The organism is Actinomycetota bacterium (genome assembly GCA_041658565.1).
Classification (GTDB): Bacteria; Actinomycetota; AC-67; order AC-67; family AC-67; genus JBAZZY01.
In genome coordinates this window covers 1-102,935 of the sequence record JBAZZY010000008.1, presented here as the reverse complement: position 1 = coordinate 102,935, position 102,935 = coordinate 1, and the positions used below count along the sequence as shown (strand labels likewise).

96 protein-coding genes, 2 tRNA genes and 1 pseudogene are annotated in these 102,935 nt (G+C 65.5%); 50 read left to right on the top strand and 49 right to left on the bottom strand.

All coding sequences use genetic code 11. From position 1 onward, the window contains the following. Positions 1-188: 188 nt before the first annotated feature. The 6 genes from gyrA to dnaA form a co-directional block, all read right to left on the bottom strand. Positions 189-2,645, bottom strand: coding sequence for a DNA gyrase subunit A (gene gyrA, locus WDA27_06680; protein ID MFA5890620.1), 2,457 nt, complete (start codon positions 2,643-2,645; stop codon positions 189-191). 7 nt (positions 2,646-2,652) lie between these two features. Beyond that, positions 2,653-4,560 (bottom strand): DNA topoisomerase (ATP-hydrolyzing) subunit B, encoded by a 1,908-nt coding sequence (gyrB, locus tag WDA27_06675; GenBank protein MFA5890619.1) that lies wholly within the window; start codon positions 4,558-4,560, stop codon positions 2,653-2,655. 194 nt (positions 4,561-4,754) lie between these two features. After that, positions 4,755-5,054 (bottom strand): DUF721 domain-containing protein, encoded by a 300-nt coding sequence (locus WDA27_06670; GenBank protein ID MFA5890618.1) that lies wholly within the window; start codon positions 5,052-5,054, stop codon positions 4,755-4,757. A 22-nt stretch (positions 5,055-5,076) separates the two neighbouring features. After that, positions 5,077-6,192, bottom strand: a complete 1,116-nt coding sequence (locus WDA27_06665) for a DNA replication/repair protein RecF (protein MFA5890617.1) — start codon at positions 6,190-6,192, stop codon at positions 5,077-5,079. A 20-nt stretch (positions 6,193-6,212) separates the two neighbouring features. Then, positions 6,213-7,304 carry a DNA polymerase III subunit beta gene (gene dnaN, locus WDA27_06660; GenBank protein ID MFA5890616.1) on the bottom strand — a complete coding sequence of 364 codons (1,092 nt, stop codon included), beginning with the start codon at positions 7,302-7,304 and terminating at the stop codon, positions 6,213-6,215. Positions 7,305-7,442: 138 nt separating this feature from the next. After that, entirely contained in the window at positions 7,443-8,819 is a 1,377-nt protein-coding gene (dnaA, locus tag WDA27_06655; GenBank protein MFA5890615.1) for a chromosomal replication initiator protein DnaA, read from the bottom strand. A gap of 347 nt (positions 8,820-9,166) precedes the next feature. On the opposite strand from dnaA, the gene rpmH reads away from it, so the two are divergent. From rpmH to WDA27_06600, 11 genes are all read left to right on the top strand, one after another. Continuing rightward, positions 9,167-9,301 (top strand): 50S ribosomal protein L34, encoded by a 135-nt coding sequence (gene rpmH, locus WDA27_06650; GenBank protein MFA5890614.1) that lies wholly within the window; start codon positions 9,167-9,169, stop codon positions 9,299-9,301. A 31-nt stretch (positions 9,302-9,332) separates the two neighbouring features. After that, positions 9,333-9,668, top strand: a complete 336-nt coding sequence (gene rnpA / locus WDA27_06645) for a ribonuclease P protein component (GenBank protein ID MFA5890613.1) — start codon at positions 9,333-9,335, stop codon at positions 9,666-9,668. Positions 9,669-9,682: 14 nt separating this feature from the next. Further along, positions 9,683-9,922 carry a membrane protein insertion efficiency factor YidD gene (gene yidD / locus WDA27_06640; GenBank protein MFA5890612.1) on the top strand — a complete coding sequence of 80 codons (240 nt, stop codon included), beginning with the start codon at positions 9,683-9,685 and terminating at the stop codon, positions 9,920-9,922. Continuing rightward, complete coding sequence (locus tag WDA27_06635) at positions 9,915-11,174, top strand: YidC/Oxa1 family membrane protein insertase (GenBank protein MFA5890611.1); 1,260 nt, start codon at positions 9,915-9,917, stop codon at positions 11,172-11,174. The genes yidD and WDA27_06635 overlap by 8 nt, the downstream gene beginning before the upstream one ends. Continuing rightward, positions 11,171-11,722, top strand: coding sequence for a R3H domain-containing nucleic acid-binding protein (locus tag WDA27_06630; protein ID MFA5890610.1), 552 nt, complete (start codon positions 11,171-11,173; stop codon positions 11,720-11,722). Before WDA27_06635 ends, WDA27_06630 begins: the two co-directional genes overlap by 4 nt. A gap of 111 nt (positions 11,723-11,833) precedes the next feature. Next, the gene (locus WDA27_06625) at positions 11,834-12,463 is read left to right on the top strand and encodes an RsmG family class I SAM-dependent methyltransferase (GenBank protein MFA5890609.1); all 630 of its coding nucleotides are present in this window, start codon (positions 11,834-11,836) and stop codon (positions 12,461-12,463) included. A gap of 146 nt (positions 12,464-12,609) precedes the next feature. Then, entirely contained in the window at positions 12,610-13,389 is a 780-nt protein-coding gene (locus tag WDA27_06620) for a ParA family protein (protein MFA5890608.1), read from the top strand. Further along, positions 13,386-14,342, top strand: coding sequence for a ParB/RepB/Spo0J family partition protein (locus WDA27_06615; GenBank protein MFA5890607.1), 957 nt, complete (start codon positions 13,386-13,388; stop codon positions 14,340-14,342). Before WDA27_06620 ends, WDA27_06615 begins: the two co-directional genes overlap by 4 nt. Next, on the top strand, positions 14,342-15,511 hold the full coding sequence (locus WDA27_06610) for an aminotransferase class I/II-fold pyridoxal phosphate-dependent enzyme (GenBank protein MFA5890606.1): 1,170 nt from the start codon (positions 14,342-14,344) through the stop codon (positions 15,509-15,511). Before WDA27_06615 ends, WDA27_06610 begins: the two co-directional genes overlap by 1 nt. Beyond that, complete coding sequence (locus WDA27_06605) at positions 15,508-15,672, top strand: hypothetical protein (GenBank protein ID MFA5890605.1); 165 nt, start codon at positions 15,508-15,510, stop codon at positions 15,670-15,672. The genes WDA27_06610 and WDA27_06605 overlap by 4 nt, the downstream gene beginning before the upstream one ends. Continuing rightward, positions 15,648-16,268 (top strand): GNAT family N-acetyltransferase, encoded by a 621-nt coding sequence (locus WDA27_06600; GenBank protein ID MFA5890604.1) that lies wholly within the window; start codon positions 15,648-15,650, stop codon positions 16,266-16,268. Before WDA27_06605 ends, WDA27_06600 begins: the two co-directional genes overlap by 25 nt. A gap of 1 nt (position 16,269) precedes the next feature. Here WDA27_06600 and WDA27_06595 read toward each other — a convergent pair whose 3' ends face one another. Continuing rightward, the gene (locus WDA27_06595; GenBank protein ID MFA5890603.1) at positions 16,270-17,337 is read right to left on the bottom strand and encodes a peptidoglycan-binding protein; all 1,068 of its coding nucleotides are present in this window, start codon (positions 17,335-17,337) and stop codon (positions 16,270-16,272) included. Positions 17,338-17,459: 122 nt separating this feature from the next. On the opposite strand from WDA27_06595, the gene WDA27_06590 reads away from it, so the two are divergent. Beyond that, positions 17,460-17,828: a hypothetical protein gene (locus tag WDA27_06590; GenBank protein MFA5890602.1), complete on the top strand. Its 369-nt coding sequence runs from the start codon at positions 17,460-17,462 to the stop codon at positions 17,826-17,828. Beyond that, on the top strand, positions 17,809-18,150 hold the full coding sequence (locus tag WDA27_06585) for a hypothetical protein (protein ID MFA5890601.1): 342 nt from the start codon (positions 17,809-17,811) through the stop codon (positions 18,148-18,150). Before WDA27_06590 ends, WDA27_06585 begins: the two co-directional genes overlap by 20 nt. A 30-nt stretch (positions 18,151-18,180) precedes the next feature. Here WDA27_06585 and WDA27_06580 read toward each other — a convergent pair whose 3' ends face one another. Continuing rightward, positions 18,181-20,895: a bifunctional YncE family protein/alkaline phosphatase family protein gene (locus tag WDA27_06580; GenBank protein ID MFA5890600.1), complete on the bottom strand. Its 2,715-nt coding sequence runs from the start codon at positions 20,893-20,895 to the stop codon at positions 18,181-18,183. Positions 20,896-21,002: 107 nt separating this feature from the next. Here WDA27_06580 and WDA27_06575 point away from each other — a divergent pair, with 107 nt between their 5' ends. Then, positions 21,003-21,251, top strand: a complete 249-nt coding sequence (locus tag WDA27_06575; GenBank protein MFA5890599.1) for an antitoxin — start codon at positions 21,003-21,005, stop codon at positions 21,249-21,251. Then, positions 21,248-21,643: a type II toxin-antitoxin system VapC family toxin gene (locus WDA27_06570; GenBank protein ID MFA5890598.1), complete on the top strand. Its 396-nt coding sequence runs from the start codon at positions 21,248-21,250 to the stop codon at positions 21,641-21,643. Before WDA27_06575 ends, WDA27_06570 begins: the two co-directional genes overlap by 4 nt. A 17-nt stretch (positions 21,644-21,660) precedes the next feature. Here WDA27_06570 and trxA read toward each other — a convergent pair whose 3' ends face one another. The 12 genes from trxA to WDA27_06510 all read right to left on the bottom strand — a co-directional run bounded on the left by trxA (position 21,661) and on the right by WDA27_06510 (position 35,902). Next, positions 21,661-21,990 carry a thioredoxin gene (gene trxA / locus WDA27_06565; protein MFA5890597.1) on the bottom strand — a complete coding sequence of 110 codons (330 nt, stop codon included), beginning with the start codon at positions 21,988-21,990 and terminating at the stop codon, positions 21,661-21,663. A 95-nt stretch (positions 21,991-22,085) separates the two neighbouring features. Next, positions 22,086-24,620, bottom strand: coding sequence for an aminopeptidase N (pepN, locus tag WDA27_06560; GenBank protein ID MFA5890596.1), 2,535 nt, complete (start codon positions 24,618-24,620; stop codon positions 22,086-22,088). 36 nt (positions 24,621-24,656) lie between these two features. Beyond that, entirely contained in the window at positions 24,657-25,796 is a 1,140-nt protein-coding gene (locus WDA27_06555) for a mandelate racemase/muconate lactonizing enzyme family protein (GenBank protein MFA5890595.1), read from the bottom strand. A 76-nt stretch (positions 25,797-25,872) separates the two neighbouring features. Further along, positions 25,873-26,796 carry a thioredoxin-disulfide reductase gene (gene trxB / locus WDA27_06550; GenBank protein MFA5890594.1) on the bottom strand — a complete coding sequence of 308 codons (924 nt, stop codon included), beginning with the start codon at positions 26,794-26,796 and terminating at the stop codon, positions 25,873-25,875. 73 nt (positions 26,797-26,869) lie between these two features. Next, on the bottom strand, positions 26,870-27,646 hold the full coding sequence (locus WDA27_06545) for a zf-HC2 domain-containing protein (protein ID MFA5890593.1): 777 nt from the start codon (positions 27,644-27,646) through the stop codon (positions 26,870-26,872). Beyond that, on the bottom strand, positions 27,643-28,242 hold the full coding sequence (locus tag WDA27_06540; GenBank protein ID MFA5890592.1) for a sigma-70 family RNA polymerase sigma factor: 600 nt from the start codon (positions 28,240-28,242) through the stop codon (positions 27,643-27,645). Before WDA27_06540 ends, WDA27_06545 begins: the two co-directional genes overlap by 4 nt. Beyond that, positions 28,239-29,309, bottom strand: coding sequence for an alanine racemase (gene alr, locus WDA27_06535; protein ID MFA5890591.1), 1,071 nt, complete (start codon positions 29,307-29,309; stop codon positions 28,239-28,241). Before alr ends, WDA27_06540 begins: the two co-directional genes overlap by 4 nt. Further along, positions 29,309-30,379 carry a peptidoglycan bridge formation glycyltransferase FemA/FemB family protein gene (locus WDA27_06530; protein MFA5890590.1) on the bottom strand — a complete coding sequence of 357 codons (1,071 nt, stop codon included), beginning with the start codon at positions 30,377-30,379 and terminating at the stop codon, positions 29,309-29,311. Before WDA27_06530 ends, alr begins: the two co-directional genes overlap by 1 nt. A gap of 46 nt (positions 30,380-30,425) precedes the next feature. Further along, the gene (locus WDA27_06525; protein ID MFA5890589.1) at positions 30,426-31,787 is read right to left on the bottom strand and encodes a protein kinase; all 1,362 of its coding nucleotides are present in this window, start codon (positions 31,785-31,787) and stop codon (positions 30,426-30,428) included. After that, positions 31,784-32,152, bottom strand: coding sequence for a hypothetical protein (locus tag WDA27_06520; protein MFA5890588.1), 369 nt, complete (start codon positions 32,150-32,152; stop codon positions 31,784-31,786). The genes WDA27_06525 and WDA27_06520 overlap by 4 nt, the downstream gene beginning before the upstream one ends. Next, the gene (gene murJ / locus WDA27_06515) at positions 32,149-33,798 is read right to left on the bottom strand and encodes a murein biosynthesis integral membrane protein MurJ (protein MFA5890587.1); all 1,650 of its coding nucleotides are present in this window, start codon (positions 33,796-33,798) and stop codon (positions 32,149-32,151) included. The genes WDA27_06520 and murJ overlap by 4 nt, the downstream gene beginning before the upstream one ends. A 13-nt stretch (positions 33,799-33,811) precedes the next feature. Then, positions 33,812-35,902, bottom strand: coding sequence for a DUF6049 family protein (locus tag WDA27_06510; protein ID MFA5890586.1), 2,091 nt, complete (start codon positions 35,900-35,902; stop codon positions 33,812-33,814). Positions 35,903-35,936: 34 nt separating this feature from the next. On the opposite strand from WDA27_06510, the gene WDA27_06505 reads away from it, so the two are divergent. From WDA27_06505 to WDA27_06490, 4 genes are all read left to right on the top strand, one after another. Beyond that, positions 35,937-36,722 carry a sulfite exporter TauE/SafE family protein gene (locus tag WDA27_06505; protein MFA5890585.1) on the top strand — a complete coding sequence of 262 codons (786 nt, stop codon included), beginning with the start codon at positions 35,937-35,939 and terminating at the stop codon, positions 36,720-36,722. A gap of 21 nt (positions 36,723-36,743) precedes the next feature. Next, positions 36,744-37,460, top strand: a complete 717-nt coding sequence (locus tag WDA27_06500; GenBank protein MFA5890584.1) for a DedA family protein — start codon at positions 36,744-36,746, stop codon at positions 37,458-37,460. Between the two features lie 48 nt (positions 37,461-37,508). Beyond that, positions 37,509-38,579 (top strand): PilT/PilU family type 4a pilus ATPase, encoded by a 1,071-nt coding sequence (locus tag WDA27_06495; protein ID MFA5890583.1) that lies wholly within the window; start codon positions 37,509-37,511, stop codon positions 38,577-38,579. Positions 38,580-38,741: 162 nt separating this feature from the next. Next, positions 38,742-40,715, top strand: a complete 1,974-nt coding sequence (locus WDA27_06490) for an IPT/TIG domain-containing protein (GenBank protein ID MFA5890582.1) — start codon at positions 38,742-38,744, stop codon at positions 40,713-40,715. A gap of 44 nt (positions 40,716-40,759) precedes the next feature. Here the strand turns inward: WDA27_06490 and WDA27_06485 are convergent, their stop codons facing one another. The 3 genes from WDA27_06485 to WDA27_06475 form a co-directional block, all read right to left on the bottom strand. Next, positions 40,760-41,992 carry a DUF4143 domain-containing protein gene (locus tag WDA27_06485; GenBank protein ID MFA5890581.1) on the bottom strand — a complete coding sequence of 411 codons (1,233 nt, stop codon included), beginning with the start codon at positions 41,990-41,992 and terminating at the stop codon, positions 40,760-40,762. A gap of 135 nt (positions 41,993-42,127) precedes the next feature. Continuing rightward, positions 42,128-42,442 (bottom strand): CopG family transcriptional regulator, encoded by a 315-nt coding sequence (locus WDA27_06480; protein MFA5890580.1) that lies wholly within the window; start codon positions 42,440-42,442, stop codon positions 42,128-42,130. After that, a complete protein-coding gene (locus tag WDA27_06475; protein ID MFA5890579.1) occupies positions 42,443-42,682 on the bottom strand; it encodes a hypothetical protein in 240 nt (79 codons plus the stop codon). It abuts the gene before it with no gap. Between the two features lie 196 nt (positions 42,683-42,878). On the opposite strand from WDA27_06475, the gene WDA27_06470 reads away from it, so the two are divergent. From WDA27_06470 to WDA27_06455, 4 genes are all read left to right on the top strand, one after another. After that, entirely contained in the window at positions 42,879-44,141 is a 1,263-nt protein-coding gene (locus WDA27_06470; GenBank protein MFA5890578.1) for an Ig-like domain-containing protein, read from the top strand. A gap of 31 nt (positions 44,142-44,172) precedes the next feature. Further along, entirely contained in the window at positions 44,173-45,597 is a 1,425-nt protein-coding gene (locus WDA27_06465; protein ID MFA5890577.1) for a CCA tRNA nucleotidyltransferase, read from the top strand. A 73-nt stretch (positions 45,598-45,670) separates the two neighbouring features. Continuing rightward, positions 45,671-46,408 (top strand): VOC family protein, encoded by a 738-nt coding sequence (locus WDA27_06460; GenBank protein ID MFA5890576.1) that lies wholly within the window; start codon positions 45,671-45,673, stop codon positions 46,406-46,408. A 320-nt stretch (positions 46,409-46,728) separates the two neighbouring features. Continuing rightward, positions 46,729-47,727, top strand: a complete 999-nt coding sequence (locus tag WDA27_06455) for a hypothetical protein (GenBank protein MFA5890575.1) — start codon at positions 46,729-46,731, stop codon at positions 47,725-47,727. A 64-nt stretch (positions 47,728-47,791) separates the two neighbouring features. Here WDA27_06455 and sodN read toward each other — a convergent pair whose 3' ends face one another. Beyond that, entirely contained in the window at positions 47,792-48,187 is a 396-nt protein-coding gene (sodN, locus tag WDA27_06450; protein MFA5890574.1) for a superoxide dismutase, Ni, read from the bottom strand. A gap of 59 nt (positions 48,188-48,246) precedes the next feature. On the opposite strand from sodN, the gene WDA27_06445 reads away from it, so the two are divergent. Next, entirely contained in the window at positions 48,247-48,591 is a 345-nt protein-coding gene (locus tag WDA27_06445; GenBank protein ID MFA5890573.1) for a S24/S26 family peptidase, read from the top strand. 122 nt (positions 48,592-48,713) lie between these two features. Next, on the top strand, positions 48,714-51,788 hold the full coding sequence (locus tag WDA27_06440; GenBank protein ID MFA5890572.1) for a hypothetical protein: 3,075 nt from the start codon (positions 48,714-48,716) through the stop codon (positions 51,786-51,788). 66 nt (positions 51,789-51,854) lie between these two features. On the opposite strand, the gene WDA27_06435 is transcribed toward WDA27_06440, so the two are convergent. Genes WDA27_06435 through WDA27_06420 form a run of 4 tightly spaced genes read right to left on the bottom strand, consistent with a single transcriptional unit; the run spans position 51,855 to position 56,024 of the window. Then, complete coding sequence (locus WDA27_06435) at positions 51,855-52,745, bottom strand: patatin-like phospholipase family protein (protein ID MFA5890571.1); 891 nt, start codon at positions 52,743-52,745, stop codon at positions 51,855-51,857. Between the two features lie 52 nt (positions 52,746-52,797). After that, positions 52,798-54,465 (bottom strand): MFS transporter, encoded by a 1,668-nt coding sequence (locus tag WDA27_06430; GenBank protein MFA5890570.1) that lies wholly within the window; start codon positions 54,463-54,465, stop codon positions 52,798-52,800. Further along, positions 54,353-55,495, bottom strand: a complete 1,143-nt coding sequence (locus tag WDA27_06425) for an inositol-3-phosphate synthase (protein MFA5890569.1) — start codon at positions 55,493-55,495, stop codon at positions 54,353-54,355. Before WDA27_06425 ends, WDA27_06430 begins: the two co-directional genes overlap by 113 nt. A gap of 10 nt (positions 55,496-55,505) precedes the next feature. Beyond that, complete coding sequence (locus WDA27_06420) at positions 55,506-56,024, bottom strand: PadR family transcriptional regulator (protein ID MFA5890568.1); 519 nt, start codon at positions 56,022-56,024, stop codon at positions 55,506-55,508. Positions 56,025-56,183: 159 nt separating this feature from the next. Between WDA27_06420 and WDA27_06415 the strand changes: the two genes are divergently transcribed. The 6 genes from WDA27_06415 (at position 56,184) to WDA27_06390 (ending at position 63,276) form a co-directional block, all read left to right on the top strand. Next, complete coding sequence (locus WDA27_06415) at positions 56,184-57,458, top strand: serine hydrolase (GenBank protein ID MFA5890567.1); 1,275 nt, start codon at positions 56,184-56,186, stop codon at positions 57,456-57,458. 87 nt (positions 57,459-57,545) lie between these two features. Further along, the gene (locus WDA27_06410) at positions 57,546-57,905 is read left to right on the top strand and encodes a DUF5318 family protein (protein MFA5890566.1); all 360 of its coding nucleotides are present in this window, start codon (positions 57,546-57,548) and stop codon (positions 57,903-57,905) included. Positions 57,906-57,940: 35 nt separating this feature from the next. Further along, complete coding sequence (locus WDA27_06405) at positions 57,941-58,567, top strand: hypothetical protein (protein ID MFA5890565.1); 627 nt, start codon at positions 57,941-57,943, stop codon at positions 58,565-58,567. Next, positions 58,564-60,042: a hypothetical protein gene (locus tag WDA27_06400; GenBank protein ID MFA5890564.1), complete on the top strand. Its 1,479-nt coding sequence runs from the start codon at positions 58,564-58,566 to the stop codon at positions 60,040-60,042. The genes WDA27_06405 and WDA27_06400 overlap by 4 nt, the downstream gene beginning before the upstream one ends. Beyond that, on the top strand, positions 60,039-62,036 hold the full coding sequence (locus WDA27_06395) for a PBP1A family penicillin-binding protein (GenBank protein ID MFA5890563.1): 1,998 nt from the start codon (positions 60,039-60,041) through the stop codon (positions 62,034-62,036). Before WDA27_06400 ends, WDA27_06395 begins: the two co-directional genes overlap by 4 nt. Next, a complete protein-coding gene (locus WDA27_06390) occupies positions 62,023-63,276 on the top strand; it encodes a glycosyltransferase 87 family protein (GenBank protein ID MFA5890562.1) in 1,254 nt (417 codons plus the stop codon). The genes WDA27_06395 and WDA27_06390 overlap by 14 nt, the downstream gene beginning before the upstream one ends. On the opposite strand, the gene WDA27_06385 is transcribed toward WDA27_06390, so the two are convergent. The 7 genes from WDA27_06385 to WDA27_06355 form a co-directional block, all read right to left on the bottom strand. Then, positions 63,241-64,086 carry a class I SAM-dependent methyltransferase gene (locus tag WDA27_06385; GenBank protein MFA5890561.1) on the bottom strand — a complete coding sequence of 282 codons (846 nt, stop codon included), beginning with the start codon at positions 64,084-64,086 and terminating at the stop codon, positions 63,241-63,243. The two genes, WDA27_06390 and WDA27_06385, sit on opposite strands and share 36 nt — an antisense overlap. 31 nt (positions 64,087-64,117) lie before the next feature. After that, positions 64,118-64,453 carry a DUF779 domain-containing protein gene (locus WDA27_06380; GenBank protein MFA5890560.1) on the bottom strand — a complete coding sequence of 112 codons (336 nt, stop codon included), beginning with the start codon at positions 64,451-64,453 and terminating at the stop codon, positions 64,118-64,120. Positions 64,454-64,531: 78 nt separating this feature from the next. Then, positions 64,532-64,690, bottom strand: coding sequence for a hypothetical protein (locus WDA27_06375; protein MFA5890559.1), 159 nt, complete (start codon positions 64,688-64,690; stop codon positions 64,532-64,534). 76 nt (positions 64,691-64,766) lie between these two features. Continuing rightward, on the bottom strand, positions 64,767-65,123 hold the full coding sequence (locus tag WDA27_06370) for a HepT-like ribonuclease domain-containing protein (protein MFA5890558.1): 357 nt from the start codon (positions 65,121-65,123) through the stop codon (positions 64,767-64,769). Continuing rightward, on the bottom strand, positions 65,110-65,427 hold the full coding sequence (locus WDA27_06365; protein ID MFA5890557.1) for a nucleotidyltransferase domain-containing protein: 318 nt from the start codon (positions 65,425-65,427) through the stop codon (positions 65,110-65,112). Before WDA27_06365 ends, WDA27_06370 begins: the two co-directional genes overlap by 14 nt. Positions 65,428-65,583: 156 nt before the next feature. Beyond that, the gene (locus tag WDA27_06360) at positions 65,584-67,089 is read right to left on the bottom strand and encodes an aldehyde dehydrogenase family protein (protein MFA5890556.1); all 1,506 of its coding nucleotides are present in this window, start codon (positions 67,087-67,089) and stop codon (positions 65,584-65,586) included. Between the two features lie 84 nt (positions 67,090-67,173). Continuing rightward, entirely contained in the window at positions 67,174-67,335 is a 162-nt protein-coding gene (locus tag WDA27_06355; GenBank protein ID MFA5890555.1) for a hypothetical protein, read from the bottom strand. A gap of 83 nt (positions 67,336-67,418) precedes the next feature. Here WDA27_06355 and WDA27_06350 point away from each other — a divergent pair, with 83 nt between their 5' ends. Together WDA27_06350 and WDA27_06345 are read left to right on the top strand one after the other, a co-directional pair. Continuing rightward, positions 67,419-68,135 (top strand): plastocyanin/azurin family copper-binding protein, encoded by a 717-nt coding sequence (locus WDA27_06350; protein MFA5890554.1) that lies wholly within the window; start codon positions 67,419-67,421, stop codon positions 68,133-68,135. 47 nt (positions 68,136-68,182) lie between these two features. Continuing rightward, complete coding sequence (locus tag WDA27_06345) at positions 68,183-68,647, top strand: hypothetical protein (GenBank protein ID MFA5890553.1); 465 nt, start codon at positions 68,183-68,185, stop codon at positions 68,645-68,647. A gap of 171 nt (positions 68,648-68,818) precedes the next feature. On the opposite strand, the gene WDA27_06340 is transcribed toward WDA27_06345, so the two are convergent. Together WDA27_06340 and WDA27_06335 are read right to left on the bottom strand one after the other, a co-directional pair. After that, the gene (locus WDA27_06340; protein ID MFA5890552.1) at positions 68,819-70,003 is read right to left on the bottom strand and encodes an ATP-binding protein; all 1,185 of its coding nucleotides are present in this window, start codon (positions 70,001-70,003) and stop codon (positions 68,819-68,821) included. A 1,139-nt stretch (positions 70,004-71,142) separates the two neighbouring features. Then, on the bottom strand, positions 71,143-72,945 hold the full coding sequence (locus WDA27_06335; GenBank protein ID MFA5890551.1) for a CocE/NonD family hydrolase: 1,803 nt from the start codon (positions 72,943-72,945) through the stop codon (positions 71,143-71,145). A 295-nt stretch (positions 72,946-73,240) separates the two neighbouring features. Between WDA27_06335 and WDA27_06330 the strand changes: the two genes are divergently transcribed. After that, positions 73,241-73,378, top strand: coding sequence for a HepT-like ribonuclease domain-containing protein (locus WDA27_06330; GenBank protein MFA5890550.1), 138 nt, complete (start codon positions 73,241-73,243; stop codon positions 73,376-73,378). Between the two features lie 122 nt (positions 73,379-73,500). Beyond that, positions 73,501-74,229 (top strand): hypothetical protein, encoded by a 729-nt coding sequence (locus WDA27_06325; GenBank protein MFA5890549.1) that lies wholly within the window; start codon positions 73,501-73,503, stop codon positions 74,227-74,229. A gap of 3 nt (positions 74,230-74,232) precedes the next feature. Here WDA27_06325 and WDA27_06320 read toward each other — a convergent pair whose 3' ends face one another. Continuing rightward, positions 74,233-75,558, bottom strand: a complete 1,326-nt coding sequence (locus WDA27_06320) for a hypothetical protein (protein ID MFA5890548.1) — start codon at positions 75,556-75,558, stop codon at positions 74,233-74,235. A gap of 176 nt (positions 75,559-75,734) precedes the next feature. Here WDA27_06320 and WDA27_06315 point away from each other — a divergent pair, with 176 nt between their 5' ends. Together WDA27_06315 and WDA27_06310 are read left to right on the top strand one after the other, a co-directional pair. Continuing rightward, positions 75,735-76,640, top strand: a complete 906-nt coding sequence (locus tag WDA27_06315) for an ABC transporter ATP-binding protein (protein ID MFA5890547.1) — start codon at positions 75,735-75,737, stop codon at positions 76,638-76,640. After that, entirely contained in the window at positions 76,630-77,466 is an 837-nt protein-coding gene (locus WDA27_06310; protein ID MFA5890546.1) for an ABC transporter permease subunit, read from the top strand. Before WDA27_06315 ends, WDA27_06310 begins: the two co-directional genes overlap by 11 nt. A gap of 12 nt (positions 77,467-77,478) precedes the next feature. Here WDA27_06310 and WDA27_06305 read toward each other — a convergent pair whose 3' ends face one another. Then, positions 77,479-79,074 carry a hypothetical protein gene (locus tag WDA27_06305; protein MFA5890545.1) on the bottom strand — a complete coding sequence of 532 codons (1,596 nt, stop codon included), beginning with the start codon at positions 79,072-79,074 and terminating at the stop codon, positions 77,479-77,481. Between the two features lie 354 nt (positions 79,075-79,428). Here WDA27_06305 and rpsF point away from each other — a divergent pair, with 354 nt between their 5' ends. From rpsF to rplI, 4 genes are all read left to right on the top strand, one after another. Further along, entirely contained in the window at positions 79,429-79,728 is a 300-nt protein-coding gene (gene rpsF, locus WDA27_06300) for a 30S ribosomal protein S6 (GenBank protein ID MFA5890544.1), read from the top strand. Positions 79,729-79,761: 33 nt separating this feature from the next. Next, positions 79,762-80,217 carry a single-stranded DNA-binding protein gene (locus tag WDA27_06295; protein MFA5890543.1) on the top strand — a complete coding sequence of 152 codons (456 nt, stop codon included), beginning with the start codon at positions 79,762-79,764 and terminating at the stop codon, positions 80,215-80,217. Between the two features lie 69 nt (positions 80,218-80,286). Further along, on the top strand, positions 80,287-80,502 hold the full coding sequence (gene rpsR, locus WDA27_06290; GenBank protein MFA5890542.1) for a 30S ribosomal protein S18: 216 nt from the start codon (positions 80,287-80,289) through the stop codon (positions 80,500-80,502). Next, the gene (gene rplI / locus WDA27_06285) at positions 80,499-80,945 is read left to right on the top strand and encodes a 50S ribosomal protein L9 (GenBank protein MFA5890541.1); all 447 of its coding nucleotides are present in this window, start codon (positions 80,499-80,501) and stop codon (positions 80,943-80,945) included. The genes rpsR and rplI overlap by 4 nt, the downstream gene beginning before the upstream one ends. A 58-nt stretch (positions 80,946-81,003) precedes the next feature. Here the strand turns inward: rplI and WDA27_06280 are convergent, their stop codons facing one another. Further along, positions 81,004-84,243: an Ig-like domain-containing protein gene (locus WDA27_06280; protein ID MFA5890540.1), complete on the bottom strand. Its 3,240-nt coding sequence runs from the start codon at positions 84,241-84,243 to the stop codon at positions 81,004-81,006. Between the two features lie 205 nt (positions 84,244-84,448). Between WDA27_06280 and msrA the strand changes: the two genes are divergently transcribed. Together msrA and WDA27_06270 are read left to right on the top strand one after the other, a co-directional pair. Then, positions 84,449-85,021, top strand: a complete 573-nt coding sequence (gene msrA, locus WDA27_06275) for a peptide-methionine (S)-S-oxide reductase MsrA (protein MFA5890539.1) — start codon at positions 84,449-84,451, stop codon at positions 85,019-85,021. A gap of 140 nt (positions 85,022-85,161) precedes the next feature. Continuing rightward, entirely contained in the window at positions 85,162-88,155 is a 2,994-nt protein-coding gene (locus tag WDA27_06270; GenBank protein MFA5890538.1) for a beta-propeller domain-containing protein, read from the top strand. 83 nt (positions 88,156-88,238) lie between these two features. On the opposite strand, the gene WDA27_06265 is transcribed toward WDA27_06270, so the two are convergent. Next, positions 88,239-89,759 carry a cellulase family glycosylhydrolase gene (locus tag WDA27_06265; GenBank protein ID MFA5890537.1) on the bottom strand — a complete coding sequence of 507 codons (1,521 nt, stop codon included), beginning with the start codon at positions 89,757-89,759 and terminating at the stop codon, positions 88,239-88,241. A gap of 299 nt (positions 89,760-90,058) precedes the next feature. Here WDA27_06265 and dnaB point away from each other — a divergent pair, with 299 nt between their 5' ends. The 5 genes from dnaB (at position 90,059) to WDA27_06240 (ending at position 94,441) form a co-directional block, all read left to right on the top strand. Next, positions 90,059-91,420, top strand: a complete 1,362-nt coding sequence (gene dnaB, locus WDA27_06260; GenBank protein ID MFA5890536.1) for a replicative DNA helicase — start codon at positions 90,059-90,061, stop codon at positions 91,418-91,420. A gap of 73 nt (positions 91,421-91,493) precedes the next feature. Continuing rightward, positions 91,494-92,468 (top strand): DUF4349 domain-containing protein, encoded by a 975-nt coding sequence (locus tag WDA27_06255; GenBank protein MFA5890535.1) that lies wholly within the window; start codon positions 91,494-91,496, stop codon positions 92,466-92,468. Between the two features lie 61 nt (positions 92,469-92,529). Further along, positions 92,530-93,423 (top strand): DMT family transporter, encoded by an 894-nt coding sequence (locus WDA27_06250; protein ID MFA5890534.1) that lies wholly within the window; start codon positions 92,530-92,532, stop codon positions 93,421-93,423. Position 93,424: 1 nt separating this feature from the next. After that, positions 93,425-93,637 carry a hypothetical protein gene (locus tag WDA27_06245; GenBank protein ID MFA5890533.1) on the top strand — a complete coding sequence of 71 codons (213 nt, stop codon included), beginning with the start codon at positions 93,425-93,427 and terminating at the stop codon, positions 93,635-93,637. 114 nt (positions 93,638-93,751) lie between these two features. Further along, entirely contained in the window at positions 93,752-94,441 is a 690-nt protein-coding gene (locus WDA27_06240; protein ID MFA5890532.1) for a hypothetical protein, read from the top strand. Between the two features lie 3 nt (positions 94,442-94,444). Here the strand turns inward: WDA27_06240 and WDA27_06235 are convergent. The 4 genes and pseudogenes from WDA27_06235 to WDA27_06220 form a co-directional block, all read right to left on the bottom strand. Then, a tRNA-Gly gene (locus WDA27_06235) sits at positions 94,445-94,515 on the bottom strand. Between the two features lie 115 nt (positions 94,516-94,630). Then, positions 94,631-95,191, bottom strand: a pseudogene (dcd, locus tag WDA27_06230) (dCTP deaminase). 271 nt (positions 95,192-95,462) lie between these two features. After that, positions 95,463-95,882, bottom strand: a complete 420-nt coding sequence (locus WDA27_06225) for a PIN domain-containing protein (GenBank protein MFA5890531.1) — start codon at positions 95,880-95,882, stop codon at positions 95,463-95,465. Beyond that, positions 95,879-96,184 (bottom strand): ribbon-helix-helix protein, CopG family, encoded by a 306-nt coding sequence (locus tag WDA27_06220; protein ID MFA5890530.1) that lies wholly within the window; start codon positions 96,182-96,184, stop codon positions 95,879-95,881. The genes WDA27_06225 and WDA27_06220 overlap by 4 nt, the downstream gene beginning before the upstream one ends. Before the next feature lie 140 nt (positions 96,185-96,324). On the opposite strand from WDA27_06220, the gene WDA27_06215 reads away from it, so the two are divergent. After that, positions 96,325-96,396: transfer RNA gene (locus WDA27_06215), tRNA-Leu, on the top strand. A 313-nt stretch (positions 96,397-96,709) separates the two neighbouring features. Here WDA27_06215 and WDA27_06210 read toward each other — a convergent pair. The 4 genes from WDA27_06210 to WDA27_06195 all read right to left on the bottom strand — a co-directional run bounded on the left by WDA27_06210 (position 96,710) and on the right by WDA27_06195 (position 102,592). Beyond that, complete coding sequence (locus WDA27_06210; GenBank protein ID MFA5890529.1) at positions 96,710-99,169, bottom strand: RCC1 repeat-containing protein; 2,460 nt, start codon at positions 99,167-99,169, stop codon at positions 96,710-96,712. A gap of 142 nt (positions 99,170-99,311) precedes the next feature. After that, positions 99,312-101,420, bottom strand: coding sequence for a (Fe-S)-binding protein (locus WDA27_06205; GenBank protein ID MFA5890528.1), 2,109 nt, complete (start codon positions 101,418-101,420; stop codon positions 99,312-99,314). A gap of 135 nt (positions 101,421-101,555) precedes the next feature. Beyond that, positions 101,556-102,068 carry a peptide deformylase gene (def, locus tag WDA27_06200; GenBank protein MFA5890527.1) on the bottom strand — a complete coding sequence of 171 codons (513 nt, stop codon included), beginning with the start codon at positions 102,066-102,068 and terminating at the stop codon, positions 101,556-101,558. Continuing rightward, a complete protein-coding gene (locus WDA27_06195) occupies positions 102,068-102,592 on the bottom strand; it encodes an ACT domain-containing protein (GenBank protein MFA5890526.1) in 525 nt (174 codons plus the stop codon). The genes def and WDA27_06195 overlap by 1 nt, the downstream gene beginning before the upstream one ends. A gap of 66 nt (positions 102,593-102,658) precedes the next feature. Between WDA27_06195 and WDA27_06190 the strand changes: the two genes are divergently transcribed. After that, on the top strand, positions 102,659-102,935 hold a 277-nt coding region (locus WDA27_06190), incomplete at its 3' end, for a DUF192 domain-containing protein (protein ID MFA5890525.1).

The window sequence follows — 102,935 nt, the reverse complement described above, 5'->3', positions numbered from 1 at the left end:
ACGGCAGCGGCGCCGGCGGAGTGCCCGGCGGAGTGCCCGGCGGAGTGGCCGGCGCCCTGCGGGGAGGTTCGCTCAAGGGAGGCCCCGACCATGCAAGCGTCGGCTCGTCGGCATCCTGATCTTCAGACCGCTTCTCGGTGTCCACAGCTCAGACTTTATACGGGGGCGCCGCCCAACCGCGACAACCCCTACTCCTCATCATCCTCGTCATCCCCGACCACGGGAGCCATGGCGACGAGTTGTCCATCCTTGTCCATCCGCATCACCCGGACGCCGGTTGTCGCGCGCCCCTGCCGCGAGATGTCCTTGCACGCAACCTTGATGACCTGGCCGTCGGACGCGATCAGGAAGACCTCGTGGCCCGGCCGCACGACCGCGGCCCCCGCGATGAATCCTCGGCGCGGAGTTAGAGAAACAGTTTTCACACCGCGACCACCGCGGTGATGACGGGGGTACTTGTCCAGCAGCGTGCGCTTGCCGAATCCGGCGTCGGTCACGACCAGCAGTTCGGCGTTGGGGTCGACGACATCGAATGCCTCGACGACCTCATCCGCACCGAGCCGCATCCCGATGACTCCCTGGGCATCGCGCCCCATGGGACGCACTTCACGCTCGTCAAACACGATGGCTTGTCCCCGGCGCGTCACCATGATCAGCTCGTCCTCGCCGGAGGTCGCCTTCACGGACACGACCTCATCTTCGGGCTTGAGCTTGATGGCGATGATCCCGTCACGGCGCGACGAGTCGTACGCCGAGAACGCAGTCTTCTTCATGATGCCGTGACGAGTCGCGATCACCAGGTACTGGTGTGTCTTGTAGTCGCGCGTGTCGATCACCGCGGCGATCGACTCGTCGACGCCCAGCGGCAAGATGTTGCGAATCGAGATCCCGCGCGCGGTACGGTCCTTCTCGGGGACCTCATGCGCCTTGATCCGGTAAACCTTCCCCCGGTTGGAGAAGAACAATACGTAGGCATGGTTTGTAGTGGTGAGAAGATGCTGGACGATGTCGTCCATCTTCATCTTCGCGCCGCGGACGCCCTTGCCGCCCCGGCCCTGCGTGCGGTAGACGTTGGACTGAACCCGCTTGACGTACCCGGTGCGAGTGATGGTGATCATCACATCGTCGTCGGGGATCAGATCCTCGATGTCGATTTCGCCCGCGTCGGCGTGAATCTCGGTCCGCCGCTTGTCGGCAAAGCGCTTTCGGATATCGAGCAGCTCTTCCTTGATGATCGCGAGTATTCGCTGCGGGTCGGCCAGGATCGCCTTGTATTCGGCGATCTGGGCCATCAACGCGTCGTACTCGTCTTGGATCTTCTGCCGCTCGAGTGCCGCCAGACGGCGCAACTGCATGTCGAGAATCGCGTTCGCTTGAATCTCGCTGAGCGAGAACCGCGTCATGAGCCCGGCGCGCGCATCGTCGGCGCTCGCCGAGTTGCGAATCAAGTTGATGACGTCGTCGAGGTTGTTCAGCGCGACGAGCAACCCCTCCAAGATGTGCGCGCGCTCCTCGGCCTTGCGCAACCGGTACTGGGTGCGCCGCGTGACTACCTGGATCTGGTGGTCGAGGTAGTGGCCAAGCACCTGCTGCAGGTTCAGCACCTTCGGCACGCCGTCGACGAGCGCAAGCGTGTTCACGCCGAAGGAGTCCTGTAGTTGCGTGTGCTTGTACAGGTTGTTCAACACAACCTGCGCAATGGCATCACGCTGCAACTCGATCACCAGGCGCAGTCCGTGACGGTTGGACTCGTTGCGCAACCCGTTGGAGGCGGGGATGCCGAGGATGACTTTGCGCTCGACGAGATCTTGGATCTTCGCAAGCACCCGGTCGCCCGACACCATGTACGGCAATTCGGTCACCACGATGCGCGAACGGCCGGCGCGACCTTCCTCGACGGTAGCGCGCCCGCGCACCTTCACCGAACCGCGTCCGGTCATGAGCGCATCGCGAACACCCGACTTGCCCATGATGATCCCGCCGGTGGGGAAGTCGGGCCCCTTGACGAACTTCATTAGACCTTCGACGGTGATGTCGGGATCCTCGATCATCGCGACCGTGGCATCGATCACCTCGCCCAAGTTATGCGGCGGGATGTTCGTAGCCATACCGACCGCGATGCCGGTCGATCCATTGACGAGCAAGTTCGGGAAACGCGCCGGCAGCACGAGCGGTTCTGAGAACTCCCCGGAGAAGTTGGGGACGAAGTCGACGGTTTCCTCGTCGATGTCGCGCAGCAACTCCATCGCAAGCGATGCCAAGCGACACTCGGTGTAGCGGTAGGCCGCCGCGGGGTCGCCGTCGACGGTGCCGAAGTTCCCGTGTCCCTGGATCAGTGGCGCGCGCATCGCGAAATCCTGAGCCATGCGCACGAGAGCGTCGTAGGCCGCGCCGTCGCCGTGGGGGTGGTACTTACCGATAACTTCACCCACAACACGCGCCGACTTCACGAACGGCCGGTCCGGCCGCATGTTGTTCGCGTCCATCGCATGCAAGATGCGCCGGTGGACGGGCTTGAGGCCGTCGCGAACGTCGGGCAGCGCGCGCCCGACGATCACCGACATCGCGTAGTCGAGGTAAGAGCGCTTTACCTCTTCCTCGATATCGATCAGTTCGATATTGGCTTCCAACGGAACGTCGGGCATACGACCTCTAGATGTCTACGAACGCGTCTTTGGCGTTCTTCTGAATGAAAGCGCGGCGACCCTCTACATCCTCACCCATCAACACGGTGAAGATCTGGTCGGCGACGGCAGCGTCTTCGAGTGCGACCTGGAGCATGCTGCGCGACTCGGGGTTCATTGCGGTGTTCCACAACTCCTCGGGCATCATCTCTCCGAGTCCCTTGAAGCGTTGGATGTCGGACTTGCGGTTCGGGTGCTCACGCAAGATCTTGTCTCGCTGGCGGTCCGAGAACGCGTAGTGCTTCTCGGAGCCGAACTTGATCCGGTACAGCGGCGGCTGCGCGATGTAGACGTAGCCCTGCTCGATCAAGCCGCGCATGTGCCGGAAGAAGAAGGTCAAAAGCAGCGTCCGGATGTGCGCGCCGTCCACGTCGGCGTCTGTCAAGATCACGACCTTGCCGTAGCGCCGCTTCGCGGTGTCGAGCTGCTCGCCGATCCCGGTGCCGATCGCGTTGATCAGCGCGAGGATCTCCTGGTTTTCAAGGATCTTGTGCAGGCGCGCTTTCTCGACGTTTAGGATCTTGCCGCGGATCGGCAAGATCGCCTGCCACTCCCGGTTTCGAGCTTGCTTCGCCGAGCCGCCGGCCGAGTCCCCCTCGACGATGAAGACCTCGGTGGAGTTCGGATCGTTCGATGAGCAGTCGGCGAGTTTGCCGGGCAGTCCGCCTCCGGTGCCGAAGCCCTTGCGCGCGATGTCGCGCGCCTTCTTCGCAGCCATGCGCGCGCGCGATGCCTGCAGGGCCTTGGTGACGATGCGCTTGGACTCGGTCGGGTGTTCTTCCAGCCAGTCGGCGAGGCGATCGTTGACCACACGCTCGGTGAACGAGCGGATCTCTGTGTTGCCAAGCTTGGTCTTGGTCTGCCCCTCGAACTGCGGGTTACGCATCTTGATGCTGACGATACCGACGAGTCCTTCGCGAATATCCTCGCCTTGGAGGTTTTCTTCCTTTTCCTTGAGCAGCGACTTCGCGCGCGCGTAGCGGTTAACCACGTTCGTAAGGGCCTTCTTGAAGCCCTCCTCGTGCATCCCGCCTTCGTGGGTATTGATGGTGTTGGCGAACGAGTACAGCGACTCGTTGAACGTCCCATTCCACTGCAGCGCGATCTCAATCTCGCGCCCGTCCTCGGCGGCCTCGAAGTGCACCGGACGGTTGAGTGTTTCGCGTCCCACGTTCAACGCCTTGACGAAGTCGGCGATGCCGCCTTGCGCGCGCCAGGTCTCGACCACCGGTGGATCCACTCGCTGATCGGCCAGCGTGATGGTGATGCCCTTGGTGAGGTACGCCAGCTCCTTTAAACGCTGGGACAAGACATCGGCCTTGAACTCCAGATCTTCGAAGATCTCGGGGTCCGGCCAAAAGCGCACGGTCGTTCCATTCCTCTTGCTGGCTTTGCCCTTGCGCAGCTTCTCCTGCGGTTTGCCGCGCGCGTAGGACTGCGTCCACTCGTAGCCGTCGCGATGAACCTCGACGTTGAGTCGCTCGGATAGGGCATTCACAACCGACACGCCAACGCCGTGCAGTCCGCCGGAAACCGCGTACCCGGACCCGCCGAACTTTCCGCCGGCATGAAGCACCGTCATGACGATCTCGAGCGCGGGCCGCCGGTCTTTGTTCCCCGGGATCGGAGCGACGGGGATGCCGGCGCCGTCGTCGGCAACCGCAACGCTTCCGTCGGCGTTGAGATCAATCGTGATCTTGTTGCAGCGTCCGGCCAGCGCTTCGTCGATAGCGTTGTCGACGACCTCGTAGACCAGGTGATGCAAGCCTCTCGGACCGGTCGATCCGATGTACATCCCAGGCCTCTTGCGGACAGCCTCGAGTCCCTCGAGTACCTGAATGTCCTTGCTTGTGTAGTCGGTGTTGGACTTAACCACTCAATCTCCTTCGCGGCACGGAACCGCCCACGCGTCCTCGTGGCGCTGGGGGAGCGCGCGCCGCCGAGAACCGACGGACTTCGACGGATTCAGCGCGTTTAGTAGCGTCATTATAGCAGGTAGAGCCATGTTTCCTTCGGCGCCGACGGCAGCCCATTCACCCTTTTCGGCGCGAACCGCGCACCGCGAAGTCCTCAGCCCCGGTGGTCGTGCGGTCCGGGCCCTGCGGTCTGAACGCGAGCCTCCCGCACGGATCCGGAGCCCAGGAACCGGTCGGCCTTTTCGGCGATCGATGCCGCGAGCAGCGTTAGCTCGGTTGCCCACACGCCTCGCTCCGCGCGAATCGTGAGCACCCCGCGGATCAACCGCAACGGCTCACTGTGCTCCGCCACGTGCGGACCTACGATCTGCTCCCAGGACTGCGCCAACTGCTGGACCGCCATGCGCTCGCCCCATCCGCGTCCCGCAACCAACAAGCGCATCAGATCCGCCATCGGTTTTGGGTCTCGTTCGCGGTCAGCCATTGTGCGCGCTCCCGACGTCGACGTGTTTGGCATCCAGCTCCGGGGGGATCTCGGCGGGGTCCGCCGCGGTTACCAGGACCTGGGCTCCCGCGGGAAGTGCCCTCGCGAGCCGGACGCGGCGCTCTGGGTCAAGCAGCGTGAAGGGATCGTCCAGCAGCAACACGGGTTGCTCCCCAAGCGACTCGGTCAGCGCCGCGTGCCCTCCGAGCACCAGCGCGAGCGCGGCCAGCCAGCTCTCGCCGTGTGAGGCGTGGGTGCGCGCCGGCATGCCGGCGATGTCGATTGCAAGATCGTCGCGGTGCGGTCCCACCAGCGTCAAGCCCCGAGTCAGCTCGTCGGCGCGACGAGCGTCTAGTCGCGCGCGCATTTGCGCGGCCCAGGCGTCAACGGTTTGCTCCTCGGGAGCCGGGACGTTTGGAACGTAGCCGACATCGAAAGCCGCCCCGCCTCCGACGGCCTCGTACGCCTCGCGCGCGTGCGGCGACAGGTGGCGCACCACGCGCGCGCGCCCGGCGCACAACTCGGCTCCCGGCCCGATGAGCGCCTCGTCCCACGCCTCGAGTCCGCGCGGCGGCGTGCGGGAACCCGCGTGATCTCGAAGCAACGCGTTCCGCTGACGCAAAGCTCGGTCGTAATCGCGCGCGACGGCGTGGAACCGCGGGTGCATCTGCACCAACAAATCCGCGACGAACCGCCGCCGATCCGAAGGTTCCGCCCGTACAACGGCTAGCAGCTCCGGGGAGAAGATCGCCGCGCGCAACGTCCCGAGCACATCCCGGCGCCGCGTCACTGGGGCCCCACCCAGCCGGGCGCGCGCCCGGCCGCGGGTGACGATCTCCAGCTCAACACGTTCGTTACGCACTACTGCCTGCGGCCGGCCCCGCTCGACGTCGCAGCGGATCACCGCGGTCGCCGAGCCCCTGCGAACCAAGACTGCGTCCGCCGACGTCCGATGCGACTCAAGAGCCGCGCAGTACCACGCCGCCTCCAGCACCGAGGTCTTCCCGCATCCGTTTGGGCCAACCAGCGCCGTTGTGTCGCCTTCGAACGACAGTGATAGCGACTCCCATGACCGGAACGTGGTCAGCTCGATCGCACGAACCCTCACCACGCCTCCCGTCGCGCGCGCTAGATGCGAACGGGCATGACCAGGTACAGGAACCCGCTCTCATCCCCGGTCGCGCGCAGAATGGCCGGCTTGAGCCCGTCGCGCGCAGCCAGCGTCGCGTCGGAGCCCTCGACAGCGTTTAAGCCATCGACCAGATAGGTCGGGTTGAACGCGACTGTCAACGCTTCGCCCTCAAACTTGCCGTCTACGTGTTCGGCCGCTTCGCCGAGGTCTTGCGCGCCCGCCTTTAGGCGCGCGCCCTCGGGTCCCAGCTCGATGCGCACAGGTGCTCCGGACTGCGCCAGAATCCCAACGCGTCGAACGGCTTCGAGGAACAACTCGCGGTTGATCGCCATCGTGTTCGGCAGATCGTTGGGCACGAGTTGCCGCCAGTTAGGGAACTCACCCTCGATCAGGCGCGTTGTCAGCTTGCGGCCACCTACCTCGAAGGCCGCCTGCGACTCGCCGAGGGTGATCGTGATGGACCCGTCTCCGTCGGCGGCGCGCGCCGCTTCCTGCAGTGCGCGCGCCGGGATCACGCGCTTTATCCCCTCGGCCGGACCCGACCACGCGATCTCGCGTACGGCCAGCCGGTAGCTGTCGGTTGCCACCAGCGTGATCTTCTCAGGAGTCACATCCACCAGGGTTCCGGTGAGCACCGGACGCGCCTCATCATGCGAAGCCGCACGGGTGACCTGTCCGATTGCCGACACGAACACCGCAGCATCCACGGTTCCCGACGGAGCCCCTTCCGGTGCCACCAAGTTTGGAAAATCCTCGAGCGGAAGAGCGCGCAACGTGAACTCGGCCGAGCCGCACGTAATCCGGGCTTGGCCGCCGGATGCTTCGATGCGAACTGCGCCCTCCGGCAAACTGCGCGCGATTTCCCCCAGCACTCGACCGGGGAGCACGATCTTGCCGTCCTCCTCGACGTTGGCGTCGATCGCCGCGTTTGCCGCCAACTCAAGGTCGGTTCCAGACAACCGCAACGTTTTAGTCGCCGCATCAAACAACACGCCGCCCAGCGCCGGAAGCGTCGCTCGGGAACTAACCGAACGCAGCACCCACGTGACCGCGTCGGCGAATTGCTCGCGCTCTACCGAGATCTTCATTGAGCCTCCTTCACACTGTGAACGTGCTTGCTTTTAAAAGAAATCACTTGTTCGTAATCGTAGTAGGGCCTGGGGACACTGTGGATACAGGCGATGACGTGCGGTTTTCCCTTTCTTAACCTGTGGACGAGCGGAGTGCTACGAGGCGTTTGCGGCGACCCGGGTGCGGATACGCGCAGTGAGTTCTTGGACCTGTGAATAAACCTGACGGCGCTCACCCATCAACCGGCGGATCTTCGCGTCGGCGTGCATAACGGTGGTGTGGTCGCGTCCGCCAAACGCGTCACCGATCTTTGGAAGGGATAGAGACGTAAGTTCACGACACAAGTACATCGCGACTTGACGTGCGGCAACGAGTGTACGGGTGCGGCTCTGCCCAAGCAGTTCCTCACGCGCAAGACTGAAGTAACGGGCACACTCGTTGATGATCAAGTCGGCAGGGATTTCCCCAGCGCCGTCCTGTGGAAGAAGTGGTTGAAGGACCTCTTGTGCCAACTCGAGGGTAAGTGGGTTTCCAGTCAGCGAACCGTAGGAAACAACCCGAATAAGACGACCTTCAAGCTCGCGGATGTTGTTCTGGACGCGCGAAGCGATAAACGCGAGAACGTCGTCGGGAACTTGGAACCCTTCACTACGAGCCTTCTTTTGCAAGATAGCAACGCGGGTTTCTAGGTCCGGTGGCTGTACGTCGGTGATCAAACCCCACTCGAAACGGGTACGCAGACGGTCTTCCAACCCCGGGATCTCGGCCGGCGCCCGATCCGACGTAATTACGATCTGGCGCCCGTCGTTGTGTAGAGCGTTGAACGTGTGGAAGAACTCCTCCTGCGTCTGCTCCCCGCGAGACATGAATTGGATGTCGTCGACGAGTAGAAGATCTGCCTCGCGGTAGCGTCTGCGGAACCCCGGCATCTTGTCCTCACGTACACCCATGATGAACTCATTCATGAACTGCTCGGAGGACACGTATCGAATGCGCGCTTGAGGGAACAACCGCCAGACCTCGTGACCGATGGCATGCAGAAGGTGGGTCTTTCCGAGTCCCGCCCCCCCGTAGATAAACAAAGGGTTGTAGCTGCGGGCCGGCTGCTCGGCGACGGCTTGAGCGGCCGCATGAGCAAAACGGTTCGAGGGGCCCGTCACGAAGGTGTCGAACACGTAGCGTGGATTCAGTTGCGGTGGCTCGGCCGGCCGGGATGCGGTGCGCTCGGCTTGCTGCTGAGAGGCCTCGTCGGTGACGTCCACAACCGAGGCACCCGCACGTCCAGGATCCACAGTCACCTTTAATTGCACGTAGCGGCCCGCCGCAACGCACAAAGCCTCGGTCAACGTGTCGGCGTACCGGGTCTCAAGCCACTCTTTCGCAAACGGTGAAGGGGCGCCGAGTACTAAAACGTCGTTGGCGAACCCGAGTGGTTTGGTTCCTTCAACCCAGGCCCGCGCGCCCGGCGACACCAACTGCGACCGTACGCTGGCGAGGGTTTGACCCCACAGTTCATCGGCCTGATCAGCCATGTGCCCCCTCCGGCTTGTACGAAGACAAGCCAATATCCACAATGATCGTCCACACCTGTGGACAAAGGAGGCACTTCCGACCGCGTTCGTCCCGCACGCGGAGAACGCGCGCCACGAACAGGGAAGTCACGAGAAGAAGTTCCGCCTCGTCAGATGGACGACGACGGCCGAGTATAAACACGGTCCCCTGTGGACACAAGAATGGGAATTGTGTTCATCCACAGGGAGTTTTCCCGAGAACAGGATGCGTTTCCGCAGGTAGGCGGTTTGCCGAGTTCCACAACAATCTGTGTTTGACGCTCGATTCGTGGGCCGCGTAGACTCTTGCGACCCAACTAGGAGAACCGTTGAAGCGCACGTATCAGCCGAGCAACCGACGTCGCAAGCGCACCCATGGCTTCCGCACGCGCATGCGTACGCGCGCCGGGCGAGCGATCCTGTCGCGCCGTCGGCGCAAGGGACGCGCTCGCCTAACTGTCTAACCGGCTTGTCTCGTCCTTTTCGCGACCGCGTATGAAGCGAGTCAATCGACTAACTTCCTCCAGCGACTTTCGTCGCACTCTTGCGCGCGGTCGACGGAGCGCGGCAGGATCGGTGGTCGCCACGTGCGCCGTCGGAGGCGCCGCGCCGGCGCGAGTAGGGGTTTCCGCTTCCAAGCGCGTGGGTAATGCTGTGCAGCGAAACCGGGTGAAGCGACTTATGCGCGTTGCCGCAAGCGACGCACTTCTTGCTATCCCGGACGGAACCGACGTGATCCTCACAGCCAAACCTGGGGCGTATGGCAAGCCCTACCAGGTAATTGCAGCCGATGTGAAGGCAGCTTTGAAGAAGGTCGGCGTGCCGTGTTAGGGCGCGCGGCCGCCATGGTCGTGCGGGCCTACCAGGTGACCTTCGGGCGCCTACTGATGCCGCGGTGTCGCTTCGTGCCGTCTTGTTCGGAGTACGCGGTCGAGGCTTTGCGCGCGAATGGACTTGTAATCGGCGTTGCGCAGACCGCATGGCGGTTGTTGCGCTGCGCCCCTTGGACTGATGGAGGATTCGATCCGGTGAAGGAACTCAACCATCCCGTGCGGCGAGTGCTGCGAGCAAGAGCGCATGTCTGAAATCCTCGGAGGTATAGAGGCCGCGCTCGGCGCCGCCATAAACGCGATTTACCAGGCTACACACTCGTATGCGCTTGCAATCATCTTGCTCACGGTCGCCGTGCGCGCGCTCTTGATTCCGCTCACGGTGAAGCAGATCCGCTCGATGACCTCAATGCAGAAGCTCGGGCCGGAGCAGAAGAAGATCCAACAAAAGTACAAGGAGCTTCAGAAGAAGGCCCAGGATCGTACCGAGGTCCAGCAGATCCGGATGCAGATGAACCAAGAGGTCCAAGGCCTGTTCAAGAAGCACAACGTCAACCCGCTGGGCGGCTGCTTACCGTTGGTCGCGCAGTTCCCCGTCTTCATCGCCATGATCGCCATCGTGCGCGCGTCGATCATCGCCGTTCCGACCTCGGTGACGTTGGTCTCCGGCGCGGCGGTTCCGGCCGATATCTTTGCCGGAACCGAGATCAAGTCCGTTCTGTGTCGGCCCTACGACGTGGAGGAAGCCCGAAGCGTCGAGCCAAACGCGTCGGGTCGGAGTCCGAAGGCGATCAGTTGCCCGACTTCCAAAGGCGACAAGATCTTCCTGGTAGACGGCTTCCGCGAGCCTAAGCACGATGACCAGCCACTTTCCAATGCGGGGTGGATCACGCTATGCCGACCGTCGATCAAGGACGGTAGCGTCTCCTTCCAGTGTCAATCCGCGCTGGGCACGGGGCATCTCCCGCGAGACGGCAAGTTGTTCTCCGACGTTACAGCCGACCGCGCGACGGTGTTTGGGATGCATCCAGGGTGTACTCCGAACCAGGCGGCGTCGAAACCGGGTATGCGCGAGTGCACGGTCCGCGACGCCAAGGGCGGCCAAACCCAAGCAATCCCCTACTACCTGCTTGTCTTGCTGATCGTGGGGACGCAGTACTACCAAAGCAAGCAGATGGCGGCGCGCGCTACCGGCCAAATGGCTCAGCAGCAGCAGATGATGACCCGCATCTTCCCGGTCTTCTTTGGGTTCATCTCCCTGAGCTTCCCAACGGGCGCAAACCTGTACTTCTTAGCCCAAAACGTGTGGACGATCGGCCAGCAGCACATCTTGCTCAAGCGGCAGGATGAGGCCGGCGCGCGCGAGGAGGCGGAGTTGAAGCAGGCCAAACGCGGCTCGACTTCCTCCACCCCGAAGCAGCAGGAGGCGCAGGTGAACGGTAAGACCCCGGTCACGAAGCCGTCCCCGTCGGCTTCCAAGAAGAAGAAGCGGAAGAAGAAGCGATGAGCGAGTTCCCGGAAGCAACAAATGAGGTCCCCGTCGAGTCTCCTGATGAGGCGAATGCCGCCGCCGCTGAGGGAGTCGACGATTCCGAAGACTCTCTGCTCGATGACCAGGCGGACCTCGCGGAGGATTTCCTCGACGGACTGCTTGACGTCCTGGACCTGGACGGCGAAGCAACGGCCGAGTTCGCCGGAGACACGATCGAGGTTGAGCTTACCGGTCCTGACCTGGGGCTTTTGATCGGTCGGCATGGTGCGACGCTGGAGGCACTTCAGGACCTAGTGCGCACAGCGGTGCAGCATCAAACCGAATCTCGGGTGTTGCTGACCCTGGATATTGGAGGCTACCGCACGCGCCAGCGAGCGGTACTGGAGCGGCGCGCGAGTTCCGTTGCGGCCGAGGTCCGCGCTGAGGGTAAGTCGGTGGAACTGGAGCCGATGAGCGCGTTCGAGCGCAAGGTCGTGCACAACGCGCTTGCGAACACCCCGGGCGTCGGTACTCGCAGTGAAGGCGAAGGCTCCGACCGCCACATTGTGGTCTATCCCTCCTAGGGCAGGCCGCGCTCCCTTCTCCTGGTTCGGGCTCCGACCTAACGGGGCTCTTCTGTTTCCTGGCGTACCATGTTCCACGAGAAACATGGCTGCCGATGTTCCACGAGAAACATGAGCCCGTCCCCACTTATTGCAGGTGAGGACGTCGCTGCTGTCTCTGCGTTGCTGTGGGAACTCGGGCTCCCCGTCACTCTGCTGTCACCGCTGCTGGCTCACGCCGATGCGGTCGAAGCCGAAGCGGACAGGCTCGGGCTGATCTCCGCCGCAGACCGCGGCCACGTCCTTTCCCGGCACACAGCCGACTCGCTGTTGTTTGCCCTCGCGCATGCTCCACAACCTGGGGAAACGTGGGTGGACGTCGGGTCGGGAGCCGGCTTCCCTGGAATGGTGCTCGGGATTTGCTATGCGGAGACGTCGTTTCAGTTGGTCGAGCCGCAGCAACGCCGGGCTGGGTTCCTGGACCTGCAGGTTACGCGGCTGGGATTGGCCAACGTGGATGTGCGCGCCGCGCGAGCGTCCGACATATCCCCTGGGTTTGACGTCGCCACAGCGCGCGCGCTCGCTGAGCCCTTGTTGGCCCTGGAGCTGCTACGGCGCTTGGCGAGCGCCGGGGTGTCGATGGTGGCCGTGGGATCCGAGGCGGTTGCGCCGTCCGGGGTGACCGACATGGATGTCCGCCGCGCCGGAGTTGACTCGCCGGGCCGCATCTTTATGATTGCCGAATCCGCAGGAACCGCCTAAACCCCATGGATATATTCCGCCCCAGCACGTTTTTCGGCCGCCTAACGAGGCCCCCAACGCCTCCAAAGCCTGTCCCGGCTCCGGAGACGGCATTGCCGACCCCAGAACCAGAACAATCACCGACAGAGCCTAGGCGATCTACTGTTGTGCTCTCGCTGACGAACCAAAAGGGTGGCGTCGGCAAGACGACTACCGCGGTGAACCTCGGAGCATGTCTGGCTGAGGCCGGGGCGTCCGTCTTGCTGGTAGATCTGGATCCGCAAGGCAATGCCTCCACGGGCGTTGGCGTTGATCGGGGCGCGGTAACGTGTGGGACCTACGAAGTCCTGGCAGGAACTCCCATAGAAAAGGCGATCCTCGACACCGAGACCCCGGGGCTGCGCATCGTTCCGTCTACCATCGACTTGGCCGGCGCCGAGGTCGAGCTGGTGAGCGCGTTTGCTCGGGAGATGAAGCTTCGCCAAGGACTCGAGACGGTGCGCGACGACTACGACTTCGTGCTCATCGACTCGCCGCCCTCTCTAGGCTTACTGACCATCAACGCGCTGGCTGCGTGCGACCACGTGCTGGTTCCGATCCAGTGCGAGTACTACGCCCTGGAGGGCCTGGGTCAACTGATGCGCACGCTTGACCTGGTGCGGGAGGGGCTGAACCCGGATCTGGGAGTGGGAGGCGTGGCGATGACGATGTTTGACGCGCGCACCAAGCTCGCCGAGCAGGTCGTTGCAGAGGTGCGCGCGCACTTCGGGCCAAAAGTCTTCAACACGATCATTCCGCGAAGCGTTCGGCTGTCGGAGGCTCCGGGCTACGGCAAGCCGATCATTGCCTACGACTCCGGGTCGCGCGCGGCAACGGCATACCGTGACCTGGCCGCCGAGGTGCGAAAGCGTTGGCCGGGATCCACCAAGGGGAGTGAGAGCGCATGACGCAAGCTAAGGGCGGACTCGGACGCGGACTTTCGGCGTTGCTTCCCCAGGAAGTTCGTGTTCCCGCCGGCGACGGGATGCGCGCGCCCGCCGATGCCTGGAGTCGCAGTGCCGATGAGCCGCGCATTGCCACCGGGCCGCAGTTGCGCGAGATCCGCGTGCAGGACATCCAGCCGAACCCGCGTCAGCCGCGGCAGGCGATCGACGACGAGGCCCTGGAAGAACTGGCCGCGTCGATTCGGTCGGTCGGGTTGTTGCAGCCGATCATTGTGCGGCGCGCGGGCCATGGGTACGAACTGGTGGCGGGCGAGCGACGGTGGCGCGCGTCGCAGCGCGCCGGGCTCGAGGTAATCCCCGCGGTTGTGCGCGACACCGAAGACGAGCATTTGCTGCGGGATGCGCTGATCGAGAACCTGCAGCGCGTCGATTTAAATCCGCTGGAAGAGGCTGCGGCATACCGAGGTCTCGTCGACGACTTCGGCGCGACACACGAAGAGATCGCCGCGCGCGTCGGCAAGAGTCGCGCGGCGGTGACCAACTCGTTGCGACTACTGGGGCTTGCTCCCGAAGTGCAGCAGCGCCTCGCTTCGGGCACGCTCTCGGCCGCGCACGGCCGCGCGATCGCTGCGTTGGCCGATCACGGGGCGCAAGCGCGCGCCGCCGTGCGTGTGGCCGCCGAACAGATGAGCGTGCGCCAAACCGAGGAGATGGTGCGCGCGATGGCCGGCAGCGGACAGGCGCGACTGAGCGAGCGAGCTCGGGCACGCCGAGACACGCCGTCAGCGGCGCGCGAGGCGGGGATTTTGGAGGCGGAAATGCTGCTCTCCGATATCCTTGGGACGCGAGTCGTGGTGGAGTCCGGGCGCGCGCGCAGCCGTGTGGTTATCGAGTACGCGGACTTCGCCGATCTGGATCGCATCGTGCGGATCATCGAAGGGGAGCGCGAACACTAGTGGAATTCCGTCGGATCGACCGGCTGCCTCCCTACGTCTTCAACGTCGTCAACGAACTCAAGGCTGCGGCCCGTCGCGACGGTGAAGACATCATCGATCTGGGGATGGGCAACCCCGACCTAGCAACGCCCGCGCGCGTGGTCGACAAGCTGACCGAGGCGGCGCACAACCCGCGCAACCACCGCTACTCGATGAGCCGGGGAATTCCCAAGCTCCGGCGCGCGATCACCGATTGGTACGGACACCGCTACGGGGTCGATCTGGATCCCGACACCGAAGCCCTGGCAACCATGGGTGCCAAGGAAGCGATCAGCCACATGGCCTGGACCTTGGTCGGCCCCGGGGACACTTGCTTGGTTCCCGAGCCGACGTATCCAATCCACACGTTCTCGGTCGCGCTGGCCGGCGCCGATGTGCACAGCGTTCCGCTGGGTCCCGAACAGGACTTCTTCGCCAACATGCTCGAGGCGTACGAGCGGACGTGGCCGCGCCCGCGGATGGTGATCACGAGTTTCCCGCACAACCCGACGACGACCTGCGTGGATCTGTCGTTCTTCGAGCGGCTGGTCGAGTTCGCGCGCGAGCATCAGCTTATGGTCGTGCACGACTTTGCCTACGCAGACCTCGCATTCGACGGGTACGAACCGCCGAGCTTCTTGCAGGCTGCAGGCGCGCGCGACGTCGGTGTGGAGATATTCTCGATGTCGAAGTCGTTCTCGATGGCCGGATGGCGGATCGCCTTCGTGCTCGGCAATCCCGAGATGGTCGCAGCGCTCACCAGGCTGAAGAGTTATTTGGACTACGGCGTCTTTCAGCCGATCCAGATCGCGGCGATCATTGCACTCAACGAGTGCGAACCCGAGACCAAGGCCTACCGCGACGTGTACCGCGGACGGCGCGACGTGCTGATCGACGGACTGGAGAGGGCGGGGTGGAAGGTCCCGAGCCCGCAAGCGACCATGTTCGTCTGGGCAGAGATCCCCGAGCCGCACCGCGAAGCCGGCTCGCTGGAGTTCGCCAAGTTCCTCATCAAAGAGGCCAAAGTCGCAGTTTCACCGGGAATCGGGTTCGGCCGCGAAGGGGATCGCTTTGTGCGGTTCGCTTTGGTGGAAAACGAGCACCGCATTCGCCAGGCGACGCGCGGAATCCGCAAGGCTCTCGGGGCATGAAACACCGCGCGTTCGCCGAAGGAAGCGAGGGGCGGCGCGCGATTGTGGCTTCGGCGCTCGGCGCTGCTCTGGGGTTGCTCGTCGCCGTGTTCTCGGTGAAGCAGAAAGGGAACTCACCTTCGACAGGGGTGCGCCGGTGGCGCGCGAGATCCGGGAACTGACTCACACCACGATCGACGACATCCCGCGGCCGTGCCGGGGGTGTGTGTTTTGGGAGCTGGCTCCGGCCGATCGCGCACTGACTTTGGGTGCGCACGACGGCGACTTTGAAAAAGAAGCGTGGACCTCCGAGGTGTCGCTGACTCACGGTTCGGCGGGGAAGGTCTGTTACGTCGACGGGAGGTCCGCAGGGTTCGCGCTGTGCGGCGCGCCGGAGATGTTCCACGGCGCCGACGTCTTTCCGCTGCGCATCTCGAAAGACGCGCTATTCCTTGCCGTCATTCGGGTTTTGCCGGAGTTCGGCGACGCCGGGATCGGCAAGGCATTGGTGCTTGCCGTGCTGAAGGAAGCAAAGGCGCGCGGCAAGAAGGCAGTTGAGGCTTACGGGGATCGCGGGTGGCAGGCCGAGGCATGCATCATGCCCGGCGCGTTTTTGGAGGCGATCGGTTTTCGTGTTAAGCGGGATCACCCGCGGTTTCCGCTGTATCGCCTGGACCTGGGTTCGCTCGGGAAGCTGGGCAAGAACGTGGAGGCGGCGGTCGAGGCATTCCTCGAATCGATGTTCTCGGCGGAACCGCTGCCGCACAAGGCTCGGTGAATTAGTCCGCCGGCGCGCGCGCGAAGCGAGCCAGCGCTTCGACGATCGCGACGGTCAGGTTGGCCTGGAACTCCGCATCGGCGAGCAACGACTCCTCATCGGAGTTGGTCGCGTAGCCGGGCTCGAGGACGACGGCAGGCATGCGTGTCTCGCGAAGCACGGGGAAAGTCTTTGCGTGCGTGCGTGCGTCGATGATGCCAAGAGCGCACACGTGCTCGAGCAGAAGTTCGGCCAGTTGCAGGCCGGCGGCGGAGTGGAACCGTTCGTGGCCGAAGTAGAAGGCCGCAGCGCCGCGCGCACTCGAAGGTCCACCGCCCAGGTGCAAGGAGAGGTAGACGTCTGCTTCGAGCGCGTTGGCCAGGCGCGCGCGTTCGCGCTCCGCAGGCGACGCGCTCTCTCCGCGGGTTAGGAACACATGCGCGCCGGCCGCCGAGAGTGCGGCGTCCAGCTGGTGGGCGAGCCCGAAGCACCATATGTCTTCGCGCAATCCTGCCGAGCCGATGTTGCCGGGATCGTCGGGTCCATGACCGGGGTCGAGGGCTACCCGGAGCCCGGCCAGCGAGCGGGGTTGCCGCCGCAGCGTCTCGCGCTCACGCAGCGCGCCCGACGGTGTATCGCCGGATAGCTGGGGCAGGCCCTTGAGCGCGCGGATCGTCGCATCGGCGACGATGCCGTCATCGGGGATTCCGTAGTTGCTCTGGAACTCACGCACGGCCTTTTGCGTCCCCAGGCCAAAGATCCCGTCGATGCGGCCGACGTCAAACCCAAGCGTTGCGAGTCGGTCCTGCAACTCCCGCACGTCGTCGCCGCGCAAGTTGGGCGCGCGCAAATACAGCACTCGGTCACCCAGGTGACGGGAGGCCTCCACCAGTTCCCGCCACGAATCATCGCCGACGATCCCGTCGACGAGAAGTCCGCGCGCTTGCTGGAACGCACGCACGGCGGCGTGCGTTCCCTCGCCGAACGTGCCGCCGCGTTCGTCGGACGGGATGGTGTACTTCAGCGCGGCAAGTCGCTGCTGCACGTCGCGAACGCGCTCGCCGGTGTCGCCGCTTCGAATCAACCGCATCGACCAACAACATACAGGCGCTCAGCCCGGCGCGGCAGCCGGCGCGCGCCGGCTGAGGGGTTCGAGAATTTCCTCGCCCTTGAGCCATGGACTGCTCGTAGTTCTGGTACTACGATAAAGATGTGTCTGAGGCACGGTTTCAAGGGATCTTGATAGAGGAACTGCCGATCCTTGCTGTGGATTGGATCCATCGCGCCGAACATATCCGTACGCGCTCGACGCGCCGACGGGGTGACTTGGATGTCGAGCCGGGCTGGGCCACCGAGGCCGCGCTCGATCCGGACCGTCTGGTGGATGTCGCAGGCGAAGGCTCGATCGTGGTACTTGGCTCTTGCGAGCGAACCGGGTCTGTGCTCAAGGTGTGGCTCGTTCCCAAGGACGACATGCCGACATCAGGAGAGTGGTGGGGCGCATCTGCTTGCGTCGCCAACGAACGCAACGTCCGGGATTACGAGCAGCAAAGGAGGGGCGATGAAGGACATTCACAATAAGCTTGAGGAAGTCGCCGAACTCGCGGAGCGCACGAAGGAGCAGCGGCTTCGTCGCTTCGGTCGCCCACCAAAACCTGAGGGCGAGGTCGGGCAGGTCTATTCGATCCGTATTCCGGTCGCTCGAATCGCCGAACTCGAGGAGGTCGCGGCTGCGCGCGGCGAACCCCCGAGGACGATGCTCCGCGAGTGGGTTCTCGACCGGCTTGAGTGCGAGACACACGGGACGAAGCGCAAGCCGGCCGGTGATGTAGCGTCGAAGAAGAAGCGGTCGATCAGGACACCGAGATCCGGCGCGCCACAACGGCGCGCTGCCGGAGCCTGAGCGAACGACGTCGTTGTCGCCGCCGGAAACTCAGACGAGCTTTCGGCGCGCGCGCCGGCCGAAGATCCACACGGTGCCGAGCAAGAGGAGCCCGACTCCGCCGCCGAGCGCGCCGCGGCTCGCGGCGAGTTCGTATCGCTCCGCCCGGGTCTCGGCGAGCCACTCGTGAAGCTCCGCGAGTTCGTCCTCGGGTGCGACCGGCTCGGTCTTGTGCTGCAGCGTTGCGCGCGCGATCCGCTTCTGCATTGATGCGGACGGAACCGCCGCTGCCGGGATGAAGTCGGTCATCGGTCCGTCGTGATTCATGACGGACCGCCACTTCTCCGCAGTCGTCTTTCCGAAGCGGTCGTCGATCGGGATGGTCTTGATCGGATTGCGGACGAGCATGTCCTCAAGCAGTTCTGTTATCTCTGCCTCGTCTTGATCGACCATTGACAAGTTGAGGTCAAGCGAACGCGTGGCGAATGCGCCGACCGGCGGGTTGAACGCCGGCGGAACGTCGGCAGGGATGGTTGTGTAGGTGGAGAAGTCCGCGTCCTGCGTGAACAGCTCGAGCAGCGGCGTTGCGCTGTGCTCGTTCTGCGACATGGCGGGAAGACCCAGCGCAAGTTCCATCGTCCGCAGCAACCCGGGAATCGTGTATGCCTCCGAGGACTTGTGCCCGGTCTTGAGCCACGGCGACGCGGCCATGAAGATCGAGCGGTAGGGAGACACGTGGTCCTTGCCGGACTGCGGGTCGTCCTCGACGACGAACATCGCCGAGTCGCGCCAGTACTTCGAGTGCGAGAGCCAGTCCAGGACCATTCCGGTTGCGACGTCGTTCGACGCGACCATCTCTCTCGGTCCGTACATGGCGGGCCAGGCGGCCGATGTGTGGTCGGCGGGAAGCCAGATGTAGGTGAAGTCGGCGAGACCTTTGACCTTCACGTCGCGAAGGAACTCGCGCACGCGCAAGGTGTCGGGGTACTCGCCGTTGTCGAAGCCCGGCGGGAAGGCCAAGTCGACGGTGTTCACGTCCTTGTCGACTGCGTCCTTGCTGACGCTCACGCGTCCACCTTCCAGACCGTAGACGCGCGCGCTCTTGCCGTGCCGGCGCGCGTTGTCCACCAGGTATCCGGAGTTCGGGTACGAGATCTCCTGGATGCCTTCGTCGGGGATCCGTCCCTGGTTTGAGCCCGTCCACAGCAACGTGTTTCCGAACGTGCGCTGCGTGTAGTCCGAGAGTTGCCCGGCGCTGGAGAACTGGTGTCCGATGATCGAGGTCTCGGTGTTTACGTGGAAGTTGTCGAGCAGTGTCCAGCGCTCGGCCATCGCGTGGCTGTTCGGCGTGATCTCGCGCCCGTAGCGCAGAAGCTCGGGATCCGCGTCGGCCCCCTCGATGTCACTGAACTCCTGGTCGAAGGTCTTGTTCTCGCGCACGACGTAGATGACCTTCTTGACGTTTCCGAGTGGGTGGTCCTTCGGGAGCGAGATGTCGCCGGGGCGCGTGTCGAAGCGGTTGTACTCCATCACGTCGTCGGTCCAGGCGCCGAGGTTCGTGGTGATGTCGGAGAGCGGCAGGACGTAGACCGATCCGCGCGGGTCGGCACCACCCGAGTAGCAGTTGCAATCAGCGTTGTAGCCGACGAGCGGGCCGTCTCCCTTGGCGTTCACGATCACGAGTTCTTCGTCCGTCAGCGCCAGTGCCGACGGATACCACCCCGCGGGAATCAAGCCCTGGACCTTCGCCGTCGCTGTGTCCACGACGGCCACGTCGTTGTTTCCACCGTTGGCGACGTAGAGCGTCGCTCCGTCCGGGCTGATGGCAAGGCCTTGGGGCGCGGTGCTCTTGGGTGCGTTCGGGTACGGCGCCATGTCGATCGTCGTCACGACGCGATCGGTCGCGGTGTCGATTACCGACACCGTGTCGTCGTTGCCGTTAGTGACGTACAGGCGCTTTCCGTCGGGCGAGAGCAACAAGTCCGACGGGTGGTCGCCGACCTCGATCTGCGTGCCGGCGGTGACGCCGCCGGGAATCGTGTAGTCGCGCGTGTCGCCGAAGGAACCGGCACGGTTGGCCTCGACGCCCGCGGGGACGTAGACGCCAGGGGCCGGGTGAAGCACGACCGAGATGGTCTTGGCGCCCCAGTTGGACACCCAGCCTTTCGTGCCATCGGCGGAGAAGGCGACGTCCTCGGGGTGGTCGCCGACGACGGCCGTGCCCTTGATGGTTCCGCCTTCGGGGTCCAGCGCCACAAGCGTGCCCGCGTCTTGGTCGATTGCGAGAAGGTCCCCATCGTTCAGGGCCAATGCCGCGATGTAGCGACCAGCGGTGAAGGCTGTAGTGCGCGCGAAACTCCCGTCGGCGGATCGGTCGTAGACGTAGACCTGGCCGGAGGGTCCGCCGGCCGCGTAGAAGCGGTTCGGGCCTTGCCAGACCAGGCCGTTGTACAGAGCGTCACCTGCCGGTTGCAGGTCGATTCGCTGGACGACTTCCCGCGTGGTGATGTCCAGAACCGTCAGAGACTTGGAGGGGCCGGAGTCGGCCGTGACCGCAGTGCGCCCATCGGGGGAGACTGCGATCGAGACCGGCAACTGACCGGTTCCGCCGTTGACCGGGTCGCCGACGGGCTGAATCTGTACCTGCGTCGGCAAGGTGGAAAGCTGAACGGCTCCGGCCTTTGCTGCCGGACCGAATGCGACCCAGCCGAAAGGCCCGGCTGCGCAAAGGAACAGAACAAGAACAGACGACAACGTGCGACGCACGGCTCCCCCTCGGTCTCGCGAACTCTCGCCAGTGATGTTCGCGACGATTCGGGCAATTCCTCCACGGTGACCAAAGACCGCTGGGATGAGGGGGTTATACTCATACTATGAGTATCCGGTTACAGGTCATTCTTGACGAAGTCGAGATGCAAGCGATCCGTGAGGACGCACATCGAAGCGGCGTGACCGTATCCGAGTGGGTGCGCCGGTCCCTTCGCAAGAGCCGACGGGAGTCCGCGTCGGGGGATCCCGCGCGCAAGCTTGCGAGCGTGCGCGCGGCTGCGCGCCACAATTTCGCCGCCGCCGATATCGATCAGATGCTTTCGGAGATCGAACGCGGACGCGCGGGGTCGTGATCTTCATCGACTCGAATGTGCCGATGTACTTGGTCGGTGCGGAGCATCGTCACAAGAGCGACGCCACGCGCGTGCTCGACGATCTGATCGTCAGAGGGGAGCGACTCGCCACCGACGTCGAGGCGATGCAGGAGATCCTCCATCGCTACTCTGCAATCGACCGGTTGGAAGCGATCCAGCCTGCCTTTGATGTGATGCAGGAGATCGTGGACGAAATCCTGCCGGTACGCATGGAGGATGTCGAGGAGTCGAAGAGGATCGTCCTGGGTCGCTACGGGGTGTCGGCGCGCGACGCCGTCCACATCGCAGTCATGCGCGCGAACCACGTCGATCGGATCGTTAGTTTCGACACCGGCTTCGATCGCGTTCCAGGGCTCGAACGCGTCTCGTAGCGAACGCGGCGAAAACTCTAGACGAGGTAGGGCTGCAGTTCCGCCAGGATCTGTGCCTTGCCGCGCGCGCCGACGATGCGAACCTTCTCGACGCCGTCGACGAACAGCAACAGCGACGGAATCGAAAGGATGCCGTAGCGGCGCGAAACCTCGGGGTTGGCGTCCACGTCCATCTTGCCGACCACCAGCTTGTCCTTGTTCTCGCCCGCGATCTCATCCACCGTCGGAGCGACCATGTGGCACGGACCGCACCAGTCCGCCCAGAAGTCCACGAGGACGGGCTTGTCACTCTTGAGGACGGTTTGTTCGAAATCGGTGTCCGCTACGGCGATCGTGTTCGCGCCCATGAAACTTGCCTCCCAAGATGTTTGGCTCAGCCTATCGAAAGATGGTCTCAGGCCGGAAAACGCACGGCGAGGACCGATAATTCCCGAAGTCCCCGTCAGCGATTCCCGGCAGCGATGTCTACCGCGCGCGCCCGCAGGGCCCGCACCACCTGATCCCGATCTTCCAGCAGCGCTCGCCGGATGGGCGGAGGAGATGACGGGTTGGCCTCAAGATAGGCGTCGGTGCGCGCCACCAACTCGTCGCCGAGGAGCGCGATGGGGTACATGCCGCCGGCGAAGGTAGCTGCCACTTCCACCGGTCGGGTGTCCCACATGCGCTGCAGCGAGTCGAAGTACGGCTCACGGTAGGGTTCGATCAACTCGGCTTGATCGAAGCGCTGGAACCCGCCCATGTGTGCGCGGATTGTCGCAAGCGGCGTGTGCTCGCTGCAGATCGCCTCCCAGGCTTCGGCCTTTGCCTCGGGTGTCGGCTGTGCGGCGCGCGCGCCGGCGGCGTAACGCTGACCTGCGTCAGTGGGGTCGCGCTCCAGCTCCGCGGTGATCTGGGCGTCGCCGATCTCGCCGAGCCCCGCAAGGCAGCGGACGATGAACCATCGCAGGTCGGTGTCGATTGCGAGTCCTTCAAAGGAGGTGGTGCCGTCGAGCAGGTCTCGAACGGTCGCCAGGTGTTCGTCGGTGCGGGCGGTCGAGATGAACGTGCGAGCCCACAGGAGCTGAAGGTCGCTCGCGGGCTCAGCGTCGTTGAGTTGCGCCAGCGCGCGGGTCGCGAGTGCGAGACGGGCGCTGGCGCGGTTGGCCGGATCGCCGTAGAGCGTGAAGGCCTCCTGTGCCTGGGCAAGGAGCTGACCTACCGTGCTCGGATCGGTCTCGGTGTGGATGTTGTTGACGATCAGGCGCACGAAGTCGCGCGCGGCGAGTTCCGCGTCGCGCAACTGATCGGTTGCGGCCGTCCAGCACAGCGCGCGCGCAAGTGGATCCTCGAGGTCGGCCAAATGATCGGTTAGCGTCGCGAGCGAGTGCGCGTCGAGTCGGATCTTCGTGTACGCAAGGTCGTCGTCGTTGACCAGGAGCAGGTCGGCAACTTTCTCGCCGGCGAGACCGGGTATCTCGGTGCGCGCGCCGACCGCGTCCAGCTCGATGCGCCGGCGACGAACTAGGCGCGTTCCGTCGAGGTCGTACAGGCCCACCGCGATGCGATGCGAGCGCAGCGTCGGCCACCCGGCGACCGCGGTCTGCTCGAGAGCGACGCTTTGGTACGTGTCGCCGCTGGTCTCGATCGCGGCGCGGAACGTGTTCACTCCGGCCGTCTCCAGCCACTCCTTCGACCACGATGCGAGGTTGCGTCCCGAGGCTTCTTCGAGGGCGCCGAGGAACTTCGCGAGGTCGGCGTTGGAGTATTCATGCTTGCGGAAGTAGCTCCGGACGCCGTCGACGAAGGGCTGCTCGCCGACCCAGGCGACGAGTTGCTTCAGCACCGAGGCGCCTTTGGCGTAGCTGATCCCGTCGAAGTTCGTGCGTGCGGACTCGGTGTCGGGAACGTCGGCAACGATCGGGTGCGTGGTCGGCATCTGGTCTTGCATCATCGCCCAGAGCTTCTGGCCTTGGGCGAAGGTGGTCCAGGCGTTGGTGAACCTGGTGGCGCGCGCCTGTGCGAGGGTGCCCATGTACGTGGCGAAGCTCTCGTTCAGCCACAGGTCGTCCCACCAGTTCATGGTCACGAGGTCGCCGAACCACATGTGCGCCATCTCGTGAAGAATGGTCCCGGCGCGATTCTCGCGCGCGGCCTGGGTGACCTTGGACCGGAAGATCATCATCTCGTGGAACGTCACGCAACCGGCGTTCTCCATCGCCCCGGAGTTGAACTCGGGCACGAACAACTGGTCGTACTTGCCCCACATGTAGGGGTAGTTGAAGTAGGACTCGAAGAAGTCGAAGCCCTGCCGGGTGATCTCGAAGATCTCGTCGGCGTCGAGGTACTGTGCCAGCGATTGGCGGCACCAGATTCCAAGATCGATGTCGCCGTGCTGGTCGCGCACGATGTGGTAAGGCCCCGCCACGATCGCCACAAGGTACGTGGACATCGTCTTGGTTGCGGGAAACTCCCAGACCTCGCCGTCGGTTTCGGGGGACGTGTTGCTCGCGACGCTCCACCCCTTGGGCGCCGTTACCGTGAGCGCGAACGTCGCCTTGATGTCGGGTTGGTCGAAACAGGGGAAGGCCTTGTGAGCTTCGCGCGCCTCGAACTGCGTGTGCAGGTACGGGTTCTGGTCGACCGGGTCACGGAAGAAGTGCAGCCCCGTCCCCGAGCGCGAGTACTCGCACGTTGCGAAGATGCGAAGCGTGTTCTCCGCCGCGAGGTTCTCGAGCGGGAAGCGGAAGCCGGTGAACGCCGCCGGATCCAGCGGCGTGCCGTTCAGCTCGATCGATCGCATTGCGGGTGCGGTGAGGTCGAGGAACGTCGACGCGCCGGGCTCGGTGCAGCGGAAGCGAATCGTCGTTTCGCATTCAAACGTCTCGTCGCCGCGGGTGAGGTCGAGCGCGATGTCGTAGGAGACATCCGAGATGAGCCGAACGCGCGCGCGCGCCTCGTCGCGAAGGAGCGCTTCGGGGCTCAAGATCGGGGTCTGCATGCTGTTCCTTTCTGTCGGTCGATCGCGCCTTGTGAGCTAGATCGGTGTGCCGTATAGCTCGATTGCTTCCAGGTTTAGTTCGATCCCGAGTCCCGGGCCTTGTGGGAGTGCGACGGTTCCATCGGCGTTGATCGGGATCGTCTCGGTGAGCATTGCGTCGCGGACCTCCGGAACGAAGCTCGGTGGGTCATAGGGAAACTCCAGCCAGGACCCGTGCGTGGCACCCAGGACGTGAAGGTTCGCCGTCAGGCCGATACCGTTGCCCGACCACGTGTGCGGCGCGAACTCAATCCCGCAAGTGCGCGCCATGTGAGCGAGCTGCACGGCGCCGGTGATTCCGCCGGTGAACATCGCGTCGGGCTGGACGATGTCCACGCACCGGCGCTCGATCAACTCGCGGATCGGCCAGATGTCCCCCGCCAGTTCGCCCGCTGCGATCGGCGTCGTCGTTTGTGTTCGCAGTCGCGCGTAGCCCTCGAAGTCGAACTGGTCCAGCGGCTCCTCGAGCCACATAACGTCGAACTCTTCGTAGGCCTTCGCGGTCGAGAGGGCGCGCTTGAAGTCCCAGCGCGGGGAGTCCGCAACGAAGGCATCCACGCGCCACCCCTGGTTGGCGTCGCAGGCGATCTGCATTCGATCGCCGACCGCCTCGCGAACCGCCCGCACTTCGGCGATGTCGTCGCGCATTTCGGCGTGGCGTGGCCGCAGTTTCACGGCGGTGAAGCCTTGCTCCAGCGCTGCCAGAGCGTCCTCGGCGCGTTGGGCTGCCGGGCGCATCTCTCCGAAGGATGCGTAGGCCGGAACGCGGTCGCGCGCGCCGCCGAGGTAGCGGTATAGCGGCAGCCCGACTGCCTTGGCAGCGAGGTCCAGGATTGCCGCCTCGACGAACCAAACTCGTTGGCCGAGCACGCGCACGGCTGCTTCCAGGATCGGGCGCAGCTCGGCCGGTCGCGTCGGATCCCGCCCGACCAGGAACGCGCGCATCAGATTGACCGGACCGCGCGCCTCGTCGGCGAACGCGATGAAGGCGGTGATCCCTTCAAGGCCCTCGTCGGTGACCAGGCGATAGACAACGCACGAGTTTGCCGGACTCGCGAGTCCGGGCACCCAGGAAGGGGAGAACGGTTGCGGCCACGGGAAATGGCAAAGCCACGCGTCGATTCGTTCGATCTTCATGCCGCCTCCCCGCGGTTGTGTCCGCCGATTCTGTCATGCGCGGCGGCGGGTGCCAACCGGCGGGTCTGCGGCAGAGTCAGTGCCCGAGGGTCTCGAGGTAGCGTTCGACGTCGATCGCGGCGGCGCAGCCGGTGCCGGCGGCGGTGATTGCCTGGCGGAAAATGTGGTCCACCACGTCGCCGCAGGCGAACACGCCCTCGACCGACGTGTTGGTGCGCGGGTGCGCAACTCGGATGTACCCGGCGTCGTCGAGGTCGAGTTGGCCCTGGAACAGAGTCGTGTTGGGGACATGGCCGATCGCGACGAAAAGGGCGTCGGTGGCCAATTCCGAGGTTTCGCCGGTTTCGACGTTTCGCAGCAGCAATCCGGTCACCGTGGTGTCTCCGAGCACCTCGCCCACGGTGGTGTTCCAGACGAACGCCATCTTCTCGTGGGCGAGCGCGCGCTCTTGCATGATCTTGGAAGCGCGCAGCGAGTCGCGGCGGTGGATGAGCGTGACCTTGCTCCCGAAGCGTGTGAGGAACAGCGCCTCCTCGACGGCCGAGTCGCCGCCGCCGACGATGGCGATCTCTTTGCCGCGGAAGAAGAACCCGTCGCACGTTGCGCAACTTGATACTCCACGGCCGAGCAGCTCGCGCTCGCCGGGGATTCCGAGCGTGCGCGCTTTGGCGCCGGTGGACACGATCAGCGCGTTGGACTCGTAGACGGCGTCGCCGACTTCGACGCGGAACGGCCGGTTGGACAGATCGACCCTGGTCGCATCCGAGGTGATGAACTTGCCGCCGAAGCGGCCGGCCTGCGTGCGGATCTTCTCCATCAACTCGGGGCCGAGGATTCCCTCGGGGAATCCGGGGAAGTTCTCGACCTCGGTTGTGAGCATGAGCTGGCCGTAGGGCGCGGCGCCTTCGACGACCAAAGGTTCGAGATTGGCGCGCGCCGTGTAGAGCGCGGCGGTGAGCCCGGCAGGGCCGGAACCGACGATGATGACGTTCTCGGGCATCGAGATCCCCTCGCGAGCTGAAAGAAAAGTGCTGGGATTCTAACGCGCGCGCGCGAGCGGCTTGTTCCCGGGCTCAGCGCTTGCGCTGCGCGAAGAACAGCACTTCGCAGGAGTCCTGGGACACGACCCACAGCTCCAGGCGCGCGGGGGACGCCAACTCGTAGACGAGCAGGTAGGCGGGGCGTCCTTCAAAGCGCGCGTCGATGTAAGACAGCGCCTGAGGGGCGTCCTTCGAAAAGATGGCCTTCTCGCAGGCGGAAACTCCGGCCGTGTCGCCTCGGACGCTTCCGGCGGCGGTGCTTCTGGACTTCAGCGAGCCGGAGTCGGACTGGACGGGTAGTGCTTGTTCGGGGACCTGCGGGGATCCCGGGGCGGCGCTGTCGGCAGTAGCGCCCCGATAAGACGTGACCGAGGTTGGATCCCCTGCAAGCAAATCGCGCGCGGAGGCGGCGTCGAAATCCTGTTCGAGCAGGAGGATCGGGGGTCGGGCTCCAAGCGCCATCTCGGCGGTTCCCGATCCGGAGACGGGCTCCGGTCCGCGCATGGTGACGGCGGCAAACGCGATGAGTGCTGCGGCTACGCCACCGATCGCCAGCGGCAGCCGAACGCGCCGTACCTGCGAGCGTCGCGCGCGCGCGACCGCGGCGCGCAGGGCCCACGAGTCCTGCGCCGAAGGCGCGGGTTCCTCCAGCGCGCGCAGGTCGGCGACGGTCGTGCGCAACGCGGCGAGCGTCGCGCGGCACGACCCGCACTCGCCCAGGTGCGCGTCGACTTCGGCGCGCGCGGCGAACTCCAGCTCACCGTCGAGGTAGGCGGAGAGCCGCTCCTGGTCGTGCGCGGGAGTGTTCATGGTTCTTCAGTTAGAGGGGTTTGACCGCTTGATGGTTCCGTCGTTGTCGAACGCAGGTGACCGAGACGTCCGGCGATCTCGGCGCGCGCCCGGTGAACGCGGCTCTTGACGGTTCCGACCGGTATGTCCAGCACCGCTGCAACTTCAGCGTAATCCAGGCCTTGCAGGTCGTGGAGAACGAGCACTGCGCGGTGCTCGCCGGACAACTGCGTTAGGGCTCTTTGTACTTCGACGGCGCGTGTTGCGGCCCCGGCGAGTTCTTCGGGTCCCGCGGCGTCCGACGCCAGATGTTCGGCTGCATCGATCGGAGCGACTGGGCGTTTGGACGCTTTGCGAAGGTAGTCGAGCGATGCGTTGACGGCGACGCGGTGAAACCAAGTGGAAAGCCGTGCCTCTTGGCGGAAGCGCTTCAGCGAACGCAGCGCGCTGCAAAAGACCTCCTGCGTGACGTCGCGCGCGTCGTCGGGGTTTGCGCACATGCGCAATGCGACGGCGTAGACACGGCGTTCGTAGCGATTCACGATCTCGTCGAACGCACCGCGCTCGCCGCGCGCGAGTTGCTCGAGCAGCGCGGCGTCGGACTCGTGCTCGCTCACCGGTAGACCCGGTCGATTGCCGACGACACCATCAGGCGGCGCGCGGGGATGCGGGCGACGGCACCGACTTCGACGTCGTCGAGGCCCTCGAGCGAAACAGTCACCGCCTGCATCGCGACCCGGCCGACGACGGGCGCGCGCCGCTCACCGAAGTACACGGCCCGCGTAATCGGCGCGCGCCCGAGCAGCGTCGCCGCCGTGCGCGCGGCCGTGCGCGCCGCTTCGCGCGCGCTCTCGCTGCGCGCGTGGGGTTCGTTCGTGAAGCCGTCGGCGTACCCGATCGGGAGCGTCGCTACGCGCGTGGGACGCGGCGCGGTCCACTCCGACCCGTATCCGACCGTGGCGCCTTGTTGCAGCGTCCGAACCGAAACCACGTGCGCGTACCAGGCGAAGGTGTCTCGCAGCGTCCAGGGCGCGCGCGCTCCGACGGGGTTCTGTCCGTACAGCAGTGTTCCCACTCGGACCATGTCGAAGCGCGCGCCGGGAAGCGCCAGCACCGCGGCCGAGTTCGACGCGTGAGCCAGGGGCGTGAAGCCGCGCGCGCGCACTGCCGTTACGACACTCGAGAAGAGCGCGAGTTGGCGCGCGCTACTTGGGCCGGCGGCGTCGGCGAAGTGCGTCCAAATCCCGTCGGCAGTCGCGCCGCGCGCGACGATAGCCTCGGCAGCGGCGATTGCGTCCTTCGGCGTCACGCCCAGACGGCCGTTTCCGGTGTCTACCTTGAGGTGGACGTGCGCCCCCGCACCGATGCCCTCGACTGCCGCAACATCGTCGATCGTTACCGCGCACCCGAGCGCGAGCGCCTCGGCGATGTCGGGTACCGGCATCATCAGCAGGACAGGGGCATCGATCCCGGCCGCGCGCAGCGCGCGCGCCTCCTCGATGCGCGCGACGCCGAGCATCGTCGCGCCGGCATCGGCGAACACGCGCGCCGTTTCCGTCAAGCCGTGGCCGTATGCGTTCGCCTTGACGACGGCGCACAGTGCGACGCCCGCGTGATCGGCGACCGCACGCATGTTGGCGCGCAGCCCTTCGCGGGAGACCTCGACCCAGGTCGTCGCGTCCATCAGTCGGCAGCCTCCGCACCGGCGCGCCGCAAGCGTCGCAGCGCTTGCATTGCGTGCGGCGCAGCGTGACGCCACACCGAGTACCACCCGGCACGCAAGGGCAAGTCGAACGGCCCCGCGTATTCAACGTAGCGCGCGCCGAAGCCTTCCTTGAAGCGGTTGAGTCCGGCGATGTGCGGATCGGGCGCGGTGCCCTCGCGAAGCGGCGAGACCCCGCGGAAGTCGTACACGCGGTATCCGGCTTTCGTCGCCCATCGGATGGCTTCCCACTGCAGCAAGTGGTTCGGCATCACGTTGCGGTGCTCGTTGGAGGACGCGCCGTAGTTGTAGACGACGCGCTCGCCCATGGGCGTGCACAAGATCGCGGCGATTGGGCGTTCCTCGAACTCCGCGACGAACATCTTGGCCATGTCTCCGGGAGCCAGCCGGTCCCAGAGCGTGTCGAAGTACGAGCGGCCGCGTACAAGAAAGTGGTCGCGCCGAGCGGTTTCCAGCAAGATGTCGTAGAAGGCCGGCAGGTCGGCTCGAGTTCCCTCGCGGACGCGAACGCCCTTTCGTTCAGCAAGGCGAACGTTGTACCGCCACTTGGACTTGAAGCCCGCGAAGATCTTGTCTGGGTCTGCGTTCAGATCGAGCACCATCACCGCGGTCGGCTGTACTCCGCCGAAGGCGCCGCCGCGAACTTCGGCGAGGCCTTCGCGTAGAAGCGCTTCGGATGCGATTCCGGCTTCGATCGGTGGGTCGCACTTGAACATGAAGGCACCACCGGCGCGCGCGCGAATCCCTTCGAGCAGTGCTCGCAACGCGGCGGTGTCGGCGTAGTCCAGAACCGGCCCGCGCGGCGCGTACAGCAGCGGTGGAACGCCGGGCGCCGGGGTCTTTCGCAGTACCGAACACGCCGCCCGAATCCGCCCGGCGTCGTCCTCGACGATCAGCCGAAGCGCGTCCCAGCCGCTCGCGCGCTTGATCTCGCCCCACTCCCAGGATTGCAGGACGTCGGCCAAGGGGGACGCGGCGACGGCCGCATTGAAGCGCGCGCGCTCGGTTTCGTCGACTGCTCGTACTCGCACGCGGCGAGCATACCCCGCCGAACGGCGCCTCCCGGCGCGCGCGTGCTCAGGCGGCCAGGAATTCGACCTCGGACACGGCCGCGCGGAACGGGAAATCGGATTCGCTGCCGTCGTTGACGAGTTGGGTGATCCAGAGCAGGACGTATCGCGCTCGGGTTCCCGCGCGCAAGGCTACGGGCGTTTCGCTGCCGGCAGTGAAGCTCGTGACGACGCGGAAGTCGTCGGCCGAGGTGCCTGCGACGTTGGAGGTGCGGATCTCCGCCGACCACCCCGGCAGTGTGGACTCGACGCGAACGCTGCTGATTGCGCGCGCAGCTCCGAGATCGAACAGCAGCCCGACGCCCTTCTTCGGCGACATCGAGGCCACGCGATATCCCAGGGTTGCCCACGAGGTGCGTGGGTCGCCGTCGATCGCGCGGCCGACGTGCTCGGGGTGCTCCGCGCTGTTTCCCGGCGGAGGGTCGAAGTCCGAAGCGTCGGCGATGGTGATGATCGGGCCGCTCGTCGGCGTCGCGGATGCTTCCGGCGAGGGTGTGCGTGCCAGGTTGCGGGCAATCTGGACTCCCACGGTTCCCGCCACTGCAGCCAGCGCCACGATGAGCGCGACCGGAACCAGCCAACTGAGTTCGGAGCGTCGGATGTGCGGACCGCGAGCTTCCCGCGGGATCACGCGCGCGTACGGAGCGAGGGCTCCTACGAACTCGTCGAGTCCGGGGCGCCGAGACGCGTCGGGTGAGAGGGCGCGCGCCAGCAGTGCGCTCAGCGACGCCGGCACTCCCTTTCGTTGCTGTGCCGCAGATACGCCGGGTTCGGGGGCCTTGCCCGTGAGCATGTGCGACGTCAGTGCCGCGAGCGCGTAGCGGTCTGCGTCGGCAGGCAGCGCGTCGGGCTCGGGCGCGCGGTAGGCGGCCGGGACCGCTGCTGCCGCGCGTTCCGACGCGTCGGCGATGCCGGTCGCCAGAATCTTCGCGCGGCCTTCCTCGTCGAACAGCACGGTCTCCGGAGACAGCGCTCCGTGCCAAGTGCCTCGTTCGTGAAGCGCTTCGAGCCCGCGCGCCATCCCGAGGGCCGCGCGCGCGGCTTCCTCGGGGCGAAGGGGTCCGGCGCGCAATCGGTCGGCGAGCCGCCCGGCCGTGGCGTGCTCGAAGACGACGAAAGTTGGGGAGGATCCGATGTCAAAAATCCTAAGCAGGCCTGGGTGGGTGAACTGCGCGGCCTGCGCGGCGGCCTTCTGGAACGCGTGCGCGGCGGTGCGATCGGCTTCCACCTCCGGCGAAAGGATCTGCACCAGCACCGCCCGGTCGAGCACGCGATCTCGCGCCAGCCAGACTTGACCTTCGGCCCAGTTCCACTCCGGTTTGCGCAGGGAGTAGCGCTCGCCGAGCACGTCTCCCACGGCAGGACTCACGAGCTTTGCACCTCCCCTTGGTGGGTAACCTCCGCAACGGAGAACTTGCGCAAGGCCCCGATGCGATGGATGACGAAAGTCCGAGCTTGCTTTCGCACGGTCACCTTCACCGTAAGTTGCGACCGCGACACGGAGAAGTTCGCAAGCTCGCCGCCGCCCAGCTCGACGATGTCGCGCGCGGCCACCTCGGCTTTGGCGGTGCTTCCGGAGCGCGCGTAGACCCCGCCGGCTTCGTCGGCAGCGTCGATTGCGAGCCGGTCGGCCTGGACGCGCGCGACGACCACGGCACCGCCCTCGAAGACGAAGGCTGCGATAACGATGAGCAGCAACACGATCCTTGTCAGCGTGATGCCGTGCTCGTTCATCCTCGCGCTCCTCGTCGCCCGAACCGGCCACCGAGCATTCTTGCCAGAGGACGGAACTCGTCCATGTCGAGGATACGCGCCAGTGCGATGTACACGGCAAGGCCGGCTGCAACCGCAGCCCCGACTTGCGTCAAGCGTCCGGCGGTCGTTGCCAGGTCGACGCGGGATGCGAGCGCGCGCGCCACCACCCACGAGGTCCCGCCGGTCGCGATCGCGGCACTGCCGATGCGCGCGTGCGACAACGCCAGGCGCCGGCCGTCCAGGCCGCCGAGGCGCCGGCGCAACAGCACGCCGCCGGCGACGGTTCCGAACGTGTACGAGATGGCGTGCGCGAGTGCGAGGCCGGGTACTCCGAGCGCCAGGTACAGGGGAATCGCCGCGCCGACGTTCGCGCCGACGGCGATGATGTTGACGATCCAGGGAGTGCGCGTGTCCTGCATGGCGTAAAACGCGCGCATGATCTGCTGGAAAGCCGCGTAGGCGCCGAGACCGATCGCCATGAGGACGAAGGTGTCGGCAAACAACTCCGTAGAGTCGGCCTTGAATGCGCCGTGTTGCAGCAGCAGCCGGATGATCGGTCGCCCGAGGGCGACAAACCCCGCAGAGGCCGGAAGCACGATGAACGCCGTCGTGCGCAGCCCGAGCGACACGTCGCGCCGCACGGAGGCGAGGTCCCCGCGCACGTGATGCTCCGAGACCTCGCGCACGATGAAGGTCATGACGCTGACTGCGAAGATGCCGTAAGGGAGTTGATACAGGATCCAGGAGTTCTGGTATGCGGTGACGCCTCCGCGGACACCGTTGGCGAGCGCGTACACGACCCACAGTCCGACCTGGTTCACGATCACGTATCCGATCGAGTACTTGGCGAGGTTGCCGACATGACGGATCGCAGGATGGCGCCATTGGAACGCGCGCGCGCTGTAGCGACCGGGAAGGGCGCGGATGTAGGGGAACAGCACGAGCGTCATCGCAATTACGCCGAGTGTCGTGCCGCCGCCGAGCAACATCTTGTCGGAGAAGGACAGGTCTTGCAGTTGCGGCGCACCCGCGGCGTGGCGTAACCGGAAAAGGGCGAACGTGGCGATCACGATGACGTTGTTCAGCAATGGAGCGAACATCGGAGCGGCGAACTTGCGATGGGCATTGAGCAGTCCGGTCAGCACTGCTCCGACGGCGTAGAAGATCATTTGCGGCATGAACAGGCGCAGCAGGAAGGCACCCACTTGCTCCTGCAGGATCTTGTCGGGACCGCTGAGGTGGAAGGTGTAGATCTTGATGAGCCACGGAGCGGCAACCACCGTCACGACCGAGAACACCGCTGCCGTGGCTATCCCGATGTTGAGGATCGAGGAGGCTAGTCCCCAGGCTTCCTCTCGATCGCGCTTGGCCAAGTACTCGACGAATACCGGCACGAAGATCGTTGCCAGCACTTCGCCGAGCACGAGTTGGTAGACGATGTTCGGCATCGAGTTGGCGAGGTTGTAGGTGTCGGGGAGTTTCGACTCGACGCCCCCGATTGCCCACGCCATGACCGCCAGCCTGACGAAACCGGTGATGCGTGACAGCGCCGTGCCGGAACTCATGACGGCTGTGGCGCGCTTCAGTGATGGGCCTGCGGGAGTCGGCGACGCCTGATCGGACATTGCCGCGAGCGTATCAGTGGGCGCGGGGTGCGGCGGCGACTGATCGTCCGGTTCTGCGTCGATGCAGGCCGCGACCGATCCAAGCCACGAGGAGGAAGACCGTGCTGCCCCCGACGGCCGCAAGCGCGAAGGTGCTTACAACGGTGGAGCGGACGACGATCTGGCCGCGCGCCAGCACCCGCGCGCCGCCGGGAGTGCGGACGTCGATATCGACGGGGAAAGAGCCGGTTCCGAGCGCCTCGATCTCGAAGTCGAAGGTCTCGTCTGCATCCTGCAACTCCACGGTCCGCGCGGCTCCGGCCGGGAAGCCGATCTTGGCGCTTTGCAGCCTTACCCGAACTCGTACGGGGAAATGATTGCCGTTCAGCAGGGTCACCGGGACCGCGCCGGTTTTGGAGGTCAGGGTGACGCGACGTCCGGACACCACGCGAATGTGATCGACGACTTCATCCACGCGCGCGGTCACTGCGCGCGCGAGCGCGGCGCCGGCCCTCGGGGCGGCGTCCCATTCGGCCGACTCCGACAGCAAGATCAGCCGGTCCAGTCGGTCGATCCCCGGGGCGGTTTCGGCCGCGATCTGGGTCAACAGGCGCAGCGAGTTGCGCGCGGCGCGCGCCGCGCGCAGATGCGGGCGGTCCGGCCGCGCCGGCGATGGAAGCGCGACCGGCGAGTTCTTGGGTGCCAGAACACGTGCGGCCTCAGATGCCGGGCGCATCCGGATCCACGGCGCCGTCCGGAACCCATCCACCGCTGCCCCCAGAGCCACGTAATCCGGCAGACGCCGTGACGCCAACACCAGGACGCGCTCGGCGGCGAATCCGGGCATCTCCAGCCAGGCGCTCGCGGTTTCGGCAATCAACGCCTGAGCCGGCAAAGGTCCTTGCCCGCTGGCGTCTAGGCGCGCGCGCAGTGCGACGTCGGGCAGCAGCGCCGTGTACTTCGTCGAGCGCGCGCGCACCGCGATCGGAGTCGACGGTCCGAACAGATTTGGTTGGAAAGGCGCATCGGCACTCGGGGGGACTGCTCCGGCGTCGAGCACTAGGTTGCGGACTCCCAGCGGTGCCAGAAGCGTGCCGCTGAGGTTGTCGAAGGTGAACGCCGGCGGCAAGAGCGTGTCTGCCGATGCCGCGCGCCCCAGTCGGGACTCGATCACGGTTCGACCAAGCACGAACTGGCGCAGAAGGTCCTCTCGCAGCCCGCGGCGGGCGAGCGAAGGCAGGTCAACCGGCGCGTAGGGAACGGATGCGACTTCGGCTACCGAAGCTGCGGCGCGCTTGGTCGCGTCGATGAACGCCGCGGCGTTCTGCGCCGTCGGGCTGGTCGCAGGGATCGAAACGACTCCTGCGGGGCCGTTGGCGGCAAACCCGTCGGAGAGGTCGGCCGCAGCGTCCAGCAATGATGGGTTCGGCGCGAGCGTCACCGCGAGTCCGGGGCGCGCTGCGAGCACTTCCATTTGCTGCGCAAGCGCGTGCGTGCCGAGAGCATCAACCACGGACGCCTCGTACACGCCGTCGGGGCGCGTGACCGTTGCTGCGGTGAGCGGCATGATCCACGTGAGGTTAAGTCGCGACGAGGGTGCGCTTCCCAGGGCGGGGACGGCGGTCCAGGCCGACGCGGATCCGGTCGAATGGCGCATGGCGATTTGGACCGGATAGACGCCGGTGCGTGCCAGGGTCGGGGATATCTCGGCGACGGTCTTGGTGATCCTTATCGTGCGCTGCTCTCCGGGAGCGATCGTGTCCTGGATCCGCTGAGGGATGCTCGTCACCGGACGCGAGGAGCGTCCGTGGTCGAGGGCCAGTCGCAATTCCGAGCGTGAACGGACCCGGGAGTAGAACGCGACGCGAACGAACACGTCCTCGAGCGCGACATCCGTCGGGTTGAGGATCTGAACCGTGACGCGAAACGGGTGTTCGCGGTCCATCCACGGCGAGATCGAGACAACGCGCAAGACCGCGGACGCCTCCTCTGAGGACGGCGAGGGCGCGGGCGACGACGATGGCGGCGAGGGCGAGGGCGACGGGGACACCTGTGCGCGCGCCGGAAGGACGACAAGAACGCACCCGGCGGCGAGTGCGAGGGCGATCGATATCCGGCGGAGCACGCCAGGATGCTATCGGTCGCGGTAGCATCGCCGCATGCCGGCCGACCGACGCGCCTTGTACGTCGCCGTCGGCATGGCCGGCGGCATGGCCGGCGGGCTGCTGGGCGTCGGGGGCGGAGTGGTAATGGTTCCCGCGCTCGTGCTGGGTCTTCGGTTCGCACAGCGGCGCGCGCACGCGGCTTCGCTCTCCGCGATTCTGCCGATCGGGGTCGTCTCCACGGTGCTCTATCTTTGTGACGGGAACGTCAACGGGGCGATTGCGGTGCCGCTGGCTCTCGGGAGTGTCATGGGTGTGCCGATGGGGGTCAGGTTGCTGGCTCGTGTTCCCGAGTCGGCGCTGCGCGCAACCTTCGTTGCCACGGCCGTCCTGGCGGGCGTGAAGCTGCTGTTTCAGTTCGGCAGCGGCGCCGAGTTTGTGGTCCTGACCGGCGCGGCGCGCTTCGCGGTTGCGTTCGGAGTCGGGCTGCTGGCCGGCGTGTACGCAGGGTTGCTCGGGGTCGGCGGCGGGATCGTCATGGTTCCGGCGATGACTATTCTGTTGGGACAGGCGCAGCACATCGCGCAGGGAACTTCGCTGCTGGTGATCATTGCCACCGCAAGCGCAGGAACGGCGGCGAACCTTCGTCGCGGACTGCTGGACGTTCGCGTCGGCGCGTGGCTCGGCGTGGGTGGCGCCGTCGGAGCCGTGATCGGCGCGCTGCTGGCGCGGTCGATCCCGGAGGCGGCACTCGGCCGGGCATTCGGAGCATTCGTCATCCTCGTGGCGATTCAGCTTCTTCTTTCGCCGGGGCGCGCGCGCGCGCCCGATCGCACCGGCTGACCGCGGAAGTAGGATTCGCTCGTGCTCACGGATCTGATCGAAACGCTGACTCCTTGGTTCTCCGACTGGGGGCTGCTGATTATTTTCGTCGCGGTCTTTTTGGAGTCGAGCGTGTTCGTTGCCTCGGTGCTCCCGGGAGAGGCAGTGTTGCTGTTCGGGGGGTTTCTGTCTTCACCGAATTCGATCCTGGGTGATGCGCCTCCCTTGCACCTTGAGCAGGTGATTGCCGTCGCTTTTGCGGGCGCGCTGCTCGGGGATCTCACCGGGTACGTGCTGGGCCGGGTCGCCGGGCGCGCGATCGTGCGTCGTTTCGGCCGCTACTTCTTCCTTCCGGAACGGCGGTTGCCCGTCCTCGAGTCGTACTTCCGGCAGTACGGGGGGCGCGCGATCTTGTTCGGCAGGTTCGCCCCCTTCTTTCGGAGCATTCGCACGCTGGTTGCCGGGATCGCGCGCCTGCCGGTGCACCGCCTGATTGCGCCCGACGTCGCCGGCGCGGCGGCCTGGACGGCGGCCGTTGCGGGCTTGGGGTTCCTGCTAGGGGAGTCGTGGCAAATCGCCGATCGATACCTCGGGGCCGGCGGCTTCGTGGTCTTCGTAATCCTGGCAGTGCTGTTCAACCTGTCCTGGCGCGGCGTTCGCAAGGCCGTCCAGCGTGAGTTGGACAGCGGCGGACAGGCGAAGCTGGGAGCTTCCGCGCCCGAGAAGGATCTCCGCACGGATTCCGACGAACAGGGGTAAAGCGTTCACGCCCGGACACCGATGCTTGAGAGGGGGAGAGACCGACCCATGGACATCGGATACTTGCTTCGAATGGCGGCCGAGCGGGAGGCCTCGGACGTTCACGTACGCGCCGGCGCGCCCGCATACCTGCGTATCGACGGGGACCTGATTCCTGTGCCGGGCGATCCGATGACCGCCGACGAGTGCGAAGTGCTCGCTCTTTCGCTCATGCCGTCCGAACAGCACGAGGCGTTCCTTCGCAACAACGAGGCCGACTTCGCTTACACCGAACCCGGGGTCGGCCGGTTCCGCGTGAATGCTTTTCGTCAGCGCGGGCTGGTGGGCCTGGCGATGCGCCGGGTGCTGCCCGCGACGCGGTCGTTCGAGTCTCTCGGGCTGCCACCGACAGTGCGTGAACTTGCCGAGGAACGCCGCGGCCTCGTGCTCGTAACCGGTATGACCGGCAGCGGCAAGACGACAACGACTGCGGCGATGATCAACCACATCAACATGACGCGGCGCTGCCACATCGTGACCATCGAGGATCCCATCGAAGTGATCCACGAAGACCGTATGGCGATCGTCGATCAGCGCGAGGTCGGGATCGACACCGCCGATTTCCACGCAGCGCTTCGATCCGTCACTCGCCAGGATCCCGACGTCATCTTCATCGGCGAGATGCGCGACACCGAGACAGTGGCCGCGGCGTTGCATTCCGCCGAGACCGGACACCTGGTGATCTCGACCCTGCACACCACCGACGCGACCGAGACCGTCAACCGCGTCATCGACTTCTATCCGCCGTATCAGCAGATGCAGGTGCGCCTGTCGCTTGCCGGGTCGCTCAAGGGAATCGTGTGTCAGCGCTTGCTGGCGCGCGCCGACGGCAGCGGCCGCGTTCCCGCGCTGGAGGTGCTGGTCGCCAACGGCCGCATCCGCGAGATGATCGCGAACCCCGAAGAGACCGAGCAGATCGCCTCAGTGATCGAAGAAGGCGAGTACTACGGCATGCACACCTTCGACCAGCACCTCATCCGACTATACGAAGCCGGCGAGGTGTCGATGGAAGAAGCCCTCACGGCCGCCACCAGCCCCCACGACCTCACCGTGAGAATGCGCCAAGCCGGCCTCGCGTGACGCTAGTTCCCGACCGCCGCATTCGGCCCGGGATTCGTCGCTGCGTCTCGAGATCCCTGCGTCTCCGCCGCCTGTCGCTGTGACGCACATTGTCCGGGTTCGTCTACAATTGCGCGCTGAGTGGGGTTCCAATAGGAGCAGTTGGAGACGGGGGAAGACATTATGCGCGTGAAGACTCGAATGCTGTCTGTGCTGACGGGAACTCTTGCGTTCCTCATGGTGTTTACGGGGGTGGCTCTCGCTGCGACGGTGACGTCGACAAACCCGAGTTCCCGCGGTCAAGGCGCGACGAGCCAAAACGTTACGGTCAATGGAACGGGCTTCCAGAGCGATGCCACAGTGAGTTTCGACTCCGGCATCACTGTGAACTCGACGACATTTGTAGACGCTACTCAACTCATCGCCAACATCACGGTTGCCCCGACCGCGACGGTCGGTGTTCACGTTCTCACGGTTGCCCAAGGCCTCGGCGGCCTCGACACCGCCTCCTGCGCGAGTTGCTTCACCGTCAACGCCGCCCCGACTGCGACCTCCGCGAGCCCTCTCTCGCGCGGCCAAGGCGCAACATCTCAAACCGTCACGATCACCGGAACCGGATTCCAAGACGGTGCAACAGTGGCGTTCTCCGGCTCGGGTGTCGCCGTGGCCTCCACCACGTTCGTCAGCGCCACCAGTCTGACCACCGTCGTCAACGTCGCTTCCGACGCCGCAACCGGCGCGCGCACCATCACCGTCACCAACCCCGACGCGGCAACTCCGGCTACCTGTGCGGACTGCCTCACAGTCAACGCCGCCCCCACCCCGACGTCTGCGTCGCCGTCGTCGCGCGGCCAAGGCGCAACATCTCAAACCGTCACGATCACCGGAACCGGATTCCAAGACGGTGCAACGGTGGCGTTCTCCGGTTCGGGCGTCACCGTGGCATCGACCACGTTCGTCAGCGCCACCAGTCTGACCACCGTCGTCAACGTCGCTTCCGACGCCGCAACAGGCGCGCGCACCATCACCGTCACCAACCCCGACGCGGGCGTGAAGACGTGCCCGGCTTGCTTCACCGTCAACGCCGCTCCCACTGCGACGATCACCCTTCCGGCATCCCTGGATGATCTCGTGAGCGTTGATTTCAGTCACGCGGTTTCCGGCGTGACCGAGAGCAACTTCGTTCTGCGCAACACCGGGACGGGGTCTGTGGTCGACGCACTTCTCCTGTGTGCGGACAGCGCAGGCGACTCGGGCAGTCTGGTCGATTGCGGAACCGGCCCAGTCGCTACCGCAGCTCTTTTCCCCTACGACTACCTGACGGCCGGCCAGCGATACTCGGTCACCGTCAATCCGTCCGAAGTCACTCCCGCGAAAGACTCGACGGGATCGCCCGTGCCGACGACCGTACGCGCATTCCGCGCGTCAAAGATCGAGCAGGAAAGCAGTTTCGGCGCGCGCTTTGTTTGGCGAGGCGTGCGCGCGTCGGGTGCCCACGGCGGCTCCTATGTTGAGGAGAGTCTGGCGGGTGCGTCCGTGTGGTATCTGTTCGCCGGCACATCGGTGACCTGGTATACGGTCACCGGGCCGAACAAGGGAACCGCGACCGTCACGATCGACGGGGTCAACAAAGGAACGTTCAACCAGTATGCGTCGAGCGCGCACTACAAGGTCGCGCGCACGTTCTCGGGCCTGACGGACGACATCCACGAGATCACGATCAAGGTGACGGGAAAGAAGGGGTCTTCCTCGGGAACCGGGACGCTGGTTGCCGTTGACGCGTTCAAGTGGGACGGAGTCGTTGACGCCTCGCCGGACGTGGACGCGTTCTGGAAACGCTTTTCGGCCTCGAGCGCTTCCGGCGGGAAGTTCGCTTCTTCGCCCACCAAGGGTGCGAACGTGTGGTTCTCGTTCCGAGGCACCGGCGTGGACTGGTACACGGTCACGGGCACGAATCAGGGCAAGGCAACGGTCTACATCGACGGCGTCTCCAAGGGAACGTTCGACAACTACTCGTCGAGCACCAAGTACGGCGTTCGCCGGTCCTTCCGCGGCCTTTCCGACGAAGAGCACACGATCCGCATCGTGGTGGCGGGGACGAAGAACTCGTCGTCGTCGGGAACGTACGTCGCAGTCGATCGCTGGGTCGTGGTGTGACGCGTTCCAGCCGACCCGATACGTGCTCGCGGCGCCGGAGCTGATTAGGCCCACAAAGTGGCGATGGGCGCCGCGAGGATGCGGTCGGCAAGCGAGTAACTGCGCGGACCCGTGTGAAGCACGACCCCAGCGACGAACCGGTTGCCGAGTTTGTCTCGGAGCCAAGCCAAGTGCTTCGCTGCCGCGAGGTCGGGCGCCGCGTTTGCCTTGATCTCGATTCCGACGATCCCTCCTCCGGCCAACTCGGCCAGGAGATCCACCTCATGACGGCCTTCTTCCTGCCGAAGGTGGTACAGGCGCGGACGAGACTCGGCGAGCGGGGTTTCGGCGCGGACTTGGCTGGTGACAAAGGTGTCGAGAACTCGTCCAAGGATCTCCCCGTCCCGCATGATCCCGGCGGCATCCAAACGCAAGCCCCCGGCGAGCAACGCCGCATCGGTGAGGTAACGCTTTGGCGCGCGCGCCAAGCGCTTGAGGCGGTTCGACGTCCACGACGGCAGGGTTTCTGCGATCAGCAAGTTCAGCAGAAGCTCTTCGTAGGCCAGGGCGGTCTTTCGATTGATCCCGGCGGTTTCGAGCAGCGTCGTGTCGTGAATGATACCGGCGGAGTTCACGGCATAGGCCTCGAAGTAGCGGGCGAGACGAATCGGATCCCGGCCCGTTTCGATCTGCGCGGCGTCGCGCGTAAGGAGCTGGTCGATGTAGCTCTCCATCCACCGCTGCCTTGCGGCGTCCGAGAGCGAAAGCGCCGCCTCCGGGAAGCCCCCGAGAAGAGCCAGCTCGACGTAGCCGCGAAGATCTGGGGGATCCGACGGGACTCGAAGTTCGTCGCCTCGCGCGAGCCGGTCCAGCAATGGGGCGGTTCCCGGGTTGCCGCGTTGCTCGGCCACCGTCATCCCGAACATCGGCACTCGCACCAGCCTGCCGGTTCCCGGCCAGGTTTCGGCATCGAGGTCGGCCCGCACAGATCCGGTCAACAAGTAGCGGCCGGGGCGCGGGTCGGCATCGACTGATCTCTTGACGGCCCCCAAAACCTCAGGCACGGCCTGCCACTCGTCCAGCAGGACCGGTTCCTCCAGGGTGCGAAGTGCGGCATCGGGATCGGCCCGAAATGCGGCGGCTTCGGCCGGCCGGTCGAGGCGCACGACCGTTGCCGCAAGCCGCGACGCCGTTGTCGTCTTGCCGGTCGCGCGTGGGCCGACGATAAGTAGAGCCGGCAACTCGCCGAGAAGCCCCGAGAGGAGCGGTTCGACGGCACGGGTTCGGTACTCGGCCACGTGGGACACGATACCACTATTCCGCAGCCACAACTACCGCTATCCCGCACCTGGCAATACCAGTTCTCCGCGCCTGGTGTGATGCGGCGGCCCTGCCGGTCGTGGACATCCGCGGAAGATGTCCTCCCAGCCGCTTCAGGATGTGAGGTAGCGCTCGAGCGCTTCGCGCGCGACCGCCGACACGCGTTTCCCTTCGCGCTTCGCGCGCGCCGCTGCTTTGGCCCGCAGCGCCGGAGGAAGCCGGAAGGTGACTTGCGGGGAGGACTTCGCTTTGCCGGTGAGCGACGGTCGACCGCGTCCCGTTCTCTCGTGGACGTCGGCAACGGCGCGCCGAACGTAGTCGGGCGTGATGCGGCGGCCCTGCCGGTCGCGGAGTTCCTCTCGCTTCAGATCGGCGTCACGACCGTCTGCCGGTTCATACTTGGCGGCTTCCGCCTTCTTCGCGCCCATTCACTTCCTCCGATAGGCGTACGGCATCACGTGAATGATCAGGATGTACTCCGGTAGATCTATGCCGATGACTTCCAACACAACACCTCGGTCGTCGCGGCCGATCCAGAGCAGTCGCTCGTCAATGTCACCTTCGGCGGGAATCCGTTCGGGCTCTCCTGCCCGGTTCATCGTCGCGAGGATGTGTGCCTTGCCGATACGTCGCTTGCGAGCGGACTGAGTCAGTCGGACCTTACGCATGATTATTATTGCACTGCACTAATCGGTCGGCAAGCTTTCGATTCGATCGCCTGGTACGTAAGCCCGTTCAGAACTCCGGGAATCCAAGGCGGGTGAATGTGTCACGTGTCTACCGCAGGCGCCACCCGATCTGTCCGATTCGCTACGATGAGGGCGATTCGGCGGGCGCGCGCCCTGCCGGTGAAGGGAGCCTCGGGTGAAGACGCGTCGTTGGATTGCCGCCGCCGCCGCTGTGTTCGCGGTGGCCGGAGTGCTGCCTGCGGGAGCCGCAGGGGACACTACCCACGCGCTGATGGCAGACAGGTCGCGAGGGTTCGTGAAGACCCCGGCACTTGCCGCGCTGCTTGCGGCCAACCGGGACCCGTTCTTGAGCGGAGCGCTGTACCCCGACTCCGGCTACGTCGCGCGCGACGCCCAGGTCCCCGGCGGCGACTACGGCGAGGTTTCTCATTGGGAGAACTTCATCAACGCTTACGTCGCGCACATTCGCTCCAAGCCGGAGTGTGCGGCGGTCACCAATCCCACGGGGCCGTGCGCGCCGATGATCGCGCACCTGCTGGGCGCGGCTGCGCACGGGATGGGCGACGAGATCTGGGACTGGCTCTTCGAGCCGCTCGCCACCGACCACGGCGAGTTTCCGGATCACCCCGTCGCGAGCGGCGATCCCCTCGGGGGCATTCCGCCGGGGAGCCTGATCAACAGCATCGAGTACGCGATGGACATGATCGCGATCAAGGACCACTTCCTGTGGGCCGAGATCCCGCACTATGTTCCGCCGGCCGAGGATCTGGTCGCGGTGTATTCCTCGATCGGCCGCGATGACATCTCGACCCAGGGAATCGTCGTCGGCAACGCGCTCGAGTCGGCGATCATCGCTGCCGAGCGCTTCGGCGCGGCGGTGGACGGCGAGCGGGTGCGCGCGCAGATGCCGTGGTCGTCCGCGCACTTCTACTCTGAGTCCGGCGGCGTGATCTTCTCGGCGCGCGCCATCGCCGGCTACACCGAAGGACTGTGGCGGAAGCTGACCGCTGCCCCCGGAGTGCATCCCGCCCCGGCGGTTGTGGCTTTCCATCCCGAGCACAACGAAACCGGCGTTCCTTGGAAGTGGCACCCTGCGCTCACCTCTCCGGGTCAGGACTCGGGCGGCGGCGAGAACCGGATCCTCGTGTCGTTGTCGAACTCTGTGGATCCGGCGACGGTGACGCCGACGAGTTTCATCTTGATCGGCCCGGACTTCTCGGTGATCCCGCCGCTTGCGGGGTTTCCCAAGGCTGGACCGTGGGGCCCGGACGGGACACACACGATCCTGTACTACCCCGCGATTGATCTGCAGCCGTGCACGCAGTACACGGCGGTGGCCACGTCGGCGTTGAAGGACCACGCCGGTGCGTCGTTGACGCGCGCTGCTTCTTGGAGTTTCGTGACGCGCGCCGCCGACGGCGTGGGTTCCTGCGAGTAACGCCTTCGGACACAGCGGCTATTCTGAGCGGGTGAGCACATTGCCGCCCGAGTTGTCCGAGCGTCTTCGCGATCTGGTGAAGCTTTCGCCGATCGTGGATGACCTCGCGAAGCGTTTCGTGAAGGCCGGACACGAGTTGTATCTCGTCGGCGGGAGCGTGCGCGACGCGCTGCTCGGGCGATTGCACGACGATTTGGACTTCACCACCAACGCGACGCCGGAGCAGACCCTCGAGGCTGTGCGCGGCTGGCACGACGGAACGTGGCTCGCAGGTGTGCAGTTCGGCACGGTCGGGGTAAACAAACAGGGTCACCGCCTGGAGATCACGACCTTTCGCGCTGAGCGCTACGCCGAGGACTCGCGCAACCCTCAGGTCGAGCACGTCACTAGCGTCGATGCCGACCTAGAGCGCCGCGACTTCACCATCAACGCGATGGCGCTACGTCTGCCCGATCGCACCTTCGTCGACCCGTTCGGAGGTGTTCGCGATCTAGCGGCGCGCGTGCTGCGTACGCCGGGCGCGCCCGAGGACTCCTTCGGCGACGACCCCCTGCGGATGCTGCGCGCCGCGCGCTTCGTTGCGCAGTTGGATCTGTCGCCTGATCCCGCACTTGTCGCTGCGATGAAGCAGATGGCCGGGCGTCTCTCGATTGTTTCGGCGGAGCGAATCGCCGACGAACTGACCAAGTTGCTCAACTCCCAGGCTCCTTCAAAAGGTCTCGATCTGGCGACCGACACCGGCCTGTGCGAACTGTTCCTGCCCGAGTTGCCTGCGCTGCGCCTGGAGCAGGATCCGGTCAACCGGCACAAGGACGTATACCGGCACACACTCGCGGTCCTCGACAAGATCGTGTCGAGTGGGCCTGAAGGCGAGCCCGATGCTGTGCTGCGAATGGCGGGGTTGTTGCACGACATCGGCAAGCCGGCAACGCGGCGCATCGGTCCTGAGGGAGTGTCGTTTCACCACCACGAAGTCGTCGGCGCCAAGATCGCCCGCAAGCGGCTGCGCGAGTTGCGCTTTCCGAACGAGTTCACCGACGAGGTGTGTGAGCTGATCGAGCTTCACCTTCGCTTTCACACGTTCCGGATGGGATGGAGTGATTCCGCAGTGCGCCGCTATGTGCGCGACGCGGGGCCGCTGCTGGACCGGCTGAACACATTGGTGCGCTGCGATTGCACCACGCGAAACAAGGCGCGCGCGCGCGAGTTATCGGACGCGATGGACGCGCTCGAAGAACGCATCGCGCACCTGGCCGCCGAGGAGGACTTGAAGAGCATCCGCCCGCCGATCGACGGCACCGACGTAATGGCGCATCTGGGAGTCGCGCCTGGCCCGGTGGTCGGGCGCGCGCTCGCGCATCTTCTGGAGATACGCCTTGATCGCGGCGAATACTCACGCGAGGAAGCCTTTGCGCTGCTCGATGAGTGGGCGCGCGAGCAGGGCGCGCGCGAATAGGGCATCCGGCCCCTTGACTCGTCCGGTGCCCCCCGGGAATGCTCTGCGCGGGAGAGAAGAAAGGGGAAACGCGATGGGCAACTCGGTAGTGCACTTCGAGGTGAACGGGCCCGACCGAGAGGCGCTGGAGAAGTTCTACTCCGAGCTGTTCGGCTGGCATGTGCAGCCGATGCCGGAAATGGGGTACAGCATCGTCAACACGCACGCCGGGGCGGGCATCGACGGCGGGATCGGCCAGACCGACCACGGCCGCGGGTTCGTCACCTTCTACGTCGAGGCCGACGATCCGCAGTCGATCTTGGACAAGGCTCAGTCCCTCGGCGGCTCAGTCGTCATGCCGGTTACCGAGATCCCCGGCGTGGTGACCGTCGCGCAGTTCGCCGACTTCGACGGCAACATCATCGGCTTGATGAAGAGCGCCGAACCCGGGCAAGAAGGTCCGCCGAGGGCCGGGGGATCCAACCCGCCGGTGGACTGGTTCGAGATCGGCTCGAGCGACTCCGAGCGCGCGCGCGCCTTCTACTCCGAGCTTTTCGGTTGGGAACTGAAGGTGCACGATGACATGGGTGGCTACGCCGAAGTGGAACCGATCGGTCAAGGCATCGGCGGCGGGATCGGTCCGGCGCAGGGCCCCGGTCCGTACGTCACCGTCTACGCGCATGTTCAAGATCTGCAGACGACGCTCGACCATGCGACCGACCTAGGCGGCACGGTCGCAGTGAAGCCGATGGACATAAGCGAGCGAATGTCCTTCGCAGGGATCCTGGACCCGCAAGGGAACTATTTCGGGCTCTTCCAAACCGCGGACTGAGTCCCGCCGGCACGGCCTTTTGGCCGCCGGTAACCCTAGGGGTGGCGCGCCAGGCCCGCATCGGGGGAAGACCCTAGGTCCCTAGGGCCTTCGACCTACTTAAAAGGCCCAATTGAAACATACAGACCATTACGGTCACGCGATCCATTGACCCTGTCTGGCCTCCATGTTATTCCGATCAGTAGGCGTTTTGTGATCGAAATCACAATTGCCCCAAGGGGTTGCGGAGGTCGCTCTCCCTTGAGCAAGTGCAGGTCCTACTGGCATTGCCTTGGTGCGCGGGGAGAAACATCGAGCGCCGGGCAAGAAAGGGAGTTGCGATGATACGAGGCAAGCAGTTTGCGCGAGCGGTCCTGCTCGCGTCACTGGCTGCGGTGGCGCTTGTTCCGGCGCTGGCCAAGGCTGAAGCCGACAAGACCTCCCAGCGCGAGTACATGCGCGCGAACGGCGCCGAACGAGGGGTGTGGATCCGGCGAGGTGAGCCTTTCGTAGATGCCTTGGCCACGCCGACGCCGAAGCCACGGAATCCACACGGGTTCGTCTATGAGGGTTGGCAAAACGATCCTGACAGGTTGCTCGACGACAAGATCGGGATTACCCGTCAGTCCGGCGGTACGAGTACTCCCGAAACTCAGGTCACGGTCGTGACGGCGGTTCCGTCCGACGTTCCGGTTCCGTCCGACGCCCCGGTTCCATCCGGGGTCGCGGCCCCCAAGGGGATCGTTCCGGCAGCGCCGGCTGAGGTCCCCGTCCCGCCCGAGGTCCCTGTTGCACCGGCCAAGCCCGGATCGAAGTGCAGCAGCACCTGCCATCAGCGCCTCGACAAGGATGTCGTTTCAGACGGGTTCCAGAACGCCTCCGGGAGTGTCGCGCAGTACTCGGGGACGATGGATGCGCTTAAGCTCCTCGAGGACCCGGCGAACACCACCAAGCACAACGCCCTATACACAGCCGGGACGGGCAGCTACACCTGGTCGGGCGATGCCAGTGTGGCGGACGGTACCGTGACTGCGGTGACCGGTTGCGGAGTTTGTCACTCGCGCGCGGCGGCAAAGCAGCGTGGCCTGGATCGGATCAGGGGGTGCGTGGACTGCCACAACTTCAACCTGGACCCAGCGAAGTCCGCTGAGAAGGGCAACCTTCACGGGACCCACATTCCGTTCCTTACGGCAGAGATCCCATTAGCCGACCCTGCCAACACGAGTGGGAGCCCTTGCGGGTACTGCCACGGCGAGGCAAACAAGCCGAACGCATCTTGCTGGAACTGCCACCTTTCCGGTCACTGGCCGAAGGTCCCCTACTGGAAGGCGACTCCGTAACGGGTCGGACGCAGAACGAAACGAGGGGCGGCCGAAGCCGCCCCTCGTTGCTTCGTCTGCAGTACTACTTCTTCGTGTCCCAGAAGATCTTGTCGATCTGGTTCACCAGGTCGAGCAACTTCTGCCCGTCCGCCGGGTCGAGGGACTTCTTTGCCGCGCCTGCCGCTTTGGTCGCGTCCCAGAAGATCTGGTGCAACTCCGGAAACTGCTTGAGGTGCTCAGGCTTGAAGTAGTCGGTCCACAGCACCCACAGGTGGTGCTTCACTAATTCGGCGCGCTCCTCCTTGATCGCGACGGCGCGCGCGCGAAACACTGGGTCGTCGCTGCCTGCGTATTTCTCCATGCAGGCTTTGACCGAGTCGGCCTCGATGCGCGCCTGCGCTGGGTCGTAAACGCCGCACGGCAGGTCGCAATGCGCGCGTACTACACGCGTCGGCGCCAGCCAAGATCTTAATGACATTTCGTCCCCCTCCACTCCCTGGGTTTCCCTGCTTCCAGGTATAACACTCCGGGGGTACCGTGACTATTCCTACTTTGCGTGGCTGGTTTCCGGTTCGTGTCGCCGGGGAGAGCATGCTGCCGACCCTGCGTCCGGGGGATGCGCTGGCGGTTCGCCCGATTCGTCCGACGGAGCCGCGCCGCGGGCAGATTGTCGTCGTGCGATCCGGAAGCCTCGAGATCGTCAAACGGGTCGTGGCCGTGCCCGGCGAACGAGGGCTGTCCGACGGCCACTACTGGGTCCAGGGCGACAACGCCGAAGCCTCGACCGACAGCCGCGCGCGCGGCCCGGTGGCGCGCGGGGACATCGCGGGAGTGGCGCGCGTTCTATACCTACCCCTTCGCCGGATTCGCCTGCTGCGGTAGGGGCCTTTCGGGTGATGCGCGAGTAGTCGCTGCGGGACGGCAATGGTCCCCAAACGGGGCATGCTCCGGCTCGGCCCATCGTCCGATCCTTACGAACAGACGAAAACGCCGGAGGTTTAGACATGAAGCGACTCGCGTTCGCCGTGGCAATGGTCACCGGCGTATTCTCGTTTTTTGCTCCCGTTGCGGCGGCGGCAAGCGCGCCGACTTGCAACGGCGTGCGCGCGACGATCGTGGGAACGTCCAAGAACGACGTGATCCGCGGAACGGCGGGCGCCGACGTCATCGTCGGACTCGGCGGCAACGACAAGATCCTCGGACTCGGCGGCAACGACACGATATGTGGCGGCCCCGGGAACGACACCGTGGACGGCGGCGTGGGTACCGATCGCTTGATCGGGGACGCGGGAACCGACGTGCTGCGCGGCGGCGCGGGCCCGGACCGCATGGATGGTGGCGCCGGCAACGACAAGATGTACGGCGAGGCGGGTCTGGATGACTGCGCCGGCGGCGGCGGCAACGACACGTGCAGTGGCGGCCCCGACAACGACACGTGTTCGGGAGACGCCGGTAACGACGTGTGCACAGGAGACGCCGGAGTAGACCGCCTCACCGGCGGAGCAGGTGAAGACACTCTCACCGGCGGTGTCGGGAACGACTACCTGGAAGGTCTGGGTGGGAATGACAAACTCGATGGCGGCGCCGGAACCGACGAGTTGTTCGGCGACGACTACTGCCCGCCTGAATTGGATCAGTCCCTGTGCTCCGAGTCCGGCGGCACGGACAACCTCTCCGGCGGCGGCGGCGACGACCACTTGTACGGCGGACCCGGCAGCGATGTTCTGGCCGGTTCGGATGGGAGCGACGACATCGACGGCGGCGCCGGATCCGACCAGATGTTCGGCGATGCCGCGTGTGCGACCACGGAGGGAACCGACACGTGTCCGGAATCCGGCGGCGCCGACTGGCTCTACGGTGGCGACGGCTCGGACCGCATCTACGGTGGCGCCGGGACCGACTACGTTGAGGGCGGTCTAGGCGGCGACGAGATCCGTGGCGGCGCCGGCGACGACAACCTCTTGGGCGACGCTTACTGCGTCGACTCAGAAGACCCCGAGGCCTGCGCCGAGCAAGGCGGCGACGACTGGATCGACGCCGGAACCGGCGGCGACAAGGTTGATGCCGGAGCCGGAACCGACCTGTGCGCGTCGGTCGTGGAGGGAGTGTGTCGCGGATACGAGGGTCAGTGGAATGGCACGCTGACCGACGAGAACGGCAACCCGCTTCCTCCGGGTCTTCGCTTCCTGCCTCCGACCGGCTTGCCGATCCCTCCCGCGTTTATCGCGGGCGAGGGCGAACTGCCGCCGGAGTTCATGCTTCCTCCCCAGATGGGATGGCTTGCTCCTCCGGGCGCGCGCCCGATTCCGCCCGGCGGCTGGCCGGCTCCGCCTCCCGGCGAGGCTTACCGACCGGGCGAGATGCCCGTATTCGAGGGGTTTGTGCCGGCGACGTTCAAGGTTGTGCCGCCGACGGCGCTCCCTCCGGGATTCCAGTTCCCTCGCGGGTTTGAGCCTCCGACCGGGTTCGGTCCTCCGTCCGCTGCATTGCCGAAGGACTTCACCTTCCCCGCCGACTTCAGCCCACCGAACAACTACGGACCACCGCCGACGATGCTGCCGCCCACATTCGAGTTCCCGCCCACCTGGGCGCCGCCGAAGAACTACGGGCCACCGACCGACAAGCTCCCCGAGAACTTCACGTTCCCGCCCAAGTGGGAGCCACCGAAGAACTACGGTCCGCCAACCGAGATGTTGCCGCCGGCCTTTAAGTTCCCACCCGCGTGGACGCCTCCGAGCGACTACGGTCCTCCTCCGGCAGCGCTTCCGACGGGATTCAAGTTCCCACCGAAGTGGGAGCCGCCGGCCGAATACGGTCCGCCGACAAACATGTTGCCGCCGACCTTTAAGTTCCCGCCGGACTGGGTTCCGCCGGATGCTTACGGCCCGCCGGCCAAGATGCTGCCGCCGACCTTCGAGTTCCCACCGACGTGGGAGCCACCGAAGAACTACGGGCCGCCGCCGGACAAGCTCCCCGAGGACTTCAAGTTCCCGCCGACGTGGGAGCCGCCGAAGAACTACGGGCCACCGACCGACATGCTGCCTGAGAACTTCACGTTCCCGCCCAAGTGGGAGCCGCCGAAGAACTACGGGCCCCCAACCGACATGCTGCCGGAGAACTTCAAGTTCCCGCCCGCGTGGACGCCTCCGAGCGACTACGGTCCTCCTCCGGCAGCGCTTCCGACGGGATTCAAGTTCCCGCCGAAGTGGGAGCCGCCGGCCGAATACGGACCTCCTGCCAACATGTTGCCGCCGACCTTCAAGTTCCCGTCGGACTGGGTTCCGCCGGACGCCTACGGTCCCCCGACCAACATGTTGCCGCCGACCTTCGAGTTCCCACCGACGTGGGAGCCACCGAAGAACTACGGTCCGCCGACCAACATGCTGCCGCCGACCTTCGAGTTCCCACCCACTTGGGAGCCCCCGAAGAACTACGGGCCACCAACCGACAAGCTCCCCGAGAACTTCAAGTTCCCACCCACTTGGGAGCCACCGAAGAACTACGGTCCGCCGACCGACATGCTGCCTGAGAACTTCAAGTTCCCACCCGCGTGGACGCCTCCGAGCGACTACGGTCCTCCTCCGGACGCGCTACCCACCGGGTTCCAGTTCCCACCGGCGTGGGTTCCACCGGACAACTACGCACCCCCCGAAGGCAAGTTGCCTCCTGGGTTCCAGTTCCCACCGGCGTGGGTTCCACCGGACAACTACGCACCGCCGGAAGGCAAGTTGCCTCCTGGGTTCCAGTTCCCACCCGACTGGCGTCCACCGGACAACTACGCGCCGCCTGAAGGCAAGTTGCCCCCTGGGTTCCAGTTCCCACCGGGTTGGGTTCCGCCCTCCGGCTACACCCCGCCACCGGACATGATGCCGCCGGGCAGTCCACCGCCTGGTGACCCGGGCAGCTCTCCGCCGGGCGACTACTACGGCCCCCCGCCTGGTGACCCGGGCAGCCCTCCGCCGGGCGATTACTACGGCCCCCCGCCGGGTGACCCGGGCAGTCCTCCGCCGGGCGATTACTACGGCCCCCCGCCGGGCGACTACTACGGGGGCGGGATGCTCCAGGTGACGTACTTCTAGCGGAAGAACCAAGACGAGCCGTGGTGGGAGCGATCACCCATCACGGCTCGTTCCATTCCATTCCCGCTACGGAGCGACCGGAGCGAGGCGCGCTTCCAGGTACGCAGCGGTGAGTGTGGACGCTTCATCGATCAGGCGCGCGCTGTGCGACACGGTGGTGAATCCGATGCCGGCTGTGTCCGGCGACGGCAGCATGTGGATTGCGGCCTTGTCGCGGTACCTGTGCAGGTCCAGTTCGACTCTCGCGACCCGCGAGTGGATGACCGCTTGCATGAGCACATCCAGGGGCCGGTGGATTGGGCGCATGACCGGTTGCGCGTTTCCACACGTAAGCACATAGATCTTCTTTATGCCCTGCTCGATTGCGCGAGAGATCGGCACGTTGTTGACGACTCCTCCGTCCACGTACAGCTCTCCGTCGATGCGCACCGGCGGGAACAGGCCCGGAAGGGCGGATGACGCGAGGATCGCCGCTGCGAGCGGCCCTGAGTCGATCCAATGCTCTTTGCCCGTGTGTAGATTGGCTGTGCAGACTTGCAGCGGGATCTTCAGTTCGTCGAAGTGGCGCGCAGGAACTCGATCGATCTGACGGCGGATTCCGGAGTTTGAGTACAGGTGATCGCCCGCGCGCAGGATGTGCAGCAGGTGACGCGCGCGCGATCCGGGGAAGAGGTCTTCAGAACGAAGCGAACTCCAGACCCGGCGTAGCTCGGCAGTTCCGCGTGGGGTCGGGTCGGCGGCGATAGATGCCGCGTTGAGAGCTCCGACGCTCGTGGCGATCATGACGTCCGGCAGGATTCCGGCGGCTATCAAAGCTTCCAACTGACCGACCTGCACCGCACCGAGGACGCCTCCGCCCGACAAGACGAACGCGACGCGATCTCCGTTTCGGCGCAGTTTCTCACGCCAAACGTCTGCGCGTCCGCGCAAACCACCCATGTACTGCCCCAGACTCATACGTACTCAATCGTCCTCGGAGGGGCCGGGGCTTAGTTCTTTGGGATGAGGATCAGTCGGGAGGTGCCGACGGCAGAATCCGCTCGACTTCCCAGCTCGTGGCATCGTCGTGGAGCGTGAGTCGGACGCGCTGGCCGCCGACCCGGACGACGAACGCACGCGAACGCTTCCCCGCCTCTTCGACGACCGCGCGCCACTCGATCTCGTCGATGGGTAGCTCGTGACCCCCGACGACGATTACGCGCGGTTCCTCGTCGGCGCGCGCGCCCGCGTAGGCCCGAACGGTCACCATCTCTCCCGCCTGCAATCGCGGCGGCTGCATCTTTCGTTTGCGGAACACGCTCGTCCCTCCCCACAGACCGTACCCGACGGTGGCCGCCGCGCCGGCAACCGCGGTGGCCCCGGCGATTCCGGCGGTTGTCTCTCCGGCTTCGTAGCCCCAAGCCGCGATGCCGATGCCGGCGACGCGCGCCACGTTGAACAGCATGTCGTACACGGCGAACGCGCGCCCGCGCACGGCGTCCGCCATCTCCTCTTGAACGATCGTGTCAACAGGAATCTTCGCGAACGCATAGGCGATTCCAACGATGCCGGCCCCGACAAGCATCGCTGGGCGCGAAAGCCAGAGCGCGGACACCGCCGTGGCTGCGGTGGCGAGCCCGAACGAAAGTGGAAGTAGCACGTCGTAGTGGAGATGGCGTGCGATCAGGGGAACTAGGACGACGCCCAGGCCGATGCCGAGCGCGAGCACACCTAGGATCGGTGTGGCTGATCCAACGCTGAGACCGAGCGTAACGATGAAGTAGTGGAGCAACACGCCGACCATCACTCCGACCAAAACTTGCGTGACTGCGACGGCCGAAAGACCGTAGACGACACGGGCGTGGCCGCGGACTTGGCGCAGTCCGTCCACCATTTCATCGATGACTTCCTTCAACTCCTCGCGCAAAGGATGACGAACGACTTCAAGTCCGCGATGGGCGGGCACCCTGCGCGCTGCGTAGGCGCTGACGATGAACGCGAGCGCCGCGAGTGCCGCGGCACGTTCCCCGCCGACGAAAGCGGCGGTCGCCGCGCCGACACCCTGGCCGGCGACGTTCGCGATCGAACCGCCCGTGGTGGACACCGAGTTCGCAACCAGAAGGTCGTCTTCAGGCACCAGTTGAGGGAGCACGGCCGACATCGTCGCGAGGAAGAAGCGATTGGACGAAAGAACCACGAGCACGACGAGATAGAACAGGAATGAGTGCGTTCCGGCCAGCGCGGCCAAGGGAAGCAGCGCGGCCACGGCGGCGCGCAGCAACGGGACGCGCGTGAGGATCTTGCGGCGCTCCCACCGATCGATGAACACGCCGGTAAACGGTGCGACCACGCTGAACGGTATCAGCGTGACGACACTGATACCCAGCATTGCCGTGACGGGGTTGGGTCCGGGGTTCTCGAACAGAAGAACGGCAGCGGCTGCGAGTTGGAACAGACCGTCGCCGGCCTGAGAGATCACGCGCGCTGCGAAGAACCGGCGGAATCCCGACCCGGAGAAGACCTCGCGGACGCGCGCGCGCGTGGTCGCCGAGCCGGAACTTCCCGACTCGGCGACGACGATTTCGTTAGTGGCCGTCGCTCGCGAACGGCGCCAACTCGGGGATTTCGATCCGGGTGTGGCCGTTCGTCGAAACCGGCGTACCGACGATGAATTGCTCGACCAACTGGCGCGCGACATCGTCGGGGTACTGCTCGGGCGGGGACTTCATCAGGTACGCCGAGGGGCCGATCAGCGGACCGCCGATACCGCGCTCGAGTCCGAGCTTGGCCATGCGCACTGCGTCGATGACGATGCCGGCGGAATTCGGCGAGTCCCAAACTTCGAGCTTCATCTCCATCATGATCGGCACGTTGCCGAACTCACGGCCTTCGATGCGGATGTGCGCCCATTTGCGGTCCAACAGCCACGGGATGTGGTCGCTCGGGCCGATGTGAATGTCCTTGGCCGGCAACTCGTGGGTCATGTTCGACGTGACGGCCTGAGTCTTGGAGATCTTCTTGGACTGCAGGCGTTCACGCTCGAGCATGTTCATGAAGTCCATGTTGCCGCCGACGTTCAACTGGTAGGTGCGGTCGATGCGTACCCCGCGGTCCTCGAACAACTTGGCGAGCGAGCGGTGCAGGATGGTTGCGCCGACCTGGCTCTTGATGTCGTCGCCGATGATTGGGACGCCGGCGTCGCGGAACTTCTGGGCCCATTCGGGCGTCGATGCGATGAAGACCGGCATGCAGTTGATGAAGCCGACGCCTGCGTCCAGCGCCGCTTGCGCATAGAAGCGCGCGGCGGCCTCGCTGCCCACGGGCAAGTAGCTCACCAAGACGTCTGTCTCGGTCTCGCGCAGCGCTGCCGCGACATCCACCGGAGTCTCGGCCGACTCGGTGACGACCTCGCGGTAGTAGCGACCGAGGCCGTCGAGTGTTGGACCACGACGCACTTTGATGCCGAGCGGCGGGATGTCGGCGAACTTGATCGTGTTGTTCGGCTCGGTGACCAACGCCTCCGAGAGGTCGCGACCGACCTTGTTGGCGTCTACGTCGAAGGCGACGGAGAACTCAACGTCTCGAACATGCATGCCGCCAAGATCGACGTGCATGAGACCCGGTACGCTCTCGGCGGGGTCGGCGTCGCAGTAGAACTGAACGCCCTGGACGAGCGATGAAGCGCAGTTCCCGGCTCCGACGATCCCAACACGAACCTTTTTCGACATGCTGGCCCTCCTAGGCGTTCCGTTCGGCTTCGAGCATGGTGTCGAGCCACCGGATGTCGTGTTCCGTTTCGTTTGCGGAGTACTGCATGAGCGCCAGCGAGTAGGCGTCCATGCGTTCCCGCAGGTTCTTCAAAGACTCCAGCATCTTCGCGAGCTGGTCCTGCAAGTACCCGCGGCGGCGCTCAAGTAGCCGGCGGCGGGTCTCGGGCTTGGTGTAGCGGAAGAAAGCGAGGCGCAGCATGAAGGCACCCCGATCTTGAGAAGCGGCGGGCATCGTCTGCTCCAGGAGCGTCTCGAATGTCGTTTCGCCCTGGGGGGTCATTCGATACACGGTCTTCTTGCGGGAGGACTCTCCGGCCGGCGTGCTGGTGTCGACTTCTCCAAGCTTCGCTAGGCGCTTGAGCGTCGGGTACAGCGATCCGTAAGAGAACTTCCAGGTGTGCCCGAGGCGCTCGTCGAGCGCCTTCTTCAGCTCATAGCCGTACATGGGCTTCTCCTTCAGGAGTCCCAGGACCGCCAGTTCGAGCACTCGAGCCACCTCACGTCTATGCCTGCACGATATATCGGTTCGATATATCGACTCGACCCATTCTAGGGGTCTCGAAACCTCTGTCAACACGCTCGGCGCGCGCCGGCAGGAAAGACAAAACGGACGTCGAACCTGGATTCACCGAGTGAAGGGTGAGCCATGAAGTCGAGAGCCGTTCTGTTTGTGCTGGTCATCGCGCTGACATCCCTGGGGACTGCCCAAGCGGACCCGCCCACCGCGTGCAGCGATCCGGGGACTGCGTGGGGAACTTCAACTCCTGAGGCGGTTGGACTGGACTCCGCCAAACTCCAGGACGCCATCGATTTCGCCACCAGCCGGGACTCGTGGTGGTTCAAGGTGATCCGGCACGGCTGTCTGGTTGGCCAAGAACGGTACGGCCCCTACGCGGACAAGGGCCGCTGGGAGAGCTTCTCCATGGCCAAGAGCGTGACCGCCATGTTGACCGGGCGCGCGATCACCATGGGTTTGCTCGACCTGGATGACACGGTCGGCGAGTACCTGACCGAGGCTCCCTACATTGCGGACGAAGCGCACGGCGCGATCAAGGTGAGCGACATGCTCACTATGACCTCTGGACTGCACTGGAACTTCCTCAGGGACTACAACGCGTTCACGATGCCCGACCGGGTTGCCGATGCGTTGTCCCTGCATGTGGACTACGCCCCCGGGACGCATTACGAGTACCACCAGAGTTCGGTGTCCCTGCTGGCCAAAGTCGTCGAGAAGGCGGTCGAGGTGGACCTGCAGGAATTCGCCCAGACCGAATTGTTCGACAAGATCGGCATCCCCAGCGGCCGGTGGACCTGGGAGCGCGACTTGGCGGGGAACACGGCCGGTTTCTACGGGCTCCGGATGGAGCCGTTGGATTTCGCGCGCCTCGGAGAGCTGATGCTGCGTGAAGGGAATTGGAACGGTGAGCAGGTCATCACCGAGCAGTTTGTGGACGAGGCGCAAAGTGAGAGCCCCATGAACAAGGGCTACGGGTATTTGTTCTGGCTAAACGGTGGGGTGCCGTACACGACGGCGACTGTCTACGCGCGCGACGAGCGCTCGACGCCGCAGATCGCGAGTGCTCCGACGGACATGTACATGATGGACGGCCTGTTCGAGCAGCGCGTCTACATCATGCCTGGACTGGACATGGTCGTCGTACGCCTGGGGATGCAGGGGTCGCGCGAGGCGGACACGCGATCCAGCGTGTGGACGTCGGCTTCCGGCGAGTTCGAGCACGAACTGTTCCGCAAGTTGATGGCCGCGGTGGACGAAGGCGATGCCCCCGCAGACCCGGGTCCATACGACCAGACGCAGAATCCCATCCCCCAAACCGACCCGAACGAAGATGGGGCGACGAACAGCCTCACCCACCCCGAGGACTGGGTCTTTGGCGCGCACGGGATCCAGAACCCGGCGTAGTTCGCCACACCGGCGAGCACGTCAATTCGGATCTTTCGGGGGAGGCTCCTTGGCCGGATCGGCAGCCCGCGTAGAATTAGCGGTCCCATGAACGTCGACTATCGGATGGCACGGCGAGCCCTCCTGCGGAACTTGCGCAGGGGGTTCGTGTCGCGGATGGACGTCTGCGACGCCCATCCGGAGTTGATGCGTGCCGCACAGTTCATCGGAGAGCCGGCGAGGGAGCAGTGCCCGGTCTGCGACGACGAGAACCTCCGGCTGGTCTTCTACACCTACGGCAAAGAACTTCACGGCCGCGAGAACGGCCGAGTTCGCCGCAAGGAAGACCTGTCGGAGCTGCGAGACCGCTACGGCGAGTTCATTTGCTACGTCGTCGAGGTGTGCACCGCGTGCTCCTGGAACCACCTTGTCCGCAGCTACGCCGCCGGCAAGAAATTCGCCGGCTGACGGTTTCGCGGCCCGGTTCCGTTTAGCCTTTGCTCGTGATCTCCCCACGCGTTGCGTTGGCGTCCGGTGCCGCAGGAGCGGCCGGAGCCGGATTGTTGCTCGCCGGACGGCTGGACGGGTCGGCCTTGGTGGTGCTTGTGCTGCTGCTTGCCGCGCGCGCCGCGCCGGTCGCCGTGTCCACTGAGCCCCCGGCGGTATGGGCGCTGGCGATGCAGATGCGCTTGGTTCCCGCGTGGATCGGGGTGTTGGCCGTTGGGTTGGTTCGGGCGGGGTCCGTGCAGATGGCCGACGTGCGCGGCGCGAACGCGGTAGCCGGGCTGGCTGTGGCGCGCGGCAGCGTTGTCGCGGTCGCGGCTGCGTGGTTTGCGCTTGTCGCGGCGACGATCGTGATCGCTGCGCCGGGGTGGCGGGCCGACGCCGGCGCAGCGCGTCGACTGGAGATCGTCGCGATTGCCGGACAGATCCTTCTGATCGTGACGCTGTTTGCCGGTCCGCAGGTGCGGGCGTGGACGGACGCGATTCCGTGGGTGGCCGCATCGGCAGTCGGTGCCGCCGCGGGGTGGAAGGGGGCCTCGGTTGTGGGCGCGGAGTGGGCGCCGCGCGCCGCAACGGTGCTCGCGGCGCTGGCGTTCGGACTTGTGCTGGTAGGAGGGAGGCTGTGACCTTCGCCCTGTGGCTTGGACTGCTGTCCCTGCCTGCGGCGGCCGTGGCGACGCTGGCGGTGCCGCGCGCCGCGCGCGCGCTCGCCGGCGCTGGACTGCTCGCGGCAGCGGGCGGCGTGGCGGCGGTCGCGAGGGAAACGGCGAACGGCAGGGTTCTCGGCTCGCGCGGTTTCGAAGTCGATCTCTGGCGTGCCGGACTGGCGCTCGCGGTGATCGTGGTGTGCGCGGCGCCGGTCGTGCGAGGGGGAGCCGACGACGCAGAGAGTCCGTATCGGTGGACCGTGTTTCTTGGGACGGCAGCCGCGGGGGTGGCGTCGCTGCTGGCGGCCGACACGTTCTCGTTCGCGGCGTTCCTCGTCGCTTCGACTCTGGGTTTCGGCGTGTTGTGCTTTGTTCGCGGATCGCGCGTCGGGTTGCGGGCCTGCGTTCGCTTCGCAGCGTCCGACCTTGTGGCGGTGACCGGTTTGGTTCTCGTCGCCGCGGAAGGGATGCGGGTCCCGCCGCCGGCTCGCGGTGCGGGAGCTGCGGCGCTGCTGACGGCGGCGGTCGTGCGCGGTGGAGTGTTCCCTGGAACACGCTGGTTTGCCGATGTGCTCGGTGAAGACACGGCGATCTCGGCGGTGGCTCTCGGCGTGATGCGCGCGCAAGCGCTCGCGCTGGTTGCCTGGGTATCGTCGTCCGGTTCCGAATGGGGGACCGTGATGGCGGTCGCGGCGGCGTTGTCGGCCGCGGTTGCCGCGCGCCACGCGATGCGAGAGTCATCAGTCGCGGCGGCCGGTACCGCGCAGTTCGCGATGGTAGTCGCGGCCTTCGGGCTTGCGGGAGCATCTGCGGTGCAGGGCGCCGTTCTGCTCGCCGCAGGGATGTTCTTGGCCGCGGTGATCGTCGTTGGTGGCCGCGCGCAGGGATGGGTTTCACCGACGGTCGGTGCGGCCCCGTTGGGCGCAACGTTGCCCGGTGCCGCTTTGGTGGCCACGGCCGCCTTCTCGCGCGCGCTGGGTGATCGCCCGATGTTTGTGGTTGCGCTGCCGCTTGCGGCGGCGTTGGTCTGGCTCGCGCAGGCAGGCGTCTCGGGGATGCGCGCGCGCGGGGAAGCCGCAGGTGGAACTTCGGCGTCGACGGCGTGGTTTGTCGCGCCGGCTGCCGTCATCGCATCGATTGCCGTAGCTCCGGGAGCAGCGCTTGCCGCGATTGCGACGGCTGCGCTCGCGTCCGGGGCATCGCGGTTGGTGGTCGCTCCGTTGCCTGCGATTCCCAACGAACTCGGGATCGTCTTCGTGGTCGCCGCTGCAGGAGTGGCCGCTGCGGGGCTTCCCCGGGGCCGCTCGAACGATTGTGCGGCGTCGGTGCTGCGCGCGCCGGGATTCCCGCTCCGCGATCCCTCCGCGGTGCGCGCCGTGGTCGTCATCGGGTGTCTCGTTGTCGGGTGGTTGGCGGTCTTGTTCGTCCAGGGGGTTCGGCGGGGCTTCCTGTGAAACAGACGCCGGAGCGCGGCCGCGCGAAGCCCGCGTCGAAGTCCGCGAAGAAGCCGGTCGCGAAAGGCCGTGTTGCCGTTTCCGAGAAGCCGCCGCGCCGCGCGAGGCGCTTTGTTGCGTTCCTCGTCGGTGTGGGGGTTCTGGGAGCCGCGGGATGGATCGCCGTCCTCTACGAGTTCGCCGACGTCCCGGAGCCGAACTCGATCGCGACGGCCGAGTCGGTGGTGGTGCTCGATCGCGGGGGCAGCGCACTTGGGCGCATTCACGCTGAGGCCGACCGTGTCACCGTCCCGCTGTCGCAGATCCCTGAAGACCTCCGCCATGCGGTGATCGCGACAGAGGACCGCCACTTTGCCGAGCACTCTGGATTGAGACCGACGTCGATCGTGCGCGCGGCGATTGCCAATGCGCTGGGACGTGGTGTTCGGCAGGGCGGAAGCACGATCACTCAGCAGTACGTCAAGAACGCTTTCGTCGGCAACGAGCAATCTTTGACTCGCAAGGTCAAGGAAGCAGTGCTTGCGGTGAAGCTCGAGCGCGCCCGCACGAAGGATCAGATTCTTGAGGCGTATCTGAACACGATCTACTTCGGTCGCGGTGCCTACGGCGTCGAGGCGGCGGCGCAGACGTACTTCGGGCGCCACGTTCGACGGCTGACGCTTGCGCAGAGCGCCTTGCTTGCCGGGCTCATTCGCGCGCCGGAGGCGTACGACCCGTCGCGCGCGCCGGAGACTGCGCGCGCGCGCCGCGACGCGGTGATTGGGTTCATGCTGCGTGACGACCACGTCACCGTCGGCGAAGCCGAGGGCGCGCGCGAGTCGGCGGTGAAGGTGCGCGCGCGCGTGCCGGGGGGGACGGCGCCGCACTTCCTGGAGGACGTGCGCCGCGAACTCGAGCGGCGCTTTGGCGCGCGCGCGATGTATTCGGGTGAGATCTCGCGCGTCACAGTCACTCTGGATGCCGGGATGCAGCGCGCCGCGGAGGCCGCCGTGCGAGAGGTGTACGACGCGACTTCCGATCCCGATGTCGCGCTGGTGGCAATCGACCCTCGTACGGGCGCGGTGCGCGCGATGATCGGCGCGCGGGATTGGGGCGCGCGCCAGCTGAACCTCGCGACGCAGGCGCGGCGCCAGCCGGGCAGCACGTTCAAGCCGGCGGTTCTTGCGGCCGCACTCGAACTCGGTATCGGACCTGAAACCGTCTTTGCGGCTCCGGCCAAGATCACGCTGAAGACTGACGGTAAGCCGTGGACGGTTGCCAACTACGACGGGCATAGCGAGAAGTCCATGCGACTCCGCCGCGCGACCGAACTGAGCGTGAACACGGTGTACGCGCAGTTGATCCTGAAGGTCGGGCCGGACGCGGTTGTCGATGCGGCCCACCGTCTGGGGATTCGCTCACGTCTGGCGCCGCTTCCATCGCTCGCGCTCGGGACTGCCGACGTCACGCCGTTGGAGCTTGCTTCGGTTTACTCGACGTTCGCGGCGCGGGGCGTGCAGCGAGACCCTTACATGCTGGAGATGGTGACCGGCCGCGACGGCGCCGTGTTGTTTCGCGCCGACCCGGGATCGACGGTCGCGCTGCGCCCGGCGATCGCCGACACCGTGAATGACGTGCTTCGGGGAGTGATCGAGAACGGGACCGGTAAGACCGCACGCATCGGACGTCCGGCGGCGGGCAAAACCGGCACAACGCAAGACCACGCCGACGCGTGGTTCGCGGGGTACACGCCCGATCTCGCGACGGTGGTGTGGAACGGATACGCCGACGTTGCTCGCCCGATGCGTAACGTGCGCGGTGTCGCGGCGGTAACAGGTTCGTCGTTCCCCGCGAGGATATGGAAGACGTTCATGCGGCGCGCGCTCGCCGGGATGTCCCCGGCTGCGTTCGTATCGCCAGCGCCGACGCCGACACCGACGCCGTCCGCGAGCCCAAGGCCCGGCCTCAGCGCAAGTGCCACGCCGAGCGAGAAGGAGTCGGGTGGAAAGAACTAAGAAGATCACCGTTTCAGCGGCGCTCGCTGCCACGACCCTTGCGCTGCTCGGCGGGCTGCTGCTGAAGGATCGCTGCACGACGCACCAGTGGGACGGTTACCAGTACCGCACGTCCTGCTACAACGACGTGTTCGCGTTGTACTTCTTCCGCGGCCTTCAGGATCGCGTGTTTCCCTACATTCACGGCGACGGCGTGATGGACACCGGCGGTGACGGAGACCTCGAATACCCCGTTGTAACCGGCTACTTCGTCGGAGCCATTGCGCAGGTTGTTCACGGCGGACAGGAGTTCTTCCGGGCGAACGCCGCAGGACTCGCCGCCGCAGGACTCGCCGCCGCCGGACTGCTCGCGGCGCTGGCGCGCGACCGGCGCCGCGTGTTCTTCTTTGCGCTCGCACCCGCTGTGGTGCTTTACGCGTTCCACAACTGGGACTTGCTCGCTGTGGCGGCGATGGTGGGCGGGCTGTATGCGTTTCGGGCGCGCGCCGATCGAACCGCCGGAGCACTGCTGGGGCTCGGTGCTGCCGCGAAGTTGTTCCCAGGGCTCATCCTGCCGGCGCTCGCGCTTGCGCGCTGGAGACAGCGCGGCCGACCTCCCGTCGGGATGATTGCATGGGCGGCCGGCATCTTCGCGGCGGCGAACCTTCCGGTGCTTCTGTGGAATCCGACCGGGTGGGCGTTCGCGTGGAAGTTTCAATCCACGAGGTTCCCAAACTTCGAAACCAGTTGGTACTTCCTTTACCGGCATCTCTCGGGGCTGTTTGGGGGGAGTTTCTGGTCGGACACGTATCCGAGAGCGACCAGCGTGCTTTCGGGACTGCTGTTCGCGGCAGGCGCGTTGCTGTTGCTTCGCGCCGAGGCGAAACGAGAACATCAGCGACCCTATGCGGCTGCGTTCGGTCTTCTCGTGATCTTCTTGCTGACCGCGAAGGTCTACTCGCCGCAGTACTCGTTGTGGATCTTGCCGTTCTTCGTTCTGTTGCGCATGCCTTGGTATGCATTCGCGGCGTTCGCCGTTACCGATGCGGCCGTGTGGTTCGCGATCAGCGCGTACTTCCTTGCCGCCCCACCTCTGAGTGCGGGTGATCCCGCCTTGCGCTTGACGCTTACCGAAGCGGCAGTGTGGGTGCGCTACGCGGTGCTCGCGTGGCTCCTGTGGTTGTCACGTCGCGCCGAGGAGAACGTCGAAGATCTGCCGCCGCAGTCAAACGCGGTGTGGCCGGCGCGCGAGGCCTATTAGGCAGAAGCTTTCTTCGGCGGGCGCGCGCGCCTCGAAGTCATCGGCAAGGACCGCATTGCGCGCCGCGTCCGCGTCGACCCGCGGTACGCCTGTGAGCGCGCGCACGAGCGGTCGCAGGCGCACCCGCAAAGCCGTCGGGCGGATCCGCGCAAGCAGCCGTTCGGCGCGCTCGAGTTTGGGGCGCACCGCGTCCTCGTCGGCCTCGGCCGCGCGCATCGCGCGCACGCGCGGCGACTCCTCGCGGTAGAACATCCCAAGGATCTCGACTTCGGCGAAGTGTTCGGTGAGCACCCGGCGCAATTCCGGGACTGTGAAGTCGCGCAGGTGGTACGGGTTGTCGCGCTCGGCCTCACTCATGAGGTCGATGTTGGGCGTGGCGACGTAATGCCAGCCGTCGGGAACAAGCGTGCGTGCGACGCCCGCCAGGTGCGCGGCGGTGTCGGCGAAGTGCTCGATCACTTGCAGCGAACTCACGACGTCGAACGAACCGGGCGCGAAAGGCAGTCGTTGCGCATCGCACGCGACCCAGCGCACGCGCGCGTCGGTGTAGCGCGCGCGCGCATGCGAGACGGCCTCGAACGAGTAGTCGCAGGCGATCACCAGGCGCGCGCGCCGTGCGAGAAGTTCGGCGCCGTAGCCTTCGCCGCAGCCGACATCGAGCACGCGCGCGCCGGGCAAGATGCGCGCGGCCAAATCGTCGTAGCCGAACTTGTGTGCCTGAAAACACCAAGCCCACTCGGGCTCGTCGGGTAGAACGCGCTCACCGGTGAACCCCAGCGGGGAGGCAGAGTGGTCTTCGGTCGAGGACATCGCGCGCATCGTAGCGCCCGGTGACGCTGCGCTACCCGAGGCCTGAGTTACCCGGCGCGCGCAGCACGAAGCGCCGACCCAAATCGCTCTCGAGCGATAGCGAGTCCTCGGCGGGGCTTTCGATGGCGTCGACCGTCAGTTCGGAATCCCCGTCGTAGAGTTTGCGGATCCACTCCGGCGCAAGGACGGGAATACCCTCGATCTCGCCGACCGGCTCAGAAGTCGCCTCTGGGACGTAGTTGTCGTACAAGAACGGCGCAGTCGAATCGCAGCACCCGCTGGAGATCACCATCACCAGATTCGTGCGTCCCCCCTCGCGCACGCGCCGAACCGACTCCGCGGCAAAGGACGTGACCGAGATCTTCACGATCGTATTGTATGGGCGATGGGCGGAATGCGACCCCCGCCTTCGTTATTAAGTCAAGAGGCGATGTCGCCGCATGTTCTACTTCTCCCGGACGAGGCATGTCTCGCCGCCACGCATCACGGCCTTGATTCCCTTGTACTCGCCCTTGTTGGTCGCAGTGCGGAGGGAGGTCAGGACGCTCACCGGCTTAGCGTCCCAGACCTTGCGGTCGATCCTGGCGACCAGGTGCACCACCACGCGCCGCGCTGCTGCCCAAGGAAGCCCGCGCTGGGGACACGCGCTTTGCGCGTCCCGGTGCCACAAGAATGCAACCCTACTCGTCCTGTCCGGGCGTCCCCAAGAGCGTCGCTACTTCGTGGCGGAGCGTCGAAAGGTTGTTCTCCAGGACCCCCCACACGACCTCGTCCGAGACGAAGGCATAACCGTGGATCAGGCGGTTTCGGAAAGCGACGACGCGGTGGGCATCGCTGACTGCGGAGGCTACCGAAGGATCGATACGCAGTGCTCCCGCCAGGGCTTCGCCGACGATCTCGAATTGCCGCTCGACGGCGGATCGCATCATGGGATCCTGGAGATACTCGGCGAGCGTCTTGCCTTCTGTGAACCTGACCAACAACTCACAGGCCTGGAGGATGTCGAACAGGTACTTGCGAACCTCAAGCGGCTTCATACAGAACGCGCAGAGTCGGCTCGATCGCCCGCGTGAAGTAGGGGTTTCGTATCGCGCTGGGTTCGACGAGGTCCACGGGCGCACCAAGGAGTTCTTCGAGATCCTCCTGGAGCCCGAAGAAGTGGTTCGCGCGATCGGAGGAACTCATCGGCTCGAACTCGACCAGCAGATCGAAATCGCTGGTGGCCGGATCAAACGCGCCAACCGCCGCCGAACCGAAAAGCGTCAGGCGGTGGACCCGATGTCGTCGGCATGCGTTCGCCAACTCCTCGGCGTTCTCCTTGAGGATGCCTGAGTGATCCACGAGCCTCCTGTTAGGGCGGTGCCTATGTGGATTGTGCCACGAGTTGGTGCAGTGGGGGCTGTACCGGTGATCGCCGACAACCCTCTCCACGTTCTCCCCGGACGTCCACAAGCGAACGGGACCGGAATACCGGTCCCGTTCGTGGTGATGTGAGCCTTACAGGCCGAGGATCTGGAACCAGAACTTCTGGTCTTTGCTCGGGACCTGGTCGACGTGGATGAACTTGGTCTGCTGGTACTCGCGAAGACCCCACGTTCCGAGTTCGCGCCCGACGCCGGACTGCTTGTAGCCGCCGAAGGGCGCGTAAGCGTTGGTCAGGTGGTAGTCGTTGATCCACACGGTTCCCGTGCGGATGCGCTTTGCGACGTTGATCGCGCGCGGGATGTCGCGGGACCACACGCCGCCGCCCAGACCGTAGATCGAGTCGTTGGCCATGTTGATGGCGTCCTCGACCGAGTCGTAGCGGATCACAGACAGCACCGGCCCGAAGATCTCTTCCTGGGCGATGGTCATGTCGTTGGTCACGTTGGTGAAGATCGTGGGCTTGAAGTACCAGCCGTTTTCGTGACCGGGGACGATGGCCCGCTCGCCACCGGTGGCCAGCGTCGCACCTTCCTTCAGACCCAGTTGCACGTAGCGCTCGACGGTCTCGAGTTGCGAGATGTGCGCGAGCGGTCCCATGTCGCTGTCGAAGTCCATGGCCGACCCGACCTTGAGCGTCTCGGCCAACGCCACCAGGCGCGCCACGACGTCATCGTGCATTGCCGACGGGACGAACAAGCGGGTGCCGGAGTGGCAGATCTGCCCCTGGTGCAAGAACGTTGCCCACAGTGCGCCGGGGATGGCGATGTCGAGGTCGGCGTCGTCGAGCAAGATGTTCGCGCTCTTGCCGCCCAATTCCAGCGTGACCTTCTTCACCGTGCCGGACGCGACCTGCATGATGCGCCGGCCGACTTCGGTCGAGCCGGTGAACGCCACCTTGTCCACCATCGGGTTGGCGGCGAGTTCTTCACCGGCCGACGCGCCGGCGCCGGGGACGACGTTGAGCACGCCCGGCGGGATCAGACCGGTCTCCTCGATGATCTTGGCGAAAGCCAGCGAGGAAAGCGGCGTGTAGGTCGCCGGCTTCACCACGACGCTGTTGCCGGTCGCGAGCGCCGGGGCGACCTTCCACATCATCAAGATGAAGGGGAAGTTCCAGGGCGTGATCGCGGCGGTGACACCGAAGGGCTCGCGTCGCACGAAGCCCCACGACGGCGCGGGGTAGTCGTTGTACGGAACCGGCTCGATGTCGCCGATGGTGCCGGCCAGCTCCGCCAGGATGCGCCAGTGCTCAACTCCGAGCGCGATCGAGAACAGGTTCGCCATGCGCACGGTGTGGCCCGCGTCTTCGGCTTCGATCTGTGCGAGTTCGGGAAGGCGCGCGGTCAGAACCTCCCAGACTTGCGCCATGCGGCGCGAGCGCTCGGCCTGCGGCATGTCGGCCCATACGCCCGAGTCAAAGGACTTACGCGCGGCGCCGATCGCGCGCACCATGTCTTCCTTGCCGCCCTTGGCAACGCGTCCGATGACCTCGCCGTCCGAGGGGTTGATGGTCTCGAAGGTGTCACCCGACGCGGCCGGGGTCCACTCGCCGTTGATGTACAGGTCGTACTCGTGCATGTTCGCCTCCCGATGCCGGCCTCACTGTGGAGAGCCGCCCTCCTGCTCGGTACCGTCCGAACCGGACGGCGGGGTGGAACGCATTCAACAGCCTGGTTCGTCGATGTTGCCGCAGCAATTGCGTCCGGTGCGAATCTTCTTCCACTCGTTGCGCGCAGTGAGGCCGATCTTGCGGAACAAGGGCGCGTCGGACTCGCTCCAGTTCTCGAACGCGTCTCGAAGACTTGGGCGATATCTCTCGCTCATGGCTCTGCCTCCCGCGGGATTGTACGTCGCGGCCTACCCTGAGGGGCAACCCGGACTCGACCTCACCGTATAGTGTCAAGGCGATGAGACCTGGTGGATCGGTGCGGGTCGCCGCTGCACTTGCGGCGTGCGCACTCGTCGTGCTCGCGGCGCCGGGGATCGGTTCGGCCGCGACCTACGGAGTGGAGGCGCGCGATTTCTCCTTTACGCCGGTGTACCGGGTTGTCGTGGTCGGCGACACAGTGGCGTGGACCAACGCGGGCGAGGTCGATCACACGATCACCGCGTACCCGGATGCACCGATCCGGTTCGACTCGTCGCCGCGCACCCAGCGAGTCTGCGCGAACGCCGACTTGGTGAATCCGACGGACTGCATCCCGCCCGGCGGGTCGTTCTCGGTCACCTTCTCCGAGCCCGGAACCTACAACTACTACTGCAAGGCACACGGCGATCCGTCGCTGAAGCCGAACCCGAACCTGGCGGCGAACCGCCAGCCGTGCGGGATGTGCGGGCAGATCGTCGTGAAGGAAAAGACTGTTGCGCCGTCTCCGACGCGTACGGCCAAGTCATCGCCCACCGTCCGCCCGAGTCGGAGCGCCTCGCCGACTCCGAGTGCTTCTGCCTCGGCGAGTCCGACGGCATCTGCGAGTCCTACGGGCGAGGGGTCGCCGTTGGGCGCGGGGGATCGAATCGGCGGCGCAGGCGGCGGCCTTGGCCGGACCGGTGTCGCGATGATCTTTATCTTGTTGCTGAGCGGCGCCGGCTACCTGACCTGGCGGCGCTTCCTTGCGCCGCGGTAGCTCGCCGAGTCGCGCGCGCGCCCGGGCGCTCTTATGATTTCGTGGCAATGAGACTCCTGCGTTGGTCCATGCTCCCCGTGGTCGTTGCGGCTTCGGCGTTGGTAATGTCCTTGCCTCGCACCGGGGCCCAGGTCACGATCAAGATTGTCGAACGTGACGGACGTCAGGTGTTCGAGCCGGCGCTCGTGCACGTCGATCCGGGGCAGCGCGTCGAATTCCTGAACGAGACGACCCAGACCCACACCGCGACCTGCTTGGGCTGCTCGTTGGACGTGGGCGATATCCAGCCGGGACAGAGCAAGTTCGTGGTGTTTTCCGACGCGCGGTCCTACGGCTACGGATGTCGGTATCACCCCGGAGAGAGCGGCAGGATCGTCGTCGGCGATGCGGAGGAATCCCCGGCGCCAAGCCCGAGCCCGGCCTTCGGCCAAACGATGCCGGGCATGCCCGACGACTCGATGTCCGGTCACACGATGCCGGGCATGCCCGACGGCGCGATGTCCGGCCACTAGTTCCAACCGATCTTTCAGCGCGCGCCATCGCCGCGCGCGCCTGTCGTCGGAATCACGCGGATGTGATTGTCGCCCTTGTGCTTCACGTTGCGTCTCGACGAGGATCGAGTCGAGGGGCTGGACAGGTGATGACGGGAACCGGTGGTCGAGTCGGGTTCGCGACTGGTATCGCTAGGCAGGCCGCAAAACGTCGATGGCAGGCTCATAGGCCCGAAGGATGAACTTACCCATCAGGGGGACTGCGAAGGAGTACTTCCCGAGGCGGTTCTTGTAGATCAGCCCCTGTTCCGCTAGCGATCCAAGCATTTGGTTCGCATGACTGGACGAGAAGGGCTTGGCGAGTTTTCGAACGGACTGGGCTACCAGCTCCTGGATAGTGAACTCTTCATCCGCGTGTTCAAGCGTTGCGACCACCCACAGAAGCTGTCGCTGCCGATCGGTGACCTTGGCCCACCTCCCTGCGAAGAAGTCGCTATCGAGCTTCCGCTGGATGGCTTCGATGGGCACCTCTGCATATTCCTCGTTGGCGATCTGTTGGATGAAGACGTCGTATACCTCGCGACAAATGAACTGAATGAAGTAGGGATACCCCCCCGACTCACGGACAATGGTGGTGACCGACGCGGCGTTGAACTTGATGGGACAGTCGGCCTCCTCCACCGGTTTTGAGATCGCCTCCCGGCTTTCTTCTTCGTTCAGACGCCCGAGCGTCACAACGCGGAACATGCGTTCGGAATATGTCCGGGCCTCTACTAGCCCAGGGAACAATGTCGGCAGCCCGGTTAGCACCAGCATGAAGGGAATTCCCTTCTTCTGAATGGACTGGAACACGTCCAACAGCACAGAGAGGGGAAACTGTTCCTTGCTCGCGTTGTCCGATAGGTTCTGCGCTTCGTCGTAGGCGAAGACCACGCGATGTCGTTCCTGTTGGCTTAGGTACTGCCAGGCGAATTCCAGAACGGCCTTGATCTTGTCGGAAACGAGCCCTGGGGTGTCGTCGTACATCGTCACCAGGATTCCGTGGGACAGGGGAACCGTCGTCTTCCTTGCGGCGGTGCCGAACCCCATCCCCTTGGGCGTGGTTGCCGGCACCGTGATCGTGGACGTGATGACAGCAAGGTCGGCCAGGATTCGGCGCGCCAGGCTCGCCTCGCTGACACTCGCCGATTCAGACAGGTCGGTCCCTGCCCAAAGCCAACCTTGTTTGATGGCCCTTGGCTTGAACGTGTCCAGCAGGACCGTCTTCCCAACTCCGCGCAGGCCTGTCAGGACTAGGTTTTCAAGGATGGTTTGCTGTTCGAGGAGGCGATCAAACTCGCGGTATTCCCGTTCTCGACCGGCCAGGTGGGGAGGCATGTGCCCTGCTCCGGGTCGGTACGGATTCCCGAAATCCAACACCTGCATATGCAGTTAGGCCCCTTCCTGAATTTAGTGGTAGAGCTAAGTTTAGGGGGATGGCTAAGTGGTTGTCAACTCCGAGGGTTGCTGTCACACCCCTCAACGGTTCTCCGAGAAGGTCGAAGACCTGAAGGTAGCCGTGTCTCTGACCCACTACTCGCCGCTGGTTCGTTTCGCGTGATCGCTAACCCCGAGCCAGGGCCTGGTTACGTTCACGGCGTCTTGCCGGTGTCCCGGGGTCCTTGCGAACCCCCGGATGAGGTCTGCAGGTCCGGCGCGGTGCAGGTGGGGTCGACCTCCCTTGGTTTCGCCACCCGAAAGAGAGCGCGGGCGAGGACGGCGTCAGGGCGATGGCTCGACGGTGCTTCCCGAGGGCTTGCCGCGGTCGTCCTGTCCGGTCTCGGACACCTTGCAGTCGGAAGTGCCGGCTGTCGGCGGGGGTGGGGCCCAGGTGTCCGCGTTCCGGCCATCATCCGGCGGACATGCCGGCATACCGTTGGGATCGTCGGCAGCTCCCGCCGGATCGGCCTTCTCGGATGGCGAAGGAGCGGGAGGGTCCTCTCGCCGACTCGGGCTAGGCGCGGGCTCGACGACGCTCCCGGGCGGTTTGGGTCGAACCGTTCGACCGGTCTCTTGTACCCGGCAGTCGGAGGTCGGCGCGTCCTGCGGGGGAGGGCGCCACGTCGCTCGACTCGGCAGATGTCCCGGGGGACACTCGGGGGCGTCGTTGGGGTCGAGCGACGTGGTCGGCGCAGGGGGTCCGGCCGGGTCGCTGTGGCCGGGAGTCATCGTCGTTACGCCGACTGCGAGGCCGACCCCTGCGACGAGGAGAGCCAGTGAGCCTAGTGACGTCTTCCACGTATTCATCCCGGGACTCCCGTTCATCCTGAATCTGCTGCTTGCCCTTTTGGCAAGGGTACTGCGTGTCCCCTTCCTGGAAAAGGGGTGAGATGCAGGTGACTGCGGACGTTGCCCAACGCCTTTTGGCATGGCTGCAGCCTGGTTGGGTTCACGGCGTCTTGTCGTCGGGTTCGGGCCCTGCGTGTTCGGCGGCGAGAGGGGCGGGGTAGACCCCCGCCCCTACTCGATCCCGTCGGTTACGAGGCGACCGGCGTGAAGCAGGGAATCCCCACCTGAGCGCCGCAGTCCGGTCCCGTTTCCGGCAACCACGATGTGTCGGGCAGCAGCGGCAGCAGAATGCTCGACGGATGCCCTGCGTCTTGCAGGATCGTGTTCAGCGCCGGCGGCTGAGCCGACGGGTACGCCCAGATCGACAGCGGGTCCACCGGCGGCGGAGCGTGGATCTTCAGCATCAACTTGTGGCCTTCGCGGAAGAAGTGAGACACCGGGAAGACCTCGATCTCGAATTCCGTCGGTTCCAACGGCGTGAGTTTCGTGGCGTTGGTGTGCGGGTGGTAAGCCCGGTAGATCTCACCCTCGTGCGGGCCGGACTGAACGACGTCCGTTTGCAGGTGGTCGATTGCGCGATGCGACGCGCGCTGCATGCCCCGCTGAACGAACTCATAGCGACCGTCGGGCCAGACGTCGATCACGTCCACGAAGAAGTCCGTGTCCACGGCCGTCGAGGTTGCCCATAGGCTCAGGTTGATCGGTCCCGCTATCGCAGTGGGCGCACCGAAGTCGAGCAGATAGCTCGCCTCATCGGGTCCTGATGCGTAGGTGATCCGGCCGGCGCCTTCGTTGCCGAACCCGAATCCACCGGTCGCCGCCGTCTGCCGTCCGGCGGTGAGGCTCACATAGTTCGTCGGGGCTTCACCCGCCGCGGGTGCTTCGGACGTAAGCGTCCCGGCGGCGCGCAGGTGGAAGCGTTGCCAGTCGGTCTCGGGCAGGGGCCAGTTGGACGACACGTACGGTGCTTGCCCGGCACCGTCCGTCGTCTCGAAGTGGATCCGCACTCGTTTGGAGGGATCGCTCACCTCACCGCAGTTCTGCCCATCCTTGATGATCCAGCAATCCAGCCATGCGGCCCGATCGGCGGAACCGACGCTGGTGCTTCCGTGGACTCCGTTCGTCAGCACCAGGCGCTTGGGAACTCCCGTGATGTGCTCCCACAGCCAATGCCCGCCGCGCGGGCCGGTTTGCTCGTCCTGATACTGCTGGGTGATGTGGATCGGCTTGGTGATCCCGTGAAGGTAGGAGCGGAGCGAACGAACCGCGTACCACGTCTCGTCCTCTTGCGACGTGATGCCCTGAAGGAATGGGTCGTCCAAGGCGTCCTTCGGGGGCCGCGTGGCGATGTTGGCCGCGCACGTCGGGTCGGGGGCGGTGGTCTCGTCAATCATCCGACCCGAGTTCGCCGCCAGTTCAACTGCCGGCCGGAATCCGTATGACCAGTACAGCGGAAAACCGTAGTTCGGCACGCCGCCCGGGTAGACGATTCCGCGGTACACGTCGTCGATGAGACCTGAGACCGCGATTGCTGTGAGGTGCGGCGGGTTCGTGGACGCGACGAGGAATCCGGTCAGGCCGGGATAGGAGTGGCCGACGATACCGACCTTGCCGTTGGACCATGGCTGCTTGACGATCCAGTTCTCGATGATCTCGTGGCCGTCGTACGCGTGACGACGGTCGAACAAGTCGAAGCGCCCACCGGAGCACCCCGTGCCTCGGACGGACGCGTAAACGCCGACGTAGTTGTTCCCGAGCGTGCTCTGTGTCCCGGCGCCGCCTGCGTATCCGTCTATCGCGAACAGCGTCGGCCAACCGCCGGGTCGGTCGGGGTCGAAGTTCTCCGGGTAGTTGACCGAGATGGCGATCTTCGTGCCGTCGGCCATCGCGACGTAGGTGTACTCGGCAGCTTGCGAGGCCGCCGGCATCAACAGCGTTCCTGCGATGACCAGAACGAATCCCACGGCGCGCGCGCGGATTCCCTTGCGCATGGTTCCCTCCCCTGTGCTCGGGTGCAGTGCTCTCGCGCTGGAGGTTCGCCGCGGTGCTCTCCTTTCCTGTGGCTTATCCCAAGAATCCTCGGACAGTTCTTTGGGGCTTGGCCGACGCACTCCGACCGGGCGCGCGCTTGCGGCGATGGCCCTCCGGTACGCCGACGGGCAGGGGTTGGCTGGCCGATGCGAAGACGGTCGATGCGATCGCGAAGCGCCTCGACCAAGTCGACGAGCTGGCGAAGAGGGTGAGCCCCCGGGTCCTGGAGGGGGTTCCGGATGTCGACGGAGGGGCGTGAAAGGGTTCCGTGAGTTCCTCTTCCACGTCTACTTCGACCTGGATCCGTCCGTGCTCGCCGACGTCGTCGGGAGCAAGCTGCCGGCGCTTGTCGCCGCGGTGGAGGCTGCGCTCGCGAACTCGACCGAGCGTTGAGCTTCCCGACGAGCCGCGCGGTTTCGTGGCGCGGATCCCCCGCAGACTTGGTGACTTCTTGCGCGCGCGCGCGGTGTAGGGTCGGCGCAGGAAGACGAGCGTTCGTGTCGAACGTGAGGGAAATGAAGGTGCGTCGAATCGTGGCTGCGGGGCTGGTTGCGAGCTTGTGGCTCGCCGGGGGCAGCGTTGCGCGCGCGCAGACGACCTACGAGCCTCCGTACGTCGGAGCCATGATCGACACCTACCCGGACTGCTTGCACCAGGGGGATCCGGGGGATACCTGCACGTCGGTCGCCACGGCGGATCCGCGGACTGGCGCGCTCACGTCTGAGGCGACCGTCACGTCCCCGAACGGCGGTCTCGGCCATGGCTCCTCCAGCAGTGCCGCCGAAGCGTGGTTCGACGTCACGTACACTCACCTAGTGCCCGAACAGACCGACGTCGTCACCGGCTCGGTCAGGCTGCGCATCTCTCACGCGGAGGTATCCCACGATTGTCTGGTCGCCACAGCGTGTTCGCTGTGGGGGTCCGCGGAGGTTGCCCTCATGGTCTTCATGGACCCATGGGAGGCCTGTGGTTATGTCTGCGCCGAGCATGCGTACGTCACGGTCCTTTCGCTGAACGACCCCCTGAAGTGGCCCAAGCAGATGGACGACACCATCATCGACGTCCCCTTCGAGATCAAGGGGTTCGAAGGCAAGGATCCGATCCCCGCGGGGCTTGCGTACGTCTCTGCCGAGATTTGGACGCGCGCCGATCTCGGGGCGGATCCTACGAAGGGTCTGCCGGCCCTTGTGGGTGCCGTCCGCGCGATCTTTCGCGGCGCCATCGAGTCGGTAACCTTCGACTGAGACTCAGTCGGGCGACAAGGCGTCCGACGCGACCAGCAAGACTGAGAACTCCAACTGTTCCAGGGATTCCCCCGCACTCCTCCCTTCAACCCCGACGCCGTCGGCGTCTGCCCACTCCGGATGGCTGTCGCCCGCGAACGACTTCAATCGGAGTTCGACGACGAGTGAGCTTCCGCAGGCGGCTAGAGTTTCCGCCGAGATCGTGATCGCGTTCGGAAGCTTGCGGTGATGCTGATACTTGTTGATGTAAGTGTCTTCCTCCGAAGTCACTTGCGGACACACATTCTCGGGAAAGACGACCGTCAGTTTTGAACGTGCCTTGACGAACGTGCCGTTGGTCGCGTGGGCGGGACAGGGGCTGTGGTCGGCGGCGGAGTTTGTGCAGGTCGTGAGTTCCAAGTCGCCGATAACCTCGACCGGGACACCGGGCTGCACATCCCAGGTCTCGCTGGACACGAGGGTATAGGAGTCGGCGATCGGAACAGCAACCTCGCGGATGCCGGTCTGGTGCGATGAGCCTCCGTTGATGACGTTTGCCTCGATGAAGGTGTTGCCCGCCGCGAGTGCACTCAAATTCCCGGCGGTGGGGTCCTCCATGAGCCGCCACGACCCGGCGTTGAGCACACATGTGTGCACGCCAACGGTCGTCGGGAAGTATAGGGATCTGCTCACGGTCGTCGGGGATTGGCTGGATCCAAGATCCTCCGGGACGCTGTTCTCGGTTGACTTCGCGCCCACAAAGGCCCCCTCCGGGGGGACCTGCGTGCCGGCAAAGCACTTCGTGGCAGTGATCTGGAGCACCTTCTCTTTGGGGGTGTTGGAGTCGCGCTTGGTCTTGAGGTGCGCGCGCACACGCAGAGCGTCTCCAAGGATGATCTGGTTGGGCTGAGGTGCAGGCCCCTGGGCAAGAACACTGAATCGAACATACACGTCGGGGTAGTCGGCGTTGGGATAGACAAAGTCAGGGATCTCGCTCGCAAGGTCGCTTCGGAGCTTGCGCTCGGTGGGGAGCACCATTGAGATCAGTGAGCTGTCGACGCCGTCGAGCGCGATGAGCGTGACGTCGCCCGGCTGCGATGGCGGGACAGATGGCGCCTGCAAGGTGTGGAGTGTGGTGACTGATTCCAGAGCCACGCGGGCGATTCCCGGTTCGGTGCGGCGCGCGCGGATCCAGTACGCGCGCGTGGTCTCGAGTGCCTCGGTCTGAGTCCAGTCGGTAGGCGGGGTGAACTCCGCGCACCCGCACTCTCCGGTCAACTCGTCGCGCGTCACGGGGAGGGCCGCCCACCCCTGGCCGTTCCAATAGCTCCAGGACAGGGCGGGGCTCAAGCCGTCATCGCCGTAGGCGCGGGTGGCCGCGACGAAGTCGAACGGCTCGACGGCTCCGAAGTAGAGTGCGTCGTCCGGAGAGCCGTTGAACGCTTCGAAGTCCCTCCTTTTGCTCGGTCCGCATCCCGAAGCCGGTAGGCTCTGACAAGGTCGCGTTTGCCGGCGGGAGACGTGGGATGGCGGTCATATCGATCGACGCATTGAGCAAGTTCTACGGCTCCGCGCGCGGCGTTGTGGATCTGAGCCTGGAGGTGGACGCCGGCGAGGTTTTTGGGTTCCTCGGGCCGAACGGCGCCGGCAAGACCACCACGATCCGAACTCTGCTCGATCTGATTCGGCCGACGAGCGGGCGCGCGCAGGTTTTCGGGCTTGATTCCCACCGCGACAGCGTCGAGATCCGCAAACGCGTCGGCTACGTCCCCGGTGAGATCAAGATGTACGACCGCATGACCGGGCTCGATTTCTTGCGCCATCTTGCGGCGCTGCGCGGCGGCGTCGACTGGGCGCACGCGATGGACTTAGCGGACCGCCTCGATTGTGATCTCGACAAGATGATCAAGTCGCTGTCACACGGAAATCGACAGAAGGTGGCGCTTATTCAGGCGTTCATGCACCGGCCGGATCTGGTGATTCTCGACGAGCCGACGCAGGGACTGGATCCGTTTGCGCAACAGGAGTTCCAGCGGGTGATCGACGACATCCGCGATGAGGGTCAGACGGTGTTTCTTTGTTCACACGTCATGCCGGAAGTGGAGCGGTTGTGTCATCGCGTCGCAATCATTCGGGAAGGCCGTCTGGCCGCGGTGGAGGAAATCGCGGATCTCAAAGCGCGCTCGGTTCGAAACGTTGAGATCCACTTCGCGTCACCGATTCCATCCGACGCGTTCGCCAACTTGCCCGGCGTACACGACGTCTCGGCGGCGGGCGGGATCGTGCGCCTTGCGGTTGCCGGGTCGGTGGATGCCGTAATCAAGGTCGCCGCGCGCCACGAGGTCGTGGACATCTTCAGTCATGAGCCGACGCTCGAGGAGATCTTCCTGGCGTTCTACGGCGACCGTGAGGGAGAACCTGATGGCAGCTAATGTCGCCGCGCGCCCCGCGGAGCGCGGACGGATGCTCGGCAACGTCGCGGCACGGACCCTGCGCTATCACGCGCGCGCCCTGCGGTGGTGGGCGTTGGGGACGGTCGGCTACATCTTGATGTACACGAGCGTGTGGCCCTCTGTTCGCGATAACGCCGCGGCATACAGCAGTACGCTCGAAAGCATGCCGGAGGCCGTCCGCAACCTGATCGGTACGGATTTCGGCACGCCGGCGGGGTATCTGCGCGCCGAGATGTTCACGTTCGTGACGCCGATCTTGATGCTGATCTACGCCATTGGAATGGGAACCCGCGGCCTGGCAGGCGAAGAGGAAGCCGGCACGCTCGACATGCTGCTGGCGACTCCGGTTCGTCGTCGCCGGATCGTGCTCGACAAGTTCGTCGCGATGGCCGCGGGAACGGCGTTCCTTTCGGGGCTGACGTGGGTTGGGGTGGCGCTGCTGGGTCCGCCGTTTGATTTGCACGTGTCGTTGGTCTCGCTTGCGGCGGCCGCGGTTGATCTTGGCTTGTTCGCGCTGGGGTTCGGAGCGATCGGAATGGCTCTGGGGGCCGCGACCGGATCGCGGTCGCTGGCGCTCGGTGCATCGAGCGGGCTCGCGTTGGTTGCGTTTCTAATACACACGTTGGCGCCGTCGGTTCATCTCTTGCGGCCTATGCGCAAGGCGACGCCGCTTTACTTCTTTCTAGGCCATGATCCGCTGACGAACGGATTCAATCTGCTGGATCTGACGGTTCTGACCGCTATTCCCCTTGCGGCGCTCGTGTTTGCGCTGTGGTTCTTCGAGCGCCGCGATCTCGCGGTCTAGAAACGCAGCGGGTCACTGCCTGCTACCCCATCCCTGACGCGAGTGCGACTTGCGGTCGCCGCCGCGCTTGTGAGTTCTGCGTTCCTCGCCGGTCCGTGACGAATCGCGTTCGGGTCGTTGCGTCCACGAGTCTCGATTCCACTCCGGGCGATTGCCCTCCCGTCGTCGCGCGTGATCGTCGCCCCGCTTTCCGCGCCGAGCCCGAGGCTTGTCGGCCCTTTCCTCATCGTCGGACTTCTCTGCTTGCGGAGCCGGGTCGATCTGCGGAGTTGGTTCGACCGCGGGAACTGGTTCAGTCGCGGGGGATTCGGTGGGCTCGGTTCGTGGCCGGTGGCGGTGTTCGCGTTCGGACCACGATGTGGGCTGCGGCTGCGGGGTCCAACTCGGGACGACGTTCGGGGGATGGATGTGAGTGCGGTGTCGTGGGGCGTCTTCATCCGCCGACGGCTGGGACGTGGGCGGATGTCGCGGCGCGCGCCCGCGAGTGGACGTGCGACTCGTATCGCGCACCGCGCGCACATCGCTTCCGCTCGCGGACCAACCTGCGTACGCCGCGCCCGGCATGCTCGCCGGTACGCCGGTCCAGAAGCTGGTCTTCCCAGCCGCGCCGGCGCGCGCGAAGCTGAAGTGAACGTGGTCCGTATGCGCGCTCGCTCCGTGGTAGGGCCGCCACCCTTGCGAAGCGCGATAAGAGCCCCAAATTTGGTGGTTCCACACCATGTACATGACGCCCAGTCGCCGCGCCATCGCGTGTCGGTTGCCGAACTCATCGGTTGCGAACAACCAGTTGATTAGGTTCTGTGCGCCGGCACGCTCGGCGGGCCGGTTCACGTTCACGCGCCAGTCCCACGCGCGCCCTTCCTTGTGCTCGCTCAGGCCACCGGCCGAGCAGTTGCGGCTGATCCCGAGGCTGCCGGTTCCTTCGTACCGGGAAAGCACGAGCGAGCGAAACGCCAGCATTCCCGGCTTGGGTGACGGGCTGCAACTGCTCTGCGGGTCGTAGGCCGCGTAGGGTTCGATCGCCGCGGTGAAATTGCCCGGCGTAGGCGCCGCGCCCCCGGCGTCCCCGGCGCCCGGTGTTGCGGCAGGGGGCGGAGTCGCTCGTGGGGTGAACTTCGGATCGACGGACTCCGCGGGCGGGTCGGGCAGGTTCGCGACATCGTCGTCGTCTCCGGCGAAGTCCGGAACCGGCACGACGTCCCACCCCGTAGCCGTCCGCAGCGCCTCGAAACCCATATAGGCGTAGGTCGAGGACTCGCAAACAGCGATGCCGTTGACGTTGACTGTGTCCGGTCCCGGCGCTGGACCCAGGGGCTCGATATACGCCCCGTTCGGATACGTGCCTTCGGGTGCCGTCCACGTGACTTTGATCTGGTCGCGGGGGCAGTACCGGTCGCGGTCATCGAAAGAGCCATCCCTGATCGGCAGCCCGCGTACGGCGACCACGAGGTCGACGACTTCGCGCTCGAGATCGGCGCGAGATGCGGCCGGGGGGCGATCGGTGTCCGAAGGAGCGCCGCGGATGGCGGCTGCTGAAACGGTCATTGAGGACGCAGCGCCGATTACGACGGTGAGGGCGAGGATCTTGGTCCGTGGCACCATAGCCATCGCGAAATCTCCGTTAGGTGGCCGGTTCGGACTAGGTATCGGATGGGCATGGTCTGAACTTGTGGCTTCGAGGCGGGCCAGTTCATCGGCCTTTCCGACGTGCGGGACAACGAGGGCAACTCGGCGTGGCAAACCGAGGTTGTTGTCACCCCGCGGAGGTAGGGTCGGCGGTATGTCCGAAGTCGCACGCGCCCCGTTTCGGTCGATTCAGTCGATCGGAAAACCTGCGGTGGAGCCCTTGGGAGGCCACTGGTATGCTGGCGCGGTCCACCGGCCACGATGGCCGGACAATAAGGGACTCACTCCTGCTCCTTCCCCTTGGAGGGGGCCGTACAGACCGTAGGAGGTGAGAGAATGGCGGAAACCCGCCACTACGAACTCATGCTGATCCTCGACCCGCGGCTCGACGACGCCGTGATCCAACAGGCCGTGGATCGGTTCGTCGGAGTCATCGCCGAGCGCGGCGGTGAGGCTACAAAGGTCGACATGTGGGGCCGTCGCAGGCTCGCGTTCGAGATTAACCACCTGAGCGAGGGCTACTACGTCGTAGCCCAGCTTCAGGCCCAGCCGCCGGTACTGACCGAGCTTGATCGAGTGCTCGGACTATCCGACGAAGTCATGCGTCACAAGATCGTTCGGCCGGGCAAGTACTAGCCGAAAAGGTCCTTCCCCGGAAAGGGTGCAGCAATGAGCGAGAACACGGTCACGTTGGTGGGGAACCTCACCGACGATCCCGAATTGCGCTTCACGGCGCAGGGCGCCGCGGTGGCGAACTTCCGCATGGCGGTCAGCAAGCGAGTGCGTGACCCGCAGACCAACGAGTGGAAGGACGGAGACACTTCGTTCTTCCGCGTGAACTGCTGGCGTCAGCTGGCCGAGAACATCGCGGAGTCTCTGACTCGCGGAACGCGCGTCGTTGTGACCGGCACGTTGCGCATGCGCTCCTGGGAGACGCAGGAAGGCGAGAAGCGCACGGTCGTCGAAATCGAGGCTGTGGACGTTGGACCGTCGCTGAAGTGGGCGACGGCAAAGGTCGAGAAGGTTTCGCGCGGTGGCGGCGGCAGCACTGCCGGTGCCGGCGGTACCGGCGGCGGCGGAAGCGACTGGGGCCCCGAGGCTCCGGTTCCCGACGACGCTTTCTGACAGAGGGAAGACATGGCGAGAAACGACAAAGAGCGGCGAGGAACGAAGCGCGTAGACAAGAAAGCGTGGATGCGCAAGCCTCGCACGCGAGTGTGCCAGTTCTGCAAGGACAAGACGGAGTGGGTGGACTTCAAGGATGTCCAGCTTCTGCGCAAGTTCGTGTCGGATCGAGGCAAGATCCGCTCGCGCCGCGTGAGCGGCGCGTGTACCCAGCACCAGCGTGATGTCGCCGCGGCCGTCAAGAACGCGCGCGAGATGGCGCTCCTGCCCTACATGAGCAAATGAAAGTCGTACTTACGCAAGAAGTCCGCGAGGTCGGGGCTCCCGGCGACGTCATCGATGTCGCGGACGGGTATGCCCGCAACTACCTCATCCCGCGGCGGCTGGCAGTGCAGGCGACCAAGGGCACGCTCAAGCAGGTGGACACGATCCGCCGTACGCGTGAGTTGCGCGAGGTCCGCAATCTGGAGCAGGCGCGCGCCATCGCAGATCAACTCGGCGCGCTCAAGGTGAAGGTCACGGCCAAGGCCGGCGACGGCGGTCGGTTGTTCGGTCAGGTGACTCCCGCGCAAGTGGCCGAAGCGATCGCCAAGGCGGGCGGACCGAAGATCGACAAGAAGCGCTTGGCCTTCGAATCCCCGATCAAGAGCCTTGGTGCCCACGCGGCGCAGTTGCGACTGCACCCCGAGGTCGAGGCGACCATCTCGATCGAAGTTCAGAAGGCGTAAGGCGTAAGCAGCATTCGACGGCCGGGGATTCCCCGGCCGTCTTTGCATGACGATCGTTTCAAACCCACGTTAGGTGGGTAGATACCGAGGTGCCTGTGGAGTGCAGCAGGGCGGTGACTATCGTTTCCCCGGCGGTGGCCGAAGTCCCGACCGCACTTGTTCGTCCGCGGAAGTCGGTGGCGGGAAGGCCCGTGATTGCACCCTGCCCCGCCGAGGACCACACGACGACCAGTCCGAGTTGGGGCGAATCGTTTCCGAAAGTGTCCACCGCGCTCACTCGCAGTGAGACGAGGGACCCGGTGGGGGCAGAGGCGGGGGGATCGTCGAAGCGGAGTGATCTCGGAGGTCCTGGCCGCCAGGCGAGGGACACCGTGGCCCGGACGTTGGTGTCGGGTATCGCGACCTCCACCGTCATGTCCCCGACCTGTTCGGAGTAGGCGACACCGTCGGCAGTTCCGTCCTCGGCGGTCTGGTGCGGCACGGACCGCATCTCACCGGGTCCGGACACCTTCGTCCACGTGAGCGGGGCAGGAACGGGGTTGCCAAATCCGTCGGTGACTTGAACTGTGATCCGCTGCTCCGCTCCCACTTCGGGGGACTCCGCGGCAGACAGATGGATGACTGTGGGGTCGCCCGCGTTCCACGTGAGGGTCTGGGATGCCCGAAGAGCCCCTTGGCTGAGCAGAACTGAGACCGCCACCGCCCCGGCCCTGGTTCGGCAGAAGCGTGCCAGGGACGCGCCTGCGTACGTGACCGCTCCTCCTCCCCCGATGTTCGGGGATGTGATCCAGGCAACTTCGATCAGGTCGAGCGGGCGTCCGTCGACGGCGGAGACCCTCACCTCGGAGTCGACGCACTCACCGGCCCTGGGGGTCAGGGTCGATGAGGCAAGTCTGAGCGATGCGTCCGGGTGTCCGATGGATAGCATTGTGTGGCTGGGGCCGAGCCGGGGGAAGAAGTGATCGGGTAGTCCCCACGCGACGAGTGGCCGGTAGTCCCCAACCAGATGCGGCGGTTCGGAGTCGTCCACTCCGCCCGGCCCACCGATGAACCCTGTGGGACTGACGTACACGGGTGAGTCCCACCGACCGTCTGGCGCGCGCCGCACCGCTCGCAGAGCGGCGGAGCTCGGGTAGCCGGCGCAGTCGGTGTTCCCGTCGTCCTTGCGTGCGCACCTTTGGTACAAGACCCACCAGCTACCATCGCGCATGGCTGCGACGTCGGTGATTTGGGCTCCTCCCTCGGTCGCGAAGATCTTGGGGCCGTCCCAGGTGGTACCTCCGAGGGGGCGCGTCGCGAGCTTCCCCCGCCACGTGTTGTTCTCGCTGGACACCTGCTCGGACCAGGCAGAAACGAGCAGGCGATCGATGATCACGAGGTCGCCCGAGACGCGCGCTCCCGGGTCGTCCGAATCCACGCGCTCCGGCGGCGACCAGGAACCGCCGGGCGTGCGCCGGGAGATCAGCACGGCTCCCCCGCCGGGGATCGTGCCTGCGGCATACTGCGCGAACTGCGTTCCGTCGGGTGCCACCGCCATGCGCAGACCGTCGAGAATGAGGGTGGATCCGGAGAGCAACGCAGGTTCCTCGGTCCACGTGCCGTCCGGCCGGCGTCGCGCCTCCTTGCCGTAGGGGTCCATCACCCACAGAGACCCGCCTGCGTCGAAGGCCATTTGCGGCCGGTACTCCTTACCCCGCGGAACCGGCCACGTGATGGGGAGCTCCTCGAGGTCCGACCAGACTCCCTCGGGGGTGCGAAGGCGTCCCACCATTCGCATCCGAGTGCTCATGTCCGGCCGCGCGACGATGTCACGCCAGATGACATAGAGGGTGCCCTCCGGGCTGGAAGCGACGCCGGCGACGCCCGGGTCCAAGTCGGCGCGCGTCCGAGGGCGCCAAGCGGCTCCCTGGTCGAGTCTCTGCGGGACAGACCAACTGCCGGTCGGACCCCGGACGGCGAAGACGATGTGGGGGGTGCGCCCCGTGTCGGGGGTCCCCAGCCCGTCGTGGGTCTCCTGCCACCAAGCCGCGAAGGCGGAGTCGTTGGGCGCTGCGGCGAGCTCGATGCCCTTCTGCCCGGGTGGCCCGTCCACCAGGCGAGCCGGTCCTGCCGGCATCTCGTCCGACCACGTCCCGTCGGGCTGCTCGACCGCGAGAATCCCACCGTCGTCGTAGGCGCTTCCCCACGTGGAGTCGGTTCCGAGCACAGCCCGGCCGTTCGCCGCGACCGCAAGGGACATGCCGGCTCGCATAGCTCGCGGAAAGGCACCGACGACGGCGGCCGGCGTCCAGGTCCCGCCTGGGGAGAGTCTGGACGCGACTCGATAGCCGGCCTCGTAGTACGTCGAGGTCTCCTCCCAAACCACGACGTCGTCCCCGTTAGGCGCGCGCGCGATGCTCCCCCGGCCCGCGAGAACCGATGTGCGATCGAGCAGCGATCCGCGTAGCGTCCACCCGGTGGCGTCGCGCGTCGCCCACTTCAATGCGTGCGTGCCGAGGGCGTCGCGGTCCCAGTAGGGCATGAGCAGCGACCCGTCGGCGCGCGCGCCCAGGGCGTTCGCATTCACTTGGCCGGCCGAACGCGCGTGGATCGGCCTCTCGCTAACCCATCCCGACGGCGTGCGGTGAAAGATAGAGACGTCGGTTCCCGGGAGCGTGCTCGTCACCCACGGAACTCCGTCGGAGGTCACGGTCACGAGGAGGTCGGGGCTGTGCGCTCCGAAGGGAGTCCCGACCGTCTCGGGCGCACTCCACGTTCCCGTTGAGGGATCTCGAGAGACGCACATCAATGTTCGAGACGATGCCCACGGGGCGTCACGTGTGTAGACGACCCACAGGCGCCCGTCGGGTCCAGCAGCGAGTTGCGCAAGATAGACGGGTTGCTCGACCGGAATGGGAGAGGCGGTCCAGGTTCCGGTGCGAGGATCCCGGCGCACCGAGTGCATGCTGTTTCCCAACACGAACACGGTTCCGTCCTGCAAGGCGACGAGCGAGGTGGCGTCGGTCGGGACTGAAGCGGTTTCCGGTGCCGACCATGCGGTCCCGTTGGTCGATGATCGATAGGCGACCCGTCGAACGCCGTCGACGTCGGTCCACAGCGAATGCAGGCGTGCTCCGTCGCTCTGCATGGCGAGAATCCTGTCGGGCCACACCGAATGCGTCTCCGGAGCTGGAGCCTGCAAACCCGAGAAGGTCGGCTCGAAGACGAAGCCGGTTGCCTCGGGCTCATCCGCGCGAGAAGGTGCGAGCGAGTTGGCCGCAATGGCCGCGATCATCGCCAGAATCCAACGCCGTTTCACCAACGAATGATTCGGCGTGCCCGTCCGTTCTCCTTGGACGGTGCTTTGTTGTCCGGTATGCGAGCTAGCTCGGGGTTCCCGGGAATGCGCAGAAGTCGTGCGCAGTCTGCCGCGTCGATGGACAGGGGGCGTTTGATTGTCACCGTATCGCCGGCGTCGTCCAGCCAAGCGTTCGGCCTTCGGCCCCTGCTAGATTCGAAGGGCGATGATCTCCGAGGTTCCGTCTGCGGCCGTGCATCACGCGCTCGGCGCCCCGCTTCGCGGGCCGTGGCCGCCGGGCCACGAGGTCGCCATGTTCGCGATGGGGTGCTTCTGGGGCGCGGAGCGAATCTTCTGGCGCTTGCCCGGCGTGTACTCGTCCTTCGTCGGCTACTCGGGCGGCTTCACGCCCAACCCGACCTACGAGGAAGTCTGCACGGGTCGTACCGGTCACGCGGAAGTAGCGGTGGTCGTGTTCGATCCGGCGGTCATCTCATACGACACCTTGCTGAAGCATTTCTGGGAGAACCACGATCCCACGCAAGGCATGCGCCAAGGCAACGACGTCGGCACGCAGTATCGCTCGGCGATCTTCGTGTACACCGACGAGCAATCCGACGCCGCCGAAGCATCGAAGAAGCGCTATCAGGAGAAGCTATACGAAGGCGGCTTCGGCGAGATCACGACCGAGGTCGCGCGCGCGCCCGAGTTCTACTACGCCGAGGACTACCACCAGCAGTACCTGTCGAAGAACCCCGGCGGGTACTGCAACCACGGCTTCTGCCAAGTCGCGTACTGAGCCGGACGCTCCCGGCGTAACGCCTCCGATCCCCACTGCGGGCTGTGCATTCTCGCGGAACCTTTACCGGCCGGACGGCGTCGTACATTTCGGGCAGACAGGGCCGTCGACCCAGCGGCTTGTCGAGCAGGAGGGGGCTCATGCGCAGGTACCTGCAGATTGCGCTGGTGATCGTGGTCGGTCTCGCCGTCGTCCTCGTAGGGCACAGCCCTCGAACCGCCAGAGTCCAGCCGAAGGAGTCGGCCTCTCCGCTCCCGAGCGAGGCACCCACCTACAAGGCCGCGGCCAAAGCGTCCGCTGTTTCGCTGCAGCGCTTCAGTCGTTGCGCGGATCTTGAGGCTCACCTGCGCCGGGCCGCGCAGAAGCTCGTCGGACCGTGGGGGATGGAGGAAGGCGAAGGATCCGGGCTGATGTGGCGGTCGGCTCCGATGGACTTCGCAGTGTTGGGTGACTCGCTTCTCTCGGCGCCGGCTGCCATGTCCGCCGGCGCGCCAAGTGGAGGTCGGGACTTCTCGGTGACCAACGTTCAGGAGGCCGGCGTAGATGAACCCGACCTCGTCAAAACCGACGGCGACCGGATCTTCGTGATCGCCCAGGGCCAATTCCACTACGTCGACGTGCGCTCCGGCCGACCGCGCCTCGCCGGGACGATGGACTTGCCCGAGGGTGACGGCCAGGAATTGTTGCTTGCCGGTGATCGCGTGCTGGTGCTCTCTACCGAGTGGGCGGGACAGAAACCACGGGAGCCGCGTGCGTTCAAGGGGTGGAGGGGACTCCGCACCGCAATCGCAGTGATAGACGTCTCGGACCCCGTGGCAATGCGCGTCGTTTCGACTTTGCATGTCGAGGGGTCCTACGTTGCGGCGCGCCTTGTAGACGGGCTGGTGCGCGTCGTGGTCAAGACCGGCGCTCCAAACCTCCCGTTCGTGAGTCCGTCCTCCGTCGGCGGGCGAGCGAACGACGCCGCGTGGGCCGAGCGTGCGGCGACGTTGCGCAATCGAGCCGTCCTGCAACGCTCGAGCGCGGCGCAGTGGCTTCCGCGGTTCGCCCTCGACGTGACGCGAGGCAAGAAGCGCCAGGTCTCGACGGGCCGCATCGTCGAATGCGAGCAGGTCTACCGGCCGCAGTCGTTTTCGGGCGCCGGCATGGTGACGGTGGTCACGGTCGACCCTGCCGACCCGAAGCCGGACAAGGGCGCGACGGTGCTGGCCGACGCGTCCACTGTGTATGCGTCTTTGGAGAACCTTTACGTCGCCACGAACCGCTGGGATCAGGTCGGCGGCGGCTTGCGTGTTGCCCGCGAGAAGGTCTCTACACAGATCCATCAGTTCGACATCTCCGGACGTCGCGCGCGCTACCTGGCCTCGGGAGCGGTGACCGGGCACCTGCTCAACCAGTGGGCTCTGTCCGAGCATGAAGGGCACCTGCGAGTCGCGACGACACTGCAGCCGTCGTCGCCGCGCGGGAAAAGCTCCAGCGCGGTCACGGTGCTTGAGCGACGCGCGCGCGTCCTGGTTCCGGTCGGAAGGATCGGCGGCCTCGGCCGGGATGAGCGCATCTACGCGGTTAGGTTCATCGGTGATCTCGGCTACGTCGTCACCTTCCGCCAAGTCGACCCGCTGTACGTGCTGGATCTGTCGAATCCCCGGCGTCCGGTTGCGCGCGGCCAACTCAAGATCCCCGGGTATTCGGCGTATCTGCACCCGATCGGCGACGGGTTGCTCCTGGGTGTAGGCAAGCACGCCGACGACAAGGGGCAAGTGCTCGGCTTGCAAGTATCGGTCTTCGACGTCTCGAATCCCGCGCGCCCGAGGCTCCGTCAGCGATGGAATCTCCCGGATGCGTATTCGGAGGCCGAGGACGAGCATCACGCGTTCCTTTGGTGGCCCTCGACGCGCACGCTGGTGTTGCCCGTGCACACCTGGGATGGCGAGGGCTTCTCCGGCGTCATCGGGCTGAGCGTGGATGCGCGCCATGGGATCAAGGAGATCGGCCGAGTCGAGCACTCGACCGAATCGATGGACCCGAGTACGTACTGGGACCCTTCCGTTCGGCGTTCTCTTGTTGTTGGCGACACCCTCTTCACGATGTCGGACGTCGGGCTGGCTGCGAACGGCCTCGAGTCGTTCGATGGGCGCGCGTGGATTCCCTGGCAGCCGTGGTACCCCACGACGGAGACGTTTGCGGGGTCTTCGCGCGGAGATCTAGACGGAGCGCGCGCCAAGGCTCGTTTCGACTCGCCCGGGCAGATCGCCGGCGACGAGGAGGGAAACGTCTTTGTTGCGGACGCCGGAAACCGGCGCATTCGTCGAATCGACACCGCGGGCACGGTGCACACCCTTCGGTTCCGCGAGGATCAGGGAACGGAAAGCGAGCAACTTCAGGATGCGCCGACCGGTCTAGCCGTTGGAGCGGCGGGGGAGCTGTACGTGGCGACTCGTTGCGCGATCTGGCGTCTGCAGGATCCGGCGGGCGCCAGTTCGAGCCTGGTCCACGTCGCGGGGGGTCCGGTGATCGGAACCGCCTGCGGGTCGGATGCCGACGAGGCTGCCGACGGATTCGGCCGCATGGCGCGCTTCGCGAGCGCGCGCCAGATCGCCGTGGACGAAGAAGGTTCGATCATCGTCGCGGACGCCGGTGCGCATGCGATCCGTCGCGTGCAACTGGACGCCGACGGAACGGGCACGGTGACAACGATCGCGGGACGACTGGGAACGGCGGGCGAGAAGAACGGACAGCCGTCGGTGGCGCTTTTCGACACGCCGACGAGTGTGGCGGTGATGCCCGGTGGGGGGATTCTCGTCGCCGACACCGGCAACCGCGTGTTGCGCAAGATCGTTGAGCCGGATGGCGTAACGTCGGTGGCCAGGCTTCGCGGATCTCCGGTCGGGCTCGCGTACGACGCCGAGCACGCGATCGCGTTCGTAACTTCGACGGGCGAGTACAGCGTCGTGTGGAGGCTGCGGGGTCGACGGCTTTCCGTACTTGCGGGGAGCACCACTCGCGGCTTCTCCGACGGCAAGTCGGGACCCGCACGCTTCGCGGACCCCTCCTCGCTTGTGATTACAGAGAACGGAGACCTTTTGGTTTCAGACACCGGCAACCACCGCATTCGCCGCATCGTCAACGGCTGATCTGTCGAGCGCCGGATTTCTGTGTCGTCAAGTGACACGGATTCCGGTTCCTGCCATAGCGTCTGGACTTCGGCAGAGTCCGTCTAGCCGGCCGGAGTTATCGTGACGAAGACGCGCGTAGCGCCTTCGTCCAACTTCAGCCGCAGTATCGGTGCTCCCGGTTCCGAGTCCACTGTCGCACCATCGACATCAACGGTGTAGCCGGTTGGGAACTGCCGTTCCGGAACGAATACCTCTGTGATCGATCCCTTTTCGAACGTACCCGTTCCGTCGGCGCGCGCCGGCGTGTATTCGAGGGTGAACTTCTTGGCTTCGCCTTCCCACGCGTAGGACAACGGGGTTCCGGCGACTGCGCGCGGATAAGCTCGCACGATCGCGTTCACACGGTTCTGAACGAGATTGTCTTCCGTGGGGGGCTTGCGCAGGTCCTTCACGATGCTCGAAGACGTGTAGTCCGGGTCATCTCCTTCGGGATTCCCCAGCGCGTACAGCCAGTAGGTCCAACTCGATCCGATCTCGTCCGCCATGTTTGCGACGCGATCGATGATCGGGCTCACGTCCTCTTCCTTCGTAGTGGTGAAGTGCCCGAACTCGCTAAGGATCAAAGGAATCCCGTACTTCTGTGCGTAGTCGGCGGCGTAGCCGAATTGCGGTCGTTCGCCGAGTTGCTCGCATCCTGGGTCCCCCGTTGGCGGCGTGCCGAACTGAAGCCCGAGGCAGTAGATGTGGTAGGAAAGGGCCGCCGGCCGCGTGCCGGGGTCCTCGAGCCAGGTGTTGGCCCCGAAGTCGAAGGTGACGTTCGGCTCATAGATAACGAACTTGTCGGGAGCCACTTCCTTGATTGCGTTCCCCATCCGCTCGGTGAAGGGCTGCAACATCGCTTTGTCGAACGCAGGGCAACCCGCAGGACTCGCGCACGACGACCACTGAGTCCCCGGGAAGGGCTCATTCATGATCTCGAACCCGAGGACGCCCGGGTGGTTCTTGAATCGGCCGGCCACATGGCGCCACGCGCTCTCGTAGTGATCCTGGAGGGGGGCACCCGCGACCTCTGCGTTCGTCCAGAAGTTGTCGAGCGCGCGCCACAACGCGGGGTTCCCGAAGTACTTCGCGGCGAGGTTCTCCGAGGCTGCCGTGCTCGGAACGCCGTCGTCCTCGGCCATCCAGTCGGGTACTCCGATCCCGTCGTACTTGTTGGCCCAAGCCGCCTGGCAGAAGTCGAGAAACACCGAGATCCCTGCGGCGTGCGCCGTATTCACGATCTTCTCGACTCCATCTAGGTACGCCTCATCGAAGGTGTAGGGCTCCGGCATGACGCCGGAGAGAAAGATGTCGAGGTGCAAGAGCGTGAGGCCGTTCGATGCAAGAAAAGCGGCGTCGTCCGCGTTGAACTCGGCGCTATGGACCTCAGAGGAGCGCTGGATGTTCATGAACGCAGTCCCGTGCAGAATGCGAACGCGTCCTTGGTCGTCTACGAAATAGCGGCCGGCCTGCTCGATCCCCGATGTCGCTGCCGACGGTGCTCCGATCGGCGCCAGCACGGCAACCGTGATCAGTGCCGCGACCATCAGGCAGAGCGGTCTCTTGCGTGTTGGAAGCTGCATTGCGGTGTCTCCTCTCGCGGGCTCCCTTCGTGATTCAACGCAGCGCCGGGGAATCCTCCAGACTCGGACCTTCGCGGCCCGGGGTTTTCCCGGTCTCGATTCTTCACCTTGACGTGCTCGCGACGTTCCCTATAATCGCGGCTGTTGTCTCACATGGCTTTTCTCTCGGTGGCCGCCTTCGGGCGGCCGTCAGTGTTTTTTGGGACCTGTGGACAACCTGTGGACATCGCTGGGGAACACGTGGTCAGCGCCGTGGACAACCTGTGGATGTCATACCCAGACGCTAAGGTCTGCGGCTGATGGCACAGGTCGCAGCGTTTCAGCGGACTCCGCCCCCAGGAGGGCGCGTTCCGCCGCATAACCTCGAAGCCGAGGAGTCGGTGCTCGGTTCCATGTTGCTGTCCAAGACGGCGGTCGGCGAGGCCCTGGAGATTGTTCGGCCCGACGATTTTTATCGAGAGGCGCACGCGACGATCTGTGCGTCGATCCGCGACCTGTTCACGCAGGGTGAACCCGTCGACGCGATCACGGTCTCGGAGGAGTTGCGCCGGCGAGGCAAACTCGAGGAGATCGGCGGCGGGCCGTATATCCACACGCTTGTGTCGTCGGTTCCGACGGCCGCCAACGCGACGTTTTACGCGCGCATCGTCGGTGAGCTTTCGACGTTGCGGCGGTTGATCGACGCGGCGACGACGGTCGCCCAGGAGGCTTACGAAGTCCCCGAAGACGTCGAGGGGATGGTCAACCGCGCTGAGGAGTTGATGCTCGGAGTTGCTTCCGGACGTATCCGGCAGGACTTTGTTCCGATCCGCGACTTGCTTGCCGAGAGCATGGACCACATCGAAGCGCTTGCCGCGCGCGGCGCGGAGATCACCGGAGTGCCGACGGGCTTCACCGATCTGGATCGGATGCTTGCCGGAATGCAGGCCGGGAACTTGATCCTGGTCGCCGCGCGCCCGGCGATGGGCAAGTCGGCGTTTGCCGTCAACGTCGCGCAGTACGTCGCGCAGACCGCGGAACTCCCCGTCGTCATTTTCTCGCTCGAGATGAGCTGGATGGAAATCGTCCAGCGCATGATCTGTGCCGAGGCGCGCGTGGATACAAACAAGATCCGCACCGGACGCATGAACGAGGCAGACTGGCGACGCGTGTCTCACGCGGTCGGTCGGCTCGCGGAAGCGCCGATCTTCATTGACGACACGCCGTCGATCGGAATGGCCGAGATCCGCGCGAAGTGCCGCCGGCTGAAGGACAAGTTCGGACTCGGATTGGTCGTCGTGGACTACATCCAACTTATGACGTCGCCGCGGCGGACCGAGAACCGCGTCCAAGAGGTTTCAGAGATCTCGCGCTCGATGAAGATCCTCGCCAAGGAACTGAGCGTTCCCGTCCTGGCGGTGTCTCAGTTGTCGCGTCAACTCGAGCAACAGGGATCGACACCGCGCAAGCCTCGTCTGGCCGACCTTCGCGAGTCCGGCGCGCTCGAGCAGGATGCCGACGTCGTGATGTTTGTCTACCGGGAGGACTACTACAAGCCCGACAGCGAGCGTAAGGGCGAGGCCGACATCATGCTGGAGAAGCACCGCAACGGCCAGACCGGCACCATCACCCTTGCCTTCCTGGGGCAGTTCACCAAGTTCGAAAACCTGGCGCGCGTCTAGGCGCCGGGTTGGTTCGGAACCCAATCCGGGTCTTCCCCGTCAAAGGTGAAGACGTGCGATCTGGAGGTGCGCGATGAGACCGAAGCTGTCACGACGCACGAGGTACGGTGCGCTCATTCTGATCGTTGTGCTCGGGTCGGCGTATGCCGCCGGCTCGCTCGCGCAACGCGACTCGGCGGTTCCCTCTTCTGCGAGACTCAAGTTTGTATCCGGCGGCGGAGGCAGTGGAGACACAGGGGTCTTAGCGCCGCAATTGGCACCCGCGGCACCGGGCTTTTCCCTCGAGGGGGCTCCCGTATCCGACCAGAAGAACGCGGTCACAGCCGTTTCAGGGGGCGCGATTGCCGGGTTCGACGAGCGAGTGATGCGCACGGCCGATATGTGGGTTGAAGTCCCAAAGAAGTCCTTCTCTCGCACCTGGGACGCGGTGTATGCGATCGCCAAGGACGTCGGTGGCCAAGTGCTCAGCGCCAACCGCGGTGACGTGGGTGGTCCGGTTCCGCTTCAGGAAGAGAGCGACCAGGTTGCCCGCGGCGATATCACGATGCGGGTTCCTGCGGAGCGCCTGGAGACCGCGCTGAGGAGACTGCGCGAAGTCGGCTTGGTCCGTTCGGAGTCGACGTCGTCGGAGGACGTGACTCAGCAGTACGTGGACTTGCAGAGCCAACAGCGGCATCTGCGCGCCGAAGAGGTAGTTCTACTGCGGCTCTTCTCCAAGGCGAAGTCGATCGGAGACACGCTCGCCGTACAGACGCGTCTGTCGGAGGTGCAAGGGCAAATCGAGCAGATCACCGGACAGATCAAGTACATCGACGCCCGCACGGACTACAGCATGGTGTCGGTGCACCTTGGTGAGCCGGGAGCGATTCCTCGCGACGAGACCGGACCGTCGTTCGCCAAGGCGTGGGAGACCGCGCTGGACGGTTTGGTGCGGATGGGTACGGGTGCGTTGATCCTGGGCGTGTGGCTCGGTCCGTTCGCGGCGCTGGTTATCGTGATTTGGGGCGCGCGCCGGATGCGCAAGCCGACCGCTTCCCGCGACGCCTGACCGGCGCGCGCCGGGTGCGCGCACGACTAAAGTGAAGGCCCCGCTTTGCGGGGCTTTCACTATGCGGATACGAGCCGGATACCTAGAGGTTTTGGCCTGCACGCTCACGTGGGGCACGATCGGTTCGATCGTCAAACACGTGGACGTCCCGGCCGCCGTTATCGTCTTCGTGCGACTGATCCTCGGGTTCGTCGTCGTCGTCGGGTACATGGCAGTTCGCGGCCGCCTCGCGCAGCTCCGGCCGGGCGCGCGCCCGTGGCTCCTCGCGTCGACAGGGGTCGTCCTGGCCGCGCATTGGGTGCTGCTGTTTGAGGCGTTCCAGCGGCTCACTGTGGCTTCGACGATCCTGATCGTCTACCTCGGTCCCGTACTGATGGCCGTTGCCGCACCATTCGTTCTGCGAGAGCGTCTTCGCGCCGTGTCGGTCGGCGCGCTCGCGCTTGCCTTCGGGGGGATCGCACTGATCGCCGTCCCCGATCTCGGGGGAATCGATCGGTTGGGGCTCGCATTCGCGCTTTGCAGCGCGGTGCTGTTCGCCTTACTGATGTTGGTGGGCAAGATCCTGAGTGGGCATTACGAGCCCGCGGCGATCGTCGTGTGGCAACTGGGCGTGGCGGCGCTCGTGCTTACGCCGGCTCTTGCGCAGGCGCGCGCTACCGACTTGCGATCGAACGCTCCGGTGCTGCTTCTCCTTGGAGTGGTGCACTCCGGGATCCTGGGCATCGTGTTCTTCCACGCGATGAGGGCGTTGCAGGCGCAGCAACTCGGAGTCCTTCTATACCTCGAACCGGCCTCAGCGGTGCTGTACGCGTGGTGGCTGCTGGGCGAGCGGCCGGGATTGAACACCTTCGCCGGCGGGGTCCTGATCGTTGCGGCCGGGATCATCATTATCCTCGGCGATCGGGTGACGGCCGTATCGGCGGGAGCATCGGCTCCCGCCGTGGAGGTGACCTAACGTGATGCCTCTTCCGCAGTTGTTCGCCGAGTTGGTCATGGCTCTGGGCGGAGCGCTGTTCGCTGCCAACGCGTGGGCGCTGTTGCGCCCGCGCATTCGGCCGGATGCCGACGATGCCCCGCGGCCGCGCGCGCGCGGACGTGTCCTCGCGAACCTGTTCATAGGCCTTGTCGTCTTGGTGTGGGGCTTCGCCTCTTTCGTCGCGAGTTCTTAGGTGCAACTCCCCTGTTTTGCTCGTTTCACCCGGTTTTGCTCCGGCAGGGTCGGGCCTGTATCGCGTCGAAATCTAGCGGGACGCGTCTTCAATAGAACTCTGAAAGGAACCACGATGCGGTATCGCTGGCTGATGGGAGCGTTTGCGCTCACCGGCATGCTTTCCTTCTCCCCGGCAGTAGCCGGTCCGTACGAGACGTCGTTCGTGGCCGCCAACGGCGTTGCCGTCGCTGGGAAGATGGCCGGCGGCGGCGCGGTCTCCGTCTCGCTGCTGCGGCTCGAAGGTGTCGACGCATCCGGCATGGCTTCGGCGGTCCCGAACCCGCAACCGCCGGACTACCAGACGTACGCAGATCTTCCCGCGACGGTTTCTCCCGGCGCGCGCTACGTAGGTTGCATCAGCGTGACGGTTGATAGCCGGGTCGATAGCGGTTGCTCGCTGTTGGTGCCGATTACGCTGAACATCTCCCCCGGGATGAGCGATGCCTCCGTCAGCTTCTCTGTGAAGTCCCAGGCCCCCGGCCGGCAGATCGTTGCGAATCTCCTTCTGACCGGCGGCACGGCGGTGGGGCCGTCCGAGGACTTCGTCCCGGCCTTCGATCCGGCCAGCCCGCGGACCTTCGCGGCCTACGGAACCGCGACCCTCTCCCGCGACGCGACGATTATCGGAACCGTGAGATCGGACGAGGTCGGCGGTGGAGCGCTCGGTACGGTGGACGCCATGATGTGGCAAGGCCTCGTTGGGAAACTTGCCGTCGACACCAACGAGTTCGTTTGTCGACCGAAATTGCCCTGCGACGTGTAGCGGAGCGGATGAGGGGAATCGGACCCCCGTCTAGAGCTTGGGAAGCTCTCGTTCTACCATTGAACTACATCCGCGATTAGATCTTCGACGGCCCAATATACCTCAGGCTTTGCGAGGCTTTCTCTTCGGTTCCGTTTTGCCTGTGCTCGGCTTTGAGACCTTCTTGGGCGCGCGCACCGTGGTCGCGCCGGAGAGCTTCGCGAAGTCCATGTAGAAGCGGCTGGCCGTCGGACCGCGCTGCCCTTGGTACTTCCCGGTCGACCCGTACGGTCGCTCGGCGGGCGAAGTCATCTGGAACATGCACAACTGTCCGATCTTCATCCCGGGGTAGATCGTGATCGGCAGGTTCGCCACGTTGGACAACTCGAGCGTGAGGTGGCCCGACCACCCGGCGTCAACGAAGCCTGCGGTGGAGTGGATTAGCAGGCCGAGGCGGCCGAGTGAGGACTTGCCCTCCAGGCGCGCGACGAGGCTCGTGCCGAGCGTGACCTTCTCGAAGGTCGAGCCGAGCACGAACTCGCCGGGGTGCAGGATGAAAGGCTCGTCCGGGCCGACCTCCACCAACGACGTGAGTTCCTCCATCGGCTTGCGCACGTCGATGTAGGGGTACCGGTTGTTGACGAATACGCGGAACGACGAGTCCACGTGCAGGTCGATGCTCGACGGCTGGATCATGGCGTCGTCCAGCGGGTCGATCTTTAGGTCGCCGGCAACGATGGCTTTGCGGATGTCACGGTCCGACAGGATCAAGCGGGCTCCTTCCCCCGAAATGCCGGGACATTATGCCGCACGCGCGCGCCACTTCGGCGCGCGCGGCCACCGGCCGCCGGTTCTGGTGTGGGATGAGCGACACATGTGACGCCGAATCGACACCAGAACGGGGGATCCGGCCCTGCGTCGCCGTGACTTGATCCTCCTTCGAGCCCGGCGCGCGCGCCGCCACCGGCCGCCGGTTCTGGTGTGGGATGAGCGACATACGTGACGCCGAATCGACACCAGAACGCGGGAGCGCGCGCGCCGTTCAACCGAGGATCTCGAACGCGCGCGCGCGCCCGGGCCCGAAGCGGTACACGGCGAAGTCGCGGTCGAAGGACGCCGCGCGCGCGCACCCGACGCGCTCCATCACCGCGAAGCTCGCGCAGTCCACCAAGTCGAATTCCTGGTCCTGCCATAGCTCGGCGATGGCGCGCGCGCGCTCGAGGTCGGGAAGCGACACCGCCTCGATGGTCAGCGGCGTGTGCGCGAGCGATTGCCAGAACCGCAGGGCGCTAGCGAAGCCCTTGCGCGCGCGAAGAACGTGCCAGGCTTCGACGAGGACGTGGTCGGTCGTGAACGGGCCTTGCGTCTCGGTTTCCCGAAGCAAGCGGACGGCTTTGGCGTGCGCGCGTTCCGACGGGAGCGCGCCGGCCACGAGCACGTTGGCATCGACGAAGACGCTCACCGCTTCGTCGCTCGCTTGCGCGCCGGCGGGGCGGTTTCGCGGGCGTGGCCCGCCGCGAACGCTTTCGCAACCTCGCCCTTCCAGTCCGAGACGACGTCCGTCGGCTCGTCGTCGGACTCCCCCGCAACTCCGATGAGCGCATCCCAGGTCTTTGCGTCGTAGCGGGGGGCTTGCTTCGAGACGTGGTCGTTCACGATGCGGCGCATCAACTCGGCGAGCGAGATCCCGCGCGCGGCCGCCTCAGCGATCAGCGCCGCGTGCTGCTCGGGGTCGAGATACACCTGGGTTCGCTGATACCGCATGATGGCAACATCATAACATCAGTCACCAACGACCATGCATCGCCTCTCGACGTCCTTGTCGCGTCGTCCTGAGCCGAGTTCTCCCGATCTTCCCGGACGTGCTCCGCTCCTGGCGCGCGCCTACGTTTTCGCACGGCGGTGGGCCCGTGGTGTAGCCGGTAGCACGCGCCCCTGAGGAGAGCGAGGCACGAGTTCGAGTCTCGTCGGGTCCACCCCTCAACGACTTTGTTGGGGGACCATCGCCGGAGTGGTGAACAGGGATAGCCGCTCTGCCACCCGGCTCTTGCATTTGCGCGGACGCGTGAGAAGATGAAGGAACTCAGGGGCGCACCCGTACACCACGGGACACGTCAAACGCGAAAGAGCGAGGCTAAGCCTCGCTCTTTCGTACTGAGGCCGGTGCGACCCCACTCGGCGGACTCGGTCGCCGCCTTCTGGCCGACCCCGACGGACTGCGCCAACAACTGCGCGATGACCATGACCCACGGCGGCTCGTGTTGGCAAGGCCCGCCGGCGCCCTGCGGGCTACGTCCAGACAACGCCCACCGGCAGGGTCCGGTATCCGGCTTGCCCGTCTCCGAGCTGGCCGTACGAGTTGTCTCCCCAGCACAACATGTCGCCGGCAGAGGTGATCGCGCAGGTGTGCACGTCACCGGCCGCGATCGCGGACGCGTCCGCGATTCCTGAGAGCGTGACGGGAGTCCGACGATCGCTCGTCGTGCCGTCGCCGATCTGACCGCTGTCGTTGTATCCCCAGCAACGGACTGCGCCGTCGGTGACGATCGCACACGTGTGGGCGGCCCCGGCGGCAATCGCCCTCGCGTCACTGATGTTCGTCACGGCGACCGGAGTGAGACGTCGAACGGCCCTTCCGTCGCCGAGTTGGCCGAGCCAGTTGTCTCCCCAACAGCGGACTCCGCCCCCCGACAGGACTGCGCACGTGTGCACTGCCCCGGTCGCGATTGCGATGGCATCGTCGATCCCCTCAACCGCAACGGGAGTCCAACGTGGTGTGGTGGTGCCGTCCCCGAGCTGGCCGGACCAGTTGTTTCCCCAGCAGCGGACGGCGCCGCTCGATAGGACCGCACAGGTGTGACTCCATCCGGCTGCGAGCATGGTGGCGTTGGTGATGCCGGCCACCGCGACGGGGATGGGGCTATCTGTCCGAGTGCCGTCCCCGAGTTGCCCTTCGTTTTCTCCCCAACAGCGGACCTCGCCTCCCGTAATGATCGCGCAGGTGTAGTTTCCCCCAGCGACCAGTGCGGTCGCACCCGTGATTCCCGAGACCGCCACCGGAGTTCCACTGTCGGTTGTGGTGCCGTCCCCGAGCTGGCCCGACGAATTGAGCCCCCAGCAGCGAACCCCACCGCCGGTGACGATCGCACATGTGTGGGCATTGCCGCCCGCAAGCGCAATCGCATCTTCGGTACCGGGAACCTCTGCCGGAATGAAGCGGTGCGTCGTGGTGCCGTCACCGAGCTGGCCCCACCAGTTGCTCCCCCAGCAGCGAGTACCTTCTCCTGAGATGACGGAGCACGTGTGCGCATCGCCACCTGCGACCGCGACGGCGTTGGACATCCCCGGCACCTCAGTTGGCATCCAACGGTTTGCTGTCGTGCCGTCGCCCAGCTGGCCGTCGAAGTTGCTCCCCCAGCAGCGCAGACCGCCGGAAGCGAGCGCGCAGGAGTGAGATGCCCCGGCAGTCACTGCGACCGCGTCGGCGATGCCCGCGACGCTGATCGGGGTCAAAGCGTTGGTCGTCGTGCCGTCGCCGAGTTCGCCGAGGGTGTTCCGTCCCCAGCACCGGGATGTGCCCGACACGATCGCGCACGTGTGGCCGTATCCGGCGGTGATTGCGGTTGCATCGGTCACGCCGGAGACCGCGACCGGCGTGTAGCGGCGGGTCCTAGTGCCGTCGCCGACCTGGCCGACGCCGTTTGCCCCCCAGCAGCGCACCTCTCCGCCGGAGACGATGGCACACGCGTGGTCGGTGCCCGCAGCGACCGCCGTTGCGCCGGGCATGTCTCGGACTTCCGTGGGGGTGTCACGGGAACCGTTCGTGCCGTTGCCGAGACTCCCGCTGAAGTTCGCTCCCCAGCAGCGCACCTTGCCTCCGGAGACAACCGCGCACGTGTGCGAATCGCCTGCGGAGATCGTCGTCGCGTCCGTGATGCGGACGACCGAGACAGGGAGGGAATGGTTGACCGTGCCACCATCGCCAAGCTGGCCGTACGAGTCGCTTCCCCAGCAACGCACGACGCCGCCGGAGACGATCGCGCACGTGTGCTCGTATCCGGCGGTGACAGTCGTTGCATCCTTGATGCCTGATACCGTGACCGGGGTCCTGCTGTCGGTTGTGGAGCCGTCCCCGAGTTGGCCGGCGTCGTTCTTTCCCCAGCAGCGAACTTCGCCGCCGGAGACGATCGCGCAGGTGTGTGCGCCTCCGGCAGCGATCGCCGTCGCATCCGTCACGTCGGAAACCGCGACCGGAGCGAGCCTGCGGGCCTTTGTGCCGTCTCCTAACTGACCGGCCCAGTTGCTGCCCCAGCAGCGCACTCCACCGTCTGCCAGCGCGCAAGTATGGGAGGTTCCTGCTACGACCACGATCGGCGCGCCGGGAGGAAGTACCTCGACGGTGTGCGGAGCGCTGCGGCCCAACTCGATCCCGATCGCGTTTCGCGCGACGGCAATCAGTGAGTGCGTCCCGAGATTGGCGAATGAGACCAGGGCTCGGTAGGCGCCGTCGGTATCGGTCTCACCGAATGCTATTGGTATGTCGTCGAGTTGGATCTCAATTCTCTGTGCAGGGAACTGGGCTTTCGTGACGATGGACAGCCGGCCGGCGATGGTCGCCGAACTCCCGACCGAGACCCGCGACGGGCCGCCGAGCGTCAAAGAAGTCGGAACCGGCGCTTGCGCCGCGGCCGGCACCCCCGCGGAAGCGATCACGCACAGTGCCAGAGCAACCGACAGTCGTTTCCGCATCTCTTCCCCCCCCGCGTGATCCGTCACGCCATGCATCAGGCTTTCGCCGACGATTCTCCGACTCCTGCCGTTTGCGGGGTAATCGCTTTGACGCGAAAGAGCGAGGCTTAGCCTCGCTCTTTCGTACTGAAGCCGGCGTGCGCTACTCGGCGGACTCGGTCGCCGTCGCCGCCTTCTGGCCGACGCCGACGGACTGCGCCAACAACTGCGCGATGTCCATGACTTTCAGGTCTTCCGACGCTTTGCCCTTCGACGCCAGTTCCTTGGCCGCGTCGTCCATCATGGTCGCGCAGTAAGGACAGCCCACCGCGACCACATCCGGGTTGGTCTCCAGCAACTGCTCCATGCGCTCGATGTTGACGCGCTTGCCGATGGACTCTTCCATCCACATGCGCGCGCCACCCGCACCGCAGCAGAAGGTCTTCTTCCCGCTGCGTTCGGGCTCCGAGGTCTTGACGCCGGGGATCGAGTCGATGACCTTGCGCGGCTCGTCCACGACGCCGTTGTGGCGCGCGAGGTAGCACGGGTCGTGATAGGTGATCGCCGCCGCTGTTTCCTTGGAGGGCTTGAGTCGTCCTTCCTTCACCAGGCGCGCGAGCAGCTCGCTGTGGTGGATGACCTCGAACTCCCCGCCGAACTGCGAGTACTCGTTGCCGAGAGTGTTGAAGCAGTGCGGGCATGCGGTGACGATCTTGCGCACGCCCTTGGAGTTGAACAGCTCGATGTTGGCCTTGGCCATCTCTTGGAACAAGTACTCGTTGCCGAAGCGGCGCGCGGGATCGCCGGTGCAGGTCTCTTGCGGGCCGAGCACCGCGAAACCGATCCCGGCTTCCATGAGCAACTCGGCGAGCGCGCGCGTGGTCTTTTGCCCGCGGTCGTCGAAGGCGCCGGCGCACCCGACCCAGAACAAGTACTCGGCGTCGGCCGGCATTTGTCCGTTCAGCACGACCAAGCGATCCTCGATCCCCTTGGCCCAGTCAAGGCGCTGACTGGCCGGCGCGCCCCACGGGTTTCCGGAGTTCTCGAGGTTGCGCAGCATCAAGCCGCCCTCGTGCGGGAACGCGGATTCCATCATCACTTGGTAGCGACGCATGTCCACGATCGTGTCCACGTGCTCGATGTCCACCGGGCACTCGTAGGTGCATGCGCCACAGGTCGTGCACGCCCACAACACGTCCTCGCTGAAGACGCCGGGAACGAGCGCCTTGTTCATCACGTGCTCGGGGTCTTGGCCTTCCGGCGACGCCGGGTCGAAGGCCTTCTTGCCGAGCAAGTAGTCGCCCTTGGTGAACATGTCGTCGCGGATCCCGGTGATGATGAACTTCGGGTTCAGCGGCTTGTCGGTGTTCCACGCCGGGCAGACCGACTGGCAGCGCCCGCACTCGGTGCACGTGATGCCGTCGAGCAGTTGCTTCCAGGTGAGGTGCTCCAGCTTGCCGGCGCCGAAGACGGTGTCCTCGGTCATGTTTTCCATGTCGATCTCGATCGGCTGCAGCGCGCCGAGCGCGAGCGGCTGGCGGCCGAACGCGACGTTGATCGGTGCCGTGAAGATGTGCATGTGCTTGGAGTTCACCACGATCACGAGGAACGAGAACACGACCGCCAAGTGCGCCAGCAGCGCGACGTCTTCGATCCAGCGCAGCGCGTTGTGACTGAGACCGGCCATGGTGATCCCGATTCCGTGCGAAACGAACGCACCGGTCGGGTACGGCAAGGTGTCCAACGCGAAGCGCGCGCCGCGCGCAACCGCGACGGTCGCCACGACCATGAAGATCATGAACAAGATGAAGTACGCCTGTCCGAGGTGGCTGCCGTAGAAGCGACTCTTTCGCTCTAACTTCTTCGGTGCGTTGCGCACGCGGATGATCGCAAAGCCGATCAGCGCGAGAGTGACGAGGGCGAAGAACGAGTCCTGGACGAAGCCCATCCACTCGCCGTGGAAGATCCAAGGAAGCTTGAACTCCGGATCGAACAACTCGCCGACCGATTCGATCAGCGTCACCTGCACAACCAAGAAACCCCAGAATGTCAGGGCATGCAGAAGGCCCGGAAACGACCACTGGAAGAGCTTCTTTTGCGCAAGGACTTTGACTAGTTCGGCCTTGATCTTCACCGGCACGTTCTTTGAGCGTCCCGGGTCGGGACGTCCGCGGCGAAGAAGCTCGACGACTACGCGGATTCGGCGCGACGCGAGTCCGAGCGCGCCGAACATGATGGCGAATCCTAGAGCGATACGTACCCCGTCTGGCATCGCGGGTATCTCCTCAGATGGTCTTGTTTTCCAGGCGACGCGAAGCGTCGACGTTCGCGGCGATTATAGGTTCCGGGTCGCGCACCTGTCGTTTCGGGCCGCCGGAAACCGAGTGATGTGATCGGGAAAGGAGCGTCAGCCGGAAGGAGGCGCGTAACGCTTGCGTCCGAACACGTCGGCCGTGAGCGAGGCGACGCGGTCGAGGAACAACAAGCCGTCCAGGTGGTCGATCTCGTGTTGCAGCGCGCGCGCCTCGAAGGCGTCGGCCGCGATCTCTTGTTCGACGCCGTCCGGGGTGACGCCGCGCACAACGATGCGCTCAGCGCGCTTGACGTTGCCCGTGAAGTCCGGGACGCTCATGCAGCCTTCGCGCGTGAGCTCGGCGCCGTCGCGCTCGACGATGAGGGGATTCAGCAGCACGACCAGGCCGTGGCAACTGATTGATTTCCTGTGTCCGGTCACGTCCATGCAAAAGGCGCGCGCCCCAACTCCGATCTGCGGCGCGGCCAGACCGACGCAGGCCGGTGACGCGAGCATCGTGTCGACCAGGTCGCGCGCGAGTGCCTCGGCTTCAGGACCCGGCGCGATCTCGGCCGCCCGCTGCTTCAGGACCGGCGCGGGGTACCGGACGACGGGACGAACGGCCACTACAGCGTTTCCGCTTCGATCGGCCGCATCGAGACGTCGACGCCGACCTCCGCTCCCACCCGAGCCAGCGCGGCCTCGACGCGCGCGGCGTCGCCGGGAATCTCGACCTCGAGCAGCATGACGTAGACGGGCGGGTCGCCTTCGATCACATGGGTGGCGAGGTCTTGGATGTTCACGTTCTCGGAAGCCAGCGTCTCGGAGACGCGCGCCACGATCCCGGGGTGGTCCGCTCCGTAAACGCTGACGACGAACGGGTTCCCGCCCGGGGTGGCGTGCGCGGCCTCGGCGACCGGGCGCACCGTCACCATCAGGTCCAACCGGGTGGCGGGTTCGGCAAGGGCAGCCTCGAGCGCGGCAGGATCTCCCCCCTCGGGTGTCGCCACGATGAGCACCATGGCGAAGTGCCCGCCGAGGATCGCCATGCGGGAGTCCTCGATGTTGGCCCCGAAGGAGAAGAGAACCTTGGTGACGGCGGCGACGATTCCGGGGCGATCGACGCCCACTGCGGTGACGGCTACATGCATGGCGGCACCGTACGAGGGCGGCCCGATGCCGTCAACGAGTCACGCGGCGCGCGTAGGGTAAGAACCGTGCGACGCGTGGTGATGGCGGTGTTCTTGGTCGTGGTGATGGCCGGGTGCGGGCGCGCGCCCGAAGGCCGGACGGTGATCCGCTTCGACTCCGGCGGCCGCGGGGCCAGGTTCACCGTGGAGGTGGCGCGCACGCTCGCCGAGCAAGGCACCGGCCTGTCGGGCCGCACCAACGTTCCGACCGGCACCGGGATGCTGTTCGTGTGGCGAGACGTCGCGCCCCGCGAGTTCTGGATGAAGGACACGCTGGTCGCCCTCGACCTCGTTTCCATCCGAG

Excerpts from the sequence above, each read along its gene's own strand:
- gyrA (MFA5890620.1), bottom strand. The coding sequence starts at position 2,645 with ATGCCCGACGTTCCGTTGGAAGCCAATATCGAACTGATCGATATCGAG.
- WDA27_06670 (MFA5890618.1), bottom strand. The coding sequence starts at position 5,054 with ATGGCGGATCTGATGCGCTTGTTGGTTGCGGGACGCGGATGGGGCGAG.
- dnaN (MFA5890616.1), bottom strand. The coding sequence starts at position 7,304 with ATGAAGATCTCGGTAGAGCGCGAGCAATTCGCCGACGCGGTCACGTGG.
- dnaA (MFA5890615.1), bottom strand. The coding sequence starts at position 8,819 with ATGGCTGATCAGGCCGATGAACTGTGGGGTCAAACCCTCGCCAGCGTA.
- rnpA (MFA5890613.1), top strand. The coding sequence starts at position 9,333 with ATGAAGCGAGTCAATCGACTAACTTCCTCCAGCGACTTTCGTCGCACT.
- yidD (MFA5890612.1), top strand. The coding sequence starts at position 9,683 with ATGGTCGTGCGGGCCTACCAGGTGACCTTCGGGCGCCTACTGATGCCG.
- WDA27_06635 (MFA5890611.1), top strand. The coding sequence starts at position 9,915 with ATGTCTGAAATCCTCGGAGGTATAGAGGCCGCGCTCGGCGCCGCCATA.
- WDA27_06630 (MFA5890610.1), top strand. The coding sequence starts at position 11,171 with ATGAGCGAGTTCCCGGAAGCAACAAATGAGGTCCCCGTCGAGTCTCCT.
- WDA27_06625 (MFA5890609.1), top strand. The coding sequence starts at position 11,834 with ATGAGCCCGTCCCCACTTATTGCAGGTGAGGACGTCGCTGCTGTCTCT.
- WDA27_06615 (MFA5890607.1), top strand. The coding sequence starts at position 13,386 with ATGACGCAAGCTAAGGGCGGACTCGGACGCGGACTTTCGGCGTTGCTT.
- WDA27_06605 (MFA5890605.1), top strand. The coding sequence starts at position 15,508 with ATGAAACACCGCGCGTTCGCCGAAGGAAGCGAGGGGCGGCGCGCGATT.
- WDA27_06595 (MFA5890603.1), bottom strand. The coding sequence starts at position 17,337 with ATGCGGTTGATTCGAAGCGGCGACACCGGCGAGCGCGTTCGCGACGTG.
- WDA27_06585 (MFA5890601.1), top strand. The coding sequence starts at position 17,809 with ATGAAGGACATTCACAATAAGCTTGAGGAAGTCGCCGAACTCGCGGAG.
- WDA27_06575 (MFA5890599.1), top strand. The coding sequence starts at position 21,003 with ATGAGTATCCGGTTACAGGTCATTCTTGACGAAGTCGAGATGCAAGCG.
- trxA (MFA5890597.1), bottom strand. The coding sequence starts at position 21,990 with ATGGGCGCGAACACGATCGCCGTAGCGGACACCGATTTCGAACAAACC.
- pepN (MFA5890596.1), bottom strand. The coding sequence starts at position 24,620 with ATGCAGACCCCGATCTTGAGCCCCGAAGCGCTCCTTCGCGACGAGGCG.
- WDA27_06555 (MFA5890595.1), bottom strand. The coding sequence starts at position 25,796 with ATGAAGATCGAACGAATCGACGCGTGGCTTTGCCATTTCCCGTGGCCG.
- trxB (MFA5890594.1), bottom strand. The coding sequence starts at position 26,796 with ATGCCCGAGAACGTCATCATCGTCGGTTCCGGCCCTGCCGGGCTCACC.
- WDA27_06545 (MFA5890593.1), bottom strand. The coding sequence starts at position 27,646 with ATGAACACTCCCGCGCACGACCAGGAGCGGCTCTCCGCCTACCTCGAC.
- alr (MFA5890591.1), bottom strand. The coding sequence starts at position 29,309 with ATGGACGCGACGACCTGGGTCGAGGTCTCCCGCGAAGGGCTGCGCGCC.
- WDA27_06520 (MFA5890588.1), bottom strand. The coding sequence starts at position 32,152 with ATGAACGAGCACGGCATCACGCTGACAAGGATCGTGTTGCTGCTCATC.
- murJ (MFA5890587.1), bottom strand. The coding sequence starts at position 33,798 with ATGTCCGATCAGGCGTCGCCGACTCCCGCAGGCCCATCACTGAAGCGC.
- WDA27_06505 (MFA5890585.1), top strand. The coding sequence starts at position 35,937 with ATGCCGGCCGACCGACGCGCCTTGTACGTCGCCGTCGGCATGGCCGGC.
- WDA27_06495 (MFA5890583.1), top strand. The coding sequence starts at position 37,509 with ATGGACATCGGATACTTGCTTCGAATGGCGGCCGAGCGGGAGGCCTCG.
- WDA27_06490 (MFA5890582.1), top strand. The coding sequence starts at position 38,742 with ATGCGCGTGAAGACTCGAATGCTGTCTGTGCTGACGGGAACTCTTGCG.
- WDA27_06480 (MFA5890580.1), bottom strand. The coding sequence starts at position 42,442 with ATGGGCGCGAAGAAGGCGGAAGCCGCCAAGTATGAACCGGCAGACGGT.
- WDA27_06475 (MFA5890579.1), bottom strand. The coding sequence starts at position 42,682 with ATGCGTAAGGTCCGACTGACTCAGTCCGCTCGCAAGCGACGTATCGGC.
- WDA27_06460 (MFA5890576.1), top strand. The coding sequence starts at position 45,671 with ATGGGCAACTCGGTAGTGCACTTCGAGGTGAACGGGCCCGACCGAGAG.
- WDA27_06455 (MFA5890575.1), top strand. The coding sequence starts at position 46,729 with ATGATACGAGGCAAGCAGTTTGCGCGAGCGGTCCTGCTCGCGTCACTG.
- sodN (MFA5890574.1), bottom strand. The coding sequence starts at position 48,187 with ATGTCATTAAGATCTTGGCTGGCGCCGACGCGTGTAGTACGCGCGCAT.
- WDA27_06440 (MFA5890572.1), top strand. The coding sequence starts at position 48,714 with ATGAAGCGACTCGCGTTCGCCGTGGCAATGGTCACCGGCGTATTCTCG.
- WDA27_06435 (MFA5890571.1), bottom strand. The coding sequence starts at position 52,745 with ATGAGTCTGGGGCAGTACATGGGTGGTTTGCGCGGACGCGCAGACGTT.
- WDA27_06430 (MFA5890570.1), bottom strand. The coding sequence starts at position 54,465 with ATGTCGCGCGCCAGTTGGTCGAGCAATTCATCGTCGGTACGCCGGTTT.
- WDA27_06425 (MFA5890569.1), bottom strand. The coding sequence starts at position 55,495 with ATGTCGAAAAAGGTTCGTGTTGGGATCGTCGGAGCCGGGAACTGCGCT.
- WDA27_06415 (MFA5890567.1), top strand. The coding sequence starts at position 56,184 with ATGAAGTCGAGAGCCGTTCTGTTTGTGCTGGTCATCGCGCTGACATCC.
- WDA27_06410 (MFA5890566.1), top strand. The coding sequence starts at position 57,546 with ATGAACGTCGACTATCGGATGGCACGGCGAGCCCTCCTGCGGAACTTG.
- WDA27_06385 (MFA5890561.1), bottom strand. The coding sequence starts at position 64,086 with ATGTCCTCGACCGAAGACCACTCTGCCTCCCCGCTGGGGTTCACCGGT.
- WDA27_06370 (MFA5890558.1), bottom strand. The coding sequence starts at position 65,123 with ATGAAGCCGCTTGAGGTTCGCAAGTACCTGTTCGACATCCTCCAGGCC.
- WDA27_06360 (MFA5890556.1), bottom strand. The coding sequence starts at position 67,089 with ATGCACGAGTACGACCTGTACATCAACGGCGAGTGGACCCCGGCCGCG.
- WDA27_06355 (MFA5890555.1), bottom strand. The coding sequence starts at position 67,335 with ATGAGCGAGAGATATCGCCCAAGTCTTCGAGACGCGTTCGAGAACTGG.
- WDA27_06350 (MFA5890554.1), top strand. The coding sequence starts at position 67,419 with ATGAGACCTGGTGGATCGGTGCGGGTCGCCGCTGCACTTGCGGCGTGC.
- WDA27_06345 (MFA5890553.1), top strand. The coding sequence starts at position 68,183 with ATGAGACTCCTGCGTTGGTCCATGCTCCCCGTGGTCGTTGCGGCTTCG.
- WDA27_06340 (MFA5890552.1), bottom strand. The coding sequence starts at position 70,003 with ATGCCTCCCCACCTGGCCGGTCGAGAACGGGAATACCGCGAGTTTGAT.
- WDA27_06335 (MFA5890551.1), bottom strand. The coding sequence starts at position 72,945 with ATGCGCAAGGGAATCCGCGCGCGCGCCGTGGGATTCGTTCTGGTCATC.
- WDA27_06325 (MFA5890549.1), top strand. The coding sequence starts at position 73,501 with ATGAAGGTGCGTCGAATCGTGGCTGCGGGGCTGGTTGCGAGCTTGTGG.
- WDA27_06315 (MFA5890547.1), top strand. The coding sequence starts at position 75,735 with ATGGCGGTCATATCGATCGACGCATTGAGCAAGTTCTACGGCTCCGCG.
- WDA27_06310 (MFA5890546.1), top strand. The coding sequence starts at position 76,630 with ATGGCAGCTAATGTCGCCGCGCGCCCCGCGGAGCGCGGACGGATGCTC.
- WDA27_06305 (MFA5890545.1), bottom strand. The coding sequence starts at position 79,074 with ATGGCTATGGTGCCACGGACCAAGATCCTCGCCCTCACCGTCGTAATC.
- rpsF (MFA5890544.1), top strand. The coding sequence starts at position 79,429 with ATGGCGGAAACCCGCCACTACGAACTCATGCTGATCCTCGACCCGCGG.
- WDA27_06295 (MFA5890543.1), top strand. The coding sequence starts at position 79,762 with ATGAGCGAGAACACGGTCACGTTGGTGGGGAACCTCACCGACGATCCC.
- rpsR (MFA5890542.1), top strand. The coding sequence starts at position 80,287 with ATGCGCAAGCCTCGCACGCGAGTGTGCCAGTTCTGCAAGGACAAGACG.
- rplI (MFA5890541.1), top strand. The coding sequence starts at position 80,499 with ATGAAAGTCGTACTTACGCAAGAAGTCCGCGAGGTCGGGGCTCCCGGC.
- msrA (MFA5890539.1), top strand. The coding sequence starts at position 84,449 with ATGATCTCCGAGGTTCCGTCTGCGGCCGTGCATCACGCGCTCGGCGCC.
- WDA27_06270 (MFA5890538.1), top strand. The coding sequence starts at position 85,162 with ATGCGCAGGTACCTGCAGATTGCGCTGGTGATCGTGGTCGGTCTCGCC.
- WDA27_06265 (MFA5890537.1), bottom strand. The coding sequence starts at position 89,759 with ATGCAGCTTCCAACACGCAAGAGACCGCTCTGCCTGATGGTCGCGGCA.
- dnaB (MFA5890536.1), top strand. The coding sequence starts at position 90,059 with ATGGCACAGGTCGCAGCGTTTCAGCGGACTCCGCCCCCAGGAGGGCGC.
- WDA27_06255 (MFA5890535.1), top strand. The coding sequence starts at position 91,494 with ATGAGACCGAAGCTGTCACGACGCACGAGGTACGGTGCGCTCATTCTG.
- WDA27_06250 (MFA5890534.1), top strand. The coding sequence starts at position 92,530 with ATGCGGATACGAGCCGGATACCTAGAGGTTTTGGCCTGCACGCTCACG.
- WDA27_06240 (MFA5890532.1), top strand. The coding sequence starts at position 93,752 with ATGCGGTATCGCTGGCTGATGGGAGCGTTTGCGCTCACCGGCATGCTT.
- WDA27_06220 (MFA5890530.1), bottom strand. The coding sequence starts at position 96,184 with ATGCGGTATCAGCGAACCCAGGTGTATCTCGACCCCGAGCAGCACGCG.
- WDA27_06210 (MFA5890529.1), bottom strand. The coding sequence starts at position 99,169 with ATGCGGAAACGACTGTCGGTTGCTCTGGCACTGTGCGTGATCGCTTCC.
- WDA27_06205 (MFA5890528.1), bottom strand. The coding sequence starts at position 101,420 with ATGCCAGACGGGGTACGTATCGCTCTAGGATTCGCCATCATGTTCGGC.
- WDA27_06195 (MFA5890526.1), bottom strand. The coding sequence starts at position 102,592 with ATGCATGTAGCCGTCACCGCAGTGGGCGTCGATCGCCCCGGAATCGTC.